This window comes from Jeotgalicoccus aerolatus (assembly GCF_014635205.1).
GTDB classification, from domain to species: Bacteria; Bacillota; Bacilli; order Staphylococcales; family Salinicoccaceae; genus Jeotgalicoccus; species Jeotgalicoccus aerolatus.
The window spans coordinates 1038089-1153431 of record NZ_BMCN01000001.1; the positions used below are offsets into that span (position 1 = coordinate 1038089).

A 115343-nucleotide genomic window follows, 5' to 3' on the forward strand; every position below is an offset into this window, starting at 1 on the left:
GCTGAAACCGCTGTTGCTGCTACACCTGTGATTGCTGTTAACGTTGCTACAGATACTACTGTCTTTTTCATAAAGTGAATTGCCTCCTACTGAATAATTTGTTTATATGTTTTATATGTATTTTGTCTGAATATCTCCGCTCGATATATCTATTACGGTACGAATAAAACTATATCATACTAAAATGGAGAAAAACGCTTTGTAATATACTTGTAATATAAAAGAAATTTAATAGAAATCTATACATCTAAAGTTTACAATCCCATTATCTTCTTCACACTTCTTACACGATAAACCCCCAAACACCATATAGTTATTTATTTTACCCATATTGACTCATAAAAAAATCACGGCAGTTAAAATAACTTACCGTGATCATAATTATTAATTTATTCTTTTCCTGCCAGCCATTCAACCAGTGCATCAAGTTCTGCCGGATCTTCTACCAGTCCGCCCGGCATTACATCTGTACCGTCCTCGATTGTCGTGCGGATTTCATCTTCTGATAATCTCGCACCGACTTCTGTTAAATCGGGTCCTGATGCACCTTCTAAATCAGCACCGTGACAACTGAAACATGAGGCGGCGCGGTATACCGCTTCACCATCAGCAGTTGAGGCGCCTTCGCTGCCTGTTTCTTCACCTGAACCGCATGCGCCGAGTAAAAGTACTAAGCCAAAACTTGCACTAAGCAGTATTTTTTTCATTGATCCATGACCTCCACATTTTACATACTCCAGCGCAGATAGGCGTGAATAAATGGTGATAAGTCACCGTCCATGACTTTGTCAGTATTGCCGACTTCGTAATTTGTTCTGTGGTCTTTTACCATAGAATACGGGTGGAATACATAGCTGCGTATTTGACTGCCCCAGCCAATTTCTTTTTGTTCACCTTTTATATTGTCAATTTCTGCACGCTGTTCTTCAAGTTTACGCTGATAAAGTTTTGCTTTTAACATTTGCATTGCCTGTTCGCGGTTTTTGATTTGTGACCGTTCATTTTGACACGTTACCACGACGCCTGTCGGCTGGTGCGTAATTCGTACAGCTGAGTCCGTCGTATTAACGTGCTGTCCGCCTGCCCCGCTCGAGCGGTAAGTATCAATTTTAATATCATCCGCATTGATTTCAATTTTTATGTCCGTATTTTTAAACTGCGGTGTCACTTCACAGGACACAAAAGATGTGTGACGACGGCCTGACGAGTCAAACGGCGAAATTCTAACCAGTCTGTGAACACCTTTTTCGGCTTTTAATAAACCGTAGGCATTCGGTCCTTTTATCGATAAAGACACGCTTTTCACACCAGCTTCGTCACCGCTTTGGTAATCAAGTGTATCAACTTTAAATCCTTCGGATTCACTATAGCGCTGATACATTCTTAAGAGCATCTCCGCCCAATCCTGAGATTCTGTTCCGCCGGCGCCGGGGTGCAGTTCCAGCATAGCATCCAGCTGATCGTGCTCACCGTTTAAGAGCAGATTTAATTCGTACGCTTCTATATTGTCCGAAGTTTCTTTCACCGATTCTTCCAATATTTCTGCCAGCTCTTCATCGTATTCTTCACGCAGCAGTTCATGAGATGTTTCAATATCATCTACAGCTGCTTCCAGGGTATTAAATCCATCTACAATTTTCTTCAGGTGGTTATTTGCCGCGATTATTTCATTTGCTTTGTCGCTGTCATTCCAAAAGTCCGGATCCAGCATCAATTCTTCATTTTCCTGAATTTGAGTCTCTTTATCTTCTAAGTCAAAGAGACCCCCTGAAGTCATTTAGTTTTTCTCTCGAGTGCTGTATAAAGTTTTTTACTTCGCTTAATTCCATATTCTGTCCCCTAACTTATTGTCCGTGGCAATTTTTATATTTTTTGCCTGAGCCGCAAGGACACGGATCGTTGCGGCCGACTTTGACCTGACGTTTAACCGGCTGTTTTTTAGCTTTCACTTTGCCGTCGCCTGTCTGCATTTGTTTTTTATCGACGACTTGTTCACGTTTCATTTCTTCATCTGTACGGACATTTGTTTTTATTACAAATTTCGCAGTATCATCTTCGATGCTGACAAGCATGTTTTCAAACATTTGTATCCCTTCGTTCTGGTATTCGCGAAGGGGATTAATTTGTCCGTAAGAACGTAAATGAATACCTGTTCTCAGCTGATCCATGCTGTCGATATGCTCGATCCATTTCTGGTCCATCGTACGGAGCATCATCATACGTTCGAATAAACGCATTTTCTCTTCGCCGAGTTTCTCTTCTTTTTGCTCGAGCTGGTCTTTAATTTTACCGATAACTGTGTCATAGATTTCGCTTGAATCTCTGCCTTTAATGTCATCAGCGCTGATGTCCTCTTCAGGCAGATACATATCAACCAGTGTTTTAACGTACTGATCATAATCGATATCATCTTCATTATCGAGATCGTAAAAGTCTACAGTACGCTGCACTGAGCGTTCGATCATATCATTTAAAAGATCCGACACATCATCCTGATCGATAATCTCATCGCGTTCACCGTAAATAATTTCACGCTGTTTACGCAGCACTTCATCGTATTCGAGCAGTTTTTTACGCGCGTCGAAGTTGTTTCCTTCTACACGTTTTTGTGATGATTCCACACCGCGTGAAATCATTTTACTCGTCAATTCTTCTTCGCTCATTCCCATGCGTTCCATCATCGCCTGAATTCTTTCAGAACCGAAACGGCGCATCAAATCATCTTCCAGTGACAGGTAGAAAGTACTTTCACCGACGTCACCCTGACGTCCGGAGCGCCCGCGGAGCTGATCGTCGATACGTCGTGATTCATGACGCTCCGTGCCAATCACAGCTAAACCGCCGAGTTCCTTAACGCCGTCACCGAGTTTAATATCCGTCCCGCGCCCGGCCATGTTTGTCGCGATGGTTACCGCGCCTTTTTTACCGGCTTCTTTAATAATTTCCGCTTCACGGCCGTGATTTTTAGCGTTCAATACGTTGTGTCGAATGCCGTGTTTTCTCAGCAGATTTGAAATCAGCTCACTCGTTTCAACTGCCACTGTACCGATTAAAATCGGCTGGCCTTTGCGGTGGCGCTCGATTACATCTTCGACCACTGCACGCAGCTTAATTTCTTCTGCGGCGTAAATTTTATCCGTATTATCAATTCTCGCTACCGGTCTGTTCGTCGGAATTTGCGTAACCCGCATGTTGTAAATATTCATGAATTCTTCTTCTTCAGTTTTCGCTGTCCCTGTCATACCTGACAGTTTATTAAAGAGACGGAAGAAGTTCTGGAAAGTAATCGACGCCATCGTGCGGGATTCATTTTGAATGTCTACGCCTTCTTTAGCTTCGATCGCCTGGTGCAGGCCGTCAGAAAAACGGCGGCCTTTCATCGTACGTCCGGTAAACTGGTCGACGATTAAAATTCCTTCATCTTCAACGACGTAGTCCACATCTCTTTCCATTGAGAAGTTCGCTTTCAGCGCCTGGTTAATATGGTGAAGCAGGCTGACGTGTTTAACATCGTATAAGTTATCGATCTTAAACCATTTCTCAGCTTTCTCCATACCGGATTCATTCAGCTGAATATTTCTTGTTTTAATATCGTATGTGTAGTCTTCATCTTCTTTCAGCATTTTAGAAAACTGATGCGCCTGTACATAATACGTTTCTCTGTCTTTTGCCTTGCCTGAAATAATTAAAGGCGTCCGTGCTTCATCGATTAAAATGGAGTCTACTTCATCGATCACGGCAAAGTTTAAACCGCGGAGCACGCGGTCCTGTTTGTAGGTCACCATGTTATCTCTTAAATAATCGAAACCGAGTTCGTTATTTGTCGTATACGTAATATCCGCTGCAAACGCCGCACGTTTTTCCGTGCTGTTTTTAGCGTTTAAGTTTAAACCGACAGTCAGGCCGAGGAAATTATAAAGCACTTCCAGTTCAGCCATTTGTATTTCTGATAAATACTCATTGACCGTAATTACGTGAACACCTTTTTGCGTCAATGCGTTTAAATAAACGGGCATCGTCGCTGTCAGAGTTTTACCTTCACCGGTTTTCATTTCAGCAATATCGCCTTTATGCAGTGCAATACCGCCCATGACTTGTACTTCGAACGGCTCCATGCCGAGCGTACGCTTTGATGCTTCTCTAACGACTGCAAATGCTTCCGGCAATATCTCGTCGAGCAATTTATCTTCCTGTTTTCTATCGTCTGCTGCTGCACTTAATTTCTCTTTGAATTCTGCTGTTTTATTTTTAATTTCATCATCGCTTAATTTTTCTATATCTGCCGACAGCTCGAGTACTTTCTGCGCCTGTTTACGGAGCGCCTTCAGTTCTCTTTTGTTGCCGTCGAACATCTTATCCAAAACACCCATGGATTTTCTCTCCCTCATGAAAAATTACCTGTTTATACATCATTACATTTTACCACCATTATAAAGGAAAATAAAATATGTAACATTAAAAAGCCCCTGAAAGCGACTAAACCGCTGTCAGGAGCTCGTGAATCACATATTAATTTGTTTCAATTAAACCGTATTTACCGTCTTTGCGGCGGTAAACAATACTTGTACCATCCGTTTCTCTATCATTAAAGACGAAGAAGTCATGGCCGAGCATATTCATTTGCAGTACTGCTTCTTCTGAATCCATCGGTTTTAATGTGAATTCTTTAGAACGGAAAATTGCAATGTCATCGCCATTTCCACTGTCTTCTTTTTCACCGTTTTCAAACGCTGATGCATTAAAGAAATCGGCTTCAGGGTTTTTCTCTCTGAATTTGCGGTTGATTTTAGTTTTGTGCTTGCGAATTTGTCTTTCCAGCTTATCGATTACTAAATCAACTGCTGCATAAAGATCATCGTGTCCCTCTTCCGCACGCAATGTTAAATCTTTCATAGGTATCGTAATTTCAACTTTACCGCGTTTGTTATTACGTACCTTGATATTTACGTGTGCATGCGTGTTTGGAACATCGTTGAAGTAACGTTCCAGTTTTGCAACCTTGTCCTCGATATGTTCGCGGATTGCATCTGTTACCTCAATGTTTTCGCCTCTGATTTCAACTCTAATCATGATGAGCCCTCCTTAATAATACCTTGTTCTTATCTTTATTATATCAAATGTGCTGCGTTTTTGAAAACGTTAACACATCAATATTCTGAAAATTTAAAGTGCTGATAATCTCAGCTGCCTGATGGACTGTTGTTCCTGTTGTATAAATATCATCGATGATGACTATATTCATACCCGAAAAATCATCCGCTCTAACATTTTCTTTTAAATAAAACGGATTTTCACTGTTCAGACGTTCATGTCTCGTTAAATCCGACTGCCGTTTCGACTTCTTCGTCCCAAGCAGTTCGGCATATTTGATCCCCAGCACATCGAGCACTGCCGATGTCTGATTATAAGTTCTTTCTTTTAAGCGCACTGTCGACACGGGAATCGGCACGACAGCATGATACGGTTTAAACGAAAAGCTGCACAAGAGTGCCAGCACCTCAGCCAGCGCATAATCTTTTACAAACTTATAACGGTGCATCAGCATCTTCGTTTCTTCATTATAGTCGGTCACCGTATATATTTTATTTATATGCGGATAAACTCCTATCAGCAGTTCGCAGTCACTGCATACTTCAGTTTTCTTATTAACGAGCTGATGGCAGCGGCCGCATCTTTCGCCCGGAAATTTAAAAGTCAGTTTTTCCCGGCAGGTTAAACATAAAGGCTCATCTCTTTTAAATAGTGAAACAAGTGTCGGCTCAGCAGCAATGACCGAATGACAGTACAGACATCTCATATCGCAGTCATCCCTTTGTTAAATTGTTTAATGGTTTTTATCGTCTGGCGAATACTGCCGGTATTAAAATCAGTCATCAGCCATATGCTGCCCGTTGGATCTTTAGGTTTTCGCCCAACCCGCCCGCATATTTGAATCAGGCTAGCGCTGTCGAAATCATGAGCATTCACAACGATGACGTCTAAATATAAAAATGTGACGCCGCGTTCTAAAATGGTCGTCGTCAGCAGTATATCGAGTTCTCCATCCCGCATTTGCTGCACTTTTTCATAGCGTGCTGGATCTTTGCTGTATACGGAATCGATACGCTTATATTGCTTTTTAAGCACTGCCGCTAACTGCTCCATCAATTGTATATCAGGGAAAAAGACCAGCACTTTTCGGTCTGCTGCAACAATTTGATCCAGCAGAACATTTAATTTAGGCGGAATTTTATCTTTTTTTATATATTTTTCAGCGTTGTGCCAAATAACTGATGGAATTGCGAGATCATGACCGTGATATCGTCTTGCAATCGTCACGATATTATTTTTGCCAGCCAGAGCTTTCATATCCGCAGTCGGCGTAGCTGTCATTAAAATAATGGACCCGTTATGTGCCGCAGCACGTTTAATCGTTTCCATAAGGAGCGGCTCTTCCGGTAAAGGAAACGCATCGACCTCATCGATAATAATTAGATCGTAGTGATTGATGAAATTAAAAAGCTGATGAACAGTGCAGACGGTAAAAGTATATGAAAATACTGATTTAACACCGCTGTACATTAAATCTATCCGCGTATTTTTAAACGCATCGCTCAATCTTAAATAGACTTCTTTCACCACATCAATTCTCGGTGATACAAATGCAACATTTAAGCCGTTTTCACGGGCGTATTTAATGCCTTCAAATGTAATTTCAGTTTTGCCCGCACCAGTGACAGCATAGAGCAGCAGATTATGATGGTTCTTTACAGCTTGCAGCAGACGGTCACTTGCCTGTTTTTGGACATCATTTAATTCAAAATCGAGCTGATATGAGATGTTATCTTTTTGCCGACGGGTCTGATATCCATAGAGCGGATTCACAGAATCCGAACGCCCGAGGGCAATGCAGTGCAGACAGTATGTCACGTTAAGCGCATCGTATTTAGAATAATAAGTATAGAACAGCTGTTTGTCTGTGTTGCCGCAGCGTCTGCAGCAGCTGTCTTTCACACCAGTCTCAAACATAATGTCATTCGCATGGTGATTTAAAATCATAAAATTCCCTCCAATAAAAAAACCGCAGCTTAAATAAGCTGCGGTTAAAATATATAAAATTATAAGCCTGTAATATCTACCGGATAGTTCGTATAACCGATACCAATGGCACCTTCGCCGACATGAGTGCCGACAACCGGACCGAATTCCTGCAGGACAAAAGTAATGTCCTGAAACTTCTCTTCAAATTCTTTTTTGATCTGCTCGCCAAATTCTTTTGCATTGGCATGAATAATGCAAACGGTTAATGATTTCTGATCGTGCTGTTCAAACTCACTTTGCAGCAGTGCTTCGATTTTCTGCAGTGCTTTTTTCTGAGTGCGGATTTTCTCAATCGCCACGATTTTTCCATCGTGGAATTCAAGTATCGGCTTAATTTTTAACAGTCCGCCGATCATTGCCTGAGCATTCGATAAACGGCCGCCCTTTTGCAAGTTCGTCAATGTATCGACTAAAAAGTAAGCATTCATATTCTCTTTACTCTTCATAAGATCTAAATCCGCTATAATCTCTTCGATGGATTTTGTCTTCAGATTTTGTGCAGCATACATCGCCATAAAGCCGAGCGGAGCTGCTGCAATGCCTGAATCTACGACGTGGACATTAATTCCATCTACACTGGCTGCAGCTGCTTGAGCACTCTGATGTGTTCCGCTGATTTCAGCAGACAGATGAAGGCTGAGCACATCTGTGTAACCCTCTCTGTAGAGCGATTCAAGCAGAAGAATATAATCTCCGATAGACGGCTGACTGGTCGTCGGCAATTCATCCAGTTCCTTCATCTTATCGTAATACCATGTATAATCAATTTCATTTTCTTTATAAATATCATCGCCGATAATAACATTCAGCGGGATTGTATATATATCATGAGCCTGCAGTATATGCTCAGGCAAATAAGTCGTCGAGTCTGCGACTACCGCAACTTTCATATGTGTCTCCTCCAATTCATCTCGATACTATTCTACTACATTACAGTCCTGTGATAAACTAATATGGAGGTGTTTTTATGGAACAAAAATACATAAACAGCAAAAATACAAATAATGAGATTGTTATTAAAAAATCCCGTTTTATAACCCATATAAAACGGACGGTATCAGAAGAAGAAGCGAAGGATTTTATCGATGAAATTAAAAAAGAACATAAAGCTGCCAACCATAATTGCAGTGCTTATATTATCGGTAAAAGTGCGCTGATTCAAAAAGCCGATGACGACGGTGAACCCCAGGGCATGGCAGGCGTGCCAATTCTTGAAGTGCTGAAAAAAGAAGAACTCTACAATGTTACTGTCGTTGTAACACGTTATTTCGGCGGAATTAAACTGGGCGGCGGCGGTTTAATCCGCGCGTATTCACAAAGTGCTTCAGCCGCAGTTGAAGCGGCAGGGAAAGTCATCGAAGTGCCGGTCGTCCCGTTGACTGTTTCACTCGATTATACCTTTACAAGCAAATTCGAACATTTCCTCGGCAATACAGAAGCATCTATAGTGTCGACGGATTATACCGATAAAGTGACTTATTTAATTCATGTTAAAGAAAAAGGTGCCGACGATATCGTCAACACCTTAAAAGAAATTACCAGCAACAGTTTTGAATATGAAGCGGGAGATATAATTACCGCGCTTGAAACTGTCTGATTATGGAATTCTGTTAAATATTTTTTGGAAAAAGTTCAGTACCGGCCGGCGGTTGGAGCCGATCAGATTGGTCGCTTCGACGACCAGATTCATAGTAAATAAGAGCAGTATAGCGATAATCACTGCCCCCGGCACGGTTGCAAGATACATAATCACTCCGCCGATTGCAAACAGCAATGCGATGAAATAAATCAGCACAACTGTTTCTCTGTGGGAAAAGCCGAGCTTCTGAACTCTGTGGTGCAGGTGATTTTTATCTGCCCGCCAGACGGATACACCTTCCCTGTACCGCCGGACTGCTGCAAAGAAAATATCCATAAACGGCACCCCGAGTATAATAATCGGGAAAAACAGCGATATGAATGTAATATTTTTAAAGCCGATAATCGACAGCACACCGATAATATAACCGAGCATCATTGCACCGTTATCACCGAGAAATGTTTTAGCCGGATGGAAGTTGTACGGTAAAAATCCGAGACAAGATCCGAGTAAAATTATACAGAGCATCATGACAAATATATTTTGCTGGAAGATGGTAATCACCGCGATACTCGCCAGTGCAATAATGACAACACCCGTTGCCAGACCATCCAGACCATCAATTAAATTAATTGCATTAATAATTGCAGCCATCCAAATCACCGTAACGAGAATTGAAAAGACACCGAAGTTAATTTCAAAACCAAACGGTGAAATCGTATCGATGACAATACCGTATGAAATCGGCACTGCAATAGCGATCAGCTGGCCGAAAAACTTAACGAGCGGTTTTAAATCATACTTGTCATCAACCAGTCCGATCAGGCAAATTAGCCACGCGCCGATAATAATCGGTTTATATTCAGTTTCAACAGGCTGAGCAAACAGCGTAACAGCTGTAAAACTCAGCAATATTGCAACGCCGCCGAGATATGGCATCGGCACTTTATGCACCTTGCGGTAGTTTGGATAATCTACAAATCCAAAACGCTTGGCCAAAAAGATAAGCAGCGGCACTATTAATAATGATATCGCGAACGATATACATAACATAAATAAAGTATACATTTTCTCACCCGTATTTTTAATCCAATTAAATATACCATATTCGGTATATTTTGTTCCCTTTTTATTAAATGCGTTGTTAATTTTCCTAAATGAAAAAATCATTGTATAATAAAGACAATCATTCACCGGTCAGGAGGCGCACTATGTTCATAGATTTTTTACTTAATATCGCATTGATCATCAGCGGTATCTACCTCTTTTACCGTATTCAGTTTTTCGAAGATAAAAAGATTGTGGAAACAGGTCTCTTTCAATCGTTACTGATGACAACTCTATCAATTTTATCACTGCTGGTCCCGTTCAGCACGTCACAAGGAGAATTTGCGCTGTACTTCATTCCTCTCCTGATATTGGCTGCCTATAATGCCTTTTATTACGGACTGATTTCAGCAGTTGTCGTTTACTTTTTTTATCATTTTATTTTTGATCACAGCATTGCGACTTACATTGTGTTTATCGTACTCTACATGCTGTATTTAATGGCTGTGCCTTTTATACGCAAAATTACACATATCAAACTGGTGGCCGTGAATATAATATTTACGTCGCTCTATATGATTATAGTGAACCAGTTCTTTTACAATATATCATTAATGACGGGTATAATACTACTCGTGGTCACATCTCTCATTATATTTGTGGCTCATATGATGTACGAAGATATCAATACGATCTACAAATTAAATAAAAGAATCGACGACGATGAGTTTATCGACTACTTGACTCAGCTCGGCAATGTTAAAATGCTCGACAAATATGTCGATGAACATTTTGAAAACGATGATACTTTAAGTCTGCTGCTGATCGACATCGACAGTTTTAAAAACTATAATGACAAGCACAGTTATGACTCCGGCGATAAAATTATCAGCCAGATGGCTTCGCTATTAAAAAATTACGTCCCGACCGGCGGTCATTTATTTAGAAACAGCGGCGAAGAGTTCGCCATGATTATTCCAAATCTGTCTTTCGATAAAACCGTCCGTCTCGGCGAAGCAATTCGCAACAGTGTGGAATATTCAAAATTCCACATCAATGAAATTGACACAGTGAATGTAACTGTATCAATTGGCGCCGGTTATAAAAGTACAACGGGCGCAACGAAACGCGATCTGGTCAAAGAAGCTGAAAGCGCACTGTTTGAAGCCAAAAAAATGGGACAAAACAGAGTCATGTTTGCCCCAATCGGATAATAAAAAAACGAGCCTGCGCTCGTTTTTTTTAATCTTCTACACTCGCAAGTGTAGTCAATGTAATTTTTCCGTGTGAATCATGCCATTTTACTTTTCCGCCGGAGAAATAAAATGCCTGCGGTGATTCATGTTTTATGTCGTAAGATTCTGAAATGTAGTTTGACAGTTCCCGATGATCCTGAACGATTAAATAATAACCATCCATATCTCTTTCGTAGTGGAACTTTTGAAATTCTTCAAATGCCGAAGCAGATATCGGGCATGTATTACTGTGTTTTAGAAAATAGAATTCAGATTTATTTTTAACTAGATTTTGAAATGCATCTATACTGGTGATTTTAGTTAACATTTCATCACACCTTTCATTAACTTTATATAATTTATCACTTATTTAAAAATTTAGCAAATCGGCATTATGACATATGATATAATGCAACTGTACTGGAGGATGAATTATGACTAAAAAATTAAAGCGCTGGACGTTTCTCGATTCACTGAACGCGATTCTTTTTATCGTCGTCGTTCTGTTCTTTTTAGATTTTGAGAACAACAACTTAATGTCCTGGATTCTGCTCGCAGTTTTTGCTTTTTGGCTCATTACTGTTATTTTAAGAAATGTAATGATTTCCAAAATCGAAAAAGATCCGAAGCATCCATTGCATAACATACAGACCGGTAAAAATAACCCCGGCGAAGTAAAAAAATGAGACTCTAGCGAGCCTCATTTTTTTTAGTTTCGAGCGTTTCCTGATATTGTTCATCGAGCGTCGAAGCTGTTTCTACGAGCGGCAGTAAATTCTCCAGCGAGATTTCCTGCAGGTTTTCAACCGATGCCATCACATTTTTACGCTCTTCAAAATACGTCCGGTAATTATAATACATTTCCAGCGATATCGTCCGGGCTCTCGTTGCCTTATCCGTCGATAAGTTCAGTGCGTTCAGTGCACCGATCTGCTCATCGATTAAAGGCAGCAGAATATCATTGGCATACTGTTCTTTTTCTTCTGCACTTTTTTCTTTATGAAATACTGTCGAATGCTCGTCCAGCGCTTCGCTGTTATCATTAAGCACTTCGATTAAACGATTCATTTCCTCAATTTCTTCATCACTTTCCGCCGATTCTATAATATCGTCACGTTCTTCCTGATGCGTAATAAAAGACTGGCTCAGCGTGACCAGCTGTGAATTCGAATCGATAGATAAAACATAAGAATTTAAAAATGATGACATTTGCGCTGCGAAATCTTTTTTAACACTGACGCTCTCCTGCATAATGCTGTGCAGTTCCTCAACTTCCGGATTATCCACTTCCACCTTATCGATTTCCGCTTCTAAATCTTCCGCAATCGGCAAGAGCGTTTCATCCACTTCAGTCTGCAGCTGCTGGAGATATTCCAGATTTTCTTCTTCATCGCCGTAATACATGGCCTGAAGTTTATCAAAATCCATTTCATTAATCGTTTCATTATAATCATTATTTAAATCGGTGAGCGCCGCTGTACTTTCTTCATAAGTATGTAAATCAGCTTCCAAATCATCCCCGCAGCCCGCAAGTATAAGGACCAGGATAAACACCGGATATATTATCAGCGATCTGACATTCATATAAGAACCTCGCTTTATGAATATTTTTGATTCTTTTAATACGGTATATTATATCATAAATTATCTGAGTTTAAATTTATCCTCTTTTAAACTATAATGTAAAGTAAGTATGATTTGAGAGGAAAATTGAATTGACTAATATACAGCTTGAGCAAGAGCTTGAAAACTTATTAACTTCATCGATTGTTAAGACCGATGAACCATTATATAAATATACTTATACTGAAACAGGCGGTCCTGCCGACATATATGTGGAAGCCGGTACAATCGAGGATACTGCCGAAGTGATCCGCTTTGGGAAAACGCATAATATTTCCGTCACTTATCTCGGTAACGGATCGAATATTATTATTAGAGACGGCGGCATCCGCGGCATTGTGGTCAGTCTTTTAAACTTAAATAATATTTCGGTCAACGGCAATACACTCGTTGCTGAAAGCGGCGCGGCAATTATCGATGCATCTCAGACAGCTTTGAAGCATCACTTGTCGGGACTCGAATTCGCTTGCGGCATTCCGGGTTCAGTCGGCGGTGCAGTTTATATGAACGCAGGCGCCTACGGCGGCGAAGTGAAAGACTGTTTAAAACACGTCACTGCCATTAACGAATACGGCGACTTCGTTAACCTGACACTGGAAGAACTGGAACTCGGCTACCGCACCAGTCGTGTACAGACAGAACATCTCGTTGTCGTATCTGCTGAGTTTGAACTCTCGGCGGATAAAAATCACGAAGATATTAAAGCTGTGATGGATGACTTAACAGAAAAACGCGAATCCAAACAGCCATTAGAATACCCGTCATGCGGCAGTGTCTTTCAGCGTCCGCCCGGTAATTTCGCAGGCAAGCTGATTCAGGACGCCGGCCTTCAAGGCCACCGCATCGGCGGCGTTGAAGTATCGAAAAAACACGCCGGATTTATGGTCAATGTCGACGGCGGAACAGCTGGAGATTACGAAGCACTCATTCACTTCGTTCAGGATACAGTCCAGGAAAAATACGGCGTTGTCCTGCACCGGGAAGTCCGAATTATCGGCGATCATTTAGAAGGTTAAATAATATATAGGCAGCGAACGCGATGGCGTTCGCTGTTTTTGTTTTTAGGGGTTTTATCATGTCTGGTCGGACAATCAGCTCCCCTCATTGGCCGAGTAAGCGCCCTGGTCGGACAATCAGCTTCCCTCATTGGCCGGGTAAGCAAGGCACGCCCCCCGACCCTAACCAACAAAAAAACCGAAAACCCATATGGGTTTTCGGTCCGTAATCTTATATCATATTAAATATTATTATTCTGCTGTTGCGCCCTCTACGGCAGCATCGAGTTCTTCAATCTGACTCATTGCTGTTAAGTAACCGCCTGCGTTTAAGTACCAGTTCTGAGGGTTTAATTCATAAACGTTGTCGTTTTCAATCGCGTCAACGCCTGAAGTTACTTCATTAACTAATACGTCTGTTGATGTTGCTTCGCCTTCAGATACTGCAGCACCGCGGTCCATTAATAGAATAAGTGCCGGGTTAGTTTCTGCGATAAATTCGTAACTGATTTCATTACCGTGGTTATCAGTATTTTCTTCTGCTTCTTCCTGCTCACCGGCAGATGTGAAACCGAAGTCGTTATATAAGAAGTCATAACGTCCGCCAACACCGTGGAATGATAAGTTACCGCCGTTAGTTTGTACGAATAGCATCGGTAATTCTGCAGCTGTAACTTTTTCGTTCACTTCTGCAAGTTTCGCATCCATTTCATCGACAAGTTCTTGAGCTTCATCTTGTTTATCGTACATTTCACCGATAAACATCGTCATTTCTTTAACGTCTTCAAAGTAGTTTGAGTTGTCTGCTGCAACGTGAATAATTTCAGCGTTTGGCGCTGCTTTTTCAAGCTCGCTGATCACTGCTGAGTTTGACTGGCGTCCGTGAATCATAATGATTTCAGGGTCCAGCGCTGCTAATGCTTCGTAATCAGGCTCTTTTAAGCCGCCAAGGTTAACGTAGTCTTCAGATTCATATGTATCTGCAATCGTGTCACCTAATGAAGCATTGTTTTCACCTTTTGGCAGTCCCATAATATTTTCTTCCAAACCAAGTGCTTTAAATGTAGATGCTACCCCAAGGTCAAATATAACAACTTTGTCCGAGTTTTTAGGCAGTTCAACTGTTTCATCAATTTGTGTTGCTTCGCCTTCTTCGCCGCGTTCACCGGACCCGATTTCGAATTGGTTTTCATAAGCAATTGTTTCTGCAGATTCTGAAGCTTCTTCGTCTTCAGCAGTCTCTTCTTCTGCTGATTCTTCCGATGCCGCTTCTTCTGATGCACCTTCTTCTTCAGTTGCTGTTTCTTCTTCTGAACCGCCGCTACAAGCAGCCAATACTAAAATAATTGCCATAGTGAGCATTAAGTATAATTTTTTAAATTCCATTTCACGTTCTCCTCTTAAATGTTTTTTCAGCCCCCGCTAAAAAATACTTCGCTACTTACTGAACACATTCGAAACCGCGTCTTCACCTCCTTTAATGACAAGACAATTTATGCGTTGCCGATTAAATAGTTCGCTGCGAGTTCTGTCGAGTCTCCTTCAATTACCCCATCGAAGTAGAAACAGATTCTGTGTCCGCATATTGATTCAATATTGATTTCCATTTCATAAATGCCTTCGAGTACTTCTTTTGTAATAACTTCATTCGCAGTACCGCTGATGGCAATTTTGCCGTCTTTTAAAGCGACGATATTATCTGAGTAACACGATGCAAAGTTAATATCATGAATAACGATAATAATCGTTTTATTTTTGTCCCGGCACAGTCTGCGTAAAATCTGCATGATCTGTACAGAGTGTTTCATATCCAGGTTGTTCAGCGGTTCATCAAGGAAAATATATTCCGTGTCTTGTGCAATCGTCATTGCAATATACGCGCGCTGACGCTGACCGCCGGATAATTCATCGATATAACGGTCTTCAAACTCTTTCATTCCCATATAATTAATTGCTTCATCGATAATTTCTTCATCGCGGTCAGTCAATCTGCCTTTTGAATACGGGAAACGGCCGAACGAGATTAACTCTCTGACTGTAATTTTCAATTCCAGATGGTTGGCCTGTTTCAAGATCGTAATTTTCTTGGCGAGTTCACCATGCGGCTGAGTGAAAATGTTGTCGCCTTCTAATAAAACTTCTCCGCTATTTTTATCGAGTAAACGTGTAATCATTGAAATAACTGTACTTTTACCAGCACCGTTCGGACCGATAAGTGAAGTAATCTTACCTTTTTCTATATCAATTGAAACGTCATCAACGACGGTTTTACTGCCGTATTTTTTAGTGATTCCCTTGACACTAATCATGTACGATTCCTCCTAAGCATTAAGTAGATGAAATAAATTCCGCCTACTAAGTTTATGATAACACTTAATTCAATGTTATTCCCAAAAACGAACTGAACGATCATCTGGCCGATAATCAGTGTAATAATACTGATTAAAGCTGTACCGAGCAGTAAGTACGAGTGTCTGAACGTTTTTAAAAGCTCGTGGGCCAGGTTAACGACCAGCAGTCCCAGGAACATAATCGGTCCGACAAGCGCTGTCGACACAGATACCAGCACCGCGATAATAATAAGCAGGTACGACACTTTACGATCGTAATTAATACCGAGATTCAAGGCGTGATCGCGGCCGAGCGACAGAACATCCAGTGCGTGAAAGTCTTTGAAAACAAGTATCAGCATCAGCACGACAATTATTCCAGTAATACCGAGCAGCGATTCATCGATTGCATTAAATGAACCGAATAAGGTGCCCTGTAAAATCGAGAAATCTTCCGGACTGATTAAAATCTGCATGAATGTCGATAAATTTCCGAAAAATGTACCTAATATAATCCCGATTAAAAGCAGCAGGAAAATGTTATTATTCGTAATTTTAAACAGAAATTTAAAGACAAATAAAGTAAACAGAACGAGTATACCCATACTTAAAAAGTAGTTATACTGCGTATTTAATAAGAGCGGCGAGCTCACACCGGCTACAAAAACAATTGCAGTCTGGATAAAGGTATAGACCGAATCCAGCCCCATAATGGACGGTGTTAGAATTCTGTTTTTAACGATAGTCTGAAAGATTACGGTGGATACCGCAATAGCTACTGCAACTAAAACAATTGCCAAAATACGTTTAATTCGCGACGGCAGCTGATAAAAATATATGTCAGGGTTTAAGTCGTACAGCATATAAAATGCGATAAATCCGACTGACAAAATTGACAGCAATATAATCATTTTTGTGTTCTTATGCATTCTTAACCCTCCTGAAAATGAGGAATAAGAATAAGGCGCTGCCGATTGTTGCAATCATCAGACCGACAGATATTTCATAAGGCGCGATGATTACGCGGCCGAGAATATCGCAAATCATAACAAAAATCGCACCGGTGACTGCTGTCACTGTCAGTGTGCCTTTTAAATGATCTCCCCGGAATATCGAGACGATATTCGGCACGATCAAGCCGAGAAACGGCAGCATCCCCACTGAAACAACGACAATAGCTGTCATTGCTGCTGTTAAAAACAGTCCGATATTGACGATTAACTTATAATTCATACCGAGGTTTTTCGAGAAGTCTTCACCCATGCCTGCAACTGTAAATTGTGCAGCATAGAGAAAGACGATGATAAACAGCGGAATACTGATATATAAAATTTCATATTTACCGGAAATTAAAGTTGAAAAACTCCCGTGCATCCAGCCCGAAATAGCCTGGAGCATATCCGCTCTCAAAGCTAAAAACGTTGATACACTTCCGATGACACCGCCGAGCATTAAACCAATCAGCGGTACAAATATGACATCTTTAAATTTAATACGCGTAATAATGCTCATGAACAGCATTGTTCCGAGCAAGGCTAAAGCAACTGCGAAAAATAATCTGCCCATCATGCTGATCGCCGGGAAAAAGATTAACCCGAGCAAGATACCAAGCTGTGCCCATTCTGTTGTTCCTGCTGTTGTTGGAGATACAAACTTGTTTCTTGTCAGCTGCTGCATAACGAGACCGCAGACTGCAAGTGACGCACCTGCAATAATAATGGAAACTGTCCGCGGCAGGCGGCTGTGTATAAGTATGGACATTTGGTTTTCAGATAAACTGAAAATGTCCGTAATATGTATTTGACTGACTCCGACTAACATAGAAATCATTGATAAGACGATCAGTAGGAAAATTAATACATCTAATCTGAATAACTTTTGAATCATTGCTTTCCCACCTTAATTGAAAATGATTATCAGTGATAACCATATCTGTATTATACACCGGCATAATTTACAATTCAAACCCTTTATGTATATCAATTTCTTATTATAAAAATAAGCTGCCTCTGCAGGCAGCTCTGTGTCTATTTTAACTGATAATAATGGTCTCACCTGTAGGTATATCTTTATCGTGATCTAAAATTGCTTTAATTTTTCGAATGGCTTTTTGATTCGCACGTTCTTCTTCCGTCGTTTTATAAGTCGGACGGTAGCTGAGTGCGTACACGTCGACATCTTCACGGCGCAATTCAACAGATGTTGAGTGCGTCAGCGCTTCAATCGCGCCGGTCACCGTATAGTATAAATTTCGCTCGAATACTTCTTCAAATGCCGGTTCAATTACATTAATAATTTTAGCATCGTTCTCTACTTTCAGTAAAGGACGCAGGGTGCGAATCCCGAGATACGTTCCCCAGACGTGTTCATACATTACTTCGCTGAACTCATTGAAGCTGACATTGTAAACTGTTTTATCGTCTGTAAATATTGAATGCACTAAAATAATACCATTCAATGAATCATAGTTTTCTTCAATTTCTTCAACGATGTCCAGCCAGTCAATTTCTTTTGACTGTTCCAGCATAACTATTTTATGCTGGCCAGAAGTTTCAGAAAGTGAATCGTATACCTCTTCAAGTTCGCTGTATTCAAGGCCTGCAAGTATGATATTCGCATTACTCTCAGCCAATTCCAGCACAGTTTCTCTTCCAAGTAACGTCGCTGCGCCTGATACGATATAAGTTTTGCCTGTTAAATCCATAATATCCTCCTAGAACTGACCATAGTGTTATTACTATAATAATACACTATTACTCAACAGTCACGGCTTCTTCAGGCATTGTATGCAGCTGATAAGCATCAACGTGCGCAATGACAGAATAGTCTCCAGGTTCGTCAAATGTATATTCAAGTGTGTATTCACCGTTCTCTTTGTGCTCTGTTTCGATCATATCAAGTGATTCATCTCCAGACAGCACTTCAAACATTACCTGGTCTGCATCAGTGACATCCTCTTCGTTTGAAGTAACGTGTGCTGTAAACTCAGCCGGCTCACCTGCCTGAATGCTTTCAGGTGTTTGCAGATCGACTTCAAGTGATCTCACTTCATCGCTTGACGGGTTGTCATGATCCATGTCGCTGTGGTCTTCTTCACCATTAGAACATGCAGCAAGCGTCAGGCCTGACAGCAATACTAAAGATAAAATACCTGATTTAAATTTCATTATTTTCTCTCCAATTCAAATAATTTCATATATCTATCATACATTAACCGTTCCTGCCTTTAAATTACAGGAAGTGACATTTCTATGACTAGGCTGATAAAAACCGCCGGCACATAAAAAAACATACGCCAGTTCCTCGGCTGTTCCGGGAGTCTGGCGTACGGGTCTGTGACTGTTATTTATTCATCAAAAATAAAATCATCATCAGTAATCGGTTCGACGTTTAAGGCAAGAACATAGCCGTCACCTTTAACACTGAAAAAGTCGTGGTTTTTAGTCGTTGTATCCAAAGCATTTTCGATAATCGGATTGAAGCCTTTTTCTTCGAAATAAGGTTCGAAGCCGAGATTAGCTAATGCTTTATTGGCGTTGTACTGAAGATAGTTCAGCACGTCGTCAGTCAGACCGAGTTTATCATATAAATCTTTAGTATAAATGACTTCGTTATCATAGAGTTCTTTTAGCAGTGTATACATTTCTTTGTCTGCACGTTCCTGCTCTTCAGCAGTCAGTTCTGCTTTAAGAACCTGTGCATCAAGTCCGGTAAAGACACCGTGAATCGATTCGTCTAAAAGAATCTTGCGGATAATTTCCCCGCTTGTCGTCATACGGCCGTTGCCCGCTAAATACAACGGATAATAGAAGCCTGAATAGAATAAGAATGACTCTAAAAATACAGACGATACACGTGCCATATACTGATCGTAGACTGACGGGTTTTTATCGAGCAGTTTGTAATAGTTCGTCACTATTTTGTCTGCTTTATATTTCAGCTGTTCATTCTGGATTACCCAGTTATCGAGCAAATCATCCGTTTCTTTAGTCGGCAGCAGTGTCGTAAAGATGTGCGAGTATGATTTTGCGTGAACCTGCTCCATCATACCCATGAATGAGTAAACTGCTTTTTTTCTGAGATCCTGAGTATGCAGCATAATTAACGGCATGCCGTCATCTGCCTGGTGTGTGTCCAGTCCTGTCAGGCCAGCCAATACTTTCTTGAAAGTATCTTTCTCATCGTCGGACAGACCTGCCCATGACGATAAATCTTTTGACACTTTAAACTCTGTCTCGACCCACATCTGAGAGATGTTTTGGCGCCAGAAGACATTAGTCATGTCATCTTCTTTGTTCCAGTTAACTGCAATCATTGTTTAATCTCCTTTATACTGCACAGCTCGTACATTCTTCAACACTGAGTAATTTATTTCTAGTATAGTACAGTGATTTTAATCCTTTGTGATGTGCGTAAATATAATATTTCGCTAATTCTCTCGTAGAAATTTCCGAGTTTACATATAGAATTGTGCTGATGCCCTGGTCGATGTGCTGCTGAATTGTAGCAATCATATCAATCAGTTTCATCTGATCTGTGTTGAAGGCACTCTTGTAGTACCACATTGTCTCTTTAGACAGGAACGGCATCGGGTAGAATGTTTCCGAGTTGCCGTATGTTCTTCTTTCAATCGTATCGACAATCGGCATCACTGAGCTCGTTGCGTTTTGCACGTAAGAAATACTCTGCGTCGGTGCAATCGCTAGACGGTAAGCATGATACAGTCCGTTTGTTTCAACTTTCTGCTGCAGCTCCGCCCAGTCTTCTTTAGTCGGAACGTGAATATGTTCAAACAGTTCGGCAACCTTTTCGAATTCAGGTTTAATATCTTCTGCTGTATAGCGTTCGAAGTATTTGCCTGTCGCATAGTCTGAACGTTCGAAATCTTTAAAGGTCACACCGCGTTCTTTAGCAATTTCCATAGATTTTTCAATTGAGTGGAAGTTCAGCATCATAAAGAAGATATTCGCGAAGTCTCTCGCTTCAGCTGATTCATAAGAAATTTTGTTCTTAGCAAGATAACCGTGCAGGTTCATCGCGCCAAGACCGACAGAATGCAGTTCATCGTTTGCCTTTTTAACACCTGGTGCATTGGCAATTGCCGTATCATCGCTGACCAGTGTTAACGCTGCAATACCTTCGTGAACTGTTTCTTTCACTTTCCCTGAGTCCATTACGTTAGCAATATTCATAGAACCGAGGTTACATGAAATATCACGCTTAATAACATCATCCACACCATAATCGTTAATTTCAGAAGTTTCCTGAAGCTGGAAAATCTCAGTACATAAGTTACTGATTTTAATTTCACCGATATCGCCTAATGGGTGTACTTTGTTGGCATTATCTTTAAACATTAAGTATGGATAACCTGACTGCAGCTGAGTTTGTGCGATTGTATTTAACATATCGCGCGCATCATATTCACGTTTTTTAACGTTGTCGTTTTCGACAAGCTGATCGTACATTTCATCCATATCCATATCGTCAAGCGCAACGCCGTATTCACGTTCTACCGTATGCGGGGCAAACAGATTAAACGGTTTGTTGTCGCGTGCCAGTTCAAAGAATTTAGACGGTACAACAAGACCTGTTGAAATTGTAGACAGGCGAATATCTTCATCCGCGTTTACTTTTTTAGTATCCAGGAATTCTGGTAAATCGTAGTGGAAAATATTTAAATATACCGCTCCGGCACCCGGGCGCTGACCGAGCTGGTCCGCATAGCTGAATCCGCCTTCGAGTGATTTCGCTACTGGAAGCACACCTTTTGCCACGCCTTCGATGCCTTTAATTGCTTCACCGCGTGCGCGCAATTTAGATAAGTTAATCGCGACACCGCCGCCGATTTTACTTAGCTGTTTAGCAGTTGAGTCAATATAATTAATCGAGTTTAATGAGTCGTCAACTTCGAGTAGGAAACAAGACACCATTTCACCGCGTCGCGCACGGCCTGCATTTAAGAAAGTCGGCGTTGCCGGCTGGTAACGCTGTTCCATCATAGAAGTAATAAAACGCTTCGCTGTCTCAGTATTGCCTTTAGAAAGGTAGAGACTGACGATGACGACGTGCTGTCTGTAATCTTCTAAGTATTGTTTTTTATCGTTTGTTTTTAAAGTGTAATCTTTAAAGAATTTACTTGCTGCCATGTAACTCTTGAAATTAAATTCAATTGAATTTGCATGATCGATAATGTCCTGAAGTGCTGCTTCGCTGTATTCCTGGAACACATCGTAGTAAAAATCGTTGTCTACGAGGTAGTGCAGTCTTTCCAGTTCAGTGTTGAAGTGAATTGTCTTCGATTCAACTTCCTCCATAAATACATCGAGTGCTTCAAGATCTTTTTCTAGTTTATAAAAACCGGTTTCGTCGCGCTGCGTGACTTCGTTATTCAGTTCAACGTGATTATAAGTTTTTTCATCTAATACTTTCATGCAATTCCCCTGCCTTTTCTAATTCAGCTTTAAATTGTTCTCGTTCTGCCGGTGAACCGTGCAGTTCAAATTTCATTAAAAGCGGTACACTGTAATCATTGCTGATAAACTCTCCCGCCCGGGCAAAATTCTGACCCCAGTTGCGGTTGCCGCTGGAAGCGACTGCATGCATATTGCTCGAATTGACCTGCAGAAAATTTTTAACAATATCCGGTACTGCCCCGAACCCGTAGGTCGGTGTCACCAGAATAAAATCATCATCGATTTTATCTCTGACATTTGCCGGAGTAATTTGATATAATTCAAAGGTGTCCGGAATGTCCATACTTTTTAAGAAACGACGGATATTACCTGTCATTGAATAATAAACAATTAACATTTTGTCATCTCCTTTCAGCATATCACAAACAGAACGTATGTTCTATAATGAAGCTTATCTTCTTATTTTTTTATACTTTTTTGTATATACCACTACATATAGTGCTTTACTATATTATTCAACACAATATATATGGTTTAACATGTTCTATATTCTCATATTAGAAAGTGATTAGCAATGTTAAAAACTGGAGCTTCATAAAATTTCATAGTGTTTAAATGAAGATAAAACGCCGTAAAGCACGGTGGATATGTGATAGAATGATTGAAAGAATTTCAAAAAAAGTTTGTCGAAATTTTTCGCTGTTTTATTTAGTGGAAAACCTGAAATTATCGTACAAATTATCTTGGAGTGTTGTAAATGAATAATGTAGTTAAAGGAATTATCGCGCTAATTATTTCGTCACTCGGCTTCAGTCTGATGTCCTTTTTCGTCAAATATGCAGGCGATTTGCCAACTGTACAAAAAACGTTTTTTAGAAATTTCATCTCTATGCTGATTGCACTGGCACTCGTTTTGTATCACAAAGAAAGCCTATTTGGGAAACGGGAAAACCAGGGCTGGCTGCTGCTCCGATCCGGACTCGGTCTGGCCGGTGTGCTTTTAAACTTCTTTACAATCGACCGAATGGTTTTAAGCGATGCCGATATTCTGAATAAGCTGAGTCCATTCTTTACTATAATACTTTGTGCCATATTTTTAAAAGAATACATCCGGAAATTCCAGCTGATTTCTATAATTGTTGCTCTGGCCGGTGCTGTATTCATTATTAAACCGTCATTCTCGAGCGATACATACTTTGCCCTGCTCGGCGTGCTGGGTGCAATATTCGCAGCCGGTGCCTATACCGTACTCCGCGTGTTGGGCAGCCGTGAAAAATTTTATACCGTTGTATTTTATTTCTCATTCTTCTCGACCGTGGCATTGCTGCCGTTTTTCATCTACCAATTTGAACCGATGACAGCAAGCCAGTTTTGGATGCTTATACTATCTGGTATATTTGCCGCAATTGGCCAGTTCGGACTGACCATCGCATACAGTTATGCGCCTGCTAAAGAAATATCGATTTTCTTCTATTCGACAATACTCTTTACAGCACTGCTCAGTATTATCTTCTTCAATCAAGTCCCTGATATGCTGTCCATACTCGGCTATATCATCATCTTTGCAGCAAGTTACTACATGTACATGAAAAACCGTCCCCGGAAACTTAAAGTTGCCGGAAAAAAATAAGGTTTTGTTATCCTCAGCTCCCGACTGGAGCTGGGGATTTTTTGTTTGGACTGCGCTTGGGGGGGCGCGCGGGCGACGTCGTGATTTTGACCACGTCATCCAAAGGCGCGCGGGCGACGTCGTGATTTTGACCACGTCATCCAAAGGCGCGCGGGCGACGTCGTGATTTTGACCACGTCATCCAAAGGCGCGCGGGCGACGTCGTGATTTTGACCACGTCATCCAAAGGCGCGCGGGCGACGTCGTGATTTTGACCACGTCATCCAAAGGCGCGCGGGTGACGTCGTGATTTTGACCACGTCATCCGAAGGCGTGCGGGTGACGTCGTGATTTTGACCACGTCATCCAAAGGCGCGCGGGTGACGTCGTGATTTTGACCACGTCATCCGAAGGCGCGCGGGCGACGTCGTGATTTTGACCACGTCATCCGAAGGCGCGCCCAGCCCGCCGCAATGGCCACAGACAAAACAAAAATGCCGGGACTCTTGTCCCGGCTGTCACGCCCTCTGTGCTTATACGCTCTGACCGTCGACACCGTGTTCCTGGATTTCCTCCAGGAAGTACGGGCAGTAGTGTTTCAGCTTGTAGTTACCGACGCCTTGTATGTGCATCATATCCTGTTTCGACTGCGGCATCTTCTTAGCAAATTCTTTTAGAATCTGGTCGGTAAAGATTGCATCTTCATCGAGTTTATATTTATCCGCCAGATTTTTACGGGTGCTGAGCAGTTTATCGTACAGCACTTCGTTTGGCGATGAGTCTGTTGAAACGTTAACTCTTTCGTTGTAGTGCTTGCGGTAAGGGACTGTATACAGTTTGACTTTCCGCTTCAGAATATCAAAACTTTTCTCAACAAGGTGCATCTTATAGCCTGAATAGTGAACGTATCCCCGCATAATCAGTTCTTCGACGAGGTGGTTCACATCGCTCGTACGGTAGGAGTCCAGCACGCCGAAGCGTTCCTGGCCTTCCAGCCCTCTGGCAAGTATATTATCGGCATTCTCGCCGCGGAGTACTTGAATCACGAGTTCTTTTGACAGCTTGCCGTCGTTTTCCTGGATCAATTCCAAAATCAGCCTTGCTTCTGTGGTCATCGGTTCTGTCCGTTCATTAGACAGACAGCTCGAACATTGACCGCATGCTTCGACGTATTCGTCGCGATTAAAGTACTTAACAATAAAACTGCTCAAACATTTGCTCGTCTTGTTATACTGCAGCATCAGATCGAGTTTTTCACGCATATGATCCTTATACTGATCGGAGGCGTTTGAGCGGTCGATAAAGAATTGCTGTAAATTCACATCGCGCTGGGTCGACAGCAAAATACAGTCACTTGGCTGGCCGTCACGGCCGGCACGCCCGATTTCCTGATAGTAGCTCTCGATATCGCCCGGTAAGTTAAAATGAATAATATAACGAATATCCGGTTTATCAATCCCCATACCAAACGCATTAGTCGCGATAACGATTTTCACTTCGTCCGCTACAAATTTCTGCTGGTTGTCATTCCGTTCTTTTTTACCCAGTCCGCCGTGGTAAATGACGTTTTCTACATCATTGTCTGTTAAATAAGTCGACAGCTTCTCAACTTCTGCCCGTGTCGAAACGTAAATAATACCGGATGCAGCCGGCCGTTCCTGAATGTAAGACAAGATAAACTGCTCGCGCTGATAAGTGCCATTGACCGCCAGTTTTAAGTTGTCCCGTTTGACGCTCGTCTTAAATACTGTATCGTCTTCAATGTTCAGCAGTTCCTGAATATTTTCTTCCACTTCCTCCGTCGCTGTCGCTGTTACAGCAATGATCTGCACATCAGGCAGCAGTGCTTGTAAGTTTGGAATAATACTCTGATAGCTCGGTCTGAAGTCGTGTCCCCATTTAGAAATACAATGCGCTTCATCAAACGCAACAAGCGATATTTTTGCGTGGCGCACCGCTGTTTTAAATTCATCATTATTAAAGCGTTCAGGTGCCACGTATAAAAATTGCAGTTCTCCTCGTACCAGCTGTCCCATTACATCATTCAAGTCGCTTTTTGTCATCGTCGAGTTAATACACTCTGCACGAATGCCGCGGCGTTTTAATGAGTCGACCTGGTCGAGCATTAAAGAAATCAGCGGTGAAATAACCAGCGTTGTACCTTCGAACATCAGGCCGGGAATTTGATAACATAATGATTTACCCGAACCCGTCGGTAAAATGCCGAGGGCGTTCCGTCCGTCTAATATATTTTCTATAATTTCCTGCTGGCCGTATCTGAATTTATCGTATCCAAAATATTCTTTTAAGATGGCTTCCATAAAATATCATTCCTATATTTATGTATGTCGTTCTTATATAATTTATCTGCTATATTATACATTATTTTTATTAATGTTTGTTGTATTTTGTGTTAATAATCCATAGAAAAGATCCCCTGTCAGCCATTTACTCTAGTAAGAGTCCGCTTAAACAGGAGATCTAGTATAATTGTGTAATCTTTACATTTTCTCTTTTACAAGTTCTTTTGAAATTTTATAATCGATCGCTTTAAACAGACTATTCACCCATAAGTAATAGCCGTATGTTTCTGCGTGCGCGTCATCGATATCAATCGTCTGAAACTTAATTTTTGACCCGCGGCGCTTCTGGCCGAGTTTGTGCATATGATAACTTGGAATCGTACCGATATGCGTCAATGATGTTTCTGCATCGAAATCGTTCAGTGCAATAACCGGTAATTGATCGTTCAAGTAGACTCCGCCGAGAATACCCGGGTTTACGCAGTCTTCCCCAGCGAATTCAATCATCTGTCCGTCGACAGACAGCTGGATGCGGTTGTCTTCCTGTGTCACAGTATACTCACGCTCTTCTAACTGCTCGTATACTTCGTCCGGCACATCAGGACGTTTAACAATATGGTAAATATCAGATAAGTAAACTTCGACCAGCGAGTAAATGCCGATACCCCAGCTGACTTTTCTTTTATTGCTCATCATATGGAAAATTTCATCGTGGAGTGCCGTATAATTACGGCGCATTGTCACTTCATCTCCAGATTTCAAGACGTTAGATTTCTCTACTGCTATACCGCCGGCAACAGCAAGGTACAGTCTGCTGCCGCGCGTCGATTCTCTAAACGATAAAACATCTCCGCGGTCCATATGGTAAATGCGGTTCGGCTCAATTTTTTCTCCATTGACCTGACCTTTAAAATCTCCGCCGGAGTAAGCGATAATCGTCGGCTCTGTAAATTGAATAACACCCGGCTGACCTGACATTTCAAGCGTCGGCTCCTCGACGTCATTGCCGACCAGTTTATTCGCCAGCATCGGAGACAGACTGTCTACCGCACCGTTGTATTCATTATTCTGCTGTTCTGTGCTCGTCTGTTTTTTGACGGTTTGCATAATCGTTAACAAACCGGCATCTTGTATAATTAAGCTCATATTATTTTCCCTCACTGACACTGTCAAGCATTGGTTCTACTATAGAAATGATATAATTTGCCGGTTCGATTGTATTCTCATTTTCCATCACTTCGACCGGATCATAGTAAAAACTGACTGTATTTTTCGTAAACGCCACTTCCCCGATATATGGATTATTTACTTTCAGCGCTTCTTGATCGTATTGTGCTTTAATGTTTTTAATGACCGACGCATCGTCCTGATACGTAATCACTTTATCTCCGTTTGTAAATATCATAAGTCCACTCCTCTTATCGGTAAAAGAATTCCAATTCGCCGGCAACGTAATCTGTAAAGCTGCCCATGGCGATGCCAAAAACAATAATCGCTGCAATAACGCCGACAAAACCTATAGCAATTCCGACGATTTTTATATCGTTTTTTAACAGATAAGTAACGATTAAATGCGTTACTATAACGATTGCAACAATCAGTAATATTAAAAATAATGTAAACATAAGCCACCTCATTCCAGGAGTGTGATTGCCACACATTCTCTCACGCTGTTAATCATATAAATCTCAATCTGACCCTGCGCGTATCTATGACGTAAATCTTTAAGCCTTATATTCTCTTCAGTTATTTTACCATCATCGATGAGCGCCTGTCTCATCACACCATTTAAAATGCCTGTTGCTAAAGGCGGTGTGTAATAACGTCCCGCTTCCATAACAACGATGCTGCCGATATTAAACTCGGTAATATCTAAGTCATCATTATAATATAAAACGACATCAGAATCATTTGTTTTACCGGCATAGTGATGTCTCACTGTCGTTTTATTGCCGATAAAGTCCGCTGCACCGACCATCGGACGGTTAAAAATCCGGCCCGTGGTCAGCTTTCTGTTGTCCATCAGCGGTTCAGCAGTGAGATTCATCTCACCTTCTTTATTTACTGTTGCACGCAGTTTAAAGATGCCCTGCTGTAAATGATTGTCTTCAATGTATATTTGTATGTTCCGCTTAAAATCAGGCATTTTAAATTCGAAATGGCCAGCACTGTTTTTCAAACGGTCCGCATGATAATCAAGGCGTTTCACTATACCCTCTTCAAGCCGCATCGTTTCAATTAATTCATACTGACTCTGTTTTAAAAACGATGTCTTATGAAGGATCTCTTCGAATTCAGAAGCCGGAATAGAATCGTAAGTAATCCCCCCGCCTGCACCGTATATATAACGTCCATCTTCAATCACCAGGGTGCGGATCGGCACGTTAAAAATCATCGACTGGTCGGGATATAGCATGCCGAGTGCGCCGCAGTAAAAGCCCCGCGGTGTTTTTTCAAGCGTCTCGATTAAATGCATCGTCATCTGTTTCGGCGCGCCAGTAATCGAGCCGCATGGGAACAATGCATCAAAAGTATCATTTAATGTCACGTCTTCCCGTAAATTCGCCTGCACTGTAGAAATCATTTGATATACCGTCTGATACTTTTCAATAGTAAACAGTTTTTCTGCCTGAACGGAATCCGGCTGAGCCAGTTTAGATATGTCATTTCTTAAAAGGTCGACGATCATGACATTTTCTGCCTGATCTTTTTTTGAATGCCTTAAAAATTCATAGCTTTCTTTATCTTTTTTAGGATCTTCAAATCTCGGCGCTGTCCCTTTCATGGGCTTGGTCGAAATTGTCCTGGCAGCATCCACTTCAAAGAAGAGTTCCGGCGACAGGCTGACAATTTGTTTATCCTTATCATCGATATATATCGCGTAATCCCCGTTGTTCTCAGTACTCAGCTGCAGGAAGAGCTGATGACTGTCACCTTTAAAATCACCGGACAATCTCGTCGTATAGTTCACCTGATATGTATGGCCGTCCAGTATATAATTTCTGACCTGCTCAATATTATTTTCAATCTCTTCACGCGTTTCGCTGAGTTCAGGTTCACTCATCCGATATGACTGCGGTCTGTCGCCACCTAAAAATTCCCGGTATGACACCGGCGCTTCGAATACACCGATAATATAATCGTCCTTTTCATATGTCACACCCATAACAACGTAACGGCCTGCGGCCTGATGTGCCTCTGCCGACTGCATCGCTTCATTAAAAGGTGTGTCTGCAGTAATGACTTCAAGCGGATCGGTAAAGTACAGACTTTCTATCACACCATTTTTCTTAAACTTTGTATGAGCTCTCATGACTGGCCTCCACTGCAATTCTAATAAAGTTGTTGAGCTGCGCTCTGCCCGCTTCAGACAGTATTGCTTCAGGATGATACTGTACACCAAAGACAGGGTAATTCTTATGTTCGATTGCCATATTAATGCCGTCCTCAGTCCGCCCGATGATATTAAATGCATCTGCTTCGCCGAAACATGTCAATGAATGATAACGGCAGCCGGCTAAAGGTGACGGCAAATCTTTGTAAATACCCCGGCCATTATGAAACACATCAAAAGCATGGCCATGTACCGGACGCTCGCCGCGGCTGACTTCACCGCCTGCTAAATGCCACAGCATCTGGTGACCGAGACAAATACCTAAAACCGGCAGTTTCTTATAATACTTACCGATAAAGTCCAGCACCTCCGGCCGGTCTTTCGGATGTGACGGACCAGGTGAAATAATAATACCGATAATATTAAATTCTTCTATTAAGTCATCACTCAGCTGGTCCGGTGTGACCACTTTAATACCCGCCTGATATGGATTGCTCTCGATATAATGCACGAGATTATATGTAAATGAATCGTAATTGTCTATCATTAATAAATTCACTGGACTGCTCCCTGTAAGTAATTTATTTAATAATATCATATACAATTCAATTTCAATAACACAATAGGTACAGAGGAGGATGAAAACCGGAGGCCTATCATGTAGACTTGAGAGTAAAGAAATAAATATCGTGATTTAGTTAGAAGGGTGATCTATGTCTAAGGGGAAGTCCAGAATCTGGACGAAAGATTTTATTATTATTGTTATCGCGAACTTTTTTATTTTTACATCATTTCAAATGACACTCCCGACACTGCCGCTGTACGTTCAGGAAATCGGTTCAAATGAAACCTGGGTCGGTATCATCGTCGGGATTTTCACTTTCTCCGCTTTGTTAATCCGGCCTTTTGGAGGAAAGATGCTCGATACGACGGGACGTGCGCCCGTATTTATTACCGGTCTCGCTATTCTCGTTATCTCCTTATACTCGCTCGCTGTCAGTACGACGATATTAATCCTTGTCGCCGTGCGTATTGTCCAGGGTATCGGCTGGGGACTGTCGAATACAGCTTCCGGTACAATCGCTTCAGATTTAGTTCCGAAAGACCGTCGGGGAGAAGGCCTCGGATTTTTCGGCTTGAGCGGTAACCTCGCACTCGCTATCGGGCCTGCTCTCGGGTTGTTTTTAGTAAATCATATCGAATTCTCGACTTTATTTATCATCTGCGGATCGCTTACCTTAATTGCTTTGCTGCTCGCTTTAAATGTTAAGTACGTTAAAGCCGAACCGCTGACACAAGCAGAAATTGAAGAGGATGAATTAAACACTTCCCGCTTTAATTTCTTTGAAAAAAGAGCGCTGCCTGCATCGGCGCTGCTCTTCTTCATTACCTTTACATTCGGAGGCATCGCGACATTCTTACCTGCCTATACTTTCCAGCAGGGCTTCGCGCCTCACTATATTCAAATTTATTTCGTGCTCTATGCTTTAGCACTCGTAACGACGAGATTTTTTGCCGGCCGCATATACGACCGTCGCGGTCTCGCAATTGTGTTTATACCGGGCAGCCTATTAATTATTGCCGGACTGACTCTGCTCGCCATCTTAAACAGCCCGGTCTATCTATTTGTCGGTGCGATTTTGTACGGTCTGGGTTTTGGGACCGTTCAGCCGGCGCTTCAGGCCTCAGCGATAAATACCACACCGCCGAGAAAACGCGGCATGGCTAATGCGACTTTCTTTTCAGCCTTTGATTTAGGTGTCGGCCTTGGGGCCATGACTTTTGGCCTCGTCGCACAGTACGACGATTACAATATGATTTACTGGGTCAGCGCAGCCAGCGGATGCTTATCGTTAGTACTCTTCTTTATTTTGCGAAGTGCGAGAAAAATTGTATAAATATTTGTCACATATGTTTAAATCCTCTAATAAAAGGTAATGTATTAAAATAGAACACAGCATTTATATATTATTTAGGAGGTAATAAGAATGGGTTGGTTATGGACAATTATTGTAGGCGGTATTTTAGGCTGGCTTGCGGGCTTAATCGTAAGTAAAGATATCCCATTTGGTATTATCGGTAATGTTTTAGCAGGTATCATTGGCGGATCAATCGGTAACGCACTTGGTTTAGACTTTGGTCCAACGATTGGCGGCATGAGTGTCATTGGTACACTAGTCGGTGCAATTATCTTAATTCTTGTTGTATCATTCATCTTTGGAATGTTAAAAGGCAACAAAAAAGCATAAATCAATGATTTTAATCTGAAGCGGAATCCTGATATGGATTCCGCTTTTTTTGCTGTGATTTTGAGCAAGATCACCTGGAAATTCGCAATCTTGCTCACTTTTCATCATATTATGAGCAAGGTCACCTGGAATTTCACAACCTTGCTCACTTTTCGTCACATTATGAGCAAGGTCACCTGGAATTTCACAACCTTGCTCACTTTTCGTCATATTATGAGCAAGGTCTCCTGAAAATTCACAACCTTGCTCACTTTTCGTCATATTATGAGCAAGGTCTCCTGAAAATTCACAACCTTGCTCACCCTCCATCACATTATGAGCAAGGTCACCTGAAAATTCGCAACCTTGCTCACTTTTCGTCACATAATGAGCAAGACCACCTAAAAATCCACAACCTTGCTCACTTTTCATCACATTATGAGCAAGGTCTCCTAAATATTCACAACCCTGCTCACTTTTCATGACATTATGAGCAAGGTCACCTCTAATTTCACAACCCTGCTCACCCGCCACCACTCAGACAAACAAAAATCGCCACATCAAACGTAATGATGTGGCGGGCTGGAGTATTCAGCTATATATTTTCTTGAATTCTTCTATAACAATGATTTCTTCTTCATTAAATATTAGTCCTACTGTGTCGTATTCTGGTATAAAGAACTCTAAATGTGCCTGTCTCCAGTATGCTAAAGTCCTGTCACCTTCGCCTTCTTTATATGCAATAGTTTCGTCAACATCTTTAAATGCAACAGTATAAACTTTAGTCGTTTCTATTACGCACACTGCTTCCTCTGAAGTGTTCAAAACTATACTGACTTCACCCATTTCTGGCAGCGGTTCAGCATCCGCTTCATATAATTTCAAACCGCTGCATGTTAAGGTTTTTCTGCCGCTGACAACCAGCTCGGCGAGTTCATCCGGTTCTGCCCCAAATGCCCAAGCGGTATATTTCATTTCTTTATAGTCCGGATATTTATCTGTAAATTCATTCCAGTACTGTTCTGCATTCATGTCTGATCATCCCATCTGCATATTATACATCGTGCTGTAATTTCTTCCGAGTGCAATCAGTTCCTTGTGGTTGCCCTGTTCTTTAATTTCACCATTTTCCAGTAAAATAATCTGATCTGCATGCTGAATCGTCGACAACCTGTGCGCAATAATAAAGGTCGTCCGGTTTTTAGAGACTACGTTCATGGCGTATTGAATCAGCTGCTCTGTTTCTGAGTCGATGTTGCTGGTTGCTTCATCTAAGACAAGCACTTTCGGATTAAATGCCAGTGCTCTCGCGAATGATATGAGCTGGCGTTCGCCGAGAGACAGTGTCGCGCCCCGCTCTGCGAGCTCGGTATGAATGCCGTCTGACAGCCGGTCGAGGAGCGGGCCGGCACCGACATCTTCCAGCGCCTTTAATACTTCTGCTTCACTAATATTTTCATTGTTCAGCCGCACGTTATACATGAGCGTGCCGCTGTATATAAACGGATCCTGCAGTACGATCGACATAAACTGCCTGATATTTTGTTTATCGATTGTTTTTGTATTTTGATCATCAAAGTAAATAGCTCCGTCTGATGGATCGTAAAATCGCATCAGCAGATTAATAATCGAACTTTTGCCGGAACCGGTATGGCCGACTAAAGCAACAGTATCCCCCTGCACGGCTTCTATATTAATATTTTTTAAGACATCTCTTTTACCGTCATAAGAAAAATTCACATTGCGGAAGGAAATATTCCCGTTAAATGAAGACAGTTTGCCGTCTTCTTTTTCTTCAGGCTGAGATTCTAGCATTTCAAATACTTTATTTGCCGCCACTCTTGCTGTTTCAAAAATGCTGAGCTGTCCGATAATGTTAAACAGCGGGTTGAAGAAGCGCGTAATATAGTCGACCAGCAAATACATAACACCGACGGTTAGAGCTGTCGAATCACTTAAGAATGTCGCTGCAAATATATAGACAAGTATGGCAAAGACGATGGAACGAATCGTATTTGCCAAATTTTCCCCGCTTAAACTTTCAAGTTTTACAAGGCCTTTGGCACTGTCGTAATATTCATCATTAATTTTCTCAAATTCGTCTCTGATTTGCTCTTCACGGTTGAATACTTGAATAATCGGCATGCCGTTAATTGATTCATTGATCATCGCATTCATATCGCTGTTTCTTTCCCGTTTAATATGATTATTTTCATTAGAGTATTTTTTATATAATATTCCCCATATGAGAATTACCGGAATAAAGAGAAGCATTACTATCCCTGTCCAAAAATGAACGTAGAAGACGATAGCTGTAATGCTGAAAATCGTTAAGATACTGACCATGAACATCGGAATTACCGATGCAAATAACTGTAAAATAGACTCGGTATCGTTCGTAATCCGGGCGACCACTTTGCCAGCCGGTAAATTATCAAAGTAACGAATCGGCAAAGACTGCACGTGTTTAAAAACGTCGTGCCGCATTTGCTGGATGGCTTTAGTTCCGGCACATACGAGTACAATCTGGGCAAAGTAGCTGACGACCGCATGCAGCAGCTTTATCGTTAAAAATAGTCCGATTAAATAGAGAATCGGTCTGAGAAGTATATTCCCCTCGCCTAGTTTAATATGATTATCGAGTATCGATGCTGCAATCAGCGGACCGGCAAGTTCAAAGCCCACCATAAGAATCATCAGCATAATACCGCCTAAAAACATCAATTTATATTGTTTGATATAGGGTAAAAGTTTTAACATCTCTTTCATTCCGAGTCACCCCCTGTGAGGAAATAATCATTTTGTTCTCCGTACCAGCCGCGCCCTTTAGACAGCATGTCATGCGTCCCTTCTTCAACAATTTTCCCTTTGTCGAGAACGATAATTTTATCGGCATGATGCACTGCAGATAAACGGTGCGTAATAATAATTGTCGTTTTGCCAGTACGGTTTTCTTTAATATGATTAATAATCCGCTGCTCTGTTCTAGCGTCGACAGCACTGAGTGCGTCGTCCAAAATTAAAATATCCGGCGACTTAATCAGACTTCTGGCGATGGAAATCCTCTGTTTCTGACCGCCGCTTAAAGACACACCTTTTTCTCCGACCAGCGTATCGAGTCCGTCAGGCATACGTTTTAAATCCTCATCGAAGGCGCTGAGTCTAATTGCTTCGTCCAGCTCTCGCGGACTGGCATCCGGTTTTCCAAAGAGAATATTTTCTCTGACTGTCTTAGAAAATAAAATATTTTCCTGGGAAACGTAACCGAGCTTATCCCGCAATTTCTTACGGTCCAGGGTCGAAATATTTAAACCGTCGATGATTAAATTTCCTGTCCCTTCCGGATAGATTTTTAAGAGCTGCTTGATAAAGGTCGATTTACCGCTTCCGGTTTTACCGACGATGCCGAGTGTTTCTCCCTTATTTAATTCAAGCGTAATATTTTCTAAGCTGTTGTATTCTCCCGATGGATATTTAAATGTGACATCATCAAAATTAAAAAGTGTCCCGTTAATTTCCTGATCTCCCGAATCATTTAAGTCATCACTTTCATCCAGTACGCCCTGAATTCTGTCATAGGATGCGTTGCCACGTTCCATAATATTAAACAGCATACCGAGCGCAAACATGGGCCAGATCAGCATATTTAAATAGACGTTAAATGTAATCAGCTCGCCGACAGTAATCACGCCGTTGTTGACAAGTACCGCCCCATATCCAAACGAAATGGCGATACTCAGCGAGACGACGATAATGGTCAGCGGCTGGAAGAAAGCATCCAGCTGCTCGACTTTCATAAATTTCTTTAAATAATTATCCGTTAATTTGTGGAATCGTTTGTTTTCAGCGCTCTCCTGCACGTAACTTCTCGTTAAACGCACACCTTCCACGACTTCCAGCACCGCATCGTTCATTACGCCGAACGCTTCCTGAGAAGCCTTATGCCGTGTGTTGATCATCTTACCGAGCCGGGATTCTACCACCGCTAAAAGTGGCAGCGGCAGGAGCGCAAAAATTGTCAGCGGCCAGCTGATAGTAATCCCCATGACTAAAATAATCGTCAGTAAAAATGTTGTCGCATCGAGCAGAGTAATAATACCAAAACCCGTTGCCATATTAACCGTCTTTAAATCATTTGTTGCTTTCGCCATTAAATCACCGGTCTTGCTGCGTTCATAAAAACCCGGCGACAAAAGTAGAAACTTACGCATCAGTCTGCTGCGCAAAATCGATTCAATTTTAATGGCCCCTTCAAACAGTAAATAGCCCCACCAATAACTCACAACGTAAGTCGAAATAATTACACCGATAAAAATCAGTAAAATATTACGGGTCATCGCTGCGGTCAGTTCTCCGTTGTTAATTAAATCAATCGTCCGTCCGATCAGCTGAGGCGGTATAATATCCAGCAGGTTAGCAAGCATTAAGAAGATAACAATTAAGATATACCGCTTTTTATTCGAAACAATATACCAGCTGATTTTCTTGATGTAATCTAACATAATTCACCTTTTTCCCAAAGTCCCCTTTGAATGATTTGAATTGAACATCATTTATCCCCTCAAAAAACGAAAAAAGCGCGCACTATTATTGTGCACGCTTAAAAATTGCATAAAAATAGAGAGGACATACCTCTCCATTTTCAAATATATCTTATTTAGAATAATTTATAATTGTGAAAGTAGAGAGGTACGGATATTTGTTTTTGAAATTGCATTTTTTTGAGTTTGCTGTAATAATTTCATAATGCCTTACCTCCTGTTCATATTTTTGTCACAACACAAGCATAAATTATCTTTTTACAATTTGCAAGCAGAATTTTCGAATAATTTAAAAATTATAAAGTAAAGGCAATCTTGCCCATCATGCCGGCATTTTCGAGATAATCAAATGCCTCTTTGTAATCTTCGAGTTTAAATGTCTTATCCATTACCGGTTTAATGTTGTGTTTTTCGATAAAATCAATCATTTCGTGAAGCTCTTCAGTACTCGCCATCGTTGAGCCGAGCAGATTGAACTGACCGTAGAAAAACTTGCGCAGATCAAAGTCCACAGTATCCCCTGCAGACGCACCGAAAGCGACCAAAGTACCGCCGCGTTTAAGCTGGTCCAGAGACTGATTAAACGTTGCCGCACCGACACTTTCAATAACGAGATCGACCTTTTCACCGCCGAGCTGCTCACCCCAGTCCGCTTCGGAATCAAGCGCTTTATCAGCACCGAGTTTCAGCGCTTCTTGACGTTTTTCTTCTGAACGCGAAGTAACATAGACTGTTGCCCCGGCAGCCTTAGCAAACTGCAAAAGATAAGTCCCTGCACCGCCTGTTGCACCTGGAATCAGCACTGTCTGTCCGGCTTTAAGCTGTCCTCTCGTAAACATCGCACGGTAGGCAGTCATCGCAGATAAGGCGAGCACTCCCGCTTCTTCCCAGTTTAAATGTTCAGGCTTCGCAACAGCATTTTCTTGAGGGATGGTAATGTACTCTGCGAAGGTGCCGTTGAACGGAAAGCCGGTAATTTCAAAACCTTCCGGCGGCACCGCGCTGTTTTTCTCCCAGCCGAGTGACGGATTGATAATGACTTCGTCGCCAATTTCCACGTTCTTAACGTTAGCACCAATCTGGTCAACAACCCCTGCACCGTCGGAACCAAGCACAATCGGCGGATCGTTTTCACCGTGCCTGTTCGGGATAAATAAGTCTCTGTGATTTAATCCTGCTGTTTTTAATTTAACGATGACCTCATCGTCTCCCATTTTATCCTGTTCCACTTCACCGAATTTAATACCTTCAAGACTCTGTACGCCTTCATGATATACAGCTTTCATTAAAAATAACCCCCTCGTAAGATTTACTTTGCCGGTTTAACAGTTACGCCGCCAGCTTCACTTTCCAACGTCCAGTTTGCAGACAGAATATTCTCTAAATCTTTCTGCTGGTTTTCATCGAGTTCAAGTCCTGAGATGACAAATTCATCGACCTGGTAATCTTCATCAGCAAATTTGCCGAACTTCATTTTAATTAAGTTTTTAAGACCATTGAAAGTAAGGAACTTCACTTTGTAGCCGTCGTTTACAATAGCCTCAAAGTCAGCATTTTTGCTCAGCTTCACTAAAGCATCAAAATCCATATTCTCTTTAACTGCCTTGAATTCCTCAAGATCATTTGCTTTAATATTTTCAATAATTTTATCGTTGCTTATGCCATTTCCTCTCAAAGTTTCAATCGCATAAGCTTCCATTAACGTAATCGATTCCATCTGTGTGCCTCCTAAAATAATGTTACCGCTATTGTATCATTTAGAGAGTTTTATGAAACGGTAAATAGCTTGGGATAAGTATTCGTTTGCGAACGTATGCGAGTGCTTCATCGGGACGATAATGGGTATGCACACATAATTAATATTGTATAATGTAATAAAACACTCGTAGATATTTACACCAAAATGACTTCAGGGAGGTTTTCATATGATATTTAAAAGCTACATAGATTTCTGGAAACGCACTTTTGATTTCAGCGGAAGATCGACCCGTTCTGACTTCTGGGTACCTTTTCTGATTCATATTTTTATCTTTCTTTTTGTTTTTTACTTTAGTGCAGTTATACAAATTCCGCTTGCGAGGTATGTGGTACTGCTGACAATGGTGCCTTCTATTACGATCACAGCAAGACGGCTGCATGATACAAACCGGACAATGCTGTTCGCGGTTCTGTTTCCAATCAGTGCGGTTGCTGCACCTTACGGTTTAGTTGCCGGTTTTATCGGAATTTTTGCCTGGCACGGTACTGACGGCGATACAACTGTTGGCATCGTATTAGTCATCAGTATTTTATGTCTCGTTTTTGGAACGATTATTTTCATTTACTGTTTAATTCTGTTCGTCCTGCCCGGTGATAAAGAACCAAATAAATACGGTTCAGGCGGCAGCTGTTTAACATCTAATTCAAATAAATAAACTCACAAAGATATCGGTCTAATCCCTATTTGTCGCGGATTTTCATGTGCGAATCCAGTACATAATTCTTTAGTTTTCTGAAAATTGTGATAAAATTAATCTAAAAGACACTACTATTTTAAGAAGGGAGAGGAAACAATGCCGAAAGTTTCATCGTCGAGATTATTGTTCTTTACAATGCTAATCTTTGTATTGGCGTTGGCAGCATGCGGCAATGATGATAGTACTTCAGAAGAAGCAACGACGGATGAATCAGAGACTGCAACAGAAGAATCAGCTGACGACTCGGAAACTGCAACGGAAGAAAGTGCTGAAACTGAACCAAAAGTAACTGAGTTTGAACCAGCATTTCCAGAACAAACAAGAGCGCCTAAAGTAGAAACTGAAACAGAATTGAATGTGGAGGTTGTTGCTGAGGGTCTTGATGTGTCCTGGGGTATGGAAGAGTTTGATACGAACCGTTTGCTTGTTACACAAAGGGACTCCGCAGAACTTCTTATTTTAAACCTTGAAGATGGTTCTGTTTCAGATCCAATCGAAGGTACACCGGAAGTAAATAACGAAGATCAGGGTGGTTTACTTGATGTAACCATTGCACCTGATTTCGACGAATCAAGGCTAGTGTTTATGACTTTTTCCGAAGATAAGGACGATGGTACTTTAACTGCTGTCGGTAAAGGCGTGTTATCAGAAGATGAGACCTCACTTGAAGATTTTGAAGTTATCTTCGAGGCAGAACCAGCCTATGATGGCACCTTACACTATGGCGGGCGTATTATATTTGATGAAGATGGCAACCTGTTCTTAACAACTGGCGAACGCTCAGATGATCCAATTCGCGAACGTGCACAGGACTTAGATGCTTATTTAGGTAAAGTCATTCACATTACACAGGACGGGGAACCAGTAGATTCGAATCCATTTATTGAAGATGAAGACGCACTTGATGGTATATACAGCTACGGTCACCGTAATATTCAAGGTGTGGACTTCAACCCTGAAACGGGAGACTTATGGATTGTTGAGTTCGGGCCACAGGCCGGGGATGAATTGAATATTATTGAACCGGGTTCTAACTATGGATGGCCGACTGTGTCTTACGGTATCGAGTACAGCGGTGAATTAATCAATGATGGTATTTCAGAACACGAAGCGCAGGGCTTTGTTGAACCAGTATATTACTGGGATCCAACGAGTGCACCAAGCGGTATGTCATTCTATGATAGCGACGCCATTCCTGAATGGGAGAACAACCTGTTTATCGGCGGTCTGGCGCCAAACTATATTGTACGGGTCGTCATTGAAGACGACATGATTGTTGGGGAAGAACGTCTGTTAACTGACGAAGGCCAACGTTTCCGCGATATTCTTGTAACTGAAGACGGCGCGCTTGTTGCAGCTACTGATGGCGGTATGATTTATAAGGTTACTGCAGCAGGTGAATAATTAAAGTTTCAAAAACACCGGAGCAAATCTCTATTTGCTCCGGTTTCTTTATTGTTTAGTATTTAAAATCCTCTGCAGTAACCTCTTCCCCTGCAGCCAGCATCACTGCGAGTTTCAGCCTCGCTTTTTTACTGTCGTAAGTGCCGCCGTTCACTGCACCGTCTTTTTCAAATTGCGAAATACCACCGGAAAAGTCATAGGCTACCTTTACATCGCCGTCATCGGAAGCGGAAGTAATAACAACCTTAATTCCCGCATCGACCGCTCTTCTCACTCCTGCAGCAACGAGGTCATTTGCATGCCCCCGTCCCATTGTTTCAATAACAAGTCCCTCGACTTCATGGTCAATTGCGCAATCGATAAATTTCGCATCAGTACCCAAAGCACATTTAATAATATCGACTTCGGGCAATTCTCCTTGAACTTTATATGTACTGTTATGTGCCGGATACTGATAAATTTTTACATCATGGCCATCCACCGTTCCAAGGTATCCTGTGCCTCCGCCGCCAAAACCGTCGACGTTCATCGCGTTCACTTTTTTTACAAATCTCGGCATAAATACTTTCGAATTAAATAAGACACTGACACCGATTTTTGCCGCTCCTTCATCTGCTGCCAGTGTAATAGCATCCTGCAGATTGGCATAAGCATCGGTCCCAATCAGCTCCGGTCCGCGCTGTGATCCTGTGACGACGACTGCTTTCCCTGCCGGTATAACCTGACTTAGAAAATAAGACGTTTCTTCAAGCGTGTCAGTACCGTGTGTAAGTACGATGCCATCCACATCGTCGTCATTGACCGCTTCCAGAACAGCGTCTTTTATCGTTATCAGATTTTCAAAAGTAATGGCACTGCTTGAGACTTTAATAATCTCCTCTACGCTGATGCGGATATCATCGTGTAAATCCAATTTTCCCGCCAGTTCCTCTCCTGTTATCAAGCCGGTTTGCTGGAGTCCTGTAACAGGATCGCGTTTGCTGGCAATCGTTCCTCCTGTTGTCAGCAGTTTAATATGTGGCATAATCATTCCCCTTTTTATGTAAACTTAAAATCATTTACAGTATAACAATAACCAAGCAGCGTCTCTATAAAGAATATTTCATCAAGTCTACTCCTAAATAAAGTTTGAGGCATCTCCAAAAATTATTGAAGATGCCCGTTTTTAAGTTTAATTAGCTTTCTCTTCTTTCAAATCTTTCGCAATACCAATTCCTGTATATCCTAGAATAATAGCAAAGATAAATCCAACGTAGCAGAGCACGGCCCAAGGGGCATAACTTAAGGTTGGTATGCCGAGTGTTCCTGCCATAAATACTCCTGCAGATGACCAGGGGATTAAAGGAACGATAACTGTTCCTGAGTCCTCAAGTGTTCTTGACAGATTTTTTGCAGCAAGATTTTTCATTTTATAAGTATCTTTGAACATTTCTCCCGGGACGATTATAGACAGGTAAGAGTTACCTGTTACTAATGCCATAGTCAGACAGGATAAGACGGTTGTTAATATTAAATCTCCCGTACGTTTAACGAATTTAAGAAGATATTCTATAATGACTTCCAAGGCACCTGATTTTGTCATAATTCCTGCGAAGGCAAATGCCGAGAAGGCGATTAAAATCACACTTGTCATAGACTGCATGCCGCCCTGATGTACTAAATCCAGCACTTCTGGTATGACAGAAGAGGCTTCGAATCCATTTTTGTTAACCATGCTGACATCAAAGCCGCTAACTGCAGATGCAAATACATCTTTTAAGCTGAATCCTTGTATAAACATTCCCAAAACTCCTGCCAGCACTGAAGAGAATATAATGACCGGCAATGTAGGATATTTTTTTACAGCTCCGAATAATATAAGAGCAGGCGGTAATAATAATAGTATATTCCAGTTAAACATAGTATTTAAAGTTGTCAGCATCGCAGTCATCGTTTCCGGTGCTGTAACTTCTTTGTCAGCAATACTTAATCCTGCGATTAAATAAATAACCATCGATACAATAGCTGCCGGAACTGTCGTCCATAACATATGCTTAATATGTTCATACAATCCACTTCCAGCAGCAATCGGAGCAAGATTTGTTGTGTCGGATAAAGGAGATAATTTATCTCCAAAATATGCACCTGCAACTATCGCCCCGGCAGTAGCCGGAAGATTGGCTTCGAGGCCTGTCGCAATTCCCATCAAAGCGACACCAACTGTTCCGACTGACCCCCATGATGTTCCCGTGACTATAGATATAATGGCAGAAACGACAAAGGCAATTAAAACTATGAATGTCGGATTAATCAGTTCCAGCCCGTAGTATATTAACATTGGAATAGTGCCGGATATCATCCAGGTACCAATTAAAATCCCGATGGATATGAGGATCAGAATGGCAGGCATAGCCAGGCTCACTTTTTCCTGTATTCCTTTCATCATATCTTCCCATGAAAATCCAAGACGAAGAGCAATAAATCCTGCATATACGGAAGAAAGTATAAGCAGCGGTTCAGGGTTTAATCCGAATACTCCAAAACCGATTGCCAGCAACAGCAGCATTACGGCAATAGGTGAAAATGCTTCAAATAAATTTGGTTTTCTTTTCATATATGTACGCTCTCCCCTATTCAAAAGTCCCTTTTACGAGTAAATTGCCGTTCTCAATCATATGCTTTCCTTTCGCAAATACATGTTCAATTTCAAAGGTATCTTTCGACAGCACTAATAAGTCAGCATCACTTCCTTCTTGAATCACACCTTTGCCTTCGAGTTTCAGGGCCTCTGCAGTGTTGGCTGTCACCAGCCTCAAAGTTTCTTCCAAAGATAATTCTCCCGCTTTAATCGTTTCAATAACCTGATTAAATAGGGTGCGCGTACTAGCGACCCCAAAGCCGATCAGTTTTCCTTCTTCATTAAATTTAGGCAGACTGCCGTTGCCATCAGAGGATATAGTCAGTTTACTTAAATCACCCTGGTTCTTTTTATAATAGGAGATCCATTCGTAAGTCGTGTCATCAGCGGTAATATCGACAAATGCGCCCCTTGCTGCCAGTCTGATGGCATCATCAAATAATTCCCTGCTTCTAGTTATATGAGTCACATGGAGATTCGATGCAGGCAGTTCGTATTCATCCAGCAGCTGGTGAAGTATTGATAAATATCCTTTTCCGGGACCTGTATGGAAGTGAGTAATTCCCGCCTTGCCGCTTAACATGCCGCCTACTCTGGTTTGACCGGCAATTTTTGCAAGTTCATGTACACTTGGCTGGCCGGATCTCGAATCAGATATTGCAATTTCGGCAGTACCGATTACTTTATCGATTAAAATTGCATCATCCTTTACATTGTCAGTAAAAGTCGGTGTCGGCACATCATAATTACCGGTATATATATATGTAGAAATCCCTTCGATTTCCAAACCCCGGGCTTTAGCAAGGAGAGAAGTCAAATGCCGCGTAGTCCCGTCTGTTCCGATCAGACCGGCCGCCGAAGTAATACCCGACTGAATTAAATCACTGATTTGAATTTCCGGAGTGCGGGTCGCAAATCCGCCCTCACCTCCGCCTCCAAGGAAATGTACATGAGGATCGATAAAACCCGGTGTGACAAGAGCACCTTCGGCGTCAATGATTTTATAGTCAATCCCAAGGCTGGATACTGCGTCCTCATCGATATCTCCAATTTTTGAAATTTTACCGTTAATCACTAAGACTGACTGCTTGCCGATAAAGTCCGGAGCATAAAGCTCTGCATTTTTAATTAAAGTAATCATAAAACCATCCTTTTTAGTATGAATAATTAGAAAATTTTAAAAACATAATCTTATACTAAATCTGTAATTGTATATAGTCAACAAAATGTAAAAAGTCCCTGTTTGGTGAAAACCAGCAGGAACTTCTTGAATTACTTATTTATGCAGAATAGCATTTCTTCTTATAGATTCAAAATCTGGCCTCTTACATTTTTAATAAGAAGCATTTAATTTTAACTGCTTATGCATCCGTGACAGCATCAGTGTAAATATTAAGGCGATGACTGCAACAACAAAGATAACCGTCATGACTGTCGATACCCCGTACATATCTGCGATTTTACCTAAAACCGGTGCAAAGACTCCGCCTGCACTGACCGATAAGCCGAGAGTGACACCTGATGCCAGGCCGACTCTGTTCGGCAGATATTGCTGTCCCAGCACAACGAGTGAACTGTACGGCATAAAAATTAAAAATCCTGCTGCGATTATCATCAGTGCCGAGAGTGCAAACGATTCTGTAACAGAGAGGATAAACAGTACCGGTACAACTCCTGTAAAGCTGTAGCGGATTACTTTTAAGTAACCTAAACTGTCTGCGATTCTTCCTCCAAAGAGTGTACCCGCTGATGTCGAGATCAGGAAGATACTTAAGAGTATATTCCCCGATTCATTGGACTGGAGAATAATCGTAATCCAGAACAGCGGAATAAAGGTGTTCAAACTTATAAAGACAATGGAACGAGTAATCAGCACAACGCTTAAAAGCGAGAATGGTTTCCACTGGTCTTTCGGAAGTACCTGAGCTGTGGCTGCAGAAGAAACAGGTGCTTTTTGCCCTGCCGGTTCACTGGTGACTTTCCAAATAATTAAACTCATAATCAGCGACGGGATAATTAAAATTATCAAACCCTGCAAATCCCACAGCATGAGCGTGACAGTAGCGACAATGGGTCCGAGTGCAAAGCCCAAAGTACCGCCCAAAGAAAATATGCTCATATCCGATGCTTTGTTTTTTCCTGCATTCAAAGTCACGGTCTTTGCTGCTTCCGGGTGAAACAGTGCTGTTCCAAGCCCGCTGATCATAATGGCAGCAAAAATTGCCCAGTAGTTATCTAAAAATCCAATAACCGCGAGCCCTGAGCTGCCGAGGATTAAGCCTAAAGGCACCATCCATTTTTTAGATATAATATCTGAATATATACCAATAAAAGGCTGAGAGACTGACGAGACGATATTTGCTGCAAATATGAGGGCCGCTGCCGCTGTATATGTAAAATCATAAGCAAAAATTAAAAAAGGCAGCAGAGCAGGCAGAATGCCTGAGTTCATATCACAAAATAAATGACCTGCTGCCATAGAGTATGTTTTTCTATTGGCTGATTTAAACACTGTATCCCCTTCGTTTCTTCTTTATTTTTGGTATTTCTCCAGATGCCTGAGCGTTTTTTCATACTCCTGTTTTTGACATACAGACAGATTACCTTCTTCCAGCCTGTCTTTAGCTGCTTGTATATTTCTCTCAAGCTTTTCCTGATTGAGACTATCTACATACTCTTTTTCTTTTCCCCCGGTCAGTCTGGAAATTATTCCGCCTAAAATATTTATATTTTTCTGCTTCATAAAACCACCCCGCTTATATTATATCAGTCCGATATCTCCCTTATCGATGTTTGCAGTCAGCACATCGATAAAATTCTGAGCTGCTTTAGACAGACGATGATCTTTCAGCCAGATTAAACCAATATCACCCGATAGCTGTTCGGAATCTGCAATTTTGTGAATATGCACCGGATACTCCTTGTAAAGATGAAGGAGAGATTCCGGCACAATCGAAACACCAAAATCAGTGGACACAAGCTCCATCATCAGCTTCAGATCGGAAAACTCCGCAATAATTTCCGGCTGTATTTTAGCTTTGGAGAATGCTTCATGGATGGAATAATACACACCCAGTCCTTCGATACTAGGCAGGACGAGCGGATAGCGGCTCACTTCTTCAAGTGTAGCATCTCCTGTAAACAGTTTTTTCTCTTTAGAAGTGATAACGTAAAACGGTTCGCTGTGCAGATGCTGCAGTGTAAATTCATCTATTTCAAGCGGCAGGCGGACGATTGCCATTTCTATTTCGCGCTGTTTCAAAAGATAGCAGAGCAGGGATGATTCATTCTGCTGAATTTTATATTTTATTTTTGGATACATGCTTCTGTACTGATGAAATACTTCATTTAAATTGCCTAAGGAAAAAGTATTAATACCGACTGCGAGCCTGCCGTCTACTCCTCCCCCGACATCTGCAACTTCATTTTTAGCCTCTTCCATCATCTGTGTAATTTGAATTGCGTATTTATATAAAGTTTTACCCGCTTCAGTCAGCTCTAAAAATTTCCCGCTCCTTTCAAACAGTTGCTCACCGAGCGATGCTTCCATATTTTTCAGCTGCTGGCTGAGCGGCGGCTGGGACATATAAAGCTTCTTTGCTGCTGCTGATATCTGTTTCTCTTCTGCGATAACGATAAAATACCGTAATTGCCGAATGTCCATAAATTCACCTCAAGTATATGAAAAAAGTTATTTTAAGTAATTTTATTAATATTTTATGTATATCATGTCTAATGGTATCATAAGTATTACTATATGAATAATATGAAATTCGGGAGGATAAGAATTGGGTAAAATATATAATAAAAATACTTTTCTGCTGCTTTTTGTCATTGCTGCCATTTCACTAAACCTCCGTCTCGGCATTACATCAGTCGGTCCTCTAATGGATTCGATTCGCACTTCCTTATCACTCTCCAATGCACAAGCCAGTCTTCTTACGACTGTTCCAGTTCTTTGCATGGGGATTTTTGCGTCACTAGCCACTGTACTTAATAAAAAATACGGTTCTAAATTTACTTTGATACTTATGCTGGCAGTGCTCGGTCTTGCTACTGCGCTCCGCGGTTTTCTGCCGGGCTTCTCAACGCTCTTAATCACTGCCTTTCTAATCGGTCTTGCTATTGCAGTACTCGGGCCGACAATGTCTGCTGTGATTAAAAAATATTTCCCGGGGCACGCGGCTATCGCAATTGGGATCTCAACCTTCTTTATGAGTATGGGGTCGGCTGCCAGTGCAGCCCTTACAGGCATTTTCTTCGAAGTTTCAGACTCTTACATGTTCGCCCTCGCGATTTGGGCAGTGTTTGGTTTATTCGGAGTTCTGGTTGTTGCTTTTGTCTTAAGAACAGGTGCCAGCAGCACGCTGCCTAAACAAAATGTTACTGAAGTGAAGTACAACTTCCCTTCTCCATGGAAACAGTTTACACCATATCTGTTCATGCTGTTCTACGCACTGCAGGCGGCTCTCTACTTCTCGACAATTACATGGCTTGTGCCGATGTCAGTGGAAAACGGTATGACGATGATTCAGGGCGGTATGCTCTTAAGCGCAGTCATGTCTGTACAGGTTATCTTCAACCTGCTGCTGCCGATAATGATGGAGAAATATCCGGCACGCAGAAACTGGATTTATTTCATTCTCGTATCAGGAACTATCGCAACCCTGCTATTCTGGACAGGGGACCACACCTTGATGTGGATCGGCGCCTTTATGATGGGTATTCCGCTCGGTGGACTGTACTCTGCAGCACTGATGCTGCCGCTCGATGAAACTGTAACAGCAGACGGAGCGAATTCATGGACAGCCATGATGCAGACCGGCGGCTGTATTCTCGGCGGACTGTTCCCGTTTGTAATCGGCTTTATATACGATGGAACACAGAACCATAATTACACGATGTCTATACTGCTGGCAATTTATGCCTCTGCCTTTATTCTGATTACAATCATCGGTAATAAAAAAGAGAAAAACTATGATGACTATATAGTAAAACCTTCTGACAATTAAGTCAGAAGGTTTTTTAATTACTGCATTTTTACTTTTCTTACGGGCATCCAAATTTCACTGTAAGCGTAATCTTCTCTTTCAGCATCCATAATTGTAAATGAAAAACCTGGCGCTTCAACTAATTCATAATTTGATGAGGGCAGCCATTCTGAATACGTGCGGGCCGTCGTCTGCTGCATTGTTTCCGGGAATGGACCTTCATTGGGAAATACTGCCCAAGTGTGTGCATCTACACTAACCGTATCGAGCACTGGACTGATATTCTCTTTAGTCGTCAGCACACCAATCATGTGCGTTAAACTCCCCTCGTCTTTCAAAAATTTCTCATCTGCATCATACGATGCATTAATAATCTGCTCAGGCTCAAGGTTCTGCAGTCTGTGCATTTCTTCTCTCTCTTCTGCAGTAATACTTTTAGCAAGTTCCATAATCTCATTGTTAACCCCTTCAAACTGCATCGGTACTCTTCTGCTCACTCCGGCAATCGTAAATGCAGGCATTTCTTTTATACGTACTTCCATATTTTCTCCTCCTCTGACATCGATATAAAATGAAAGTTTAGGGTAGGTTAGGTGAATCTTTGTCTTCTTAATTTCAGACGGCAAATAGCCGCTCCATGTTTTGAAAGCTCTGGTGAAGCCGTCCACTGATTGATAGCCGTATTTAAAAGCAGTATCTGTAACACTGCAGCCATTCACCAAATCCTGATTTGCCACAGCTAATTTCCTATTTTTAATATATTCACTGAGCGGTATGCCGCTGATATACTGAAATACTTTTCTGAAGTGATAGTCAGATTCCCCTGTATATGCTGCGACATCTTCTAATTTAATATCATTGGCAAGGTTATCTTCAATAAAATTAATAACATCATTTAAAGTTTTAATCATCATTTCCACCGTCCTTTCAAATTACATACTACAGAGTTGCCAAAAAGTTCTCTCGATATTTTCATAGTGAATTATATCGGTCAGCATTATATGATTATTAATTTTTATATAAGTGTGTTTATATTTACTGTAAGGGTATTAAGTTATTACTTAAACTTACAGCAGAGGGTGATTAAATGAGCGAAAATATAATGGCAATTACAGGGCCAACATCAGGCATCGGGAGAGCGACTGCCTTGGAATTAGCTGATCAATTCGACCGAATCGTTCTTCTTGTCCGTAATTTAAATAAAGGAGAAGTATTAAAACAGGAAATAAAAACAAAATCACCTGTTCAGATAGATGTGATTCACTGCGATTTGAGCGAGTTGTCATCAATAGAAGCTGCAGCAAATAAAATGAAAGAAAAATACGATTCAATAGATAGTTTAATATTAAATGCGGGAGTAGTTTCTTTAACGAAGCAGGAAACGAAAGACGGTTTTGAAATGATGATGGGTACAAATTATATCGGTCATTTTTATCTGACACACCTGCTGCTGCCGCTTGTCCTTGACAGCGAAGCAAAACAGATTGTTGTTGTTTCATCGAATGGATATAAATTCGCACCGTTAAAAGCACCTTACTTTAAACGAAGAAAATTTAACCCCGTAACGAACTACGGCCAGTCGAAACTGGGTACTTTGTATCTGATGCAGGCCCTGTACGACTCGTATCATGAAGAGGGGTTAAAAACGACGGCTGTACACCCAGGAGCAGTGTCGACTAACTTAGGAAAAACACCGAAAAATGAACGATTCGGCAACCTGGTCTATAAAGTACTGACACCTTTTTTTCTTACTGCGGAAGAAGGCAGTTTTTCGACAGTAATGGCTGTGAAATTCCCTGAAAAATACAACGGTAAATATATGCATAATGGTAAAATTCTTAAAGTGCAAAAACACGGGAATGATATAGATGCAAGAACATCTCTTATGACAGCGACATTAGATGTGCTGAACCTGACTCACCTTTAAAATACAGGGAAGGTACAGATCAAGACACCTGTACCTTCTCCATGCTGTTAAATGTTTTTACTTATCTTCCTTCTTGCTTTTTGTTTTCATATAAATTGCCGATAGCAGGTCACTCCCAAAGCCGCTAAGAATTGAATAACCTATAATCTACATCATACTTTCACATGCCGGCACTATATCCATAAGAAAGTAGATGAATAAACAGAAGACAATAAATAATTTTATTATCTCAGGTGTCTTATATAGTGTTTCATGAATTTTTTCATATACGTTCTTCTCACTCCTACATAAATCCTTCTTATTTCTTTTATTTTAAATTGCGGTCATGATTCGACAGACCGAAAATTCTCTAATTTGTATATCAAATGTAAAACAAATAAAAAAACGACACAAAATCTTCTGCTTAAGAAATCTGTATCATTTTTTAGCCTTATTCATTCTTTAATTAAATATCCACCTGAACACTTGCATAATCAAACGAGGAATATATAATATTATCTCTAATAGTCCGAATGCTGTATCAGCCTTACTCATAGGTTCTGCAAGCTGTCTTTTATTCTTAGATCGTAACTTGGCGGGATCAATGTATTCAGGATCTTTTGATTGATTCATATCCTATCCTCGCTCCTTAACATATTCATTTCGTTTTCTTTAATTTTAAGTTGTCTGACTTTCTCTTCATCTGCCATGTCAGAGACTAAAACATCAAAACTGGTATCGTAAATTTCTTTCGCTTTCAACTTCACTTCATTAGAGTTCGTATCTGCCGTAATTTCATATTGTATATTCTGTATCTGGTTGAATAAATTATTTGCTCTGACTTGTGCGCTTAACTCAGATTCGTTCACTTTAGCTTCAATCAATGCTTGTCTGACTGCATACTTGATAACAAAATAAAATACGAAAGCTGCAAATAATATTGCGATAAATGTACCCACTATGAACTACTCCTTAGATGAATTATTTTCTATTACGAATTTATATGAATTGAAGAAAAAGGAGATGATTATAAATACAACAAATATTATAGTGACTGCTATACCGCTAACCTTTAAAAAATCTGATGGATAAGGATAGCTTTCAGTATATATATTCAGTCTGTTGCTCACTATAAAAAATAGCAATGATACGACAAAAACTATATTCAGAATTTGACTTATCACTGTTTCTTTAACTAGTACTAAGTCACCATCTTTGACTTCAATCCGGTCGGTGCGATCCAGCGGTTGATAGTAAGTCAGCGTACCAGATTCTTCGGGTATATCCATAGTTCTTGTATGAAAACCGCCGACAGAACCGATTATTTCAGAGTTGAATTTTATACTGATAGGTAGCAGCCAGCCGAGAAACCAGGTTCTCCTCTTAACAGTAATTTCCATTCCTTAATCTCCTTTCAGTATTTGAGACAAACGTATCATGTCTCTGCAATGAATTCCGTTCTCAAAAATATCTTCATCATAGTTTCTTACAAAAAAGTCTTTATCAATATCTGATATTCTAAAGCCGCATTTTTGATATAAGGCAAGCTGGCCAATGCTTGAATTACCGGTGCCTACTTCAATCTTTTTGTAACCCATATCTGCAGCTTTTTGGATCGCATCTTTAACAAGGGCTTTGCCTATTCCACTACCCTGGTACTGTTCATCAACTGCGATATTTATGAGTTCGATAGTGTCATCACTCGTTTCAAGCAACACGTACACACCTGCTGTGTGATTTTCAATTTCTGCTGTATAACATTGTCCTCTATCCAAATATTCTTTCACAAGTTGCTCGGATGGGTCAGCTGTCAGCAGTAATTCCATCGGCGGCTGTTGATTTCCCTTCAGTAATTTCGTTTCCATGCTTTTTTCCCCTTTAAAGCATTATTCCGCAATATCCGCTTCTGATGATTTCTTCGCTTTAACCGCTCTGTAAGTAATCGTAAAGATTATTACCAGTAAGTTCAGACTGAGCATTGTAATGTAATATGAGCTTGAGTGACCTTCCAGGATGTAAGTTCCGTAACGTAAGGCGTTGAGTGTGAGCAGAACATATAAAATAATAACCGACCCATTATTCATAGTCTTTATCCCCTTCGTTATTACACTCTTCTCTATTTATGTATTTATACTTATCTTATCATATTTTATATGTGGTAAACTCCTAATAATACTAGTGTCAGGAGGATGTTCTTATGAAGATAATATTGATATTTGGTCCGCAGGCTGTTGGTAAGATGACTATCGGAGAAAAAGTAGGTACGGCATTCAACCTGCCGCTGCTGCACAATCATGTCACACTGGATGCGATTTGGCCGTACATCGGCTGGAACAAGGATACGTTCAGATTGTCAGATCAGATCCGTATGGAGATTTTTGAGCATATAGCTGAAGATGACTCACACCCGGGAATCGTTTTTACATTTGTCTGGGCATTTGATATGCAGGAGGACTGGGATTACATCAATACAGTTAAAAACATCTTTAATAAAGACTCACATGACATTTACTTCGTGGAACTGGCAGCTGATTTGGATGAGAGAATCAGACGGAACACGACTGAGTACAGGCTGAAGAAGAAGCCTTCGAAACGGAATGTGGAGTTCTCACATGCAGAACTGACGAGTTCGGCTGAGAAGCACAGACTGAATTCATACGACAATGAAATTCAGGAAGATAAATATCTCAAGCTGGATGTGACATCGTTAAGCGTTAAAGAGTCGAGTGAGAAAATAATTGATTGGATTAATAACAACTAGAATAGATCAGAGGATTTTAAAATGGAAGTAGTTATAGAATGGCTTATTATTTTCCTTCTTTTTCTTGCAACAACCTTTGCAGTTTCAACTTTTGTTAACTTTATGAATCGTGATGACAAAAGACTGCCGTGGAAAAATGTAATTATCTTTGCAGTGAGTTTTAGCGTAATATTCTGTGGCGTTGCATTAATTTTGGAAATATTTAGAACTTATTAATTAAAAATTAATCCCACAATCCGGGCTTTCGGTTTGTGGGATGTTTTGTATCTCTTACGTGTTCAGCAAGACCAGTTTATGTGTTTTAAAGAAGAAGCCAATTAATGCGACAATCAGTAATCCTCCCAATGCAATACGTTCGGCACTGAGCAGCTGTTCATAATTGGAATAGCTTGTAAAATCTATCACCTCAAATATACTCAATGTTAAATAAAGAAAGAATAGAATCAGAAGAGTACTCAGTACTTTTCCAAACATTGTTTCTTCAATCTGTACAACATCACCTGCTTTAACTTTCAGTTGATCATCCCGACCAATGGGCTGATGGTACTTCAGTTCTCCTTCATCTTTTCCCGGAATTTCAACTTCCTGAGAGCCGTATAATGTGCCGACTGATTTATTGTTATATCTTATCCGCAAAGGAATGAATGCTGCAAATATCCACAGTTTCCTTTTAACTTTAACACTCATATTTCTTCATCCTTTGTATCTAGTTAGCTAATAGTTAAAATTATCATAATGATTAGATTTGGATTTTTTATTAATGTTTTCTTTTGAAAATTTTAGACAAACATTTCTTTCTAACATGGTATGTTTTTCTGCTGGGTAGCTCCAAACAATTTAACTGACCGCCATATGTCGCAGCTCCATCAATTCCTATAATATTATTCTCACCAAAGTAAATATTGTGATTTTTCTTTTTACGGATTATAGAGACCGGTGTATGATCAAAGACAACTGTTTTATAATCCGAGTATTTCTCATAAAATAATTTACGGATCCATAAAAATGTGTGACGTTCGTTTTCTTCAAACAGAATATCCGGTCTGATACCTGCATGAACGAATATATAATTATCTTGTTCATAAAAATAATCCATTTCTCTTATGAACGCTACATGTTCTTTAAACTCATCCGATTCAGGCAGCTCCATGCTCTTGATAGATGAATTGTAACTCTCCAATGTAGAAAGTGCCCCTGCTCTTTCCCATCGTTTCCATTCATCCGGTTTATTATCTACAGCAGCGATCATCATGTCATCATGGTTTCCTTTTAAAACAATTGCACCCTGTTTCTTTAATGCCATCACACGGTCCAATACTCCTTTGGAATCCGGACCGCGGTCTATGTAATCACCAAGTAAGATTAGCTGATCTTTATCAGCATTATATTTTATCTTTTTCAGCAATTTATTAAAAAGCTTTAACTCCCCGTGAATATCACTAATAATTAATGTTCGCTGCATGAATTGCCTCCATGATGTTTTTGATTATCCGTGCATTTGCGTTCAAGTCTTTATTTAAGATTACTATAATTAGTAAACGTTTACAAAACAGATAGTAAAGCTATAATTGAATAAAATCGTATTTACTAGTTCTACTTAAAAGACAGGGTGAATTTATGTATATAGATATTTTTAATGAAGTTGTTGATATTATGCAGAATGATTATGCCGGACATAAGGATAAACAAGGATGGGATTCACCTGATAGATATCGTGAGAATATTCGAGAATTAAGTAATCAACATCAGTTAGATGATTATACTTTTATAAATATTATTAATGATTATCTACTAGACTTTAAAGATCCACATATGTTTTTCATTGCTAAAGATGAGCAATCCAAAACAAATAAGGATATCGGCTTTAAAGTAAGACGTTTTAACGATGTTCTCTACGTTACTGAGGTTATGAGCGAAACAAGATTGAATGCAGGAGATAGAGTAATCGCTTTAGATAAGCTTACAGTAAGTGAGTTATCTCTTAAACATAAAAGAGAATTGAGAGATGAAATACCTGAACGGCAGAGATGGGAAAATATTATTGAAAAGTACAATACATTGTACATAGAGAATAATAATCGCGAGGTTACAAGTTTCAATCTGAAACTTTATGATAAGCAGCAGTACACACCCATTCATTCTTTAGAAAAGCTAAATCATAATACTTTTAATATGACTTTAACTGATTTCTTTTCACCGGATCCTATAGAAAAGATTATAGCCTCAAATCAGGAAAGATTAAGTGATTTGGAAAACTTAATTATAGATGTACGTCAAAACAGAGGTGGCAGCGATTCAAGCTTTGAACAGCTTTTACCTTTACTTTTTCCAGAAGGAAAAACAATTATTAACCTCGATAATTATAAAATGGATTTTAATATCACAAAAAGAACGGCAGATTTGCAGATTAAGGGGCTTAAATCATTACAAGACAAGACAACAGATACATCTTTTAAAGAAAGCTTAGATAACATGATTACTTTCTTTCAAGACAATTCCGGTAAAGGTTTCGTTTCTTTTGAAAATGGTGGAGAATTTGAAGTTGAAGGTTCTGAATTCCCTAAAAATATAATTGTACTAGCCGATGTATATTGCGGCAGTGCAGGTGATATATTTGTAGACATTGCCAGCAGATCGGCTAAAGTGGCTGTCATAGGAAGGCCTACAGCTGGGTTAAACGATTATTCCAACTTAATTAATAAAGATTGGGAGGAAAAATTCTCGTTGTATTACCCAACGTCCAGAATGGTTTCTCTCGATAGTGGAATCAAAGACACGGGAGTAAAGCCTGATACTTACGTGAAATGGACACCAGAACATCTTCAGGCAGATATAGATATGAACATTGCTTTAAATTTTTTAGAAGAACGATAATTTAAAATCTACTTATTTTATACTTTGAGGAGAGGCCAAAATGAAACCGGAAATTATGATTGTAGGCACTCAGCATTATCATGAAATTTTCAGTCACTCTGACCCAGATGAGCAGTTTTTAGACAGTGTGAACATTTTCAGAGATTCATTAATCAAATTCCAGCCAACTCGTATATGTATTGAACAGGAAGAAAAAATCCAGGACGTTATTAATGACAGCTTCAATAGATATAATCCAGTTGTTTTCTATAAAAATGAAGCTTATGATTTGGGATTTTATACTGCTAAACAGTTAAATCTTAAATCTGTCATTGCAATGGACTGGATGGAACAAGGTTACGGGGTTAATGGAATGAGTGGTGTTTATGAATGGGCTCAAAACAACGATGTATCATTCATTGAACTGATTGAAGAGATACAGTCTCATCATGATAAACTCAGTAAATTGAATGACTCATATAAAATCACTTTGGAACTGAATAAACCTGAAAGCTATAAAATGGATGAAGTATTGTATGGTCAAATGATGCTACTTGGGGATGATTGGAATATTTCAATCCCCTGGCTGACATGGTGGTATAAAAGAAATATGATTATGGTTAATAACATCACTCAGAATTTAAATAACAATGATCAAGTAATAGTTATAGTCGGTTCTGGTCACGTTTATATTTTAAAACAATTTTTGGAAGCATCGAATAAGTTCGATGTCATGACTTTTTATGACTGGGTTGAAAATAATAATATGGGAGGCACTCTTGATTAGAAAAGCAAATTTAGATGACGCTGAAAATATTGCACAAATTTTAGTACATAGCTGGCAAGTAAATTTTAGAAATATTGTTCCCGAAGACTATTTAAACCAAATGAGTGTACATAAGATTACCAAAGGTATTAGAAAATCGTTAGAAGTAAATACTTTATTCGTATATGAAATCAATGATGTGATAGTTGCCTTCGTTGGATGCGGTTCAAACAGACTTCAAGAACATCCAGAATTTGAAGCAGAATTACATACTATTCATGTTCTCCCCGATCAAAAAGGTAAAGGTATCGGCAAAGATTTATTCGAAATTGTTAAAGTAACTTTAATCGAACAAAATTATACAAATATGATACTTTCCGTATTTGAAGATAATCCCACTACAATATTTTATGAAAAACTAGGCGGAAAGTTTATAGGTACGAGAACAGTTGAATACGGTGGAAAGCAGTCTATAGAAAGATTATACGGTTGGAATCTTAGCTAAATATCAATTATTTTTTCGGAGGTCACCATGTCCAAAGCAGAAAAAGCGATAATTACAAATATGTGTATGATAGAAAACGATAAGGGTCAAATATTAATACAGGATCGGATCAGCAGTAATTGGCCGGGTGTTACTTTCCCCGGTGGAAAAGTTGAAAAGAATGAGTCTTTTGTGGATTCGGTGATTCGTGAAGTGTTTGAAGAGACAGGTCTGGTTATAAAAAATCCGCAAATATGCGGTACGAAACAGTTTCAGACTGAAGATGATGAAAGATATATTGTACTGATGTATAAAACAAATCAGTATTCCGGTAATCTCCGTTCATCTGATGAAGGTGAAGTATTCTGGATTGATAAGTATGAACTTGGTACATATAACCTGGCCAATGATTTTGATGAGATGTTCCGGGTAATGGATTCTGATACTCTTTCCGAATTTTATTATGATGAATCTTGGAATGTGCAGCTTAAATAATATCGAAATTACACACTGTATATAGTATACCGTATACAATCTTATTCTTGCTGGAACCTCTTTAATAGTTAACATATATTATTTGTTACTTTTATGAATTTCCTAGCCAGATGCGTTTACTAAATCTCTATTCCTCCCATATTCTACTCTCATTTGGGTATATGCATAAGATATGAGGAGGCTTTTCTATGACACAAAAACGCTGGTTTCAAACAGCAGTCGCTGTAATTTTTACTTTAATCATTATTTTACTACTTATTCAACTGCAGGGGATTTTCTCTCCAATTTTCACCGTGATACAGACTATATTTGTACCTCTGCTGATTGGCGGAGTACTTTTCTATTTAACCCGCCCGATTTTGCATTTTCTGATGAATCATAAATTCCCAAAGTGGTCAGCTATCATCATTATTTTTGCTTTGATGGGATTACTTATTTGGTTATTTTATATTCTTATCGCACCTATTGTTACTCAGCAGGTAAATTCGCTTATCGATAATGCTCCGGAAATTATTAACACTGTAGAAGGTTACGTAGAATATTTCGTGACACAGCGTGAACACATGCCAACCGCAGTTCAGGATCAGATCAGCAATGTGTCCGGGCAATTAACAGACTGGGCATCAACTATCGGCTCAGGTATCGGTTCATTCATAATGAGCCTGTTTTCGGGAGTGCTTGCACTGGTACTCGTGCCGTTTTTCCTGATTTATATTATGATTGACCACAAGAAGTTCGCACCTTTTGTTTCAAAATTCTTCTCCGGAGACAGAAAAGCATGGGTTCGTAAAACACTTGGCGATGTAGACCACACTTTAAAATCATATATTGTCGGGCAACTATTAGTCAGCTTAGTTGTAGGAATTCTGCTACTGATTGGTTACTTAATCATCGGTCTGGATTATGCATTCTTACTCGCACTTATTGGTGTAGTAACCAATGTTATTCCATTCCTAGGACCTTATATTGCAGTAATTCCGGCAATCATTATTGCACTGTTCCAGGATCCGATTATGGCTGTATATGTAGGAATCATTATGCTTATTGCACAGCAAATTGAAGGGAACCTCATAACGCCGAATGTGATGGGGAATGCGCTGAGTGTTCACCCATTGACGGTTATTACTTTGATACTCGCAGCAGGTAACATCGCAGGTATTTGGGGAATCATCCTGGCAATTCCATTCTATGCTGTAGTTAAGACTATCGTTATTAACATCTACGAGAAACGTCAGGAAATTAAAGACACCGCAACAGAAAATGTCTCATAACTGAAGAATCAAGAAGAGCACACTCTCCAAATGGAAAGTGTGCTCTTCGTATGTGTAAATTTATTGATTAGTTATTTAACTACTTTAATCCTATACGACAGACACTCTTTCAGCGAAGCATGTTCATGATACTTCATACTTTCATAATCCATCGCACCATGCGGAAAATAACCAGTGACATTTAATCCTGCCCGCCTGCACAAATTATGGATTTCATCAGGTGTATAACACTTCAAATACTGAGTACTGTTAAGTTTTTCATCTTTTTCATGCCACCAGGTATCCATCATAATATCCGCTTCAAAGTCATATGAATATCTGCGTTTAATGTGAGGCATATCTCTTCGATTCAAATACATTTCAACACCATCAGCTTTTTTCCAATGCTCCGGCTGATATACATCAATAAGTGCACAGCCGTCATCCTTCAGCCAATGCTTAATATTCTTGAGCAGTTTTAACTGATCATCATCTGTACCAACACCAAAACCGTCTATATAAATAATCACATCAAATTTATGTTTAATCGTCACATCATAAAAGCTGCCATGAACTGTTTCAATATTATCCGGATTAAGAGATTTTGCTTTTTCGACCATTTCTTTTATTAACTCTACGGTAGTAATTTGACCTACTTGATTTGAAAGTGCACGTGCTAAACTTCCATCCCACGCGCCAAGTTCAAGCATTGATTCTACCGGTTTACCAGCCTGTTCCAATATTTCATTTGCTGCTTTTGTATGATATCCCTCAGGATAATTACCTATAAACTTATACTGCATTTTATAAAAATCGTTTGCCCAATTACTTTCCATTTTCTTATCTCCTAGAATTTAATATGCGGCTAAACCATTCTACTTTAAGTTTCTAATCCCCATAATAATCCCTGCTTTCATATTTCACTTCGTTTACTCAAACCACATCGTGATTAGAATAACCGGAAAATTCATCATGCCGTGTATAAATATCAACAGCCATATGTTCCGATATTTCGCCCAGAAATAACCTAAAAACAGACCCATCATTCCATGCAGTACCAGTGCATGTGCAGTTGAATCAATCCAACCGCCGGAACCTTGAATACCAGTATGCCATAAAGCCCACAACACTGCACTCACACAAATCGCAGGCCAAATTCCAAGAGCCGCTTCTAATCTCGACTGCAACCACTTTCTATAAAACAACTCTTCTAATACTGCATTCAAAATCAATGAGATTAGCGCACCTAGCAGCAAGGTAAGAAAATCTATTTCGTAGGTAGACGCTTCAGACAAAGGACTCAACATGTAAAACACGAGCCACACCACAACAACCAGCAAGGGTTCTTTCCATCGGCGAACGGTTTTTATCGTCATAATCTCTCTAACTGAATCCCTTTTAATAATAATTAAAGGAATAACGAAAAGGAGAATCAGTTTGTATATATAAAATAAGTCGAACACATATGATTTCGGTGTCACTATCATCAGTAATATCAGAACGATTGCCAGAGTTACAAGGGCCCAAGTGGACTTTGGCACTTCTTTATACAATGGTTGTATTTGTTCCTTATCCCATGGCCTCAGTGTCATCAACAAAGGAAACAGAGCAATTATCCAAACTTGCCAGATCGCAGTCTCCTCTTCAAAATCTGCACTGACTTGAACCATACCGTTGTGAACAAGAAGCATGTATATCAATGATATGAGAATCAAAAGCATAGTTGAAATAACAATTGTAAATCTGACAGTCCTGTTCTTCATCACATTTCCCCTTTACATAAATCTTTTATAGAATCAATCATCTTAGTATGAGAATACATACTCATTCTCTTCATAAGAATATCTTCATTTGTTTTAATAAGGACTATTTTATATAAATTTAAAGAGGAGACTATTATAAAATGGAGACTATAAATTAGACAGTGATAAAAAAAGAATTTATTTAATATGAGCCCAAACGAACTTACTTTAAGTTTCTAATCCCCATAATAATTCCCCCGGAATTTATATTAGCTTCTACAATATCTCATACTTTTTCTCAACTTCTTCAAACATCCTCATCATTTCTTCTGCTTCTATAATATGATTTGCAATTTCCGAGTGTTTAAAACTTTTTCCATCTACGAAAACTGTGTTGATATCCAGTATATTTTCGAACTGTTCAATAGGATTTCCATTAAGAAGCAGATAACTATCATCTTCTCCGGTAACTGCTTTCGCTTCTACTGTTGCTTTTTTCAGTATGTCAAAAGCATCTAAGTTAAAAGACTTAAATTCATGCAGTTCTTCTATCATGCTTAAACCAGGGTATACCCATGTGCCGGCAGGTGCATCAGTACCGATATATACTTCCCCGCCAATTTCTAAGTACTTTGCAGTAATAGCTTTAACTTGTTCATACTCCCACTTCTGCCTTCTTCTAAAATCGTCCTTAAGCTGAGCATCAATCGCATTAAATTGATCATTTACAGTAAATATCGTGTCCTCACCCAGCAGTTTCATTTGTTTCGACTTTTCGAGCTCTGACGGATTAAAAGGCCGCCCTTCTGCCAAATGTCTGTACAGTGATAAAGTCGGTACAATTTTCACTTCTTTTTCTCTTAGATGAGTCAACACTGCTGTTAATCTCTGCTCATCCACTTCAATTTGGCTGATACGCTCAAATTCTTCCGTGGGAATTTGAGTATTATAACCAGGGTAAAGACTGTGAACAATACTCGATGCATGTTCAAGCCACTTTACTCCGTAAGCTGCGGCTTTCAGGGAATCAATAGATTTTGTATGTAGCAGGTCAGCAGCAACTTCCAAATTCAATTCACTGCTCTTTTTAACGACTGCCTCTAAAACATCTTCCTGAATATTACCGTATACTTTGATGAATTTAGCGCCTTGTTTATGCAGCTCTTCAACACCAGCTAGCGCGGTATCGATATTATTCGTAGAAATATTTCCATACGATGAAGGTCCCCATAACCCCGGTTCACCGTCTATAAAACGATAAGTCGCATATACTTTAGGAGATAGACTATCAATCATATTGAGCAGTTCATAATTGCCGCCTGTGTTTCTCACTGTTGTAACCCCGCTGTATAAATAATGCTTTGCACTGGCCGGTGTAATATGCGTATGCATATCTGCCAGACCCGGTATTAGAAATTTACTTCTGCCATCAATTTCAATCTTATCTTCTGAATGAATACTGATATCTTTCATTTCAATTGTTTTGTTTTCAAGATTAACCCAATTTATATTTTTGATTTCTATCAAGCTGACTCACTCCCCTATGTTTCGCTCAAGTTGCTTTAAACTATATCTATTCTATAAACTCCAGCCTGTTACCAAATAGGTCTGACGTGAAGAACCTATTAGCATTTTCCAACTCATTATCTTCAATCACATCTATCCCCTTTTTTCGAAGCTGAGATTTTAAATTACGAAACTGTGCTTTCTAAAAACTTCTTAAATTTATCTTCCTCTTCAATATCCGGCATATGATTACTGTATTCAAAAGTTTCTAATGTTGCATTAGGCATTAAATCCGCTGCTTCTTTACTGAAAACGTAAGGACATTGTGCATCATGACGGCCGCAGTATATGTATGCACGCATGTCACTATGCTTAAGTTCATCCCTAACATCATATTCTTTTAATTCTTCTGTAAAGTAGTCTATTTTAAACATTAAAGTTCTGCCGCTGTTTTTTCTTTTCAGCATATCGTAATATGCATCTTTCCTGTAGAGTGACATCATAATCCATTCTTTAGCCAATTCATTTCGTTCTTCGCTTGTCGCTTCCGGCGAACGCATTTCTGTAAATATATCTTTCATACGCTGGTTATTCGGATTTTTTGCGCAGTATATACTATCTGGATGGTTCATATATTCACCTGAAGCACATAAGCCGCCTGCTATTATTTTAGTTAATGACTCCGGATACATAACGGCATATTTCAAAGCTAAAAACCCGCCGGTAGAATGACCAGCAAAGGCCCATTTCTCTATATCAAGCGCTTTTCTTACCGCTTCCAGATCATGAATCGCATCATCCATACTGTAGGTATAGTCTTCAGTTTGGTCATCAGATTGCCCCGCACCCCGCAAGTTAATCACATATACTTTATAATGATCACTTAACTGCTGAGACATAATATCTCCGTTTGAATTATATTCGCTGTACAAGTGAGTATATGCTAACGGTTCCCCTTGACCGTAAGTAAACACTTCGAAAATGCCTCTCGCTGATTCCACTAATTTAGTTTCAAACATAATCCATTTCCCCTTTTAGGAAAGATGCTTCACAATAAATTGAGAATCTTCCTTATTTTTCGCCACAGAGTACGTTCTTTTATCAGGTAGTTCAAGACAATTGAGCTGTCCGCCATAGGTCGCTGCTCCATCAATACCGATAATATTATTTCCTCCAAAATAAATATCATGATTCTTTTCCTGCCGGATGACTGATGTTGGTGTATGACCAAAAATCACAGTCTTATCCCCTGAGTATTTTTCATAAAATAATTCTCTAATCCATACGAAAGTATGCGGATCAGTTTTCTGAACAGGTGTATCCGGCCTGACGCCCGCATGAACAAAAATATAATCCTTTGTTTCATAGTAATAATCCATCTCTCTTATAAGAGAGATATGTTTCTCAAATTCGGCTCCAGCTGAAAGTGTTACGTTCTCTATAGATGAATCATAACTTTGCAACGTTATAAGTGCACCGTTCCTCTCCCACCGTTCCAGGGCTTCAGGTACTCCGTCCACAGCATTCAGCATCATCTCGTCATGGTTACCTCTCAATACAATGGCACCGTTTCTCTTTAATTCACTCACTCGATTCAAAACCCCTTTGGAGTTTGGACCCCTGTCAATGTAATCTCCCAAGAGGATTAACTGATCCTCGTCTGCATCATATTTCACCTTTTCCAGCAAGTTGTCAAAAAGTTTTAATTCACCATGAATATCACTGATAGCCAGTATTCTTTTCATGAGCAGTCCCCCAAATAAATTTTTTGCATCTTCTGCGTGTTTAAGTTCTTTTATCGATTATTTCATTAACAAATGCCTCTTTATAATCCGTGTATTCCCTTATCCCCTCAGAGTTGCTTCTTAGAAACTCCTCTTTAATATTTAAATACCGATTACGTGCATGTTCATTATTGTTTAAATAATCCCTGAAAAATATAAGTTTCTTCCACAATGGCTTCTGATACTCAACCAGGTGGATATAGTGAGTTTTTACCTGATAGGAATCATCTTCAAATTTTGCCAGAACAATCTCTCCCGGCCGTTCCACTTTCAGTCTTAAAAAAACCTGCTTTTTTAAAAGACTGCAGCAGCGGCTTATCAACTGACTCCAAATTATCCACTCCAACCAGCAGATCAATAATCGGCTTGGCCGGCATAGCTTTTATTGCCGTACTTCCAATATGTTCAATACGATTTTCTTCAAGCCCTGTACTTTCCATCAAATCTTTTTTAATCCTTTCAAACTCAGCCTTCCAATCGCTGTTGTAATCAACAATTCTTACTTCATTACGTCCCAGCCCTAACTTCATCAAATGCATCTCCTTCGATTAAATTTGATAAGTTTTTATCTATCTTATTAACCAGTATATAAATCTAAGGGCATTCTTTATAGTCTTAAAATTCAAAAAATATTTTGCTATAATGGATGTAAGGAAAATCGGTGATACGTTTTAAACGTACTCGCGAAAAAGGGGAAGATTTTTTGAGAAGCATTGCAGAACTATTTGACGACTGGGCAGGGACTTATGATGAAGAAATTGATGACATCGGCGGTCCTTTAACCGGTTATCGCGACAGTATTAAAAAAGCATATAAGAATTACCCTGAAGCAGCTGGAAATGTTTTAGACATTGGCATCGGTACAGGAAATTTCATTGCTGAATATATTAAAGATGCGAAAAATGTTTACGGGGTTGATATCTCAACGAAAATGCTTGAAGAGGCTAAAAAGAAGTTTCCATCTATTAAAGTGGAAACAGGAGATTTTAATAATATTCCATTTGAAAGTGATTATTTTGATTTAATCACATCGAGCTTCAGCTTCCATGAAGTACCTTTATCGAAAAGAGAAGATGCTTTCAAAGAAGTCAGCAGATTATTAAAACAAGGCGGCACCTTGAATTTGTTAGATATTGGCTTTAATAATAAAAGCGATATGGATGACGCTAAAGAGAAATACAGAGAAGAATGGGATTACTCAGAACAATACCCTTTCGAGTATGAACTCCGTCAGTACGCTGAAGATGCAGGCTTAACAGTTGATAAAATAGACTATCCATCTGGATTGCATATCAATTTAATTGCGAGTAAGAGGTAGGGATTTGATGAACCTAAACAGATTAATACTGTTTAGGTTTTTGTTTTTATTATTAAATATCCCCTGCATACTCTTCTTTATCGTGATTCAATGCAACAAATCCTGCGTTAAGATAAGTTGCATAAGCAGTCCAAACTACATACGGCACCAATAACAAGCCTGCAAATTTATTCGTCTTGTAAAACGCAACAGTTGTCAGTAAGACGCTCGCAAATAAGACATAGCTTTCAATTAACGCTGTTCCTCTCAATTTAAATCGGAAGTACAGAATGCTCCATAAGTAATTCAGCCCGAGCTGCGAGTTATACAAATAGGCATTTTTCGAAGAATCTTTTCGTGATGACTTAGTGATTGTCCGGGCAATTCCCATCGTTGCATAAAGAATCGGCCATACAATACCAAACGCTTCTTTCGGCGGTGAAAACGCAGGCTGTTTAAAGTCCTGATAATCCTTTTTTGCATTTTTTGTCGAAAGTAAACCTACAATACTGCCGCCTATAACTGGTAAAGCAATATCAGTAATACGTTCCAGCTTGTTCATTAAAAATCCTCCTTTAACCATTAGTCATATATACCCTTAATTAAAAATATGACACGGAGGAATTGCTGAAAGAATAAGACCGCATCAAATCATGCGATCTAAATCTTTAACACCATTCTTACAGTTTTCAAAATATGACCGTCAAAATTATCGTCATATTCATCCACTACTTTAAATCCTTTTGCCTCATAAAAATTCGTACCAATGATATTGTCTTTTTCAACATCAAGATGAACTTCTTTCAGATTCCCAAGCATTGTAATACCTTTATCCAAAAGTGCCGATCCTATCCCATATCCTTGATATTCAGGATATAAATATATTGCACTCAGTTCTGTCTGTCCTTGTTCATTAACCGGAGAGAAGTTGGCAAACCCTGCGATTTTGTCCTCCGCTTCAGCCACCAGCAGCAAGGAGCGACTCAAACGTTTCTGCATCATCTCGTCATTGTAAGCACCTTTTAAAAAGTTCTCCTGAATGTTGTTTGGTATAATGCCTTCGTAAGTCGCATTCCAGCTCTTCTTCGCTACGTCTTGCACCTGCTTCGTATCTTCAATCAGCATTCTCCGTATAGTACAGTTCATTGCTCTGCCTCCCTCAAGCTTAGTAAGCTGCGATATGCCCGTCCGCCCTATTTTCCGTACCGCCGTACAGTATGCCTGTTTCCGGATCTCTCCATATAGCTTGTCCCCGGCCAAACGCGCCCGAGTCCAGTTTCATTTCTATATTATGCCCCCGTTTAACCAGGTCTTCTGCAATCTGATGCGGGAAATTCCTCTCCACCCATACTGTCTTATCTTTAACCCACTGCCAGCGCGGCGCATCCAGTGCTGTCTGCGGGTTATGGTTAAAGTCGATTGTGTTCATCGCCACCTGTACATGACCCTGCGGCTGCATGAATCCGCCCATGACGCCGAACGGTCCAAGGGCGTCTTTTCCTTTCGTAATAAAACCCGGAATAATTGTATGGTAAGAGCGTTTATCAGGTCCCAAAGCATTTGGCGATTCCGGATCCAGATTAAAGTCGCAGCCCCTGTTCTGCAGACCAATCCCGGTACCAGGTACAACGAGTCCTGAACCGAATCCCATATAGTTGCTTTGTATAAACGATACCATGTTCCCTTCTTCATCTGCCGTAGACAAATATACCGTGCCGCTCGCTTTCGGTTCACCCGCTTCAGGCAGTCCGGCTTGATCGGTGATTAATTTCAAACGTTCTTTCGCATACGCATCATTTAGCATATCTTCAGCTGTAACATCTTTCATATACGCCTGATCTGCAATGTATTTCTCTCCGTCTGCGAATGCCAGCTTCATGGCTTCAATCTGCTTATGATATGTATCTGCCGATTCCTTATCTTCAATGTCCATGTGTTTAAGTATATTTAAGGCCGATAAAGCGATAATGCCCTGCGTGTTCGGCGGGATTTCCCAGACATCATATCCCCGGTAGTTCACTGATATCGGATCCACCCATTCAGGTTTGTATGCTGCTAAATCTTCTTTTGTTATGTAACCATCATACGCTCTCGAAAATTCATCTATTTTCCGGGCAATATTTCCGGTATAAAAAGACTCGCATTCAGTTTCAGCAAGTTCTCTTAACGTATCAGCCATGTCCTGTGACTTCCAGATTTCACCGACTCTTGGTGCCCGGCCGTTTGGTGTGAATGTTTCAAACCAGTGGTCGAATTCTTTACCTTCAAAAGCTTCTTTAAATCTGACAGCCGCTCTGTCCCATAACTTTGCGAGCACGGGTGATAGTGGATAACCCTCTTCTGCGTAATGAATGGCCGGCTGCATTAAATCTTTAAAAGGCAGTTTGCCGAAACGTCTGGACAGCTCAGCCCATGCACCAGGCTGGCCGGGAACAGTAACTGGAGTAAATCCGTATTTTGGAATCTCATTGTAGCCAGCAGCGCGGACTTTATCGATTGAAATGGACTCGGGTGATTTTCCGCTGCCATTTAAACCGTAGAGCGTATCCTTCACCCAGACGAGCGCAAAAGCATCTCCCCCGATACCGTTAGTCGTCGGTTCAACAACCGTAAGCGCAGCAGCAGTGGCAATCGCAGCATCAATAGCGTTGCCGCCGTTCTGCATAATCGTAAGCCCGGCCTGAGCAGCTAAAGGCTGCGACGTGGCAACCATCCCCTTTTTAGCGACGACAGGATTACGCTGTGAATGATAAGGATTGTAGAGCGTGTCGAAATTTTTCATTAAAATATCCCCTTTGTTATGTAGCGGTTGTTTATATCAAGATTATCATAATGGGAAATTGCTGAACAATTTTTAATCTGAATTTTGAGATAATAAATAGAAGTCATTCTGTATAAGTAAAACAATTTAAAATAAAGCGTTTACAAAATAAACTTTTGTGTTATATTAGTATTAAGATTTGAGAGGAGGGGTTACTATGACTTATCTAAAACATAATGAGAAATTTATAGTACCCAATCACTCCGTAAATATCGACGTGCATTTAGATCCAGAATGTATATTTCTGTTTATTTAAGTAAGGCGTCTTAATAATATTTATAAAATACATTTAATATACCAGTTTGTTATTAAATATATTTAAAGGCATTCCTTAAGATTTGGGTAATACTAACTCAAATTTTAAGGAATGCCTTTTTCTATTGATTATGTATAAAAATAACAGAAGTTAAGGGGATTATTTTATGTATGGAATAAATAACTATAAAAATGAGCTAAATATTGCAGAGGAAGTAAACATAGGAAGAGTAATTGAAAAAACAAACTATATATATACTATTGCTGACAGTAATTATGAATTTAAAAAAGCTGAAACAGTGAGTAATTTAAAAAGTAATGAAGTGTTTGTCGGAGATTTTGTAGAATATACACTATTTGATGACTATAATCTGATCACATCTGTAAAACCCAGATTAAATTCAGTTACTAAAAAGGCAAGCTACGCTGCTAAGAGTTTTCATGAAGCAGAGAATGAACAACTGCTTGCTGCAAATGTTGACCAGCTATTCGTTTTGATTGCAGCTGATCAAAGATTTACATTATCAAAATTTGAACGATATGTATTTACTTTTCAGCAAGACAATATTGATATGCACGTTCTTATATCCAAAGGTGATTTCGAAGACTTGGCTGAGGATATAAAACAAAAAATACTGTCTGTATATCCAAATTTTAAAGTAACTGTGTTCTCGAATTTACGTGAAGAGTCGTTAATAGATATTAAAAAATTATTCTTAAAAGATAAGACTTCTCTGTTAATCGGGGCTTCAGGAGCCGGTAAATCCACTCTTATAAATAATTTATTAAATGATTATAAAATGAATACTAATGAAGTTCGTATTGATGGTAAGGGGAAACATACTACCACTACTACAAAAATGTTTTACTCAGATAATCTCAAATCATACATTATCGATTCACCCGGATTTAAAACAATCAGTACTACTAGAGATATTGATAAAAGTGTATTGTTTGAAGATATTCAGAAGCTGTCATTAGATTGTAAATTTAACGACTGTACACATACCCATGAACCTAAATGTGCAGTTTTAAATGCCATAGAAAACGGAGAGATGAGCGAAGCATATTATAAAAGATATAAGGAAAATTTAAGAGTAGCCAAAGGACAGTTACGCCATGAACAAAGAAAAAAAGTTAAATAAGCAGCTAAGTTTAAGGACGTATTTAAAGAGAAGCTGGAAACCCAATGTGTTAATGTTTTTCATAATTATACTTGGCTCTCTGTGCTTAACTTTATGGGGATTATCCAGTGCAAATGCTCTCACGGCTTTAGCAGATTATAATATTAAGGGATTCTTTAAATGGATACTAATAATGGGAGTCATTTTCTTATTTTGGGTTGCACAAATTTATCTGGAAACATGGCAATTTTCTGCAACTGTTCAGCAAATGAATATAGAGATGCGGAAAGATATAAGTAAAAATGTTTCGGATTTAGATTATGAAACATTTTTCAAGAATGAAAGCGGCACATATGTTTCCTGGATGATTAATGATGTAGGTACAATCAACGAATATGGATATGCTAACTTATCGATGGTTACCTCTCAGGTATTCAATATAATGTTCAGCAGCATTGCCCTGCTTTCTTTCCACTACACTTTAAATATCTCTGTTATATTACTTGCAGTGATTATGCTGATAGTACCAAATCTATTTAAAAGAAGATTAAATAATCAAATGCTCAGTGTAACAAGTGTAAATGAAAAAATGACCACTAAACTAACTGACTTAATGAATGGTTTCAGTACAATACTATCACTAAACTTAAAAGATTATATTATAAATAACACTGTTAGAGAATCACAGAAAGTAGCTAAAGAAAAAGTCGCTTATGCAAAGTATTCCGGAGTAATGTCAGCAACTACTAACGGTGTAAGTTTAATTAGTCAGGTACTTATTATTAGTCTGGCAGGCTACTTATTCTTTAAAAATATAGTGCCCATTGGTACTTTGACTGCAGCACAATATTTTTCAGCAACTATCTTCTCCAGTTTGACAGGTCTAAGCGCAAATCTTGTTGAGTTTAAAACAACTTCTCCGATTTTCGAAAAATTTAATGTGAAAAATAAGTTATCGAAGAACACGAATAGTTCTTATCAATTTAAAAGATGCATTGAAATGAAAAATATACAGTTCGCATATGACGATGTCCCCATTTTAAAAGATTTTTCATTAACGGTTCATAAGGGAGGAAAATACGCTATTATTGGTGAATCAGGATCTGGAAAAAGTTCTATTTTAAATTTATTGATTGGGTACTTAACTGAATATCAAGGAAGTATTCAAATGGATGGTATAGATTATGATGACATTAAACCAGAAGCTTTGCGAGATAACTTTACCTATATAAGTCAGCAGCCACATATCTTCAGTGGATCTGTTAAAGAAAATATAACGTTAGGTGTGGAATATTCTCAAGAAGAGATTAATCAAGTTTTAGAATTTACGGGCCTGACTAACTGGATAAAGTCATTACCTGCTCAGGAAGATACCTACATTTCTTATAATAGTCAAAATATTTCGGGAGGACAAAAGCAGAGAATCGCACTCGCCAGAGGGATAATAAGAGGACGGGAAATCATACTGCTTGATGAGGCGACTTCAGCTATAGACAAAAGCTCATCAGTTGAAATAGAAAGAAGGCTGGTAAGAAGTAATTATACTGTAGTAATGATTACACACCGGCTAAATGATGTGATAAGTAAAGAACTTGATTATATATATCAGATAAAATAAATTATAATAGTTATGCTTAATAAAGCCTGTAGAAATTTATCTACAGGCTTTATTATAATCACATATCATTAATCTAATCTGGCTATTAATCTATTGCTTTCAACACTTCATACAAATGTTCTTTGAATAAATCCCTATCCACTTTTTCACACACTCTGACATTAGGCTCTTTACCTAACCGGCCATTGATATCAACTAAACTGTAGCCGCGCGTCAGTTCTCCCTTTGTTTCAACATCAACATAATATTTATTAGACTTCTCCATAATCCTTTCATCAGCTGCAATTGCAACCAGCAGCGTATCAGGATGCGTCGTTCCATTCAGTTTATGTACTTCTTTATTAAATTTCTTCACTACTTTGTTCACGTCTTTAAAGAACTGTGAACCTGCGGTACCAAAACTTTCAATCTCAGTATGCTCTTCATCGAACATCAGAGAATAATCCGTGCACATATCCCAGCCGACCATAGTCATTTCAATCCCTGACTGCAGCACTAATTTAGCAGCTTCGGGATCAACGTAAAAATTATACTCAGCAGCGGGCACTATATTGCCGAGCGCATTATTCGTTCCGCCCATAATATAAAGATGTTCGATTTTATCCGTGATACTTGGATCTTTTTTAATCGCCATAGCAATGTTAGTCAAAGGCGCAATCGCGAGAAGCGAAACTTCACCTGGATTTTCGTTAATCGTATCGATGATAAAATCTATCGCATGCGTCGATTCAGCAGAACGCTCAGGTTTGGGGAAGAAAGAATCACCCATACCATCGCTGCCATGAACATCCTCAACAGTTGTATGTTCCTGTTCAGTATTATCGAAGATTGGGCTACTGTATCCCGGATAAACAGGGATATCAGTTCTACCAGCAACTTGAGTCGTATATAACGCATTATCAATCTGCTGATTAAAATCAACGTTACCGCCGGTAATAGTAATACCCAGGACGTCGAGATTGTGTAGAGCAGTTAGAATTGCTATCGTGTCATCTCCTGCAGTGTCAGTGTCTATGATTACTTTTTTCATTATGTTCTCCTTGATAATTATCTTTATTCTAATTATTTGAATAATATAACAATTAGTTTAGATAACCTCTAAAAAGACTTTAGTGAGGTTAAGATAATTAGAGTATACTTTAATTATTTTAATTTTTGTTCTTCTTTTTCTTTGTATAAACCATTATATGATTAGAAAAACTAAATTTTATAAATGAGTTCTCATTGAGTACTAGACACATATAATCTTCGAGTGGATAATATTTTAAAAATAGAGACTAGCAAAAACTAGTCCCTATAACAAGGTAATTTTTAAATTATGAATCACTTGCTCATAGCCGGATGTTCATACCAATTTAATGCGATGTTAGGTATATTATCCATTACTGTATACTTATTGTCAGGATTAATATTTTCCAAGATTGTGCTATCATAATTCCCTCTCATTACCACTGATAGCTCTTCGTTACCATATTGATCAATCAATGGTAATTGAGCCATTAACGTAATATCTATAAATTCATAATCTAATTCTTTAAGACTAAATAAAATATTCGACATGTTTTCATATATACCACTCTTCACCATATTCAAGGTCAAATTATCACGTCCTTCAAAAGTTACAGATACTATAGCCTCTGTGCCATCCGTAGTAATGATAAGATCATTTATAACTGCTCTCGGATTATCTCGGACAGCTTCTTCAATTTCTTGTTCTGGTGTCAATTCTTTTTCAGCTTCTTCTTTCTCACGCTGTTCTTCTGCTGCTTTTTCAGCTTCTTCTTTCTCACGCTGTTCTTCTGCTGCCTTTTCAGCTTCTTCTTTCTCACGCTGTTCTTCTGCTGCCTTTTCAGCTTCTTCTTTCTCACGCTGTTCTTCTGCTGCCTTTTCAGCTTCTGTGTGTTGATCTTTACTCTCTACTTCGTCCATTGCCGCTTCATCATTTGATTCAACCTCATCTGTTTTACTAACCGGTTCATTTTCTGTTGGTGTAATCACCATATTCAATAATACAAGTACTCCAAAAAAACTAGTAATAATATATTTAGGTTTTTGTCCCCAATCAGAGTATCTCCACATTAAATAAATACCAACTGGAAAAAAGATAATTAATAACAAAACAATAAACCAATTCTTTTCCTTATTACTGTGCCAAAAACTAATGAGTTTGTTCATCTTCCTGACCGCTCTCTTTCTTTAAATTTTATTAAAGCAAATAGTTACAAAAATATCTTTAGTTTTATTTTGTAACTTAACACCTATATTATACCACTAAGTTAATCTCATTTTTGTATAATTTATATCTTTATCATAAAATTTTCCATTTGATAAATTTAAATCTAAAATAATAATGTTTAGATAAGTTATAATAGACTCAAATCACTCAAGGAGCTTATATATGGAAGAGAAAAATGTAGAAATTTCAACTTATGAATTTAATAAGAATTCAATTTCAGATTTAAGCAGCGCAAAGTTTAATAACTACCCTGTTGTTTACATACTTCATAATGATAAAAAGAAATCCAGTGCCTATATAGGTGAGACTGTGCAAATCAGAAACAGATTAAACAGCCACATTAAAGATCCTGTTAAAAGTAAGTTGGAGAAAGCTGTAATTGTATCTCACGACCTCTTCAACCAATCAGCAACATACAACATTGAGACTAACTTAATTAACTTCTTTATAGCAGATCAAAAGTATCAAATTTTAAACAAGAGTCAAATTACTTCTGCTGTAACTCATAATTACTATGACAAACCTAAATATAATCATGATATTTTTAAAGAACTGTGGGAAAAACTCAGAGAAGATAAGCTTGTTGATGGTACTTTAGAATATCTGCAAAACAAAGATATATTTAAATTATCGCCTTATAAAGAGTTATCAGAATCTCAAATCGAATTAAAAGAAAATATTCTGGATTTCTGTAAAAGAAATATTAAATCTGACAAACCATCTGTTTATTTTATTAAGGGTGAAGCTGGTACTGGAAAAAGTGTTGTTTTAAGCTCAACTTTCAATGCCATACAAGATTTGTCTTATACAAAAGACTCGAATGATTTACAAGGGACGGAGAATTATCTTTTAGTTAATCACGAAGAAATGATAAAAACATACAAGGCTATTTCAGACAGTCTGCCAAACCTGAAAAAGAAAAATTTTATGAAACCAACATCTTTTATTACAGCTTCAAACAATGAAAAAATTAACCCTGATATTACATTGATAGATGAAGCTCATCTCCTGCTTTCTAGTGAAGATGCATTTAACGGATTTAAGGGCGTAAATCATTTAAATGACATCATTCATAACAGTAAAGTCACAATTATAGTCTTTGATGAAAAACAGTTCCTAAAGCTTAAAAGTTATTGGACTGAAGAGTTATTTAATGAGATTACTCAGGATGCTAACGTTGAAACATTTGAACTGACAGATCAATTCAGAATCCAGGCTGATACATCTGTAGTTGACTGGATAGATAATTTTGTCGCACGTAAGGTAACATCAATCCCTAAATCTACCGGTGACTATGAACTCAAAATATTTGATGATGCTGGTAAAATGTTTGAAGCTATTGATGCAAAAAACGATAAACATAAACTTTCCAGAATCGTAGCCACCTTTGACTATGAGCATAAAAAAGATGGCGGGGATTACTATGTAGAAGAAATCGGCTTCAAAGGTTTGTGGAATACCACTAACGACAGTAGAACTTGGGCAGAACGACGTGAAACAATTAAAGAAGTTGGATCTATCTATACAGTCCAAGGCTTTGACTTAAATTATGTCGGTGTCATACTCGGGCCTTCTGTTTCATATAATGAAATGACTGAGCAGCTTGAAATTATTTCAAAAAACTATAAAGATAAAGGTGCATTTCAGGATTTCAAAAATAAATCAGTTGAATATATTGTTGAAGATACTAAAGAACAAATTATATTAAACTCCATTAACGTACTGATGAAACGCGGAGTAAAAGGTTTATATATCTATGCCAGCGATGACAAACTGCGCAAAGCTTTAAATAAAGCAAAACGAGGTGAACTGTAATGAAAGACCTGACAGAAAAGATTAATGAATTCAGGGATGAACGTAACTGGAGACAGTTTCATAACTCAAAAGATTTAGCACTATCCTTGTCATTAGAAGCATCCGAACTGCTGGAAAACTTTCAATGGGTTTCTGCAGAAGAAGGTGCGAAGAAAAACAGGGAGAACATTAAAGATGAACTTGCCGACGTATTCATTTACGGTTTAATGATGGCAGACGACTTAGACATCGATATGAATGAAGCTATATTAAATAAACTTAAAAAGAACGCAGAGAAATATCCAAGTAAAAAACAGTAATAAATATTTAAACAAGGAAGGGACTGGAATCATCTCTCTCCTTGTTTATTTTTTTATTTCGCCTACACTACTATCTTCTTTTTATAATGATTCCCCCAAAACCGACAATAACAATATAAGAAAAGAAGAATATCCATAAATACAGTGTTGGAATTGCATCACTTCCTAAAACTGTATATGCTGCTAAACCAATAAATAATACAGCTATAAAAATATGTGATCCATATGCCATGAAGTTAAATACATTTTGAGTTACCCTCTCATCGGTTTCTGGCATATTATCTGTTTTACGTTTTTGTTTTATTAATTCAATAATTATTAGAATAATAACTGCTGTTGATCCACCTGCAAACACCTCATATGGAAACTCACCTTGTATAAAATAAACTAGAAGTGTTCCCAGAACGGTTCCGATAAAAGCACAAGCAATCATGAACAATGTGCTGTACTTTTCTGGAATTAATGCTTTCTTTTCATACTTAGTATTCATTCGTCATCCTCCTTTAAAATAAATAACTCCTCTATCGTCACATCGAAATAAGCTATCAGCTTTAGTGCTAACTCCAGACTGGGATTATACTTATTCTTCTCAATTGCGTTGATAGTCTGCCGTGTTACCTGTAAATCTTCAGCCATTTTAACTTGAGTTGGTGTGTCAACAGAATATTAGACAGTTTTTATAGAAGTTTTCTTTATACTCCTTTGGCGTGAGATAATTCAATGCACCATGGGGTCTAATATTGTTATACCAGTTTACGTAGTCGAATAGTTCGATGTTTAATTGTTTTAATGATATAAAAGTATATTGGTTAATAAATTCAGTTTTCATCGCTTTGAACGTGGTTTCAGCCACAGCGTTGTCATAAGGACAGCCTTTCATACTAAGTGATCTTTCAATATCAAAGCCATCTAAAACTTCATCAATCAGCTGGTTATCGAACTCTTTCCCTCTGTCTGTGTGAAACATCTGCACATCTCTTAAATCATGCTTAATGGTGCTGATTGATGACAAGACCAGCACAGCACTCTTTCTTGAACCTGCACTGTACCCAACAATTTCTCGATTAAAGAGATCAATAAATACACATATGTAATGCCATTTTCCTGCTACTTTTACATATGTTAAATCACTGACAATGACTTCCATTGGTTGTGCTCTGTTAAAATCTCGGTCTAGACCATTCGTGATCAGACGCTCGTTCGACTTCGACGGATAGGGCCTATAGCTTGCGATAGTATAGGTTGACACCAGATTATTCTGTTTCATGACCCGACCGATGCGTCTTCTCGAGACTGTCAAACCTAGTTTATGTAACGCATTTTTTATTCTTCGGGTACCAAAACATTTTCGGTTTGAATTAAATACCTGAATAATCGTTTCATTGATATCGTTATCGCGCTCACACTGATTGTTGGTCCTTTGTTTATTAATTTCAAAATAATAGGTACTTCTAGAGATTTGCAGGACTTTGCACATTGCTGACACTGAATATTTGTGTGCATCCTTACGAATGACTTCTATTTTCGTCCCATGATCAGCGCTGCTTGCTTTAGAATCTCGTTTTCCATTTTTAACTGTTGAATGTCTTTGCGAAGTCTTCTGAGTTCACGCTCTTCTTCAGATAAATTGTCAATATGATTAAATGAACCTGTGTTCTGATGATTTTTAACCCATTTATCTAAAGCTGAAGCCGTGAGATCATACTCCCGTACAATTTCAGATTTTGATTTACCATTTTCAAATAATCGGACCATCTGTAGTTTAAATTCAGGGGTAAATGTTCTTCTCGTTCTTGACATAAAAAAACGCCTACTTTCATTGATTTAACAATAACCTCCCTCATAGGAGTTGTCCAATCAAGTGTAGACGATTCATAATACATATTAGACTTCGCCATAATCCTGTCATCAGCTGCTATCGCAACCAGCAGCGTACCAGGATGCATTGTTCCATTTAGCTTTTAAGCTAGCTTAAATACAAACTTTTCCCTTTACCAATATGTGTTTCTAACATTCTTTCAGCTTTATCTAACTCTTTTTTTCTAATATAGTTGTTAAGTAAAATATGATCATTATATGACTCTTCCAGCCTTTCTGGATTCTTCGTAAATATTTTTATACCATGTAAGAATATTCGATCCGTAATGTTATCCAAAACTTTTAAGAAATGATCATTATCATATATACCTATGAATACTTTATGGTATTCAATATCCGATTTAATAAAATTGCTTATTTCATTTTTATTAATGAAGACTTGTTGCTCTTTAACCAGTTTATCTAATACCTCTAGATGATGCTCATTTAGTGAATATCTTATCTTTCTAAAAGAGAAGAGTTCTATCGCAAGTCTTAAATCCATTAAGTCTATTGTTTCTTTTACAGATAATTCTTTTATTAAAATACCTCTTTTCGGTAATATTTCGATAAGATTATCATTATTGTCTAATCTTTGAAGAGCATCTCTAATTGGAGTTCTACTAATATTCAACATATCAACTAGTTGTTGTTCTGTAATGACTGGCCCGTTAATGTCACCCAATAATATCATCTCTTTTAACTGTTCATATGCAATATCCTTCAGATACTTTTTCTCCATATTGATCAGCTCCCATCTCATCCGTTAATATCTTTAGCTATATACGACCGATTTAATTTCAGTTTTATATATTATTTATATCACAAATAATACTGATACAAGTGTGCAATTTAAAAATTACACACTTGTAAAATCTACCATATTTATTATTTAGTTAAATCTTTGTAGTACTCTGGCTTTCTATTTTGAAGAGAAGGAATACTTGTACGTGCTTTTTCTACTAGACTCATATCAAGATTTGCATATATTACTCCAGTACCTTCTGATGCTCTAGAAATTACTACTCCCCAAGGATCAACAACCATACTACTTCCATAACATTCTTTGCCAGGAAGATTTTCACCAAATTGTCCTGCAGCAATAACAAAACATTGATTTTCTACTGCTCTAGCTCTCAAAATTAATTCCCAATGCAACATTCCGGTATATCTTGTGAAAGCAGCGGGTATAAATAATACCTTAGCACCTTCTAACGCGTAACCTCTGTATAATTCAGGGAATCTCATATCATAACAAATACTTAAACCTGCTTTACCAATAGGTAAGTCTACTATCTGAGGCGATTCACCATTTATAATACTATTTGATTCCATATATTTAGATATACCTTCAATTTCTATATCAAACAAGTGTATCTTTCTATATTTTCCAATCATATCACCATCAGGGTTCACCATAAATGATGTGTTGTATGATTTGTCTTCACTATACTCTTCTAAAATACTTCCTACGTGTATAAAAATGGAATGTTTTTTTGCTAGATTACTTAATAATTTAAAAGTCTCTCCGTCTGGTATTAATTCTGCATGTTTGCTCTTGTCTTCGTCTTTTCCTAAGTAAGTACAATATTCAGGGAGCGAAACTAGTTCTGCTCCATTGCCAGCTGCTTCATCAATAAAATTTTTAATATCTTTAATATTCTTTTCTTTGTCCTGCTTTGTGTTCATTTGTACAAGTGCGATTTTCATATAAAATCCTCCTATAAATTTAGTCTGCTAAAAGTGACGGCAACCACAGTGAAATCTGTGGGAAAAACGTAATTAATATTAGTGCAATTATTAGCGGAATGTAGAAAGGTAATACTCCTTTCACAACTTCTTCAAACTTGACTTTACCAACCTTTGAAATTACGTATAAACCTATACCTACTGGTGGAGTTATCATACCTAACAGTAAATTATACGACATGACAATTCCAAAATGCACTCTATCTATTCCCAGTGAGTCTATTATTGGTAGAAGGATAGGGACCATGATTAATTTGATTGGAATCCCTTCCATAACTGCACCTAAAGCGAGGAGTAGTATATTGATGATTAGTAACATCACATACTTATTTTCTGTCATGTAAAGCAGTACATCTGACAGTAGTTGCGGTAATTGTTCAGCCGATATGATCCAGCCCATCGCTGTTCCGACACCTACTAAAAACATAATTAATGCTGTTGAACTCACGCTGGCTAAAAATCCTTCTTTTAAATTCTTAAAGGTAAATTCTTTATAGATTGCAGCACAGATTATTGCATAAGCAGCTGCAATTGCACCTGCTTCTGTCGGAGTTACGATTCCACCAAGCATACCTCCAAGAATCACAACGGGTGCTAATAAAGCAAAGAATCCTTTTTTAAATGTTGTCCCTACATAACTAATTTTAAATTCTGATGCTTCAGGCGCTTCCGTTCTACCAGAAACTATTTGTATATAAACAAAAATTCCAAGTGTTAGTGCTATAAATAAGCCTGGAATAACCCCCGCAATAAATAGTTCTTCCACTGAGACTTCTGCTAAATAAGCATATACAATTAACGGCACACTTGGTGGTATAATCCCGCCAATTACTGAAGATGCTAAAACTAACGCAGCACTATATCCTTTCGAATATCCTTTCTCAACCATTGCTTTCATCTCAATTGCACCTAGGCCAGCTTGATCCCCAACAGCAGTACCAGAGATACCAGCAAAAATAACACTGGCTAGGATATTTACTTGAGCTAGTCCACCTCTAACAAATCCAATAATTGCTACACAAAAATCAAAAATCTTTTGAGTAATTCCTGCAGAGTTCATCAAATTACCTGCAAGTATAAACAGTGGTACTGCTAATAAAGTATAGCCGTAAATACCTTCTACGGTTTGAATTGGAAATACTTCAAGACTGTAGTTGCCCAATAACAAAGCCAGTAATGTAGATAAAATCATTGCGAAAGATACTGGAAACCCGACTGCTAGAAGTATTAAAAATACTACGAACATTACAATACCTAATATCATTTTTCACCCTCCTGACGAGCGATGAAAATATTTAAATTCCCTCTTTTTATTTGTATAAGATGCTCAATCATTATTAGCGTCACTAGTATCATTAAAAATACTAATGGTAAGTAATACACTGTAAATGGCGCTTCTAAAAGTAAGGTCGATCTATTAAGTCCCTTAATAGAAAGACTTATAGATGTAATAGTTAATACAACAGCGATAATCAACATTAATGTAGTATTGATATACATTATTATTTTATGAGTCTTAGCACTGAATTTTTCAACTAAGAATGTAATCATTATATCTTCCCGATTGGCTACAATTTTTCCAAAGCCTAAAAAAGTAATCCAAATAATTACAATTCCTAAGAATTCATGCAACCATATTATCGAGCTACTAGTAAAATATCTCATTATTATCTCAAAAATCATTGTCGTAATAAGTATAATCAGACCTGCGAGCGCAATTATTACATAAATATTTGCAATATTATCGATTAGTTTTCTCACAAAATCATTCCTTATTCTATGGACTTAATAGCGTCTATTGTACCTTCAGGTGCTATCCCATCATCTTCTAACTGATAATGAAAATCTTCAAATGCTTCTGCCCATTCTTCCTTATCAATCTCATGCATTTCAATGTCATGTTCTTCTTTCATTAACGCCAATTGTTCATCAACAACTTCGTTAATTTGCTCGTTATTTACTTCTCCTGTTTCATTGGCAACATCAATTAAAATATTTTGATGTTCTTTTGTTAGCCCTTGAAAAAATTCCTCATTCATCGCTAACACAACATCCTGTTGGTATTCATCAACCATTGACATGTGAGGTGCAACCTCAGTAAATTTCATTCCCCATACTAAAGATAGAGGTGATGCAGCTGCATCAACTAAATTTTGATTTAATGCCAAATATGTTTCAGTCCATGCAACTACTGTTGGATTTGTTCCTACATGTTCATAAGCTTGTGAGTATGTTTTAGATTCAAAAGATCTAATTTTTAGTCCCTGTAGATCATCAACTGTAACTACTGGTTCTTTTGAAAGTAGTACTCTTTCTGGACCTCTTCTGAAATTTCTTTCATCATTTAAAATTCTTACATTATTTTCTATTAAGGTTTCTTGAATATCTTGTCCCATCTCACCCTTGTTAAACTTTTGATAATGATCAAAATCTCTAAATAGAAATGGTACAGAACTGAGATTCACTCTAGAGTCTAAATCACTAAAATATGTGATTCCTTCAGCATATATTTGTTGAGTGCCATTTAATACATTATCTACTTGAGTATTCCCTTTACCGAGTTGTTCCGCGGGGTATAATTGAATTGTAATTTCCCCATCGCTTCTTTCATGAACAGTATCTGCGAAATATTGAAACATACGCCCCTCAAGTGACTCATCTGGCATCTTCGTCCCCATCTTTATCACAACATTGTTTTCATCATCATTCGTCGCATTATTGCAAGCGCTTACAATTAAAACTAAAAAAATTATCGAGATTAATGAGAGATATTTATTCATATTAACCATCCTCATTTAATTTTTTTTCAATTAATTCATCAGCCTTTGTTAAGCTACTGAGCTCTTCTCCCTCATCAAGTTTTCTTTTTGTGATCGGCTCTCTTTTTTCACTTTCCATCGCTTTCTGCAATATAGAATTATAATCTAGATTCGAGTCTACTACTAACACACCATTATCATCAGCTAAAATTAAATCCCCAGGATGAACAGTTACACCACCACACTGAACAACAGTATTGATTTCTCCACTTTGACCTTGAAGTTTAGTTGTAATTGGTGAAAGTCCAGTTGCAAAAACCGGCATATTTATTTCTTTAATTGCTTGGATATCAGTACATGGTCCATCTATAATAATCGCTTTTACTTTTCTAGAATTTGCTGCATAGGCCACCATCTCTCCTACTGCCGCATGCTTATCATCACTCGTTCTGTCAATTACTATGACATCCCCTTCAGCAGCCATACTTACAGCTTTATGGACTAGTGTTGAATCATCTACCGAAGTACGTACAGTAAACGCAGTTCCCACAACTTGAACATTCTCTAGCATACTTTTAATTCTTGGGTCCATAAATCCATAATGTAAATGATGGCCAATTGTGGCTGGCTCTACATTGTGGAAGTCTTCTCTAAGTTCTGCTGTCAATTTCTCGTTCTCTACCCTTTGATTGATAATCATTTTAAATCCCCTTTGCTTTTTATTGTATATATCTTGTATACAACATGAATATATCATAAGCAACTCTAATATACAATGACATTTCGAATTTTAAAACTTATTTGATAATAGCGCTTTCATAAGTTTTGTTTACTAATTAATTTCTATCTTTAATATAGTTGAGAAATAATACGAAGAATAAGCTGAGTTATAACTCACACATATATTCAAATATTTAACATCTTAAATATTATATACTAGAAATAGAAAATCTGATAAAATTAAACGGATGTTGAGAATATTATAATGGGAACAGCGTAAGTTGGGAGATGTTACTTAGCAATTAGATTACGGATTAAATGCTAGTGCAAAAGAGTATGATGGCTTAAATAAATACTTAAGAATTACTGATATAAATGATGAGAATCGTAAGTTCGATATGAGTGCTGTAACTTCACCAAATATAGATTTACAATCTTCCGATAACTATTTACTGAAGGAATGAGATATACTTTTTGCACTTACAGAAGCAAGTGTAGGTAAATCATATATTTATGATATCAAAGATGGAAAAGTGTACTATGCAGGATTCTTAATAAGAGCAAGGATTAATGCTACTACCAATCCAGAGTTTATTTTTCAAAACACATTAACAAAGAAATATAAAAAATTTGTTAGTGTAACTTCTCAACGATCTGGTCAGCCCGGAATCAATGCAAAGGTGTATAAAAATTATTACATTAGTATGCCGCAAATTGATGAGCAAGATAAAATAGGAAAATTCTTAAAATCATTAGATAATAACATCATTCTTCATCACAGTAAAGCTAACCTAATTAATCTAATAAAAAAAGAATACCTTCACAAAATGTTTTTATAATCATATCAAATCTTCTAAAATCGTTTACGTTGATTGTATTTTATCAACGTTACATTTTAGGAGGTTTTTTTATGGTTGTTAAAAAGAGAGAAAATCAATTACTCTTTAGATATTTTGAGGATTGGATTGAGTTGTATAAAGTGGGGGCAGTGCGGGATGTGACTTTAAATAAGTACTACATGACGTTGCAAAAGCTTGAATTGCTTGCTCCGAATTTGAGAATGTATGACTTGGATCGTCAAAGTTATCAGCAGATTTTAAATGATTATGCTTTTACACATGAAAAGCAGACCACAATGGATTTTCATCATCAGCTAAAAGGTGCAATTTTAGATGCTGTTGATGAAGGGATTATCGATAAAAATCCAACGCGTAAAGTGATTATAAAGGGACGAAAGCCACGACCTAAGAAAATTAAATTTTTAAATCAATTTGAACTTCAAGCATTGTTAAAGCACCTTGATTTAAATGAGGGTATCAATTGGGATTGGTTTATCTTGCTTATCTCCAAAACTGGTCTTCGATTTTCTGAGGCATTAGCACTAACGCCAAATGACTTTGATATTTCAAAACAAAGTATTTCTATTGATAAAACATGGGATTACAAATCTTCTAAAGGCGGCATGCAGGAGACAAAAAATAAATCTTCTAATCGAAAAGTTATTATGGATTGGCAGGTCGCAATGCAATTTTCACAATTGATTAGGGAATTAGATCCTGAAAAACCTATCTTTGTTAAAGGTAGAATTTATAATTCTATGGTCAATAATAGATTACGTGCATTGTGTATTAAAGCAGATATCCCAATAATATCTGTGCATGGTTTGAGACATACTCATGCGTCATTACTATTATTTTCAGGTGTATCCATAGCAAGTGTTGCTCGTCGCCTTGGTCACTCCAGTATGATAACGACACAAGAAACTTATTTGCATATTATTAAAGAACTAGACAATCAAGATAACGATAAAATAATAAGACATCTATCTACATTGTCATAAAAAATATCTAGAGAGGATACTCCTCTCTAGATAAACATTTTGTTTAAATAAACTTGTTTTATTTTAGTTAGATTATCTAATTTCTTCTGCTGAATGCTGTTCCAAATGCCGTGCCTTTTATAAACGCACCCTGGCCTTTTTCACCAATGTATTTGCCGTCTTTGACAACCGGTGTGCCGCGTAAAAAGACCGCATCGCATTCACCAATCTGATCAAATCCTTCATAGGCTGTGTAATCCAGGCCATTTAAACTGTCTTCTAAGGTCACTTTTTTCTTCACATTCGGGTTATAGATTACGATATCCGCATCATATCCCGGTGCCAAGTGCCCTTTTCTATGGTCCAGTCCGTTATTTTTCGCCGGCATGGTTGAATAATAATCTACCAGTTCTGAGCGCGTAATTTTACCCGCTTCAACGCCGTGTGTCCATAACATCGGCAGACGGTTTTCCAAGCCCGGTGTTCCGTTTGGTATTTTCCTGAAATCATCAATGCCCATTTTTTTCTGTTCCGTCGTAAAGCCGCAATGGTCTGAGCTTACTGCATTAATCGAACCGTCTCTTAACGATTTCCATAGATAATCCTGATCTTTCTTATCTCTTAAGGCAGGTGAGCATACATATTTAGACCCTTCGAAGTCTTCTTTCGCAAGATACTCCTTATCGAACAGCAGATACTGCGTACACGTCTCACCATATACCGGCAGTCCTTCTTCTTTCGCTTTTTTAATCGCGTTCACTGCACCTTCAGTCGTGACATGAACGATGTAAATTGGTGCACCCGCAAAACGCGCCAGGTTAATCGCACGTTCAGTCGCTTCTGTTTCTACAATCGGCGGACGTGTTAGTGCGTGATAATACGGATCCGTATTCCCATCAGCTATAGCTTTCTTCTGCATCAGCTCAATTAAATCCGCATTCTCAGCATGCACCATAACAGTAACGCCTGCATCTTTCGCTTCTAAGAGCGCGTTCGTTACCGCTTCATCATCAGAATGGAAGAACTGGCCTTTATACGCCATAAACAGCTTAACCGTCGGGTAACCCGCTTCCGGCAGGTTTTTAATATCTTTAAACGTTTCAGGCGTCGGATCTGTAATCACCGGGTGGAAACTGTAGTCCACCATAGAAATACCATCCACCCATTCTTTACGGTACGCTTCCACCGTTTCAACCAGACCCTTGCCCTGTTCCTGGTTGACGAACTCAATAACCGTCGTTGTACCGCCAAGTGCCGCAGCATTCGTCGTTTCAAAGCCTTTCGTTCTTTCTCCCATAAACTCAAACGAAAAGTGCGCATGCTGATCCACGCCGCCAGGTAAAATATACATACCTTCAGCCTCGATTATTTTGTCCGCTTCAACTCTTAAATTTCTGCCGACCGCTTCAATTTTAGTCCCTTCGATTAAAATATCGCCTTTATATTCATTTTCCGTTGTTACTATAATGCCGTTTTTAATTAATGTTTTCATTTTAATGACTCCCCTTTTAAACTCTTTCTTTGTCTTCACTTTCCTCGATCAGCCAGCGTTTATTTTCCTTACTGTCCAACGCTTTTTCTTCTCTTAATTCCCGCTCTTTTTTAATTTTTTCGAGCTCAAGCGCCATCGATTTATTCTCTAACAGATAGTTATCCTGCTTCATTTGTTCCAGCTTCTGTTCTTCAACGATTTTTTTAATTTTCAGGTTCTCGTCACTTTGATTATAACCGCGCCGCATGGCATACAAAGGAATACTCACTACACCGCCGACCAGCACCAGAGCTGTGAAAAATACAAATTCAAAAACACCCATGTCATCCCTCCGAATTTTCTTACTTTAATTTTAGCACAAGCCGGGTGTCTTAGAAAAAATTAGGTGAGGACATATAAAAAAACCGGGACAGCTTGTCCCGGTCTCATTCAATCTAGTTAGCTTCCGATGAGTCTTCATCATCTTCTGCTTCTATGTCTTCAGATACGACATTATAGTTTTTTAAGTAGGCCACTTGTTTAATTGAGTGGCTCTCAATTTCAAGTACCTGCCAGCGGTCTTTTTCTGTATCGATATATTCGCCTTCTGTAATGTCAGTATTATTGCTCTGCATCCAGCCGCCAATCGTATCGATGTCTTCACTTTCATCGAAAGTAATTTTAAAGTCATCTTCCAAATCGTCCAGCAGGACGCGTCCATTAATATGATATAGGTTGTCGTCGACTTTAATGACGTCCAGTTCTTCATCCTCATCGAACTCATCCCGGATTTCCCCGACGATTTCTTCCAATATATCTTCCATTGTGACCATTCCGGCTGTACCGCCGTATTCATCAATGATTAAAGCAATATGCACACTTTCTCTCTGCATTTTTACTAAGGCATCACTGATGCGTGATGATTCTGTAATTACCGGCAGTTCATGGATGTAATCTCCTGCTGCAACTTCTTCATCTGATACGTGATTTGTTAAATATTCTCTCACGTTTATAAAGCCGATAATATTATCTTTGTCCCCGTTACTTTCTGTGACAGGGTATCTTGTAAAGTTATATTCTTTAATCGTTTCAACGACCTGCTCAACCGTAACAGGTTCTTCTAAAGTAATCATTTGAGTTCTCGGCACCATAACATCCTTGGCCGTTCTTTCATCAAATGAAAATATATTCTGCATATATGCAAGTTCGGTCTGGTTAATTTCACCGCTCTGATAGCTTTCAGTCATAATCACTTTCAGTTCTTCTTCAGAGTGGGCTTGTTCTGTCGGCATTTCTTTAATACCGGCCAGACGGACCAGTCCTCTGGCTGCCCCGTTCATCGTCCAGATGAATGGTTTTAAAACGACACCGAAGAAATACAGCGGACCGCTCAGTGTCAGCGCCATTTTTTCAGCATATTGAATTGCCACTGTTTTTGGTGCCAGTTCTCCGACAACAACGTGTATAAATGTCACGATTACAAAAGCAGCTGCGACTGTTGCAACGGTTGATACCGAATCCGGTATACCGATAAAGTTAAACAGCGGGTGCAGAATGACTTCGAACGTCGATTCACCAATCCACCCGAGTCCAAGTGCTGTGACTGTAATGCCCAGTTGACAGGCAGATAAGTAATAGTCCAGATTGTTAATCATTTTCTCGACTCTCACTGCTCTTTTGTCTCCCATTTCAACCAATGCATGTATTTTAGACATGCGTGCCTTAACGAATGCAAATTCAGATCCTACAAACAGCATTGTCAATATAATTAAAAGTATAAATAATAGTAAATTTCCTATAGTGGATATATCCAATCAGTTCCCCTCCGACGGGGTTCACCTCCGATAATTTGTGACCGCCTGGGTCGTTTGTTCATGAGTTTGAAATACCGCTTTTAACACAGTATCCTTTGAAGTTCTTTTCATATACACCTTCCCAACAGCCGTCACCTCCACTAATTTCGTTAAATTAAGAACATTATATCATATAAAAATTCGTTTTCATAAGGTTACATACATTGTTTAAATTTCTTTACAATGCATCATTATAACGCTGATAGGCTTCGTGAACCGGCCCCTTGTTTTTTAGTACTTGATCCACCGGCCCGCTTTCTGTAATCGTTCCGCCTTCAAGGTAGTGTACATAATCGAATGACTCGAGATGGCTGAGATCATGGGTCGCAGTAATGACTGTTTCTTTTTTGAATATCTCTGCCCATATTTTATCTCTGAGACGGACATTTAAACTTGCCGTCGGTTCATCCAGTATCCACGTATTTTTGTCTTCGATATACATGCGGATCAGATGCATCCGTTTTTTCTCACCAAGGGATAAGTACTCACTCGAGGTAATATAATCGTCCGGACTGAAGTGTTCCAGTTCGAACTGTTCAAGAAGTGTCTTAATCCGACTGTCTTCTGCCTTAAAGTGATTGAACATCGTTACGTTCTCTTTTACCGTCGCATTGTAAAAATCCAGATGCTGCGGCATAATCCCTGCATCTGATTGTTTAATCAGCTGATTTAACAGCGTCGTTTTACCAGACCCGCTGCTGCCGATCACAGCATGTTTTTCTCCTGTTTTGATGTCGATATTAACGTTTGTCAGCACGTCGCGTTTCGTTGACGGATAACGGAAATTCATTCCGGACAGCGACAGCTTATCCTGTACTTTTTTAGGCGCTTCACTGCTGTCTTCGCTGACCGCTTCAATCCGCGCTTTAACCGCCTTGTACTGACTCGCCGGCTTAATTACCGGCACCGCAAGTTCAAAAAAGCTCATCATTAATAATATAATCATCGGTATTAAGAGCGGATAATCGTTCTCAAATAATACGATGACCAGTACGATGACACCGAGCTGGATCAGCAGACTGACCGTGTCGATGATTGCATCTAGTAATGCTTCTTTCTGTTCATTCCCGGTTACTTTTTTATAAGTGTCTTTAATATTAGCGCTGATTTCACTATCTTTTTTCACTGTAAACAAGTTAGTAAAGTCCTGTATATAGTGATAGAGCCCGGTAAATAATTGATCTTCTGCTTCAGTTCTTTCATCGTAAAGCGTTTTGGAGCGGCTGCTGATAATTAACGGCATGACAACGAGCAGTATAAAGACCGCTGTCAGAATGATAAGGAGCAGTTTCGGATCGATTAACAGCGACAGAATAGTTAATATGAGCGAGATAAAGACCGCAACGATGTAAGGATAGACAATACGGATATAGTAATCTTCAATATCATCAAAGTAGCTCGTCAGCTTTTGAATGTAGCGCACGCTGTGGGTCTCTTCGTCGTTGTTTACGGACTGTTTGAAATATGATGCTCTTAAGCGGCCAATCATTTTAAATGTCGCATCATGACTTAAGAGCCGTTCTAAATACTTGGCCGTCCCTTTTGTCAGACCGAACATTTTAATGACTGCAATAATTAAAATAATGAGGAAGAACGGCGGTTCAAAGAAACTCAGACTGATCATATAACCGCTCAGACCGAATATTGACACCCCGACCAGACCGCCGGCAATGCCGAGTAAGATACTGTAGAAGATATGCATCTTCTCACCTTTTAAATAACTCATGCCGGCTCACCTCTTTTCAGTCCGCCGTCTGACAGAACGTAATGGTCATCTGCGATTGACAGCAGCTGACGGCGGTGAATGACTGCGATAATGGCAGCATCCTGTTTTAATTCACTTAAATATTTCATGACTAACTGTTCCGTTTTTGCATCTAAGAACTCTGTCGGCTCGTCCATTATAATGATTGCCGGCCGCTCAATCAGCACTCTCGCCATTTTCAGCCGGACGATTTCCCCGCCCGATAACGGTATATCGTGATTAACAATTGGCGTATGAATGCCCTTCTCTAAGTTATCGATACTGTCCGCTAAGTTTAAATCCTCTAAAATTTGTTTTACTTTGCTTGCGTCGTGGCTGCCGGCTGAGACGTATTCGTAAATCGTCGTATCTGAGAAATAGACCTGATCCGATACGTAGCCGATATCCGTTGTCAATACTTCCAGCTGGCCGCTTTTTGGTTCATGCAGACCGAGAATGCTCCGGAGCAGCGTCGTCTTTCCGGCACCGGATTCTCCTGTGATGGCTGTCAAACCGATCTTCTTAAAACTGAAGTCTGCTTCATTTAAGAGAATTTTATCGTCGTGACTGATCGTAAGATTATGTCCCCTCACTGCCTCTTCTGTCGTCTGTCCTCTATAGGCCGTATTCATTTTCGGCTGTTGAATCAGCGCTTGAACTCTGTCGTAGCTGCCGAGTGCGAGTTTGCCGTTATGAAATTCCGTACCGAGCACTTTGAGTGCATTGTAAAATTCAGGTGCTAACAAGAGGACGAAAAATGCAGTATAAAACGATATATTTTCAAAAATAATAATTCTAAGGGCAATTTCTAAAGCGACCAGACCGATACCGAGAATCGTTATAAATTCAAGCATCATCGTCGACTGAAAGGCATATTTTAAAATATGCATGGTTTCTTTAACGAAACCTTCATTATCTTCTTCCAGTCTTTTAGTCACAGTTTGTTTGGAATCCGTATTTTTCACCGTATCCTTGCCGCGGATTAGATTTAAAAACAGCGTGCCGATATTATCAAATCGCGTCGCCTGTTTCACCGATTCTTCCTGTGTCTGCAGGCCGACAAGCACGTAATATAAAGGAATAAACGGTGCCGTAAACAGCAGTATAGCCCCTGCGTATATGTCGATGAAAAATAATGCCGCAATGATAAGCACCACTTTAACGCTCGTTTTAATAATAGTCGGTATAAAAGTTGTTTCATACGGCCGGTAGTCTTCTAAGTGAACGAGCAGTGCATTCATCATTCTTTCAGATTCACGCCGTGTTTTTACATCGATGCCCTCGATCAGCCATTCGGCTTTTTGCTCTATAGACTGGTTGGCTTGTCTTTTTGTATACAGATCATACAATTTGTCCGTCACGATAAACGATAAAAAGAAAGCACTCATATAGAGCAATGACTGACTCATATTCAAATCAGTATCCATAACGATACTTTCCAGTATGAGAGACAAATGATGGCCAAAAGCAATGTAGCATATAATGCTCGCTGCAACGATTAAACTGTATAGCATAATATGTTTTTTTGATATACTCAATTTCATTTTTTTCCACCTTCAGACACAAAAAACGTGAAGAGTCCCCTTCACGTTTTTAGTAATTTATCCGCCGATGTAGCTCATGTTGATTTTCTTTCTCTTTTGGCGCATTTCTTCTGTAATTTCAGTTCTGATTTCCGAATAACGGTCATCACGTTTGTCCCATACACCCGTCAGCACTTCTGTCAGTTCCTCGTCACTGATACCATCCCGCATCAGTGTCTTAATATCGAAACCGTCGACCGCAAACAGACAGCCGTAGAATTTACCGTCGGATGACAGTCTTGCTCTTGTACACGTTGAACAGAAACTTTCCGATACACTCGTAATAAAGCCGAGGTAGGAATCAGCAGCATCGTTATGCTTGTACACTTTCGCCACTTCACCGTAATATGCCGGGTCCAGGGGTTCAAGGTCAAATTCAGTCTGCAGTGTTTCAAGTATTTCTTTTTTGCTGACTACTTTATCGAAGTTCCAGCCGTTGTCGTTACCGACATCCATAAATTCAATAAAGCGCAATGTGACCGGCAGATTTTTAAAGTATCTCGCCATCGGCAGTATTTCCTGCTCGTTTAAGCCTTTTTGCACAACCATGTTGATTTTAATCTGGAATCCGAGACCGATCGCATACTCAATTTGTTCCAGTATGCGTGACGTACCGATACCGCGGTCGTTAATCTTGCCGAACAGTTCATCGTCCATGGCATCCAGACTGATATTAATGCGTCTGAGTCCTGCATCGTACAATTTCTTGCCGTGCTTTTTAAGCAGCAGTCCGTTCGTTGTTAAACCGATATCTTCAATTCCTTCAATAACAGTTAATCTTTCGATTAACTCATGAAGGTCTTTTCTCATCATCGGTTCCCCGCCTGTTAAGCGTAACTTCTTCACACCAAGACTTGCATAAATTCTTGCGAGCCTTTCAATTTCATCAAAAGAAAGCAGCTGTTCGCGCTTTAAGAATTCAAAATCATCGCCGAAGATCTCTTTCGGCATGCAGTATCGGCATCTGAAGTTACATTTATCAGTGACCGAAATTCTGAGGTCCCTTATCGGACGGCCGAATTTATCTGTAACTACCTGAGCCATGTAATTCCTCCTTATTTAATATCAGTCTTCCGATTGATATTAACCAGCGTCGTACTATTGAGATTATAGGACTCAATGTTTATGTAATCGACATTGAGATTCTCGAAAAACGCTTTTAAACTTAACCTTTTCGTCTCAAGCTGTCCTTTTAACAGGTCAGCCAGAGTGTCATGCTGATAAACCCCGATGAGCGGATGTGCTCTGTCGTTATCAGTCGTAATTGTCGTATTGCCTGACTCCTCTGCTTTTTCAGCCAGTATATTCAGCCATGCTAAATCCACATACGGCGTATCACATGAGATCACCATTAACGGTTCTCCCGGATATTCTTTTGCCGCAGCATACAGTCCGCCGAGCGGTCCGTGATCGATATAGTCCGGATCGTCGACAATTACTTTATAATTTTTAAAACTTGTCTTAAGTTTATCATTTGTGTTGATGACAATCTCGTCTATTGCTTGAACATTTTCCAACTTTTGTGCGACATGTTCATACATCGGCATGCCGTCGAGTTTATAAAGCGATTTGTCCTCACCGAAACGGCTCGATTTGCCGCCGGCTAAAATAACTCCAATCATTCTAGCCTCCGCTGACCGGCGGGATTAATGCCACAGTGTCGTCCGATGTAACGACTTCATCATCTTTTACAAATGATTCATTTTTAGCGACCTGGAACACTTCGCCGTCCAGTTCAGGATAGTCGACAAAAATATGATTTTTTAATTCGCCGACAGTAATTGAATCACCGACAAACAGGTCAATCGTGTCGCTGCCGATTTTTTCTTTTATACTTGCAAAAACTTTAATTTCCATTTAGTTTTCCTCCGCCTTGGGATGATATTTGCGGGAATCGCCAATCCACTCTTCGCCGTCTTCCCAAATTTCTTTTTTCCATATTGGCACGATTTCCTTTAAGCGTTCCACAGCATATTCATTGGCACGGTAACTATCCGTGCGGTGCGGCGCACTCGTCACAATCACAACTGCGATATCGGATATTTCCAACTTGCCGATCCGGTGGCCAATGGCTGTAATCACACCCGGCCAGCGTTCAGAAATTTCATCTCCGATTTGCGCGAGCATTTTTTCAGCCATTGGAACATAAGCCTCGTATTCCAAATGAACTGTACGCGTCCCCTTCGTCCACTCGCGGACATGGCCGGTAAATGTGCAGACCGCTCCCTGATGTTCATTGACGGTCATTTGATGATATTTATTGATGTCCAGTTCGTCAGAAACGACTTCAAACATTTTCATTACTTAAATTGCTCCATTCTTTAAACCACTGTTCTGCCTTTTCTTTATCATATCGCATATCAAAACGGTTTAACACATTCGTGAGACCTATTTCGTTAATATCCGTGTCGCCGTCTGTAAAAGAATAGGTCAGTATAATTTTTGAATAGTTTTCATTTTTAAAGCCTTCAACAAGAACGAAATCCACACCCTCATTTTGGTATCGCTGCAGCTGGACTGTTAACGGTTTTTCCGGCTGCTCCATCATTACTGAGTATCCAGGCATGTTTAAAGCAGTATAATCTGCACCTGCTTCAAAAAACTTGCCCGTATCCGTCGAAGGATTGACCGATTCAGCAGAGTGATGCCTTTTGATAATGGCAACCGTCTGTCCGTGTGATTTTAAAAATTTAACGAAATCGAGAATCAGCGTCGTTTTGCCGGTGTTTTTAAAGCCCGTTACTTGTAATGTTTTCATTTACTCGACCCCAAAACTGTCTGTCCCTGTAGTTACATCGGTCAGCATAACCTTCACTGCATCCCCTGATTCAAAACCGCGCGTACCGCCCGGCAATACGATTACACCGTTACTTTTTGCGATCGATGTCACTGCATTCGATTTATTAAAGCCAGACGGACGTGCATAGATTTTACCTGCTTTAAAGAACAGTTCTGCACGGATGAAACGCGTGAACGGATTCGCTTTAGTGAAATCTTCATCGAGCACTGCATCGACAAAAGGTGCAAAAGGCAGTGCCGCTTCCTGCATTAAATTCAAGGCCGGCCGTGTAAATAATTCAAAGCCTGAATAGCAGGCAGACGGATTGCCGCTGAGTCCAAAGAGCAGTTTATCGTCCAGGGCGCTGACGGTCGTCACACTGCCCGGGCGCATGGCCACTTTGTTGAACAGAACTTCAGCACCGAGCGCATCGTAAATTTTCGGCAGCAAATCATAATCACCGACCGACACACCGCCGGTCGTAATAATCACATCGACCTCGTCGAGCATTGCTTTAATACGCGTATAGAGCGTGTCGAAATCATCCGTTTCAAGTTTGTAGTGCTTGCCTTCGATCCCCATGCGGCTAAGCTGGCTTAATATCATCGGCGTATTGGAGTTGCGGATTTTGCCGCGTTCGAGTCCATCTTCAACTTCCAGCAATTCCGTCCCAGTCGATAAAACACCGACCGCCGGCTGTTTAAATACTTCCACTTCGCTGTAGCCGAAAGTCGCTAAGGTAGCCACAGTCCCCGGATTAATCATGGTCCCTTTTTCAACGATTACGTCGCCCGTCCTGCACTCCTCACCCTGTTGAGCGATATTTTCATAGGGCTTAAACTCACGGCGGATCGTAAAGCCCCCGTCAATTTCTTTCGTCTGCTCAAACATAACGACAGTATCCGCTGATTCAGGAATTTCAGCCCCTGTCATAATACGGAATGCTTCATTATCTTTTAAAATATAATCACTGGAAGACCCTGCCGGTACTTCCTCAACGACTTTAAAAGGCACTCTGTTGTCGCCGGAAGCCCCCGCCGTACTCGATGAATGTACTGCAAAACCATCCATCGCAGATTTCGTAAATAACGGCACATCGGACGTAGCAGTTAAATCTTTAGCCAGCACTCTGTTGTAGCTTTGATCGTAGCTTACCGTTTCCGTGCCTGTTGATTTTACACGTTCCATCACTTTGGAAACTGCATCATTAACGTGAATCGGCGTTCTGTTTAAAGTCATTATTATCATCCTCATTGTATTTAAGATATTTATCGTTATGTCAAAATGTCTGATATAATTTATTTACTTATACTTATTGTACTAAATGGGAGGATGGATATGTCCAATTTTACGCATTTTAATGAAGAAGGCCGGGCAAAAATGGTCGATATATCAGATAAACAGGTGACTAAGCGAACCGCTACTGCACAATCGCTGCTGGAAGTCCCTGAAAATATTTACCTCGGAATTACTGAAGGCACCGTTAAAAAAGGAGATGTACTTGCGGTGGCCCAAGTTGCGGGTATTATGGCTGCAAAAAATACGCACCAGATTATTCCGATGTGCCACCCGCTGTCACTATCCGGCGTCGATGTATCATTCCGCTGGGACACTGGTGAAAATTATGTATTGATCATCGAAGCAACAGTTAAGACGACCGGAAAAACCGGAGTGGAAATGGAAGCACTGACAGCCGCAAGCGCTGTCGCGCTCACCGTTTATGATATGTGTAAAGCCCTCGATAAGGGCATGATTATTAAAGAAACAAAACTCCTTGAAAAATCCGGCGGTAAATCCGGAGATTACAAAGCTTAAATATGAATGAATCCGTCTGCCGATGCTGGCAGGCGGATTTTTTGGGTTTGGTGGGTGGGGGTTGGGTTTTCCGTTTGCGGCCGCTTGTGACTCGCTCATGCGGTCGATAATTCGTTTGCGGCCGCTTGTGACCCGCTCATGCGGGCAATAATCTGTTTGTGGCCGCTTGTGACTCGCTCATGCGGTCGATAACTCAGTTGCGGCCGCTTGTGGCCCGCTCATGCGGTCGATAATTCGTTTGCGGCCGCTTGTGGCCCGCTCATGCGGTCGATAATCTGTTTGCGGCCGCTTGTGGCCCGCTCATGCGGTCGATAACCCGTTTGCGGCCGCTTGTGGCCCGCTCATGCGGGCAATAAACCCAGATACTCACTCAAAAACCGCCAAAAACCGCACTCGCACCCAAATCCCCCATCAATTCTCCTTGTTCAGCTCAAATACTAAGTGATTCAGCTCAGGGATCACGAGTTTTTCCATAGCGAGCTTAACTGCGCCGCTCGAGCCGGGCAGAGAAATAATTAATTGGTTATCGTGTGTGCCCGCCGCTGCACGGGACAGCAAGCTGCGTGAACCGATGTCTTCTGTGTAGCTCAGCATACGGAAGAGTTCACCAAAGCCTTCGATTTCTTTATCGAATAATGGCGTGACTGCTTCGATTGTGACGTCGCGTTTCGCGATTCCTGTCCCGCCTGTTGTAATGACAACATCTACACCCGCTTCCAGGTGTTTCTTCGCAGCTTTCTGAATTCCGTCAATTTCGTCCTTCACGATTTCATAATGTTCGTCCGGCACAAAGGCGTTTACCGTTTTTATATAATCGATGACCAGTTTACCGCCCTTGTCCGTGGTCTTGTCGCGCGTATCGCTGACGGTCATCACCGCCACTTTAATATCTCTGTCAATTCTGTCCACAATACTCATATTTTTTTGCTCCTAACCAAATAGTTGATTGATGATCGTCCGTGCCTTATTTAAATTAACGACGTGATGCATCAGCAGTCTGCCGTTTGAAAAACTGACAATCCGCACATCGCCGTAGTTGAATTCGATAAAATACGGGGTCCGTTTAAATTCAATGCCCGCCTGTTCGAGCGCGGCTGTAACAACGTTTTCTGTTAATCGTTCATCGATGACTTGAATCATATCGCGCCCGCAAAATTTCATAGCGTTTGATTCCGTCCGGCTGATTTCCGGGAAGTCACGGGTCTGGCATGTTGGACAGTTTGTTTCGGTCATCTTGCCGATATCAATTTTCATATAATCCATATCCCAGACGTTGCCGATATGCAGATGATACGGGGCTGAATATTGTCCTGTCAAAATTTTAAGGGCTGTTGTAACTTGCTGACTCACTGCCATATGGACTGCCGGCGAGATAATTCCCGCAGTGTCGCACGTCAATGTGGCCGCCGGCAGCACCGGTGTTAAGCATCTGAAGCACGGCGTTTCTCCCGGTATAAAGGCCGCACTGGAGTATGATGCTTCAACACAGGCAGCGTAAATCCACGGAATCCCCAATTTAAAAGATGCATCGTTGATCAGCATGCGGGTATCAAAATTATCCGTTCCGTCGATTATAATATCCGCATCTTTTGCGAGCGACACCAAAAGTACCGCATCGCAGTGGGCAATATGGCTTTCAATGTCAATGCTGCTGTTGATTTTTGACAGCTGCTCATGGGCTGCTGCCGCTTTTGGTTTTTGTGCTGCTGCATCCTGCTCGGTATACAGCGTCTGGCGCTGGAGATTAGTGACTTCGACGTAATCCCGGTCGACTAAAATTAATTTCCCGATTCCGGCTCTTGCCAGCATTTCAGACGATAAAGACCCGAGTGCCCCAAGGCCGACAATGACCGCTGTTTTTTCACCCAGCAGCCTTTGGCCGTCACGGCCGATATTTTTATATAGTAACTGTCTAGAATATCTGTTATCCATTTTTTTCACTCATTAATATATTAATTTTAAGTAAATCCTGACTCTCCGATTTTATCACAGCAGACAGGCGAAATCATTTTTACGGTTTACATTAAATGGGTGCAGCTGCGCTATGTTAAGAAGATGTAAACTTCGTCTGTTATTTGTATAAATTGTGCTAAAATATAGTTGTTATATTATAGAGTAATTTACGGAGGGCATATAGATGAAAAAGCTTCTAGTTGTTGATGATGAACCATCAATTTTAACATTACTGAAATTCAACCTTGAACAGAGCGGTTTTGAAGTCCTGACAGCAGAAAACGGCAACGATGCACTTGAGATTGCGACGACTGAAGATCTGACTTTGATCGTCCTCGATTTAATGCTGCCCGGAATGGACGGTATGGATGTCTGTAAAACACTCAGACAGGAAAAAATTAATACCCCGATCTTGATGCTGACAGCTAAAGACGATGAGTTCGATAAAATTCTCGGTCTTGAACTCGGTGCGGATGACTATATGACTAAACCGTTCAGTCCAAGAGAAGTCGTGGCACGCGTTAAAGCGATATTACGCCGGACGACACTAATTACTGCAGAAGCTAAAGATGAGATTATTAAAATCGGCGACCTTGAAATTCATCCCGACAAGTATATGGTAATGTTCAAAGGCGAACAGCTGGTGCTGACGCCTAAAGAATTTGAACTGCTGCTTTACCTAGCCAACCACCGCGGTAAAGTACTGAGCCGTGACCAGCTCTTAAACGGCGTCTGGGATTTCCATTACGACGGTGATACACGTATTGTCGATGTCCACATCAGCCACCTGCGTGAAAAAATCGAATCGGATACGAAACAGCCTGTCTATATCCGGACGATTCGCGGATTTGGCTACAAGATGGAAGGACAAGACTAAATGCAGCGACTGTGGCTGAAAATCACAGGCTCGTATTTACTTTTATCGATCGTCTTTATACTGGTTCTCTGGTTTTTTATCAGCTCGATCATCCAAAATACATATACGGATATGACAGAAGATCATTTAATAGAAAATGCTCAGCTGGTATCAGAAGTCATTACGCTCGGCGGACTGGACAAAGACAGGCAGACACTTGATGAATGGATAGCTCGTCTGAATGATGAAATCGATCTCCGTTATACTATCGTCGGTAAAGAAGGCGCGGTCATCGCAGATTCAGAGAGCGACATTGAAACGATGGATAACCATCTAAACCGGCCTGAAATCGAAGCCGTCCTCGTAAAAAATCAGGAAATCGGCACATCTACCCGTCTGAGTGATACGAGAGATATGTCCATGATGTACGTCGCTATTCCTGTCATTTCTAATGATGAGATTATTGGCGCTGTCAGAACATCTGTCTCGACTGAATCGATTGAAAATGCAATTGGTGCGATTTGGAAAACGCTAAGTACTATACTGTTTATTATCCTGCTGATTTCAGTCATTTCTGCAGCCTTGTTAAGCTACAATATTACGAAACCGATCAACAGAGTAATCAACGTGACGAAACGACTGCAAAACAAAGATTACAGTGCCAGAATTAATGCGAATTATTCCGGTGAAATTGGTAATTTAAATACGTCTGTTAACGCACTGGCAGCGAGCCTTCAGTCTCACGTTAACGAGATTGAGGAAAGCGAGAAACAGCTGAACAGTATTATGTCGAACTTGGTCAGCGGTGTTGTCTTAATTAATGATCACGGCGAAGTCGTGCTGACTAACCATGCGACAGAGCGTTTTTTATCGAAACATACATCTAAAATCGAAGGTAAAAAATTCAGCCTGGTCTTTGGCCCGCTCGGCATCGATCACCTCATTGAGTCCGTGATTGAAGACAATGTAAAATCGCATGACGAAGCTCATATTTACTTCCCGGAAGAGCGTATTCTGGATGTCCATATTGCCCCGTATTACAGCCAGGGCTGGCAGCAGCGCGGTGCAATTATGGTGCTGCACGATATTACCGCTATCAGGCGCCTTGAGAAAATGCGCAGTGAATTCGTAGCCAATGTGTCACATGAGCTGAAGACGCCGATTACTTCAGTTAAAGGGTTCGCAGAAACGCTGCTCAGCGGAGATGTGCCCGATGAAAAAACGGCGAAACAATTCATGCAGATTATTTACGACGAAAGTGAGCGGCTGAACCGGCTGATTACCGACCTGCTCGAATTATCCAAAATTGAAAAGCAGGCTATGCCGCTTAAAATTACCGATGTGGACGTCAATGAAGTCATTAAAAACTCCACACTCACCATCTCTAACATTGCGAGCGATAAAAATATCAGCCTGCATTTACCAGATAACGATCAGCCGATTCACATTGAAGCTGACAGCGACCGCCTTGGACAAATTGTCTTAAATCTTGTTGCCAATGCTGTAAACTATACTTCTGATAATGGCGATATTTTTATCGACGTAAAAGAAGAGCCTGAAACACTGATTCTTAGCGTCAGAGATACCGGCATGGGGATTCCTAAAGAAAGTCTCGGCCGTCTTTTCGAACGCTTTTACCGGGTCGATAAAGCCCGGAGCCGCCATTCCGGCGGTACCGGCCTCGGCCTCGCAATCGTCAAACACCTGATCGAATCCCATCACGGAGAAATCCACGTGGAAAGTGAAGAAGGCGTCGGTTCCACATTTAATGTGGTACTGCCTAAAACTCAAAAAGAAACATAAAACTGAGACTGAGACAAAAAAATCCGTAGGTTAGACCCCTCGTGGGAATGCTAACCTACGGATTATTTATGCTGGAGATATTTATCTTAGTATACGACTTAATTTTATCTAAACGGAGTAAACAGCAGATTATTTTCCAAGTGCAGAATCGTCATAATATTATTTTCGTTTTCTTCTAATTTCTTCATCACGAAAACATTTAAAGGTTCATTGCTGTCTACAGGCGTATAGCCATTTGTCAGAGAACGGATCTGCTTAAACCAGCTGACGATATTTTGATGCTCGTCGATTAATCTTGTAATGTGCGGTTTTAATGCCTCGTGCGTGACCTCACTTTGCTGTTCATAATAAGTCGTTAACAGCGGGTAAACATCTGTCTCTTCTGTTTCAATATGCACCGTCATTTCCCGGTAAATATTATAGAAGAGATCTGAGACTTTATCGTACTCAGCATCTTCTTTTTTATATTTCTTAGCCAGTTTTTCAACATAATCATTCAGGACCGGCAGTTCATCCAGCAAGTCATCGTTATATTTACGGCCGATATATTTAATAATGCTCGGTTCATCCATATACGACACGTCGATGCCTTCAATACGTTCTTTTGATAATTCATTCACTTCATACAAAATGTTTTCAAGATTAAAGTGCCCTGCATCGTATGCATCCTTCAGCGTATCGCTGCCATTGTTAACGAAATCGATGTTCACTTCTCTGAACACATCCGCCGCAGCCGGCACTTTAAATAAGATATCTTTAAGTTTCATGTTTTCATTTATATTTGACATGTTGAATCCTCCTCGTCTATTCTTTATATTCATACCATTATTCGAAATAATTTAAACCTCAAAACCCGTTTAATTCATTATCTCGCCGGGTATTGTATAATTAATCTAAACACCTATTTTGATGGAGGTCAGAACTCGTGAATAAAAATATAAAAATGCTGGCAACAATCATACCGCTGATTGCAGTGCCCTTAATCAATGAACGCAAAAAAATTAGCAAACATCCCGACATGCAAAAATTAGGTGCGGTATCTAATACTGTCTATACACGTGTCAAAGACAGCAGCAAAGATGCTGCTTCAAGTGCATATGAATCGACTAAGCACACTGCACAATCAATCGGTTCAAAAGTAAGCAGCAGTTTAGAAGAGCGCAGCTACAATAAAGAAGTTAAAAATTATCAAAAGAGTTTAGACAAAGAAGATTCTTTAGAAAAACGCTTTGAAAAAGAAAAAGCAGCACATAGAGAAAAACGCCTCGATAACGATGGCACTAAAAAGCGCTCATCTTTCGTGCCTAAGATTTTTAAATCGCATCAGGAAAAATCACCAGAAGAGATTGAGGACGGCATGACAGTTTCAGATGACTATATGTCAAACTCCGAAATCACTCCGGATATTAATACTGACAAATTAACTGAACCGGACAACCAGGAACCGGATTACGGCGAAATGTATATGTTCGAAGAAACAGAAGAAGAACAAGAAGAAAATAATACACAAAACGAACTGGTTCCTTACACAGGTATGCCGGTACAAACTAACGAAAGCAGTGAAAACATGACAAACATCCAGAAAATGAATGAAGAAAAAGTACTCAGCAACACTGAATTTACTAGGAATGACTCAGCTGACAGCAGTAAGGATTTACCGCTTCGCCAGCAGCATAAAAATCTTTTAGATCCGCGCAGTGCAGCACGCGATAAATATATCGCTGAAAAGAAAAAAGAAAAAGAAGAACTGCGTCACAGCAACTCTCTCTTTAATCAGCACCGCCGCATGAATTTCGAACATGCTAACAAATACGGCCGCCGTATCGGTGACGGCAGCACCTATATTAAAGATGAAACCATTAAAAACTATGAAGAATTAATGTTTAATAAATAAGTTTATCATCTTAGGAGCAAACATTATGAACGTCAAAAAAATTACAGTATTTTGCGGTGCTAAAACCGGTAAAAATGAAAACTATGAAAAAGCAGCCTTTAAGCTTGGACGTGACGCTGCTAAAAGAAATATTACTATCGTCTACGGGGGCGGCGCGACCGGCTTGATGGGCGCAGTGGCAAACGGTGCGCTGTCTGAACAAGGACACGTTACCGGGGTCATCCCTCAGTTTTTGGTCGACCGTGAAGTCGCTCACCCTGGCGTTAAAGATATGCGCATCGTCCAGTCTATGCACCAGCGCAAACTGGAGTTGGAAAACGAAGGCGATGCTGTTATTATGATGCCCGGCGGTGCCGGCACGCTTGAAGAATTTTTTGAAGTCTTCACCTGGGGCCAGCTCGGTCTGCACGAAAAACCGATCGGTATTTTAAATGTTGACGGTTATTTCGATGCCTTAAAAACAGTAATAGATAAATCAATTGAAGAAGGCTTTTTGGAAGAACGCTATTTAGATATGCTGTTCATCCACGATAATCTGGCAGATATTGTTACAGGCTTTGAAAACTATGTCCCTGTAGCAGCAAGAACGAATGCTGACTTAAAATAAGCACAAAATAAAAAGAGCACAGGTTCAAAATTATAATTTGAATCTGCGCTCTTTTTTTGTCGATTTTTTAAAGAGAACATGTTGTTTTAATGAATGACCATCAATAATGTCCGGATGGTCAAATGTTTTTACAGGCTCCATGCCAATTTTCTCCATAATATTAATCGATGGTATATTGCGTACTGCTGTATAGGCATAGACTTCCTTAATATCCGTCTGACGTTCGACGAATTTTAAAACACCGCGGGCTGCCTCTGTCGCAAAGCCCTGGTTCCAGTGTTTTTTCTGCAGCCGCCAGCCGATTTCAATACATGGTAAAAATTCAAAGTCCAAACTGTCATCAGCTTCCAGCACATGAATGCCTGTAAAGCCAATAAATTCATTGGTATCTTTTCTTTCCACCGCAAACAGACCGAAACCTCTGTCGACAATGCACTTTTGAGCTGCACGTGCATATTCGACAGATTCTTCAGGCGAACTGAGGGACGGAAAATAGCGTCTGACATCGGGATCTAAATTCATTTTAATAAATGGCTTCAGATCACTTTCCTGCCAGTCGCGCAAAATGAGACGTTTTGTCTTAATATACTTCATTTCACTTCAGGCCTATCTTATTAAAGTTCTGCTTCATTTTGAATCGGCACATCCCGGCGGATGTAGCTGACTAAACGCACCGTATACTCACCATTATCAAAGTCGTAATCTTCAAGACGTTTCTTCGTATTATTCGTCGTTACAACCACATCGATAAAGTCCACTGTATGTTTTACTTTAAAGGTGACCGTGAATGCTTCAAAACCGCGTTCCGGTGCCGGTTTTTTAACGACAACTCTGTTGATAGAACCTTTAACATCTTCCAGTTCACCGCCGATAATCGCTTCGATTTCTTCAGCTAATTCAGTCAGTGTCATTTTTTTATTTTCGATTAAATAAAATTTCTCTTCATGCATGTTAAAACTCCTTTACTCTTCGTTTTCTTCTGTGTCTTCAGCCTGCTGGCTTTCTTCGAACTCTTTTTCCAATGCTTCAAGTTCAGATTCTTTCTGATCAACATTTTGCTGCAGTGCTTCATTATCCCCCTGCAGGTCATTAATTTCTTCTTCGAGTTCAGAAATGTCTCCGTTGATCGCTTCTAAATCCTTTTCTGCCTGGCTGGCCTCTCCGCTGCATGCCGAAAGACCGATTACTAATACAATCATCATCAGTTTTTTCATTATCTTCACCTATAGTTTATCTTACCCAATATTATACCATTCATATGTATATTTTAAAATTTATAGAAAAAACCCGGCAAAATTTGCCGGGTTTCCTATATGTGATTATTCTCCGATTGTTACTTCATCAAGATGATAAATACCTTGAGCATCTACCCAGAAGTTTTGAACGTTTGAGTTCATACCTGTTAAGTAGTTCTGGTGGTGAATGTAAGCCATAGGCGCTACATCTACAAGGTGATTTTGAAGCTCAGAGTAAATTTCAAGTCTGGCTTCTTCATCAGCTTCACGGCGTCCTGCCTCAAGCAGTTCGTCTACTTTATCGTCTGATAAGAATGAACGGTTACCCGGGTCACCATGCATAGATGAATGGAACAGCGGATACGTGCCGTAGTCTGCATCACCTGTTACAGTAGACCAGCCAAGGATAAACATATCGTGGTTACCGGCAGCTGTTTCTTCTAAGTACGCGCCCCACTCTAATTGTTCAACCGTTAAGTTAATGCCGATTTCCTGCAGTGATTCCTGCAAGTAAACTGCTGTGTTAACACGCTCAGGGCTGTCGTTTGTCCAGATAGACAAGTCGAGGCCGTCTTCGTAGCCCGCTTCAGCCAGTAATTCTTTCGCTTTTTCAATATCGTATGAGATACCTTCAACGTTTTCATCGTAACCGAATACCCCTGGTGCCAGAGGTCCTTTTGCAGGAATTCCTACACCGTCATAAACACCGTTAATGATCTCTTCACGGTCGATAGCATAAGAAATTGCCTGACGGACTTTTGGATCATTTAATGGTTCTTTTTCAGTATTGAAACCAATGTATGATAATGACATTGATTCTGTTTCATCTAAAGCTGTTTCAGCACCGTTTGCAATGCGGTCAGCGTTGCTTGATTCAACAGTGCCTGCAATGTGAGACGTGCCCGATTCAATTTCAGCGATACGTGAAGCTGTTTCAGGAACAACTTTAAATGTCACTGTATCAAGTGTAGCCGCTTCACCATAGTAGTCATCGTTACGTTCTAAGACGACTTGTTCACCCGGTGTGCGCTCCTGTAGTTTAAATGTACCTGTACCGACAGGATTTTCTGTGACATATGTGCCCAGTTCAGATGAAATAGCATCTTGGACTGCTTCAGCTTCACCGCTGTCACGCAGTTCGTAATACTCTTCTGCAGTCATGTCTTCACCTGCTGCATCAAGCGCCTGCTGGTAGTCAGCATCGATAACATCTTTACTGATCATACCGCCGCCGTCATGTGCAAGGTGAGCCAGTAATGGTGCGAATGGATACTCAGTTGTAATTTCTACAGTGAACTCATCCACTGCTTCAACTTCAGTAATCATTTCGTATAAGAACATACGCGGTGATGCCATTGCCGGATCAAGTACACGGTCTAAGTTGGCAACAACAGCTTCAGCATTAAATTGTGTACCATCGTGGAAAGTGACATCATCACGAAGTGTAAAGCTCCAAGTTGTGTCATCGACCTGCTCCCATTCAGTCGCAAGACCAGGTTCTACTTCCATATCTTCATTCAGGACAGTCAGTCCGTCATATAAGTTGTAACGTACGTTTGAAGATGGTACGTCGTTATTGCCGTGCGGATCCATCGATACGATGTCACTCATTTCCGAGATCACAAGATCCTGGCCGCCAGCTGGAGTACCTTCCGCGCTGTCTTCGCCTTCAGGCTGAACATCGCTGTCGCTCGTACAAGCTGCCAGTACTAGTGTTAAAAACAGTACCGCACTTAGAGCGAGCAGTTGTTTAAGGCTCTTCATTATGTATTTCCTCCTCAAAAAATTTTAAATTTTAAGACAATTTAAAATCCTAAAATTTCACTCTTTTATACTACCCTAAAACAATTTTTCTTACAAGCTTGAATTTTGAAAATATTAACACTACAAACAATTACTTATATATCATCAAAACTCAGCCTTTTTTTACTATATCACTCTCCTCTTATAAAATAAAGCGCTTTCAACAATTTTATAAATTCTTGAAAGTAACTGAAAATTCTATTAATAAATTTCGAAGATTCCCTCTTTTTTGTGAAATTTACTATACTGTCAGGCTTTAAAACGATAAAAACCGCCAGCCTTTTTACGGACTAACGGTTTTTATCTTGTAAATTATTGCGTCATCGAAGTTCCTCTGAAATCGAAGATGTTATACGCATCGCCTTCGAAGCCTTCGACATTATTGTTGTGTGCGTTTAAGTTTTCACCGTGGCGGATAAAGATTGCCGGTGCTTCATCAACTAAGATTTGCTGAGCCTGCATATAGAGCTCTTCGCGTTCAGCTTCTTCTGTTGACTGTCTCGCTTCGTCTAAGATGCTGTCAAGTTCAGGGTTGCTGTAGAATGAACGGTTGCCGTCCGCACCGATGTTATCGCTGTGGAACAGTGGTGCAATTCCGTTATCTGGGTCACCGGTTGAGTTGCTCCATCCAAGGATGAACATATCATGCTCCCCGGCACCAGTTGCTGCTAAGTACGCGCCCCACTCTACTTGTTCAACGTTAACTGTAATGCCCAATGTGCTTAACGATTCCTGCAGCCATAATGCCACGTCGACACGTTCAGGATTATCATCATTGACCATTAAGTTGATTGTTAAATCTTCAACACCCGCTTCATCGAGAAGTTCCTGTGCACGTTCCATGTTGTAGTCCAGTCCTTCAAGGTCCTCAGAATAACCGAGTACTCCTGGTGCAAGCGGTGCTTCAGCTGGAGTACCTGAGCCGTTATATACACCTTCTAGAACTGCTTCGCTGTCAAATGCGTGCGTGATAGCCTGACGGACTCTCGGATCGTTAAATGGCTCTTTTTCAGTGTTGAAACCAATGTAGTCTATCGATACTGATTCGTTACGTAATAACGTCACGTCTTCATTACTTTCTACACGTTCAATATTACTTGATAAAGTGGCGAGAATCGCATTAGAAGTTCCAGATTCCAGTTCAGCAATACGTGAACCGGGTTCAGAAACTACTTTGAAATCTACACCGTCGAGCAGTGCAGTATCTCCCCAATAATCATCATTGCGAACGACTGATGTCTGTTCGCCGGGACTTCTTGAATCAAATTTAAAGTAATTCGTACCGACCGGCTCAGTTTCAACGAGCTGGCCGACATAAGAGCTGATTTCATTCGCTACAGCTTCATGCTCATCTCCGCCTTCAGCACGGAGGTCGTAATACTCTTCAAGTGTTAAATCACTGCCCGCTTCATCCAGAGCATTCTGGTAATCCGCATCGATTAAATCTTTACTGATCATTTTACCAGCACCGTGAGTTAAGTTATTCACCAGCGGTGCAAATGGATATTCAGTAATTAATCGAACTGTATAATCATCCACAACTTCAACTTCAGTGACCATGTCCAGTAAGAAAGAACGCGCTGAAGCTTTTGCCGGATCTTTTATGCGCTCAACATTCGCTTTAACCACTTCTGCATTAAACTCACTGCCATCGTGGAAAGTAACACCTTCACGTAATTTGAACTCCCATGTTGTATCGTCAACTTGTTCATACTCTTCTGCCAGTACAGGAACGATTTCAAAATTTTCATCCTGCGTTACAAGCGGTTCGTAAATCGTATCGCGAATCTGTTCTGATGGAACATCATTACTTCCGTGCGGGTCCATCGACACCGCATCACTAGGTATAGCTAAAGTTAAAGTCCCGCCTTCAGCAGCCGCAGACTCTTCCCCTTCACTCGCTTCCTCTTCTACATTGCTGTCGTCAGTACATGCCGCAAGGATAAGTATCAATACGCCGAGTAACGTCAAAAAACTAAATTTCTTCATTTGATTCCCCCCAATTTAAAGAAGTCGATAAACTTCTTATAATATTCAGAATTTTACACTATAAGGAATGGTTCTACAACAGCTAATTCAGAAAATTGTAATTATTGGAGGCGTTTACTTATTGGGACGTGTTGAATATTGATGATTTTGAGCTTGAAATGAGTTTGGGTCCGCTTGGCCGGACAATGTTATTTTCTCATTGGCCGAGTAAACGCCTTAGCCGGACAATGAGACTCTTTCATTGGCCGAGTAAGCACTCTAGTCGGACAATGAGACTTTTTCATTGGCCGAGTAAACGCTCTAGCCGGACAATGAGACTCTTTCATTGGCCGAGTAAGCCCCCTAGTCGGACAATGAGATCCTCCCATTAACCAACCAGACCCTCAACCGCTACAAATCCAAACAAAAAAACAGCAGCTGAAGTCAATTCAGCTGCTGGTATCATAATTCTATAAAAGAAGCGGAATCACAATTCCGCTTCCAATCTATTGGTCCAGTTCCAGTAATATATTTACAATCTGTCTTCTCGCTTCAATGCCCTCTTTAATAGGATAGAGCGGGAAAACGTGATTCTGCATGTCATATTCATAGTATTCGAAGTCCGCGCCTGCTGCTTCCAGCATGTTTGCATACTTTCTCGCATCCGGCAAAATAATTTCACGGGTGCCGATAAATAAATGCAATTTCGGCAAATCTTTTAATTCTCCAAACATCGGCGATACTTTATAATCATCCGGTTTGGCATCACCCGACCATATTTTCCCGATTATTTTTAAATTATCGCTCTTCAGCATCGGTTCAACTTCTTCATAATCTTCAATTTCCGGATTAGATAAAGTAATATCCAGCCAGGGCGATATGGCAATTTGAGCTTTTGGCATTTCAATATCGTTTTCCTTCATCCATTTAGTCAGCCCAAGCGTCAATCCTCCGCCGGCTGAATCTCCCATGATGACCAGGTTTTTATCTTCTTTAATCAGTTTTTTATACAGGGATTGAAGTGATTCATATGCCGTGTCGTAACTGTACTCGGGTGTTTTCTGATAGATCGGCACGATAAACTCCATGCCTGTTTCTTTAACCATCTTGCTTAAAAATCTCCAGTGAAATACTGACGGCTGATGAATATAACCGCCGCCGTGCAAATAGAGAACGCGCTGTTTCGACGGTTCATGCCGCGGTGACATGTTAAATACTTTCATCCCGAACAGTTCTTCGCTCGTGATATGCGACTTGACGATACTGGCAGGAATTTCATATTCCTTGCGGTTTTCTTCCGCTTTCTCTTCCAATATCTCTGCATTAATATCCGGCTTATCAAAGTTGACTACTCTGATTAGATCTTCCGCCAGCTCACTGCCGACACTTCTATGATGTACAAATATTGACCGGTATACGTACATGATGACACCGGATACCGCCGCAAAAACTGCAGTGCCTCTTAATAATTCCCTCATTATATATTGCCCTCCGCTTATATATTAATTTAAAAGTGAAATCTTCGGCCCAGCTGCGTCATAAACGACGCGTTGCCGATCAGCAGCATAGCTAAAAATGTAGCTATGCTGAATGATGCTGCCGATATGCTCGGCCACAGGACATTTGCCAGACCTGAAAAATACAAAATTAAAGGCAGGAAGCCAAGTGCAATCATCATGAGTAAAAAGCTGACATAACCCGTCCATTTCAAGCGGACTTTAATAATGATGATAGATATCAATAAGATTCCTGCAATGATGACGAAAGGGACGACATAGTTGACTGACCACTGCACCGATCCGGACATGCCGTCGATTACAAGCAACAGCACTGTCAGACTGACGACCTGGGCAGTAATTTTACCGCCGAGATGTGCTGCTGACAAAATAGTATGATTCAAAGATACTACCAGATAAAATACCGCCACTGCTACATAGAATACCCATAAGAAGTGCGGCATAACAATCATATTAATTAAGAGGCAAATCAATATGGCTATAATACCGCCGATCACAGTCATCCTTGAAATCTGTGCCCGCAGTTTATATTGCCGCTGATTGTAGACCGGATACGCTCTGTCTTCTGTTTTTATATCCGTATCTGACAGCAGCTGGTGGCAAATAGGACACGTCGATTCATTCGTATAAATTTCGCAGTCCTCGCAACTGTTCACGCTACTCACCCCATCCATTTGAAACTGCTGTAACATCGAGTCCTGTCATTCTCGTCAGCTCTTTGAAAAATCTTTTTATAATTTCATTATCTTCAATTGAGCGCGAAAATGTAATCGTTAATTTATCATTGACTGTTGCCGTACCGCAGTTTATCGGACTTTTATTTGTCGGATAAAGAATGACATCCATAGAATCGACGTACGGCTTCATAGAATCCGGCAGCTTAATATTACCGAGATTCGACAAGGTCATTGTTTTTGCGCGTTCACCGAGCTGGTTAAAGGCAAAACGCATTACAGGATATTTAATGAAGACAGGCACAATTCTCAGCCAAATATGACTTTGAAATGACACGAAACGGTTAATGCCTGCCTGCAAAAATGCCTTGTCTGTTTTCTCAATCAGCTGCTCAGTGACGCTGCGAATTACATCATCAAACGGAATCTGATCGTTCATTGTGACTCCGATGTTTGAAACTGAAAAGAAGTTTCTGACTGATACCGAAGGAAAATGCCGTCTTAAACTCACCGGCATGGCAATCGTAATTAAATCCGCTTCAGCTTTTCTGCGCCGCTTTTCCATATGAATGGATTTGATCAGAAGGCTCGTCAGAAAACCTGTTAAAGATGTACCTTGTGCTTTGGCATAGCTGTTGAGCGCAGCGGCATCAACAAATCCCTGAATCACATTAATCCCCGGCGGATTGAGCTGTGTTCCTTTTAGCTGATACGCTTTTTTATCGTTTGTTGCAGGATTTTTAACGTTAGTGACGGTTGCATACTTTAAAAAGCTGTCTTCTGTCTCTTCTGTCTTCGGCGGTGCATTCGGCAGCATCAGCTCCGTCTCTTCCGCTGAAACATTCTCCTCTTTTAGCTTTAAATATTGATAGGTCAGCGTTTTTACGAACTCCGCTGCACCCCCGCCGTCTGTCAGTGAATGGAATACTTCGACTGCAATCCGTTTGCCGAAATACAGTACGCGAATTAAGAAGGCATTATTTTCTTTTCTGTCGATCGGTGCACACGGATAATCCGTTTCTTCTTTAACTTTCAGCACCTGATCATTCTGTTCAAGGAAGTCCCAAAAAAGCCCTTTTCGCACTCTGACATTTAAAGTCGGAAAACGCAGCACGACAATATCGAGCGCTTCCTGAAGGATTTTAGGATCAATCGTTTCATGAAGCGTAATCGATACGCGGAAAACTGCAGAGTTCGATGCATTCGATACTGCATGAAAAATTTTCCCTGTATTATCTATTTTATACCACTGATCCATAACCTGACCTCCGTCGTGCAAATTCATTTTATTACATCTATTAAATTGTATACTCAAAAGAAAAAAAACAGAAGCAAAACCTGCTGGCACACTCGCAGATTTCGCTTCTGTTTTATATTTACTGCTGTTCTTCTAAAGTCACTGTTCTGAAATCAGGTTTACCTAAATGTCCTGGATCTAGATTGCCGACTTCAGCACGTGATGCATGAGCACTTGCTGCTTGTCTGATAAAGATTGAAGGTTGTTCTTCAACTAGAATTTTATCGATTTCCTGGTAAATCTCTGCACGTTTTTCTTCATTAGATTCCTGACGGCCCTCTTCAAGCAGTGCGTCTACTTCTTCATTATCGAAGAAGGCACGGTTGCCGCCGGACCCTTTCATTGAAGAGTGGAACAGCGGCCATAAGCCCTGGTCCGGATCACCGACTGAATTCGGCCAGCCGAGAATGAATAAATCGTGTTCGCCGTTTGATATCGCTTCTAAGTAAGTCCCCCATTCGAGCTGCTCCACCGATAAATTAATACCGATATCCTTGAGCTGCTCCTGCAGCAGAATTGCAATATCTATTCGTTCAGGCACGTCGTTAGTCATAATTTTCAAATCCAGACCGTCTTCATAGCCCGCTTCCTTCATTAACTCTTTGGCACGTTTGGGATTGAGATTTTCATCTAAATCAAACAAACCTTCATATAATACATCTCTTCTCTGGTCAGACGGCAAATCATTTTGACCGGCCGGATCCAGTGATGACGTATCACTCGCATAAGCAGCGATGAAATCTCCCCCTGAAGTATTCGTTTCACCATTTTCATCTGAGACTTCCACATTGGCATCACTCGTACATGCGCCGAGCACCAGTGAAATTATCGCAAGCGGCAAGTATTTTAAATACTTCATATTTATATCCCCCTGATTTAAAACCGAATTTATGATGCGTGAACGCTACTGCTCATTAATAGTGACATTTCTGAAATCTGGTTTATTAAAGTGGTTGATATACAGTCCTTCTACTTCAGAACGAATTGCATTCGCACTTTGGGCTTGTCTGATAAAGACAGACGGCTGTTCTTCAACGAGTATTTTATCGATTTCCTGATAGATCTGTTCGCGTTTCTCTACATCTAATTCTCTGCGTCCTTCTTCAAGCAGGCTGTCCACTTCTTCATTGTCGAAGAATGAACGGTTGCCGCCTGTGCCCTGCATAGATGAGTGGAACAGCGGCCAGATGCCCTGGTCAGGATCGCCGACCGGATTTGGCCAGCCTAAGATGAATAAGTCGTGTTCACCGTTTGATACTGCATCTAAGTACGCGCCCCATTCGAGCTGTTCGATGCTTAAGTTAATACCTGCTGATTTAAATTCTTCCTGAAGCAAAATCGCGAGATCGACACGTTCAGGTGTATCGTTAGTCATAATAGTTAAATCAAATCCGTCGCCGTAGCCCGCTTCTTCAAGCAGCGCTTTGGCACGTTCCGGGTCGTAGTCAAGGTCTTCTAAATCTTCATTGTAGCCGAGAATTTCTTCCTGCAGCGCACCTTTCATCGTTCGTCCGACGCCGTAATAAATACCTTCCATAATGGCTTCTTTATCTACAAGGTGGCCGATTGCCTGACGGACTCTCTTATCTTGTAAAGGTCCTTTTTGCGTATTCATGCCGACATATTCGTTTGATAAATTGTAAACTGGATAAGTTTCCATATCCGGATGGTTTTCTATACGATCCCACTGGGCATTATCGAAGCCCTGGATAAAGTGGGATTGTCCGCTTTCCAGTTCAGCAATTCTCGACGCGTCTTCAGCGACTACTTTAAATGTAATCGTATCGAGTTTTGCCGGCTCGTCCCAATATTCATCGAAGCGTTCAACGACAACATTCTCACCGGGTGCTCTCGACTGGAATTTCATGTAGCCGGTGCCGACTGGTTTTTGTTCTACAATTCCACCTGTGTGCTGACCAACCTGATTAGCGACTGCTTCGTATTCTGTTCCGCCTTCACTGCGAAGTGCGTAAAATTCATCGAGGGTGATATCCGCTCCGCCTTCATCAATCGCGTTTTGATAATCTTCATCGATGACAGCTTTTGAAACCATACCGCCGGCATCATGTGCTAAATAGTTCGGCAGCGCTGCGAAAGGATAGTCCGTGACGATTTCAACAGTGTAGTCATCGACTACATTGACTTCACTCACCATTTCAAAAATATTGGCACGGCTTGAAGCGACTGCCGGGTCGACAATTCTTTCGATATTCGCTTTAACCGCTTCGGCATTAAATTCTGTGCCGTCGTGGAAAGTGACACCTTCACGGAGGTTGAATACCCATGTCGTATCATCTGTCTGTTCGTAATCAGAAGCGAGACGCGGTTCCGGCTCTAAATCATCATTCAGATAAAGTAATCCTTCATATATTACGTTTCTTCTCTGATCTGACGGCAAATCATTTTGTCCCGCCGGATCCAGTGATGATACATCCGTTGCATAGGATGCAATTAAATCGCCGCCTGACGACTCTTCTGCTGTATTACCTGCTTCGTCTGTCACTTCTACATCAGAATCGCTCGTACATGCAGATAATATAAGAAGCAGTGCAGCAGCTAAGAAATATGTATAAAATTTCATTGTTTATTTTTCTCCTCCTGTTTATACTGAAATCAATTCATATCTTTTTTGTATGTATTGTAATCCAGATTATAGCACTAGGAATTAAAGATAAGCAAGATAAATTTTCTGTTTATATTTTCCTTCAAGCCTTGGTATATATAAGGAAACGCTTTCAATTATCTACACTTTTTAGAATATTGGCAGTAAAAAGTATAGACGGTTGTCGATAATTCTTGTTATAGTCTATACATCGATGTATTATGAATAAATATGTCAGAATTATTTGTATTTATATTAATTTTCAGTTTTTAGAGGGGGTTTATGTTACATGTCAAATGTACAACCAAGTCAGGTTCCAGTTAAAAAACCTGCCAATCGGAGAGTCGACAATTTCAAAGACTTCTACAGAAGACTTCGAAAGAACAAAGCAGCACTTGTCGGTCTTTACGTATTGGTGTTTTTATTTTTAGTTTCAATTTTCGGCGCTCTGGACGCCAACTATAATATATTAGGCGTCAATTCAAACGCTACAAACCTTACTGATAAGCTGATGGGTCCTTCGGCGCAGTACTGGTTTGGTACAGATCACCTGGGCCGCGATATCTTTTATCGTATTCTTCACGGTATGTACATAACACTGGGTGTAGGTTTTGCAGCGACATTTATGGCTGCTTTAGTCGGAGTACCGATTGGTCTCTTAGCAGGATATTACGGCGGATGGCTGGATACAGTTATTATGCGCTTGATGGATATACTGCTTGCTTTCCCGGGTATCCTGCTTGCACTTGCAATCGTCAGTGTACTTGGAGGCAGCACGATCAACGTAACAATCGCCATCGCTATCGGGGCGCTGCCTCAGTTCGCCCGTATTGTCCGCGGTTCAACGCTGACAACGCGCAAACTTGAATACGTTGATGCGATTAGAGCACTCGGAGCCAAAGATGGGAAAATTATTTTCCAGCACATATTACCGAATATTTTATCACCGATTATCGTCAATACGACGCTGTTTATCGCAACAGCGATTTTATCAGCAGCAGGTCTTTCCTTCCTTGGATTAGGTGTACAGCCGCCGACTCCTGAGTGGGGGGCAATGCTTAATGACGGCCGTAACTATATGTATCAGGCAGCTCATATTACGTTCTTCCCCGGTATGATGATCGTGATCGTCGTACTTGCATTTAACTTGTTTGGGGACGGCTTAAGAGATGCTTTCGATCCGAAGGCCAAAAAATAGGAGGAGGATATCATGACAAAATTTATCATTCGCAGATTACTGCAGCTTATACCCGTACTCCTTGGAGTTACGGTACTCGTGTTCAGTCTGATGCACCTCACTCCGGGTAACCCGGCTGTAATTATGGCCGGTGAAAGTGCGCCGGAAGCTACGGTTAAAGCAATCGAGGCTAGACTCGGGTTAAACGACCCGCTTTACGAACAATACTTTAGATTTTTAGGGAATGCGGTACAGCTGGACTTCGGTTCATCTATCCGTGATAACATCCCGGTCTTTAATCATATCAGTGCCCGCTTCATGATCACTTTAGAATTATCCGTTATGGCAATGATTTTCAGTATCTTCTGGGGACTTTTAGCTGGTATTATTTCAGCAGTCAGAAAATACACTTTTGAAGATGTTGCAATGATGGTCGTTGCACTATTCGGTCTTTCGATGCCTAACTTCTGGCTCGGACTGATGTTAATTCAATGGTTCGCAATTGAAATTCCAATCTTTAAACCGACAGGCTGGGGCAGTCTTGAACAAAACGTCCTCCCGGTGATTACGCTTGGTACTGCCGGCGCTGCGATTATCGCACGTATGACAAGAAGCAGTATGCTCGACGTTATCGACCAGGATTACATCAGAACAGCCCGTGCCAAAGGGGTTAAGGAAGGTTCAGTAATATTACGTCACGCACTGAAGAACGCGATGATACCTGTTATTACAGTAATCGGTATTCAGTTCGGTTCATTCCTTGCAGGATCTGTCCTGACTGAAAGTGTATTCGCAATTAACGGTCTCGGAAGATTGATCATCGACTCAATTCTCCAGCGGGACTTCCCTGTCGTCCAAGGGGCAATTCTTGTTATTGCAGTTATCTTCGTTATCGTTAACTTAATCGTTGATATTTCGTACAGACTGCTTAACAAACGCGTGGACTTAAACTAAGAAGGAGTGAAAATCATGTCAGAAGATGTAATTCTCGATATAGAAGATCTCCGC

Annotated in this window: 119 protein-coding genes and 4 pseudogenes (2 of these 123 running past the window's edge); 33 read left to right on the forward strand and 90 right to left on the reverse strand. The window is 40.0% G+C overall.

Annotated features, from left to right (window positions below; genetic code table 11):
* The 9 genes and pseudogenes from IEU81_RS11100 to fakB form a co-directional block, all read right to left on the reverse strand.
* Positions 1-71 carry the start of a CHAP domain-containing protein gene (locus tag IEU81_RS11100; RefSeq protein ID WP_188352520.1) on the reverse strand. The gene continues 1414 nt to the left of window position 1, outside the view, so the window shows 71 of its 1485 coding nt (coding positions 1-71); it begins with the start codon at positions 69-71; the stop codon falls past the left edge of the window.
* Positions 72-389: 318 nt separating this feature from the next.
* Complete coding sequence (locus IEU81_RS05265; protein ID WP_186090575.1) at positions 390-707, reverse strand: c-type cytochrome; 318 nt, start codon at positions 705-707, stop codon at positions 390-392.
* A 20-nt stretch (positions 708-727) separates the two neighbouring features.
* A protein-coding gene (prfB, locus tag IEU81_RS05270) for a peptide chain release factor 2 (protein ID WP_176760602.1) occupies positions 728-1829 on the reverse strand; the annotation gives its coding sequence in 2 pieces (ribosomal slippage) (positions 728-1765 and positions 1767-1829; 1101 coding nt in all).
* A 15-nt stretch (positions 1830-1844) separates the two neighbouring features.
* Positions 1845-4370 (reverse strand): preprotein translocase subunit SecA, encoded by a 2526-nt coding sequence (gene secA, locus IEU81_RS05275; protein ID WP_186090819.1) that lies wholly within the window; start codon positions 4368-4370, stop codon positions 1845-1847.
* A 139-nt stretch (positions 4371-4509) separates the two neighbouring features.
* A pseudogene (locus IEU81_RS11105) lies at positions 4510-4689 on the reverse strand (sigma 54 modulation/S30EA ribosomal C-terminal domain-containing protein); the annotation flags it as partial.
* 77 nt (positions 4690-4766) lie between these two features.
* Positions 4767-5070 (reverse strand): annotated as a pseudogene (hpf, locus tag IEU81_RS11110) (ribosome hibernation-promoting factor, HPF/YfiA family); the annotation flags it as partial.
* A gap of 43 nt (positions 5071-5113) precedes the next feature.
* Entirely contained in the window at positions 5114-5797 is a 684-nt protein-coding gene (locus IEU81_RS05285) for a ComF family protein (protein WP_092597011.1), read from the reverse strand.
* Positions 5794-7038 carry a DEAD/DEAH box helicase family protein gene (locus IEU81_RS05290; RefSeq protein ID WP_186090579.1) on the reverse strand — a complete coding sequence of 415 codons (1245 nt, stop codon included), beginning with the start codon at positions 7036-7038 and terminating at the stop codon, positions 5794-5796. The genes IEU81_RS05285 and IEU81_RS05290 overlap by 4 nt, the downstream gene beginning before the upstream one ends.
* 59 nt (positions 7039-7097) lie before the next feature.
* Positions 7098-7970 (reverse strand): DegV family protein, encoded by an 873-nt coding sequence (fakB, locus tag IEU81_RS05295; RefSeq protein WP_186090581.1) that lies wholly within the window; start codon positions 7968-7970, stop codon positions 7098-7100.
* Between the two features lie 77 nt (positions 7971-8047).
* Here fakB and IEU81_RS05300 point away from each other — a divergent pair, with 77 nt between their 5' ends.
* A complete protein-coding gene (locus IEU81_RS05300; RefSeq protein WP_186090583.1) occupies positions 8048-8677 on the forward strand; it encodes a YigZ family protein in 630 nt (209 codons plus the stop codon).
* Here the strand turns inward: IEU81_RS05300 and IEU81_RS05305 are convergent, their stop codons facing one another.
* Complete coding sequence (locus IEU81_RS05305; RefSeq protein ID WP_186090585.1) at positions 8678-9727, reverse strand: glycosyltransferase family 4 protein; 1050 nt, start codon at positions 9725-9727, stop codon at positions 8678-8680.
* A gap of 143 nt (positions 9728-9870) precedes the next feature.
* Between IEU81_RS05305 and IEU81_RS05310 the strand changes: the two genes are divergently transcribed.
* Positions 9871-10920 (forward strand): GGDEF domain-containing protein, encoded by a 1050-nt coding sequence (locus IEU81_RS05310; RefSeq protein ID WP_092596998.1) that lies wholly within the window; start codon positions 9871-9873, stop codon positions 10918-10920.
* 28 nt (positions 10921-10948) lie between these two features.
* Here the strand turns inward: IEU81_RS05310 and ytxJ are convergent, their stop codons facing one another.
* On the reverse strand, positions 10949-11269 hold the full coding sequence (gene ytxJ, locus IEU81_RS05315; RefSeq protein ID WP_092596994.1) for a bacillithiol system redox-active protein YtxJ: 321 nt from the start codon (positions 11267-11269) through the stop codon (positions 10949-10951).
* 106 nt (positions 11270-11375) lie between these two features.
* Here ytxJ and IEU81_RS05320 point away from each other — a divergent pair, with 106 nt between their 5' ends.
* Positions 11376-11627 (forward strand): hypothetical protein, encoded by a 252-nt coding sequence (locus IEU81_RS05320; RefSeq protein WP_231957180.1) that lies wholly within the window; start codon positions 11376-11378, stop codon positions 11625-11627.
* 4 nt (positions 11628-11631) lie between these two features.
* Here IEU81_RS05320 and IEU81_RS05325 read toward each other — a convergent pair whose 3' ends face one another.
* Positions 11632-12525, reverse strand: a complete 894-nt coding sequence (locus IEU81_RS05325; RefSeq protein WP_092596988.1) for an EMYY motif lipoprotein — start codon at positions 12523-12525, stop codon at positions 11632-11634.
* A 131-nt stretch (positions 12526-12656) separates the two neighbouring features.
* On the opposite strand from IEU81_RS05325, the gene murB reads away from it, so the two are divergent.
* The gene (gene murB, locus IEU81_RS05330; RefSeq protein WP_186090587.1) at positions 12657-13580 is read left to right on the forward strand and encodes a UDP-N-acetylmuramate dehydrogenase; all 924 of its coding nucleotides are present in this window, start codon (positions 12657-12659) and stop codon (positions 13578-13580) included.
* A 231-nt stretch (positions 13581-13811) separates the two neighbouring features.
* Here murB and IEU81_RS05335 read toward each other — a convergent pair whose 3' ends face one another.
* The 9 genes from IEU81_RS05335 to nrdI form a co-directional block, all read right to left on the reverse strand.
* Positions 13812-14945, reverse strand: coding sequence for a siderophore ABC transporter substrate-binding protein (locus IEU81_RS05335; RefSeq protein ID WP_186090588.1), 1134 nt, complete (start codon positions 14943-14945; stop codon positions 13812-13814).
* 107 nt (positions 14946-15052) lie between these two features.
* Positions 15053-15868, reverse strand: a complete 816-nt coding sequence (locus IEU81_RS05340) for an iron ABC transporter ATP-binding protein (protein WP_186090590.1) — start codon at positions 15866-15868, stop codon at positions 15053-15055.
* On the reverse strand, positions 15865-16818 hold the full coding sequence (locus IEU81_RS05345; RefSeq protein ID WP_092596979.1) for an iron chelate uptake ABC transporter family permease subunit: 954 nt from the start codon (positions 16816-16818) through the stop codon (positions 15865-15867). Before IEU81_RS05345 ends, IEU81_RS05340 begins: the two co-directional genes overlap by 4 nt.
* The gene (locus IEU81_RS05350; RefSeq protein WP_186090592.1) at positions 16811-17776 is read right to left on the reverse strand and encodes an ABC transporter permease; all 966 of its coding nucleotides are present in this window, start codon (positions 17774-17776) and stop codon (positions 16811-16813) included. Before IEU81_RS05350 ends, IEU81_RS05345 begins: the two co-directional genes overlap by 8 nt.
* Before the next feature lie 145 nt (positions 17777-17921).
* Positions 17922-18593 (reverse strand): SDR family NAD(P)-dependent oxidoreductase, encoded by a 672-nt coding sequence (locus IEU81_RS05355; protein ID WP_092596974.1) that lies wholly within the window; start codon positions 18591-18593, stop codon positions 17922-17924.
* A gap of 49 nt (positions 18594-18642) precedes the next feature.
* Positions 18643-19056, reverse strand: a complete 414-nt coding sequence (locus IEU81_RS05360; RefSeq protein WP_186090594.1) for a FixH family protein — start codon at positions 19054-19056, stop codon at positions 18643-18645.
* Positions 19057-19235: 179 nt separating this feature from the next.
* Positions 19236-20204, reverse strand: a complete 969-nt coding sequence (gene nrdF / locus IEU81_RS05365; RefSeq protein WP_092596968.1) for a class 1b ribonucleoside-diphosphate reductase subunit beta — start codon at positions 20202-20204, stop codon at positions 19236-19238.
* Between the two features lie 13 nt (positions 20205-20217).
* Positions 20218-22323 carry a class 1b ribonucleoside-diphosphate reductase subunit alpha gene (gene nrdE, locus IEU81_RS05370; protein ID WP_092596965.1) on the reverse strand — a complete coding sequence of 702 codons (2106 nt, stop codon included), beginning with the start codon at positions 22321-22323 and terminating at the stop codon, positions 20218-20220.
* Positions 22307-22702, reverse strand: coding sequence for a class Ib ribonucleoside-diphosphate reductase assembly flavoprotein NrdI (gene nrdI, locus IEU81_RS05375; protein ID WP_092596962.1), 396 nt, complete (start codon positions 22700-22702; stop codon positions 22307-22309). The genes nrdE and nrdI overlap by 17 nt, the downstream gene beginning before the upstream one ends.
* Before the next feature lie 360 nt (positions 22703-23062).
* Between nrdI and IEU81_RS05380 the strand changes: the two genes are divergently transcribed.
* On the forward strand, positions 23063-23935 hold the full coding sequence (locus IEU81_RS05380; protein ID WP_092596959.1) for a DMT family transporter: 873 nt from the start codon (positions 23063-23065) through the stop codon (positions 23933-23935).
* A gap of 512 nt (positions 23936-24447) precedes the next feature.
* On the opposite strand, the gene recQ is transcribed toward IEU81_RS05380, so the two are convergent.
* From recQ to IEU81_RS05410, 6 genes are all read right to left on the reverse strand, one after another.
* On the reverse strand, positions 24448-26235 hold the full coding sequence (recQ, locus tag IEU81_RS05385) for a DNA helicase RecQ (RefSeq protein WP_092596957.1): 1788 nt from the start codon (positions 26233-26235) through the stop codon (positions 24448-24450).
* 180 nt (positions 26236-26415) lie between these two features.
* Positions 26416-27363, reverse strand: a complete 948-nt coding sequence (locus IEU81_RS05390) for a 5-oxoprolinase subunit C family protein (protein WP_092596954.1) — start codon at positions 27361-27363, stop codon at positions 26416-26418.
* 1 nt (position 27364) lies between these two features.
* Positions 27365-27622: a hypothetical protein gene (locus IEU81_RS05395; RefSeq protein ID WP_186090595.1), complete on the reverse strand. Its 258-nt coding sequence runs from the start codon at positions 27620-27622 to the stop codon at positions 27365-27367.
* A gap of 13 nt (positions 27623-27635) precedes the next feature.
* Positions 27636-27842: a hypothetical protein gene (locus IEU81_RS05400; RefSeq protein ID WP_092596948.1), complete on the reverse strand. Its 207-nt coding sequence runs from the start codon at positions 27840-27842 to the stop codon at positions 27636-27638.
* 8 nt (positions 27843-27850) lie between these two features.
* Entirely contained in the window at positions 27851-29530 is a 1680-nt protein-coding gene (pabB, locus tag IEU81_RS05405) for an aminodeoxychorismate synthase component I (protein ID WP_186090597.1), read from the reverse strand.
* Positions 29508-30110 (reverse strand): anthranilate synthase component II, encoded by a 603-nt coding sequence (locus IEU81_RS05410; RefSeq protein ID WP_176760601.1) that lies wholly within the window; start codon positions 30108-30110, stop codon positions 29508-29510. The genes pabB and IEU81_RS05410 overlap by 23 nt, the downstream gene beginning before the upstream one ends.
* Before the next feature lie 154 nt (positions 30111-30264).
* Here IEU81_RS05410 and IEU81_RS05415 point away from each other — a divergent pair, with 154 nt between their 5' ends.
* Entirely contained in the window at positions 30265-31449 is a 1185-nt protein-coding gene (locus IEU81_RS05415) for an MFS transporter (RefSeq protein WP_186090598.1), read from the forward strand.
* A gap of 90 nt (positions 31450-31539) precedes the next feature.
* Positions 31540-31800 (forward strand): GlsB/YeaQ/YmgE family stress response membrane protein, encoded by a 261-nt coding sequence (locus IEU81_RS05420; RefSeq protein WP_092596936.1) that lies wholly within the window; start codon positions 31540-31542, stop codon positions 31798-31800.
* On the opposite strand, the gene IEU81_RS05425 is transcribed toward IEU81_RS05420, so the two are convergent.
* From IEU81_RS05425 to IEU81_RS05450, 6 genes are all read right to left on the reverse strand, one after another.
* Positions 31777-32262, reverse strand: a complete 486-nt coding sequence (locus IEU81_RS05425; RefSeq protein ID WP_186090600.1) for a hypothetical protein — start codon at positions 32260-32262, stop codon at positions 31777-31779. The two genes, IEU81_RS05420 and IEU81_RS05425, sit on opposite strands and share 24 nt — an antisense overlap.
* Before the next feature lie 108 nt (positions 32263-32370).
* Positions 32371-32811 (reverse strand): ASCH domain-containing protein, encoded by a 441-nt coding sequence (locus IEU81_RS05430; RefSeq protein WP_186090602.1) that lies wholly within the window; start codon positions 32809-32811, stop codon positions 32371-32373.
* A 6-nt stretch (positions 32812-32817) separates the two neighbouring features.
* On the reverse strand, positions 32818-34548 hold the full coding sequence (locus tag IEU81_RS05435) for an ABC transporter ATP-binding protein (protein WP_186090603.1): 1731 nt from the start codon (positions 34546-34548) through the stop codon (positions 32818-32820).
* Positions 34545-36281, reverse strand: a complete 1737-nt coding sequence (locus tag IEU81_RS05440; protein ID WP_092596927.1) for an ABC transporter ATP-binding protein — start codon at positions 36279-36281, stop codon at positions 34545-34547. The genes IEU81_RS05435 and IEU81_RS05440 overlap by 4 nt, the downstream gene beginning before the upstream one ends.
* A gap of 335 nt (positions 36282-36616) precedes the next feature.
* Positions 36617-37606 (reverse strand): zinc-binding dehydrogenase, encoded by a 990-nt coding sequence (locus tag IEU81_RS05445; RefSeq protein ID WP_186090605.1) that lies wholly within the window; start codon positions 37604-37606, stop codon positions 36617-36619.
* Between the two features lie 23 nt (positions 37607-37629).
* Positions 37630-38037: a hypothetical protein gene (locus IEU81_RS05450; protein WP_092596921.1), complete on the reverse strand. Its 408-nt coding sequence runs from the start codon at positions 38035-38037 to the stop codon at positions 37630-37632.
* A gap of 208 nt (positions 38038-38245) precedes the next feature.
* Between IEU81_RS05450 and IEU81_RS05455 the strand changes: the two genes are divergently transcribed.
* A complete protein-coding gene (locus tag IEU81_RS05455) occupies positions 38246-38734 on the forward strand; it encodes a DUF805 domain-containing protein (protein WP_186090607.1) in 489 nt (162 codons plus the stop codon).
* Between the two features lie 138 nt (positions 38735-38872).
* Complete coding sequence (locus tag IEU81_RS05460) at positions 38873-40180, forward strand: PQQ-dependent sugar dehydrogenase (RefSeq protein ID WP_186090609.1); 1308 nt, start codon at positions 38873-38875, stop codon at positions 40178-40180.
* A 55-nt stretch (positions 40181-40235) separates the two neighbouring features.
* Here the strand turns inward: IEU81_RS05460 and IEU81_RS05465 are convergent, their stop codons facing one another.
* The 6 genes from IEU81_RS05465 to IEU81_RS05490 form a co-directional block, all read right to left on the reverse strand.
* Positions 40236-41204 carry an asparaginase gene (locus IEU81_RS05465; RefSeq protein ID WP_231957181.1) on the reverse strand — a complete coding sequence of 323 codons (969 nt, stop codon included), beginning with the start codon at positions 41202-41204 and terminating at the stop codon, positions 40236-40238.
* 147 nt (positions 41205-41351) lie between these two features.
* A complete protein-coding gene (nhaC, locus tag IEU81_RS05470; protein WP_186090613.1) occupies positions 41352-42773 on the reverse strand; it encodes a Na+/H+ antiporter NhaC in 1422 nt (473 codons plus the stop codon).
* A gap of 16 nt (positions 42774-42789) precedes the next feature.
* A complete protein-coding gene (gene iadA / locus IEU81_RS05475) occupies positions 42790-43938 on the reverse strand; it encodes a beta-aspartyl-peptidase (protein WP_186090614.1) in 1149 nt (382 codons plus the stop codon).
* A 192-nt stretch (positions 43939-44130) separates the two neighbouring features.
* Positions 44131-45309, reverse strand: a complete 1179-nt coding sequence (locus tag IEU81_RS05480) for an MFS transporter (protein WP_186090615.1) — start codon at positions 45307-45309, stop codon at positions 44131-44133.
* Positions 45310-45330: 21 nt separating this feature from the next.
* Positions 45331-45540, reverse strand: a complete 210-nt coding sequence (locus IEU81_RS05485) for a hypothetical protein (protein ID WP_186090617.1) — start codon at positions 45538-45540, stop codon at positions 45331-45333.
* 18 nt (positions 45541-45558) lie between these two features.
* The gene (locus IEU81_RS05490) at positions 45559-46461 is read right to left on the reverse strand and encodes a LysR family transcriptional regulator (protein WP_186090619.1); all 903 of its coding nucleotides are present in this window, start codon (positions 46459-46461) and stop codon (positions 45559-45561) included.
* A 124-nt stretch (positions 46462-46585) separates the two neighbouring features.
* Between IEU81_RS05490 and IEU81_RS05495 the strand changes: the two genes are divergently transcribed.
* Positions 46586-47809 (forward strand): MFS transporter, encoded by a 1224-nt coding sequence (locus tag IEU81_RS05495; protein WP_186090621.1) that lies wholly within the window; start codon positions 46586-46588, stop codon positions 47807-47809.
* Positions 47810-47826: 17 nt separating this feature from the next.
* On the opposite strand, the gene IEU81_RS05500 is transcribed toward IEU81_RS05495, so the two are convergent.
* Entirely contained in the window at positions 47827-48699 is an 873-nt protein-coding gene (locus tag IEU81_RS05500) for an AraC family transcriptional regulator (protein ID WP_135096357.1), read from the reverse strand.
* A 176-nt stretch (positions 48700-48875) separates the two neighbouring features.
* Here IEU81_RS05500 and IEU81_RS05505 point away from each other — a divergent pair, with 176 nt between their 5' ends.
* Positions 48876-49715: an SDR family NAD(P)-dependent oxidoreductase gene (locus tag IEU81_RS05505; protein WP_186090623.1), complete on the forward strand. Its 840-nt coding sequence runs from the start codon at positions 48876-48878 to the stop codon at positions 49713-49715.
* A gap of 608 nt (positions 49716-50323) precedes the next feature.
* Here IEU81_RS05505 and IEU81_RS05510 read toward each other — a convergent pair.
* Genes IEU81_RS05510 through IEU81_RS05525 form a run of 4 tightly spaced genes read right to left on the reverse strand, consistent with a single transcriptional unit; the run spans position 50324 to position 51778 of the window.
* Entirely contained in the window at positions 50324-50653 is a 330-nt protein-coding gene (locus tag IEU81_RS05510) for a hypothetical protein (protein WP_092596888.1), read from the reverse strand.
* 6 nt (positions 50654-50659) lie between these two features.
* Entirely contained in the window at positions 50660-51094 is a 435-nt protein-coding gene (locus tag IEU81_RS05515) for a hypothetical protein (RefSeq protein WP_092596884.1), read from the reverse strand.
* A gap of 3 nt (positions 51095-51097) precedes the next feature.
* Positions 51098-51559, reverse strand: coding sequence for a GNAT family N-acetyltransferase (locus IEU81_RS05520; protein ID WP_186090625.1), 462 nt, complete (start codon positions 51557-51559; stop codon positions 51098-51100).
* Positions 51560-51580: 21 nt separating this feature from the next.
* Positions 51581-51778 carry a hypothetical protein gene (locus IEU81_RS05525; RefSeq protein ID WP_035807443.1) on the reverse strand — a complete coding sequence of 66 codons (198 nt, stop codon included), beginning with the start codon at positions 51776-51778 and terminating at the stop codon, positions 51581-51583.
* A gap of 113 nt (positions 51779-51891) precedes the next feature.
* Between IEU81_RS05525 and IEU81_RS05530 the strand changes: the two genes are divergently transcribed.
* Both IEU81_RS05530 and IEU81_RS05535 read left to right on the forward strand, forming a co-directional pair.
* On the forward strand, positions 51892-52455 hold the full coding sequence (locus tag IEU81_RS05530; RefSeq protein WP_092596875.1) for a DEAD/DEAH box helicase family protein: 564 nt from the start codon (positions 51892-51894) through the stop codon (positions 52453-52455).
* A 21-nt stretch (positions 52456-52476) separates the two neighbouring features.
* Positions 52477-52671 carry a hypothetical protein gene (locus tag IEU81_RS05535; protein WP_092596872.1) on the forward strand — a complete coding sequence of 65 codons (195 nt, stop codon included), beginning with the start codon at positions 52477-52479 and terminating at the stop codon, positions 52669-52671.
* Positions 52672-52725: 54 nt separating this feature from the next.
* On the opposite strand, the gene IEU81_RS05540 is transcribed toward IEU81_RS05535, so the two are convergent.
* Positions 52726-53142 carry a hypothetical protein gene (locus IEU81_RS05540; protein ID WP_092596869.1) on the reverse strand — a complete coding sequence of 139 codons (417 nt, stop codon included), beginning with the start codon at positions 53140-53142 and terminating at the stop codon, positions 52726-52728.
* Between the two features lie 70 nt (positions 53143-53212).
* Positions 53213-53917: a metallophosphoesterase family protein gene (locus IEU81_RS05545; RefSeq protein WP_092596865.1), complete on the reverse strand. Its 705-nt coding sequence runs from the start codon at positions 53915-53917 to the stop codon at positions 53213-53215.
* 155 nt (positions 53918-54072) lie between these two features.
* On the opposite strand from IEU81_RS05545, the gene IEU81_RS05550 reads away from it, so the two are divergent.
* The 5 genes from IEU81_RS05550 to IEU81_RS05570 all read left to right on the forward strand — a co-directional run bounded on the left by IEU81_RS05550 (position 54073) and on the right by IEU81_RS05570 (position 58324).
* Positions 54073-55329, forward strand: a complete 1257-nt coding sequence (locus tag IEU81_RS05550) for a S41 family peptidase (protein WP_092596862.1) — start codon at positions 54073-54075, stop codon at positions 55327-55329.
* Between the two features lie 40 nt (positions 55330-55369).
* A complete protein-coding gene (locus IEU81_RS05555; protein ID WP_186090626.1) occupies positions 55370-56095 on the forward strand; it encodes a DUF5694 domain-containing protein in 726 nt (241 codons plus the stop codon).
* Complete coding sequence (locus IEU81_RS05560) at positions 56088-56579, forward strand: GNAT family N-acetyltransferase (protein ID WP_186090627.1); 492 nt, start codon at positions 56088-56090, stop codon at positions 56577-56579. The genes IEU81_RS05555 and IEU81_RS05560 overlap by 8 nt, the downstream gene beginning before the upstream one ends.
* Positions 56580-56606: 27 nt before the next feature.
* The gene (locus tag IEU81_RS05565) at positions 56607-57053 is read left to right on the forward strand and encodes an 8-oxo-dGTP diphosphatase (protein ID WP_092596855.1); all 447 of its coding nucleotides are present in this window, start codon (positions 56607-56609) and stop codon (positions 57051-57053) included.
* A gap of 188 nt (positions 57054-57241) precedes the next feature.
* Positions 57242-58324 carry an AI-2E family transporter gene (locus tag IEU81_RS05570; protein WP_186090629.1) on the forward strand — a complete coding sequence of 361 codons (1083 nt, stop codon included), beginning with the start codon at positions 57242-57244 and terminating at the stop codon, positions 58322-58324.
* A gap of 71 nt (positions 58325-58395) precedes the next feature.
* On the opposite strand, the gene IEU81_RS05575 is transcribed toward IEU81_RS05570, so the two are convergent.
* From IEU81_RS05575 to IEU81_RS05600, 6 genes and pseudogenes are all read right to left on the reverse strand, one after another.
* The gene (locus tag IEU81_RS05575) at positions 58396-59139 is read right to left on the reverse strand and encodes an SAM-dependent methyltransferase (RefSeq protein WP_186090630.1); all 744 of its coding nucleotides are present in this window, start codon (positions 59137-59139) and stop codon (positions 58396-58398) included.
* A gap of 93 nt (positions 59140-59232) precedes the next feature.
* Positions 59233-60066: a CPBP family intramembrane glutamic endopeptidase gene (locus IEU81_RS05580; RefSeq protein WP_092596849.1), complete on the reverse strand. Its 834-nt coding sequence runs from the start codon at positions 60064-60066 to the stop codon at positions 59233-59235.
* Between the two features lie 255 nt (positions 60067-60321).
* Positions 60322-61572 carry an amidohydrolase family protein gene (locus IEU81_RS05585; protein ID WP_186090632.1) on the reverse strand — a complete coding sequence of 417 codons (1251 nt, stop codon included), beginning with the start codon at positions 61570-61572 and terminating at the stop codon, positions 60322-60324.
* 164 nt (positions 61573-61736) lie between these two features.
* Positions 61737-62570, reverse strand: a complete 834-nt coding sequence (locus IEU81_RS05590; RefSeq protein ID WP_186090634.1) for an alpha/beta fold hydrolase — start codon at positions 62568-62570, stop codon at positions 61737-61739.
* A gap of 15 nt (positions 62571-62585) precedes the next feature.
* On the reverse strand, positions 62586-63296 hold the full coding sequence (locus tag IEU81_RS05595) for a metallophosphoesterase family protein (RefSeq protein WP_186090635.1): 711 nt from the start codon (positions 63294-63296) through the stop codon (positions 62586-62588).
* 40 nt (positions 63297-63336) lie between these two features.
* Positions 63337-63865: pseudogene (locus IEU81_RS05600) on the reverse strand (GrpB family protein).
* Positions 63866-64038: 173 nt separating this feature from the next.
* Here IEU81_RS05600 and IEU81_RS05605 point away from each other — a divergent pair.
* Positions 64039-64653 (forward strand): class I SAM-dependent methyltransferase, encoded by a 615-nt coding sequence (locus IEU81_RS05605; RefSeq protein ID WP_186090637.1) that lies wholly within the window; start codon positions 64039-64041, stop codon positions 64651-64653.
* A gap of 52 nt (positions 64654-64705) precedes the next feature.
* On the opposite strand, the gene IEU81_RS05610 is transcribed toward IEU81_RS05605, so the two are convergent.
* From IEU81_RS05610 to IEU81_RS05620, 3 genes are all read right to left on the reverse strand, one after another.
* A complete protein-coding gene (locus tag IEU81_RS05610; protein WP_186090639.1) occupies positions 64706-65194 on the reverse strand; it encodes a TspO/MBR family protein in 489 nt (162 codons plus the stop codon).
* 98 nt (positions 65195-65292) lie between these two features.
* Positions 65293-65778, reverse strand: coding sequence for a GNAT family N-acetyltransferase (locus tag IEU81_RS05615; RefSeq protein ID WP_186090641.1), 486 nt, complete (start codon positions 65776-65778; stop codon positions 65293-65295).
* 19 nt (positions 65779-65797) lie between these two features.
* Positions 65798-67414, reverse strand: coding sequence for a gamma-glutamyltransferase family protein (locus tag IEU81_RS05620; protein ID WP_186090643.1), 1617 nt, complete (start codon positions 67412-67414; stop codon positions 65798-65800).
* Between the two features lie 461 nt (positions 67415-67875).
* On the opposite strand from IEU81_RS05620, the gene rsgA reads away from it, so the two are divergent.
* On the forward strand, positions 67876-68853 hold the full coding sequence (gene rsgA / locus IEU81_RS05625) for a ribosome small subunit-dependent GTPase A (protein WP_186090644.1): 978 nt from the start codon (positions 67876-67878) through the stop codon (positions 68851-68853).
* A complete protein-coding gene (locus tag IEU81_RS05630) occupies positions 68828-70450 on the forward strand; it encodes an ABC transporter ATP-binding protein (protein ID WP_186090646.1) in 1623 nt (540 codons plus the stop codon). Before rsgA ends, IEU81_RS05630 begins: the two co-directional genes overlap by 26 nt.
* A gap of 85 nt (positions 70451-70535) precedes the next feature.
* On the opposite strand, the gene IEU81_RS05635 is transcribed toward IEU81_RS05630, so the two are convergent.
* Positions 70536-71480, reverse strand: a complete 945-nt coding sequence (locus IEU81_RS05635) for a nucleoside hydrolase (protein ID WP_186090648.1) — start codon at positions 71478-71480, stop codon at positions 70536-70538.
* Between the two features lie 293 nt (positions 71481-71773).
* Entirely contained in the window at positions 71774-72625 is an 852-nt protein-coding gene (locus IEU81_RS05640; protein WP_186090649.1) for a hypothetical protein, read from the reverse strand.
* Between the two features lie 223 nt (positions 72626-72848).
* Here IEU81_RS05640 and IEU81_RS05645 point away from each other — a divergent pair, with 223 nt between their 5' ends.
* Positions 72849-74501, forward strand: coding sequence for a DUF2075 domain-containing protein (locus IEU81_RS05645; protein ID WP_186090651.1), 1653 nt, complete (start codon positions 72849-72851; stop codon positions 74499-74501).
* Positions 74501-74800, forward strand: coding sequence for a nucleotide pyrophosphohydrolase (locus IEU81_RS05650; RefSeq protein WP_186090652.1), 300 nt, complete (start codon positions 74501-74503; stop codon positions 74798-74800). Before IEU81_RS05645 ends, IEU81_RS05650 begins: the two co-directional genes overlap by 1 nt.
* A gap of 70 nt (positions 74801-74870) precedes the next feature.
* Here the strand turns inward: IEU81_RS05650 and IEU81_RS05655 are convergent, their stop codons facing one another.
* The 9 genes and pseudogenes from IEU81_RS05655 to IEU81_RS05695 form a co-directional block, all read right to left on the reverse strand.
* Positions 74871-75290, reverse strand: a complete 420-nt coding sequence (locus IEU81_RS05655; RefSeq protein ID WP_186090654.1) for a hypothetical protein — start codon at positions 75288-75290, stop codon at positions 74871-74873.
* Positions 75287-75448, reverse strand: a pseudogene (locus IEU81_RS05660) (helix-turn-helix transcriptional regulator); the annotation flags it as partial. The gene IEU81_RS05655 and the pseudogene IEU81_RS05660, both read right to left, overlap by 4 nt.
* Positions 75449-75455: 7 nt before the next feature.
* Positions 75456-76600 (reverse strand): IS3 family transposase gene (locus tag IEU81_RS05665; protein ID WP_186090657.1). Its coding sequence is split into 2 segments (ribosomal slippage): positions 75456-76354 and positions 76354-76600, totalling 1146 coding nucleotides; the frame shifts between segments, so codons are not numbered across the junction.
* Positions 76601-76766: 166 nt separating this feature from the next.
* Complete coding sequence (locus IEU81_RS05670; protein ID WP_186090659.1) at positions 76767-77399, reverse strand: GntR family transcriptional regulator; 633 nt, start codon at positions 77397-77399, stop codon at positions 76767-76769.
* A 146-nt stretch (positions 77400-77545) separates the two neighbouring features.
* Positions 77546-78367 (reverse strand): carbon-nitrogen hydrolase family protein, encoded by an 822-nt coding sequence (locus tag IEU81_RS05675; protein WP_186090661.1) that lies wholly within the window; start codon positions 78365-78367, stop codon positions 77546-77548.
* Positions 78368-78386: 19 nt separating this feature from the next.
* Entirely contained in the window at positions 78387-79670 is a 1284-nt protein-coding gene (locus IEU81_RS05680) for a TRAP transporter large permease (protein WP_186090663.1), read from the reverse strand.
* Entirely contained in the window at positions 79667-80167 is a 501-nt protein-coding gene (locus IEU81_RS05685) for a TRAP transporter small permease (RefSeq protein ID WP_186090664.1), read from the reverse strand. The genes IEU81_RS05680 and IEU81_RS05685 overlap by 4 nt, the downstream gene beginning before the upstream one ends.
* A gap of 11 nt (positions 80168-80178) precedes the next feature.
* The gene (locus IEU81_RS05690) at positions 80179-81186 is read right to left on the reverse strand and encodes a TRAP transporter substrate-binding protein (RefSeq protein ID WP_186090666.1); all 1008 of its coding nucleotides are present in this window, start codon (positions 81184-81186) and stop codon (positions 80179-80181) included.
* 1 nt (position 81187) lies between these two features.
* A complete protein-coding gene (locus IEU81_RS05695; protein WP_186090667.1) occupies positions 81188-81865 on the reverse strand; it encodes an RraA family protein in 678 nt (225 codons plus the stop codon).
* Positions 81866-82352: 487 nt separating this feature from the next.
* Between IEU81_RS05695 and IEU81_RS10980 the strand changes: the two genes are divergently transcribed.
* A complete protein-coding gene (locus tag IEU81_RS10980; protein WP_208454710.1) occupies positions 82353-82724 on the forward strand; it encodes a restriction endonuclease subunit S in 372 nt (123 codons plus the stop codon).
* A 71-nt stretch (positions 82725-82795) separates the two neighbouring features.
* Positions 82796-83725, forward strand: coding sequence for a site-specific integrase (locus IEU81_RS05705; RefSeq protein ID WP_186090669.1), 930 nt, complete (start codon positions 82796-82798; stop codon positions 83723-83725).
* Positions 83726-83801: 76 nt separating this feature from the next.
* Here the strand turns inward: IEU81_RS05705 and hydA are convergent, their stop codons facing one another.
* From hydA to IEU81_RS05760, 11 genes are all read right to left on the reverse strand, one after another.
* Entirely contained in the window at positions 83802-85196 is a 1395-nt protein-coding gene (gene hydA / locus IEU81_RS05710; RefSeq protein WP_186090670.1) for a dihydropyrimidinase, read from the reverse strand.
* Between the two features lie 16 nt (positions 85197-85212).
* Positions 85213-85518, reverse strand: a complete 306-nt coding sequence (locus IEU81_RS05715) for a hypothetical protein (RefSeq protein WP_186090672.1) — start codon at positions 85516-85518, stop codon at positions 85213-85215.
* A 112-nt stretch (positions 85519-85630) separates the two neighbouring features.
* The gene (locus IEU81_RS05720; RefSeq protein WP_092598876.1) at positions 85631-86989 is read right to left on the reverse strand and encodes a hemolysin family protein; all 1359 of its coding nucleotides are present in this window, start codon (positions 86987-86989) and stop codon (positions 85631-85633) included.
* A gap of 217 nt (positions 86990-87206) precedes the next feature.
* A complete protein-coding gene (locus tag IEU81_RS05725) occupies positions 87207-88754 on the reverse strand; it encodes an ATP-binding cassette domain-containing protein (RefSeq protein ID WP_186090674.1) in 1548 nt (515 codons plus the stop codon).
* On the reverse strand, positions 88751-90316 hold the full coding sequence (locus IEU81_RS05730; protein WP_186090675.1) for an ATP-binding cassette domain-containing protein: 1566 nt from the start codon (positions 90314-90316) through the stop codon (positions 88751-88753). Before IEU81_RS05730 ends, IEU81_RS05725 begins: the two co-directional genes overlap by 4 nt.
* Positions 90317-90373: 57 nt before the next feature.
* Positions 90374-91399, reverse strand: coding sequence for a GTP 3',8-cyclase MoaA (moaA, locus tag IEU81_RS05735; protein WP_186090677.1), 1026 nt, complete (start codon positions 91397-91399; stop codon positions 90374-90376).
* 11 nt (positions 91400-91410) lie between these two features.
* Positions 91411-91977, reverse strand: a complete 567-nt coding sequence (mobA, locus tag IEU81_RS05740; RefSeq protein WP_186090679.1) for a molybdenum cofactor guanylyltransferase — start codon at positions 91975-91977, stop codon at positions 91411-91413.
* A gap of 1 nt (position 91978) precedes the next feature.
* On the reverse strand, positions 91979-92212 hold the full coding sequence (locus IEU81_RS05745; protein ID WP_186090680.1) for a MoaD/ThiS family protein: 234 nt from the start codon (positions 92210-92212) through the stop codon (positions 91979-91981).
* Complete coding sequence (locus IEU81_RS05750; RefSeq protein ID WP_186090682.1) at positions 92213-92656, reverse strand: molybdenum cofactor biosynthesis protein MoaE; 444 nt, start codon at positions 92654-92656, stop codon at positions 92213-92215.
* On the reverse strand, positions 92643-93113 hold the full coding sequence (mobB, locus tag IEU81_RS05755; protein ID WP_092598855.1) for a molybdopterin-guanine dinucleotide biosynthesis protein B: 471 nt from the start codon (positions 93111-93113) through the stop codon (positions 92643-92645). Before mobB ends, IEU81_RS05750 begins: the two co-directional genes overlap by 14 nt.
* The gene (locus IEU81_RS05760) at positions 93114-94373 is read right to left on the reverse strand and encodes a molybdopterin molybdotransferase MoeA (RefSeq protein WP_186090684.1); all 1260 of its coding nucleotides are present in this window, start codon (positions 94371-94373) and stop codon (positions 93114-93116) included. It lies immediately after the preceding gene.
* A 99-nt stretch (positions 94374-94472) separates the two neighbouring features.
* Between IEU81_RS05760 and moaC the strand changes: the two genes are divergently transcribed.
* Positions 94473-94949 carry a cyclic pyranopterin monophosphate synthase MoaC gene (moaC, locus tag IEU81_RS05765; protein ID WP_092598849.1) on the forward strand — a complete coding sequence of 159 codons (477 nt, stop codon included), beginning with the start codon at positions 94473-94475 and terminating at the stop codon, positions 94947-94949.
* Positions 94950-95360: 411 nt separating this feature from the next.
* On the opposite strand, the gene IEU81_RS05770 is transcribed toward moaC, so the two are convergent.
* Together IEU81_RS05770 and IEU81_RS05775 are read right to left on the reverse strand one after the other, a co-directional pair.
* A complete protein-coding gene (locus IEU81_RS05770) occupies positions 95361-95867 on the reverse strand; it encodes a MogA/MoaB family molybdenum cofactor biosynthesis protein (RefSeq protein ID WP_186090686.1) in 507 nt (168 codons plus the stop codon).
* A gap of 12 nt (positions 95868-95879) precedes the next feature.
* Positions 95880-96881 carry a ThiF family adenylyltransferase gene (locus tag IEU81_RS05775; RefSeq protein ID WP_186090687.1) on the reverse strand — a complete coding sequence of 334 codons (1002 nt, stop codon included), beginning with the start codon at positions 96879-96881 and terminating at the stop codon, positions 95880-95882.
* Positions 96882-97086: 205 nt separating this feature from the next.
* Here IEU81_RS05775 and IEU81_RS05780 point away from each other — a divergent pair, with 205 nt between their 5' ends.
* The gene (locus tag IEU81_RS05780) at positions 97087-97779 is read left to right on the forward strand and encodes a response regulator transcription factor (RefSeq protein ID WP_092598840.1); all 693 of its coding nucleotides are present in this window, start codon (positions 97087-97089) and stop codon (positions 97777-97779) included.
* Positions 97780-99561 carry a two-component system histidine kinase PnpS gene (gene pnpS / locus IEU81_RS05785; RefSeq protein ID WP_186090689.1) on the forward strand — a complete coding sequence of 594 codons (1782 nt, stop codon included), beginning with the start codon at positions 97780-97782 and terminating at the stop codon, positions 99559-99561.
* A gap of 104 nt (positions 99562-99665) precedes the next feature.
* Here the strand turns inward: pnpS and IEU81_RS05790 are convergent, their stop codons facing one another.
* Positions 99666-100349, reverse strand: a complete 684-nt coding sequence (locus tag IEU81_RS05790; protein WP_186090691.1) for a hemerythrin domain-containing protein — start codon at positions 100347-100349, stop codon at positions 99666-99668.
* Between the two features lie 137 nt (positions 100350-100486).
* Here IEU81_RS05790 and IEU81_RS05795 point away from each other — a divergent pair, with 137 nt between their 5' ends.
* Both IEU81_RS05795 and IEU81_RS05800 read left to right on the forward strand, forming a co-directional pair.
* On the forward strand, positions 100487-101455 hold the full coding sequence (locus IEU81_RS05795; protein ID WP_186090693.1) for a hypothetical protein: 969 nt from the start codon (positions 100487-100489) through the stop codon (positions 101453-101455).
* Positions 101456-101480: 25 nt separating this feature from the next.
* On the forward strand, positions 101481-102062 hold the full coding sequence (locus IEU81_RS05800; RefSeq protein WP_186090694.1) for an LOG family protein: 582 nt from the start codon (positions 101481-101483) through the stop codon (positions 102060-102062).
* A 30-nt stretch (positions 102063-102092) separates the two neighbouring features.
* Here IEU81_RS05800 and IEU81_RS05805 read toward each other — a convergent pair whose 3' ends face one another.
* The 10 genes from IEU81_RS05805 to IEU81_RS05850 all read right to left on the reverse strand — a co-directional run bounded on the left by IEU81_RS05805 (position 102093) and on the right by IEU81_RS05850 (position 113137).
* The gene (locus IEU81_RS05805) at positions 102093-102656 is read right to left on the reverse strand and encodes a GNAT family N-acetyltransferase (RefSeq protein WP_186090696.1); all 564 of its coding nucleotides are present in this window, start codon (positions 102654-102656) and stop codon (positions 102093-102095) included.
* A 20-nt stretch (positions 102657-102676) separates the two neighbouring features.
* On the reverse strand, positions 102677-103012 hold the full coding sequence (locus IEU81_RS05810; RefSeq protein WP_092598822.1) for a hypothetical protein: 336 nt from the start codon (positions 103010-103012) through the stop codon (positions 102677-102679).
* Between the two features lie 12 nt (positions 103013-103024).
* On the reverse strand, positions 103025-103276 hold the full coding sequence (locus tag IEU81_RS05815) for a hypothetical protein (RefSeq protein ID WP_092598819.1): 252 nt from the start codon (positions 103274-103276) through the stop codon (positions 103025-103027).
* Between the two features lie 105 nt (positions 103277-103381).
* Positions 103382-105061 (reverse strand): glutathione ABC transporter substrate-binding protein, encoded by a 1680-nt coding sequence (locus IEU81_RS05820; protein WP_186090698.1) that lies wholly within the window; start codon positions 105059-105061, stop codon positions 103382-103384.
* A 351-nt stretch (positions 105062-105412) separates the two neighbouring features.
* Complete coding sequence (locus IEU81_RS05825) at positions 105413-107089, reverse strand: glutathione ABC transporter substrate-binding protein (RefSeq protein WP_186090699.1); 1677 nt, start codon at positions 107087-107089, stop codon at positions 105413-105415.
* A 485-nt stretch (positions 107090-107574) separates the two neighbouring features.
* A complete protein-coding gene (locus IEU81_RS05830; RefSeq protein ID WP_092598802.1) occupies positions 107575-108546 on the reverse strand; it encodes an alpha/beta hydrolase fold domain-containing protein in 972 nt (323 codons plus the stop codon).
* Positions 108547-108575: 29 nt separating this feature from the next.
* A complete protein-coding gene (locus tag IEU81_RS05835) occupies positions 108576-109241 on the reverse strand; it encodes a DUF6320 domain-containing protein (RefSeq protein ID WP_092598799.1) in 666 nt (221 codons plus the stop codon).
* 1 nt (position 109242) lies between these two features.
* Entirely contained in the window at positions 109243-110517 is a 1275-nt protein-coding gene (locus IEU81_RS05840; protein ID WP_186090701.1) for an alcohol acetyltransferase, read from the reverse strand.
* A 118-nt stretch (positions 110518-110635) separates the two neighbouring features.
* Positions 110636-111415: an ABC transporter substrate-binding protein gene (locus IEU81_RS05845; RefSeq protein ID WP_186090702.1), complete on the reverse strand. Its 780-nt coding sequence runs from the start codon at positions 111413-111415 to the stop codon at positions 110636-110638.
* A 45-nt stretch (positions 111416-111460) separates the two neighbouring features.
* Positions 111461-113137, reverse strand: coding sequence for a glutathione ABC transporter substrate-binding protein (locus IEU81_RS05850; RefSeq protein WP_186090704.1), 1677 nt, complete (start codon positions 113135-113137; stop codon positions 111461-111463).
* 310 nt (positions 113138-113447) lie between these two features.
* On the opposite strand from IEU81_RS05850, the gene IEU81_RS05855 reads away from it, so the two are divergent.
* The 3 genes in view from IEU81_RS05855 to IEU81_RS05865 are tightly spaced (at most 15 nt apart) and all read left to right on the forward strand, a layout consistent with a single transcriptional unit that may run on beyond the window.
* Positions 113448-114356 (forward strand): ABC transporter permease, encoded by a 909-nt coding sequence (locus IEU81_RS05855; protein ID WP_186090706.1) that lies wholly within the window; start codon positions 113448-113450, stop codon positions 114354-114356.
* A gap of 12 nt (positions 114357-114368) precedes the next feature.
* Positions 114369-115289, forward strand: a complete 921-nt coding sequence (locus IEU81_RS05860) for an ABC transporter permease (RefSeq protein ID WP_092598781.1) — start codon at positions 114369-114371, stop codon at positions 115287-115289.
* 15 nt (positions 115290-115304) lie between these two features.
* On the forward strand, positions 115305-115343 hold the 5' portion of the coding sequence (locus IEU81_RS05865; RefSeq protein ID WP_092598778.1) for an ABC transporter ATP-binding protein. The gene runs 969 nt beyond the window's last position; the window shows 39 of its 1008 coding nt (coding positions 1-39); the start codon lies at positions 115305-115307; the stop codon falls past the right edge of the window.

Bases quoted from the DNA above. Each gene is read 5' to 3' on its own strand.
- IEU81_RS05530 (WP_092596875.1), top strand. From the start codon at position 51,892: ATGAAGATAATATTGATATTTGGTCCGCAGGCTGTTGGTAAGATGACT.
- nrdE (WP_092596965.1), bottom strand. From the start codon at position 22,323: ATGAAAGTATTAGATGAAAAAACTTATAATCACGTTGAACTGAATAAC.
- IEU81_RS05420 (WP_092596936.1), top strand. From the start codon at position 31,540: ATGGGTTGGTTATGGACAATTATTGTAGGCGGTATTTTAGGCTGGCTT.
- IEU81_RS05515 (WP_092596884.1), bottom strand. From the start codon at position 51,094: ATGGAAATTACTGTTAAGAGGAGAACCTGGTTTCTCGGCTGGCTGCTA.
- IEU81_RS05640 (WP_186090649.1), bottom strand. From the start codon at position 72,625: ATGAACAAACTCATTAGTTTTTGGCACAGTAATAAGGAAAAGAATTGG.
- IEU81_RS05645 (WP_186090651.1), top strand. From the start codon at position 72,849: ATGGAAGAGAAAAATGTAGAAATTTCAACTTATGAATTTAATAAGAAT.
- IEU81_RS05485 (WP_186090617.1), bottom strand. From the start codon at position 45,540: ATGAAGCAGAAAAATATAAATATTTTAGGCGGAATAATTTCCAGACTG.
- IEU81_RS05780 (WP_092598840.1), top strand. From the start codon at position 97,087: ATGAAAAAGCTTCTAGTTGTTGATGATGAACCATCAATTTTAACATTA.
- IEU81_RS05580 (WP_092596849.1), bottom strand. From the start codon at position 60,066: ATGAAGAACAGGACTGTCAGATTTACAATTGTTATTTCAACTATGCTT.
- IEU81_RS05415 (WP_186090598.1), top strand. From the start codon at position 30,265: ATGTCTAAGGGGAAGTCCAGAATCTGGACGAAAGATTTTATTATTATT.
- IEU81_RS05320 (WP_231957180.1), top strand. From the start codon at position 11,376: ATGACTAAAAAATTAAAGCGCTGGACGTTTCTCGATTCACTGAACGCG.
- IEU81_RS05595 (WP_186090635.1), bottom strand. From the start codon at position 63,296: ATGAAAAGAATACTGGCTATCAGTGATATTCATGGTGAATTAAAACTT.
- IEU81_RS05305 (WP_186090585.1), bottom strand. From the start codon at position 9,727: ATGTATACTTTATTTATGTTATGTATATCGTTCGCGATATCATTATTA.
- IEU81_RS05445 (WP_186090605.1), bottom strand. From the start codon at position 37,606: ATGAAAGCTGTATATCATGAAGGCGTACAGAGTCTTGAAGGTATTAAA.
- IEU81_RS05350 (WP_186090592.1), bottom strand. From the start codon at position 17,776: ATGATTCAAAAGTTATTCAGATTAGATGTATTAATTTTCCTACTGATC.
- moaC (WP_092598849.1), top strand. From the start codon at position 94,473: ATGTCCAATTTTACGCATTTTAATGAAGAAGGCCGGGCAAAAATGGTC.
- IEU81_RS05555 (WP_186090626.1), top strand. From the start codon at position 55,370: ATGAAACCGGAAATTATGATTGTAGGCACTCAGCATTATCATGAAATT.
- IEU81_RS05455 (WP_186090607.1), top strand. From the start codon at position 38,246: ATGATATTTAAAAGCTACATAGATTTCTGGAAACGCACTTTTGATTTC.
- iadA (WP_186090614.1), bottom strand. From the start codon at position 43,938: ATGATTACTTTAATTAAAAATGCAGAGCTTTATGCTCCGGACTTTATC.
- IEU81_RS05790 (WP_186090691.1), bottom strand. From the start codon at position 100,349: ATGTCAAATATAAATGAAAACATGAAACTTAAAGATATCTTATTTAAA.
- IEU81_RS05565 (WP_092596855.1), top strand. From the start codon at position 56,607: ATGTCCAAAGCAGAAAAAGCGATAATTACAAATATGTGTATGATAGAA.
- IEU81_RS05730 (WP_186090675.1), bottom strand. From the start codon at position 90,316: ATGAAATTGAGTATATCAAAAAAACATATTATGCTATACAGTTTAATC.
- IEU81_RS05745 (WP_186090680.1), bottom strand. From the start codon at position 92,212: ATGGAAATTAAAGTTTTTGCAAGTATAAAAGAAAAAATCGGCAGCGAC.
- IEU81_RS05360 (WP_186090594.1), bottom strand. From the start codon at position 19,056: ATGAAATTTAAATCAGGTATTTTATCTTTAGTATTGCTGTCAGGCCTG.
- IEU81_RS05395 (WP_186090595.1), bottom strand. From the start codon at position 27,622: ATGATATTTACAAACGGAGATAAAGTGATTACGTATCAGGACGATGCG.
- IEU81_RS05830 (WP_092598802.1), bottom strand. From the start codon at position 108,546: ATGAGGGAATTATTAAGAGGCACTGCAGTTTTTGCGGCGGTATCCGGT.
- IEU81_RS05575 (WP_186090630.1), bottom strand. From the start codon at position 59,139: ATGGAAAGTAATTGGGCAAACGATTTTTATAAAATGCAGTATAAGTTT.
- IEU81_RS05845 (WP_186090702.1), bottom strand. From the start codon at position 111,415: ATGAAGTATTTAAAATACTTGCCGCTTGCGATAATTTCACTGGTGCTC.
- IEU81_RS05380 (WP_092596959.1), top strand. From the start codon at position 23,063: ATGAATAATGTAGTTAAAGGAATTATCGCGCTAATTATTTCGTCACTC.
- pabB (WP_186090597.1), bottom strand. From the start codon at position 29,530: ATGAGAGCTCATACAAAGTTTAAGAAAAATGGTGTGATAGAAAGTCTG.
- IEU81_RS05310 (WP_092596998.1), top strand. From the start codon at position 9,871: ATGTTCATAGATTTTTTACTTAATATCGCATTGATCATCAGCGGTATC.
- IEU81_RS05680 (WP_186090663.1), bottom strand. From the start codon at position 79,670: ATGATATTAGGTATTGTAATGTTCGTAGTATTTTTAATACTTCTAGCA.
- nrdF (WP_092596968.1), bottom strand. From the start codon at position 20,204: ATGATTGCAGTTAACTGGAACAAAGAAGATGACATGACTAATGTCTTC.
- IEU81_RS05435 (WP_186090603.1), bottom strand. From the start codon at position 34,548: ATGAAAGAGATGTTAAAACTTTTACCCTATATCAAACAATATAAATTG.
- IEU81_RS05670 (WP_186090659.1), bottom strand. From the start codon at position 77,399: ATGGAGAAAAAGTATCTGAAGGATATTGCATATGAACAGTTAAAAGAG.
- IEU81_RS05675 (WP_186090661.1), bottom strand. From the start codon at position 78,367: ATGAAAATCGCACTTGTACAAATGAACACAAAGCAGGACAAAGAAAAG.
- IEU81_RS05430 (WP_186090602.1), bottom strand. From the start codon at position 32,811: ATGAATGCAGAACAGTACTGGAATGAATTTACAGATAAATATCCGGAC.
- IEU81_RS05355 (WP_092596974.1), bottom strand. From the start codon at position 18,593: ATGGATTTAACAGGCAAAACTTATATCGTATCAGGCGCAGCGACGTTA.
- IEU81_RS05520 (WP_186090625.1), bottom strand. From the start codon at position 51,559: ATGGAAACGAAATTACTGAAGGGAAATCAACAGCCGCCGATGGAATTA.
- IEU81_RS05425 (WP_186090600.1), bottom strand. From the start codon at position 32,262: ATGAAAAGTGAGCAGGGTTGTGAATATTTAGGAGACCTTGCTCATAAT.
- IEU81_RS05715 (WP_186090672.1), bottom strand. From the start codon at position 85,518: ATGGGTGTTTTTGAATTTGTATTTTTCACAGCTCTGGTGCTGGTCGGC.
- IEU81_RS05775 (WP_186090687.1), bottom strand. From the start codon at position 96,881: ATGGATAACAGATATTCTAGACAGTTACTATATAAAAATATCGGCCGT.
- IEU81_RS05825 (WP_186090699.1), bottom strand. From the start codon at position 107,089: ATGAAGAAATTTAGTTTTTTGACGTTACTCGGCGTATTGATACTTATC.
- IEU81_RS05505 (WP_186090623.1), top strand. From the start codon at position 48,876: ATGAGCGAAAATATAATGGCAATTACAGGGCCAACATCAGGCATCGGG.
- IEU81_RS05390 (WP_092596954.1), bottom strand. From the start codon at position 27,363: ATGAGCTTAATTATACAAGATGCCGGTTTGTTAACGATTATGCAAACC.
- IEU81_RS05705 (WP_186090669.1), top strand. From the start codon at position 82,796: ATGGTTGTTAAAAAGAGAGAAAATCAATTACTCTTTAGATATTTTGAG.
- IEU81_RS05525 (WP_035807443.1), bottom strand. From the start codon at position 51,778: ATGAATAATGGGTCGGTTATTATTTTATATGTTCTGCTCACACTCAAC.
- IEU81_RS05440 (WP_092596927.1), bottom strand. From the start codon at position 36,281: ATGTTAGATTACATCAAGAAAATCAGCTGGTATATTGTTTCGAATAAA.
- IEU81_RS05860 (WP_092598781.1), top strand. From the start codon at position 114,369: ATGACAAAATTTATCATTCGCAGATTACTGCAGCTTATACCCGTACTC.
- IEU81_RS05820 (WP_186090698.1), bottom strand. From the start codon at position 105,061: ATGAAGAGCCTTAAACAACTGCTCGCTCTAAGTGCGGTACTGTTTTTA.
- pnpS (WP_186090689.1), top strand. From the start codon at position 97,780: ATGCAGCGACTGTGGCTGAAAATCACAGGCTCGTATTTACTTTTATCG.
- IEU81_RS05615 (WP_186090641.1), bottom strand. From the start codon at position 65,778: ATGAACTGTACTATACGGAGAATGCTGATTGAAGATACGAAGCAGGTG.
- IEU81_RS05690 (WP_186090666.1), bottom strand. From the start codon at position 81,186: ATGAATAAATATCTCTCATTAATCTCGATAATTTTTTTAGTTTTAATT.
- IEU81_RS05655 (WP_186090654.1), bottom strand. From the start codon at position 75,290: ATGAATACTAAGTATGAAAAGAAAGCATTAATTCCAGAAAAGTACAGC.
- mobA (WP_186090679.1), bottom strand. From the start codon at position 91,977: ATGATTGGAGTTATTTTAGCCGGCGGCAAATCGAGCCGTTTCGGTGAG.
- IEU81_RS05695 (WP_186090667.1), bottom strand. From the start codon at position 81,865: ATGATTATCAATCAAAGGGTAGAGAACGAGAAATTGACAGCAGAACTT.
- IEU81_RS05335 (WP_186090588.1), bottom strand. From the start codon at position 14,945: ATGGAATTTAAAAAATTATACTTAATGCTCACTATGGCAATTATTTTA.
- mobB (WP_092598855.1), bottom strand. From the start codon at position 93,113: ATGAAAACATTACAAGTAACGGGCTTTAAAAACACCGGCAAAACGACG.
- nhaC (WP_186090613.1), bottom strand. From the start codon at position 42,773: ATGAAAAGAAAACCAAATTTATTTGAAGCATTTTCACCTATTGCCGTA.
- IEU81_RS05815 (WP_092598819.1), bottom strand. From the start codon at position 103,276: ATGAAAAAACTGATGATGATTGTATTAGTAATCGGTCTTTCGGCATGC.
- secA (WP_186090819.1), bottom strand. From the start codon at position 4,370: ATGGGTGTTTTGGATAAGATGTTCGACGGCAACAAAAGAGAACTGAAG.
- IEU81_RS05610 (WP_186090639.1), bottom strand. From the start codon at position 65,194: ATGAACAAGCTGGAACGTATTACTGATATTGCTTTACCAGTTATAGGC.
- IEU81_RS05300 (WP_186090583.1), top strand. From the start codon at position 8,048: ATGGAACAAAAATACATAAACAGCAAAAATACAAATAATGAGATTGTT.
- moaA (WP_186090677.1), bottom strand. From the start codon at position 91,399: ATGGCTCAGGTAGTTACAGATAAATTCGGCCGTCCGATAAGGGACCTC.
- IEU81_RS05450 (WP_092596921.1), bottom strand. From the start codon at position 38,037: ATGGAATCGATTACGTTAATGGAAGCTTATGCGATTGAAACTTTGAGA.
- nrdI (WP_092596962.1), bottom strand. From the start codon at position 22,702: ATGTTAATTGTTTATTATTCAATGACAGGTAATATCCGTCGTTTCTTA.
- IEU81_RS05545 (WP_092596865.1), bottom strand. From the start codon at position 53,917: ATGCAGCGAACATTAATTATTAGTGATATTCACGGGGAGTTAAAGCTT.
- IEU81_RS05855 (WP_186090706.1), top strand. From the start codon at position 113,448: ATGTCAAATGTACAACCAAGTCAGGTTCCAGTTAAAAAACCTGCCAAT.
- IEU81_RS05540 (WP_092596869.1), bottom strand. From the start codon at position 53,142: ATGAGTGTTAAAGTTAAAAGGAAACTGTGGATATTTGCAGCATTCATT.
- IEU81_RS05340 (WP_186090590.1), bottom strand. From the start codon at position 15,868: ATGATTAGTGTCAAGGGAATCACTAAAAAATACGGCAGTAAAACCGTC.
- IEU81_RS05800 (WP_186090694.1), top strand. From the start codon at position 101,481: ATGAACGTCAAAAAAATTACAGTATTTTGCGGTGCTAAAACCGGTAAA.
- IEU81_RS05345 (WP_092596979.1), bottom strand. From the start codon at position 16,818: ATGCATAAGAACACAAAAATGATTATATTGCTGTCAATTTTGTCAGTC.
- IEU81_RS05590 (WP_186090634.1), bottom strand. From the start codon at position 62,570: ATGTTTGAAACTAAATTAGTGGAATCAGCGAGAGGCATTTTCGAAGTG.
- IEU81_RS05850 (WP_186090704.1), bottom strand. From the start codon at position 113,137: ATGAAATTTTATACATATTTCTTAGCTGCTGCACTGCTTCTTATATTA.
- IEU81_RS05810 (WP_092598822.1), bottom strand. From the start codon at position 103,012: ATGCATGAAGAGAAATTTTATTTAATCGAAAATAAAAAAATGACACTG.
- IEU81_RS05460 (WP_186090609.1), top strand. From the start codon at position 38,873: ATGCCGAAAGTTTCATCGTCGAGATTATTGTTCTTTACAATGCTAATC.
- IEU81_RS05760 (WP_186090684.1), bottom strand. From the start codon at position 94,373: ATGACTTTAAACAGAACGCCGATTCACGTTAATGATGCAGTTTCCAAA.
- IEU81_RS05490 (WP_186090619.1), bottom strand. From the start codon at position 46,461: ATGGACATTCGGCAATTACGGTATTTTATCGTTATCGCAGAAGAGAAA.
- IEU81_RS05400 (WP_092596948.1), bottom strand. From the start codon at position 27,842: ATGTTTACATTATTTTTAATATTACTGATTGTTGCAATCGTTATAGTA.
- IEU81_RS05750 (WP_186090682.1), bottom strand. From the start codon at position 92,656: ATGAAAATGTTTGAAGTCGTTTCTGACGAACTGGACATCAATAAATAT.
- IEU81_RS05620 (WP_186090643.1), bottom strand. From the start codon at position 67,414: ATGAAAAATTTCGACACGCTCTACAATCCTTATCATTCACAGCGTAAT.
- IEU81_RS05325 (WP_092596988.1), bottom strand. From the start codon at position 12,525: ATGAATGTCAGATCGCTGATAATATATCCGGTGTTTATCCTGGTCCTT.
- IEU81_RS05290 (WP_186090579.1), bottom strand. From the start codon at position 7,038: ATGATTTTAAATCACCATGCGAATGACATTATGTTTGAGACTGGTGTG.
- IEU81_RS05650 (WP_186090652.1), top strand. From the start codon at position 74,501: ATGAAAGACCTGACAGAAAAGATTAATGAATTCAGGGATGAACGTAAC.
- IEU81_RS05630 (WP_186090646.1), top strand. From the start codon at position 68,828: ATGAACAAAGAAAAAAAGTTAAATAAGCAGCTAAGTTTAAGGACGTAT.
- ytxJ (WP_092596994.1), bottom strand. From the start codon at position 11,269: ATGTTAACTAAAATCACCAGTATAGATGCATTTCAAAATCTAGTTAAA.
- IEU81_RS05570 (WP_186090629.1), top strand. From the start codon at position 57,242: ATGACACAAAAACGCTGGTTTCAAACAGCAGTCGCTGTAATTTTTACT.
- IEU81_RS05635 (WP_186090648.1), bottom strand. From the start codon at position 71,480: ATGAAAAAAGTAATCATAGACACTGACACTGCAGGAGATGACACGATA.
- hydA (WP_186090670.1), bottom strand. From the start codon at position 85,196: ATGAAAACATTAATTAAAAACGGCATTATAGTAACAACGGAAAATGAA.
- recQ (WP_092596957.1), bottom strand. From the start codon at position 26,235: ATGGAAGCCATCTTAAAAGAATATTTTGGATACGATAAATTCAGATAC.
- IEU81_RS05265 (WP_186090575.1), bottom strand. From the start codon at position 707: ATGAAAAAAATACTGCTTAGTGCAAGTTTTGGCTTAGTACTTTTACTC.
- rsgA (WP_186090644.1), top strand. From the start codon at position 67,876: ATGTATGGAATAAATAACTATAAAAATGAGCTAAATATTGCAGAGGAA.
- IEU81_RS05285 (WP_092597011.1), bottom strand. From the start codon at position 5,797: ATGAGATGTCTGTACTGTCATTCGGTCATTGCTGCTGAGCCGACACTT.
- IEU81_RS05725 (WP_186090674.1), bottom strand. From the start codon at position 88,754: ATGAGTTATTTAAAAGGTGAGAAGATGCATATCTTCTACAGTATCTTA.
- fakB (WP_186090581.1), bottom strand. From the start codon at position 7,970: ATGAAAGTTGCGGTAGTCGCAGACTCGACGACTTATTTGCCTGAGCAT.
- IEU81_RS05465 (WP_231957181.1), bottom strand. From the start codon at position 41,204: ATGCCACATATTAAACTGCTGACAACAGGAGGAACGATTGCCAGCAAA.
- IEU81_RS05500 (WP_135096357.1), bottom strand. From the start codon at position 48,699: ATGATTAAAACTTTAAATGATGTTATTAATTTTATTGAAGATAACCTT.
- IEU81_RS05770 (WP_186090686.1), bottom strand. From the start codon at position 95,867: ATGAGTATTGTGGACAGAATTGACAGAGATATTAAAGTGGCGGTGATG.
- IEU81_RS05805 (WP_186090696.1), bottom strand. From the start codon at position 102,656: ATGAAGTATATTAAGACAAAACGTCTCATTTTGCGCGACTGGCAGGAA.
- IEU81_RS05840 (WP_186090701.1), bottom strand. From the start codon at position 110,517: ATGGATCAGTGGTATAAAATAGATAATACAGGGAAAATTTTTCATGCA.
- IEU81_RS05550 (WP_092596862.1), top strand. From the start codon at position 54,073: ATGTATATAGATATTTTTAATGAAGTTGTTGATATTATGCAGAATGAT.
- IEU81_RS05535 (WP_092596872.1), top strand. From the start codon at position 52,477: ATGGAAGTAGTTATAGAATGGCTTATTATTTTCCTTCTTTTTCTTGCA.